The 113,188-nt window shown below is 74.9% G+C and carries 112 protein-coding genes and 2 riboswitches (2 of these 114 only partly in view); of the genes, 52 read left to right on the top strand and 60 right to left on the bottom strand.

The genetic code is table 11. From position 1 onward, the window contains the following. On the bottom strand, positions 1-211 hold the 5' portion of the coding sequence (locus HL054_RS12050; RefSeq protein ID WP_369139249.1) for an ArsR/SmtB family transcription factor. 119 nt of this gene lie to the left of the window's left edge; 211 of the gene's 330 nt are visible here — the first part of the coding sequence; the start codon lies at positions 209-211; its stop codon lies off the left edge, out of view. Between the two features lie 80 nt (positions 212-291). Between HL054_RS12050 and HL054_RS12045 the strand changes: the two genes are divergently transcribed. From HL054_RS12045 to HL054_RS12035, 3 genes are all read left to right on the top strand, one after another. Then, a complete protein-coding gene (locus HL054_RS12045; protein WP_369139248.1) occupies positions 292-501 on the top strand; it encodes a hypothetical protein in 210 nt (69 codons plus the stop codon). A gap of 407 nt (positions 502-908) precedes the next feature. After that, a complete protein-coding gene (locus HL054_RS12040; RefSeq protein ID WP_369139247.1) occupies positions 909-1,409 on the top strand; it encodes an FBP domain-containing protein in 501 nt (166 codons plus the stop codon). Positions 1,410-1,446: 37 nt separating this feature from the next. Continuing rightward, positions 1,447-2,409, top strand: a complete 963-nt coding sequence (locus HL054_RS12035) for an NAD(P)H-dependent flavin oxidoreductase (protein WP_369139246.1) — start codon at positions 1,447-1,449, stop codon at positions 2,407-2,409. A gap of 61 nt (positions 2,410-2,470) precedes the next feature. Here the strand turns inward: HL054_RS12035 and HL054_RS12030 are convergent, their stop codons facing one another. The 5 genes from HL054_RS12030 to HL054_RS12010 all read right to left on the bottom strand — a co-directional run bounded on the left by HL054_RS12030 (position 2,471) and on the right by HL054_RS12010 (position 5,859). Then, entirely contained in the window at positions 2,471-3,163 is a 693-nt protein-coding gene (locus tag HL054_RS12030) for a DsbA family oxidoreductase (RefSeq protein ID WP_369139245.1), read from the bottom strand. A 29-nt stretch (positions 3,164-3,192) separates the two neighbouring features. Then, positions 3,193-4,200, bottom strand: a complete 1,008-nt coding sequence (locus HL054_RS12025) for a cation diffusion facilitator family transporter (RefSeq protein ID WP_369139244.1) — start codon at positions 4,198-4,200, stop codon at positions 3,193-3,195. A 65-nt stretch (positions 4,201-4,265) separates the two neighbouring features. Beyond that, positions 4,266-5,126 carry an ATP-grasp domain-containing protein gene (locus HL054_RS12020; protein WP_369139243.1) on the bottom strand — a complete coding sequence of 287 codons (861 nt, stop codon included), beginning with the start codon at positions 5,124-5,126 and terminating at the stop codon, positions 4,266-4,268. 31 nt (positions 5,127-5,157) lie between these two features. Next, positions 5,158-5,451 carry a DUF1905 domain-containing protein gene (locus tag HL054_RS12015; protein ID WP_369139242.1) on the bottom strand — a complete coding sequence of 98 codons (294 nt, stop codon included), beginning with the start codon at positions 5,449-5,451 and terminating at the stop codon, positions 5,158-5,160. 39 nt (positions 5,452-5,490) lie between these two features. After that, entirely contained in the window at positions 5,491-5,859 is a 369-nt protein-coding gene (locus tag HL054_RS12010) for a MerR family transcriptional regulator (RefSeq protein ID WP_369139241.1), read from the bottom strand. Between the two features lie 94 nt (positions 5,860-5,953). Here HL054_RS12010 and HL054_RS12005 point away from each other — a divergent pair, with 94 nt between their 5' ends. Further along, a complete protein-coding gene (locus tag HL054_RS12005) occupies positions 5,954-6,658 on the top strand; it encodes an SDR family oxidoreductase (protein ID WP_369139240.1) in 705 nt (234 codons plus the stop codon). A gap of 97 nt (positions 6,659-6,755) precedes the next feature. Here the strand turns inward: HL054_RS12005 and HL054_RS12000 are convergent, their stop codons facing one another. Together HL054_RS12000 and HL054_RS11995 are read right to left on the bottom strand one after the other, a co-directional pair. After that, complete coding sequence (locus tag HL054_RS12000; RefSeq protein ID WP_369139239.1) at positions 6,756-7,133, bottom strand: FKBP-type peptidyl-prolyl cis-trans isomerase; 378 nt, start codon at positions 7,131-7,133, stop codon at positions 6,756-6,758. A gap of 100 nt (positions 7,134-7,233) precedes the next feature. Beyond that, positions 7,234-8,313 (bottom strand): ABC transporter substrate-binding protein, encoded by a 1,080-nt coding sequence (locus HL054_RS11995; RefSeq protein WP_369139238.1) that lies wholly within the window; start codon positions 8,311-8,313, stop codon positions 7,234-7,236. Positions 8,314-8,659: 346 nt separating this feature from the next. Here HL054_RS11995 and HL054_RS11990 point away from each other — a divergent pair, with 346 nt between their 5' ends. The 11 genes from HL054_RS11990 to HL054_RS11940 all read left to right on the top strand — a co-directional run bounded on the left by HL054_RS11990 (position 8,660) and on the right by HL054_RS11940 (position 23,149). Continuing rightward, positions 8,660-11,335, top strand: a complete 2,676-nt coding sequence (locus HL054_RS11990; RefSeq protein ID WP_369139237.1) for an ATP-binding protein — start codon at positions 8,660-8,662, stop codon at positions 11,333-11,335. 218 nt (positions 11,336-11,553) lie between these two features. Next, a complete protein-coding gene (locus tag HL054_RS11985) occupies positions 11,554-12,252 on the top strand; it encodes a class I SAM-dependent methyltransferase (RefSeq protein WP_369139236.1) in 699 nt (232 codons plus the stop codon). A 455-nt stretch (positions 12,253-12,707) separates the two neighbouring features. Then, positions 12,708-14,528: a thiamine pyrophosphate-requiring protein gene (locus HL054_RS11980; protein WP_369139235.1), complete on the top strand. Its 1,821-nt coding sequence runs from the start codon at positions 12,708-12,710 to the stop codon at positions 14,526-14,528. Positions 14,529-14,617: 89 nt separating this feature from the next. Then, complete coding sequence (locus HL054_RS11975; protein WP_369139234.1) at positions 14,618-15,634, top strand: ABC transporter substrate-binding protein; 1,017 nt, start codon at positions 14,618-14,620, stop codon at positions 15,632-15,634. Continuing rightward, a complete protein-coding gene (locus tag HL054_RS11970; protein ID WP_369139233.1) occupies positions 15,634-16,587 on the top strand; it encodes an ABC transporter ATP-binding protein in 954 nt (317 codons plus the stop codon). The genes HL054_RS11975 and HL054_RS11970 overlap by 1 nt, the downstream gene beginning before the upstream one ends. Next, positions 16,587-17,435 carry an ABC transporter permease gene (locus HL054_RS11965; RefSeq protein ID WP_369139232.1) on the top strand — a complete coding sequence of 283 codons (849 nt, stop codon included), beginning with the start codon at positions 16,587-16,589 and terminating at the stop codon, positions 17,433-17,435. Before HL054_RS11970 ends, HL054_RS11965 begins: the two co-directional genes overlap by 1 nt. Further along, positions 17,432-19,177: a dihydroxy-acid dehydratase gene (gene ilvD / locus HL054_RS11960; protein WP_369139231.1), complete on the top strand. Its 1,746-nt coding sequence runs from the start codon at positions 17,432-17,434 to the stop codon at positions 19,175-19,177. Before HL054_RS11965 ends, ilvD begins: the two co-directional genes overlap by 4 nt. Beyond that, positions 19,174-20,538, top strand: coding sequence for an FAD-dependent oxidoreductase (locus HL054_RS11955; RefSeq protein ID WP_369139230.1), 1,365 nt, complete (start codon positions 19,174-19,176; stop codon positions 20,536-20,538). Before ilvD ends, HL054_RS11955 begins: the two co-directional genes overlap by 4 nt. Beyond that, the gene (locus tag HL054_RS11950) at positions 20,535-21,812 is read left to right on the top strand and encodes an aconitase X (RefSeq protein ID WP_369139229.1); all 1,278 of its coding nucleotides are present in this window, start codon (positions 20,535-20,537) and stop codon (positions 21,810-21,812) included. The genes HL054_RS11955 and HL054_RS11950 overlap by 4 nt, the downstream gene beginning before the upstream one ends. Continuing rightward, the gene (locus tag HL054_RS11945) at positions 21,809-22,228 is read left to right on the top strand and encodes an aconitase X swivel domain-containing protein (RefSeq protein WP_369139228.1); all 420 of its coding nucleotides are present in this window, start codon (positions 21,809-21,811) and stop codon (positions 22,226-22,228) included. Before HL054_RS11950 ends, HL054_RS11945 begins: the two co-directional genes overlap by 4 nt. Positions 22,229-22,309: 81 nt before the next feature. Further along, positions 22,310-23,149, top strand: a complete 840-nt coding sequence (locus HL054_RS11940) for an IclR family transcriptional regulator domain-containing protein (RefSeq protein ID WP_369139227.1) — start codon at positions 22,310-22,312, stop codon at positions 23,147-23,149. A 25-nt stretch (positions 23,150-23,174) separates the two neighbouring features. Here HL054_RS11940 and HL054_RS11935 read toward each other — a convergent pair whose 3' ends face one another. Beyond that, positions 23,175-25,157 carry an acetoacetate--CoA ligase gene (locus HL054_RS11935; RefSeq protein ID WP_369139226.1) on the bottom strand — a complete coding sequence of 661 codons (1,983 nt, stop codon included), beginning with the start codon at positions 25,155-25,157 and terminating at the stop codon, positions 23,175-23,177. Between the two features lie 78 nt (positions 25,158-25,235). Here HL054_RS11935 and HL054_RS11930 point away from each other — a divergent pair, with 78 nt between their 5' ends. Next, positions 25,236-26,408 carry a glycosyl hydrolase gene (locus HL054_RS11930; protein WP_369139225.1) on the top strand — a complete coding sequence of 391 codons (1,173 nt, stop codon included), beginning with the start codon at positions 25,236-25,238 and terminating at the stop codon, positions 26,406-26,408. Positions 26,409-26,438: 30 nt separating this feature from the next. Here the strand turns inward: HL054_RS11930 and HL054_RS11925 are convergent, their stop codons facing one another. From HL054_RS11925 to HL054_RS11900, 6 genes are all read right to left on the bottom strand, one after another. After that, positions 26,439-26,855 (bottom strand): ATP-binding protein, encoded by a 417-nt coding sequence (locus HL054_RS11925; RefSeq protein ID WP_369139224.1) that lies wholly within the window; start codon positions 26,853-26,855, stop codon positions 26,439-26,441. Then, positions 26,845-27,180: an STAS domain-containing protein gene (locus tag HL054_RS11920; RefSeq protein ID WP_369139223.1), complete on the bottom strand. Its 336-nt coding sequence runs from the start codon at positions 27,178-27,180 to the stop codon at positions 26,845-26,847. The genes HL054_RS11925 and HL054_RS11920 overlap by 11 nt, the downstream gene beginning before the upstream one ends. Further along, positions 27,177-29,156 (bottom strand): glycosyltransferase family 2 protein, encoded by a 1,980-nt coding sequence (locus HL054_RS11915; protein ID WP_369139222.1) that lies wholly within the window; start codon positions 29,154-29,156, stop codon positions 27,177-27,179. The genes HL054_RS11920 and HL054_RS11915 overlap by 4 nt, the downstream gene beginning before the upstream one ends. Then, positions 29,153-30,358 (bottom strand): PP2C family protein-serine/threonine phosphatase, encoded by a 1,206-nt coding sequence (locus tag HL054_RS11910; RefSeq protein WP_369139221.1) that lies wholly within the window; start codon positions 30,356-30,358, stop codon positions 29,153-29,155. The genes HL054_RS11915 and HL054_RS11910 overlap by 4 nt, the downstream gene beginning before the upstream one ends. 270 nt (positions 30,359-30,628) lie before the next feature. Next, positions 30,629-31,420, bottom strand: a complete 792-nt coding sequence (locus HL054_RS11905) for a CPBP family intramembrane glutamic endopeptidase (RefSeq protein WP_369139220.1) — start codon at positions 31,418-31,420, stop codon at positions 30,629-30,631. Further along, positions 31,417-32,331 (bottom strand): NAD(P)H-binding protein, encoded by a 915-nt coding sequence (locus HL054_RS11900; RefSeq protein ID WP_369139219.1) that lies wholly within the window; start codon positions 32,329-32,331, stop codon positions 31,417-31,419. Before HL054_RS11900 ends, HL054_RS11905 begins: the two co-directional genes overlap by 4 nt. Positions 32,332-32,422: 91 nt before the next feature. Here HL054_RS11900 and HL054_RS11895 point away from each other — a divergent pair, with 91 nt between their 5' ends. The 3 genes from HL054_RS11895 (at position 32,423) to HL054_RS11885 (ending at position 33,888) form a co-directional block, all read left to right on the top strand. After that, positions 32,423-32,848, top strand: coding sequence for a DUF2237 family protein (locus tag HL054_RS11895; protein ID WP_369139218.1), 426 nt, complete (start codon positions 32,423-32,425; stop codon positions 32,846-32,848). A gap of 36 nt (positions 32,849-32,884) precedes the next feature. Further along, complete coding sequence (locus HL054_RS11890) at positions 32,885-33,379, top strand: glutathione peroxidase (RefSeq protein ID WP_369139217.1); 495 nt, start codon at positions 32,885-32,887, stop codon at positions 33,377-33,379. A gap of 92 nt (positions 33,380-33,471) precedes the next feature. After that, positions 33,472-33,888 carry a DUF2510 domain-containing protein gene (locus tag HL054_RS11885; RefSeq protein WP_369139216.1) on the top strand — a complete coding sequence of 139 codons (417 nt, stop codon included), beginning with the start codon at positions 33,472-33,474 and terminating at the stop codon, positions 33,886-33,888. A 37-nt stretch (positions 33,889-33,925) separates the two neighbouring features. Here HL054_RS11885 and HL054_RS11880 read toward each other — a convergent pair whose 3' ends face one another. Then, a complete protein-coding gene (locus HL054_RS11880) occupies positions 33,926-34,330 on the bottom strand; it encodes a VOC family protein (RefSeq protein ID WP_369139215.1) in 405 nt (134 codons plus the stop codon). A 228-nt stretch (positions 34,331-34,558) separates the two neighbouring features. Between HL054_RS11880 and HL054_RS11875 the strand changes: the two genes are divergently transcribed. Then, on the top strand, positions 34,559-34,981 hold the full coding sequence (locus tag HL054_RS11875; protein WP_369139214.1) for a hypothetical protein: 423 nt from the start codon (positions 34,559-34,561) through the stop codon (positions 34,979-34,981). Next, positions 34,978-36,240, top strand: coding sequence for a glutathionylspermidine synthase family protein (locus HL054_RS11870; protein ID WP_369139213.1), 1,263 nt, complete (start codon positions 34,978-34,980; stop codon positions 36,238-36,240). The genes HL054_RS11875 and HL054_RS11870 overlap by 4 nt, the downstream gene beginning before the upstream one ends. A gap of 151 nt (positions 36,241-36,391) precedes the next feature. On the opposite strand, the gene nhaA is transcribed toward HL054_RS11870, so the two are convergent. After that, positions 36,392-39,046, bottom strand: coding sequence for a Na+/H+ antiporter NhaA (nhaA, locus tag HL054_RS11865; RefSeq protein ID WP_369139212.1), 2,655 nt, complete (start codon positions 39,044-39,046; stop codon positions 36,392-36,394). A 56-nt stretch (positions 39,047-39,102) separates the two neighbouring features. Further along, the gene (locus tag HL054_RS11860; RefSeq protein ID WP_369139211.1) at positions 39,103-42,477 is read right to left on the bottom strand and encodes a pyruvate carboxylase; all 3,375 of its coding nucleotides are present in this window, start codon (positions 42,475-42,477) and stop codon (positions 39,103-39,105) included. Positions 42,478-42,620: 143 nt separating this feature from the next. Between HL054_RS11860 and HL054_RS11855 the strand changes: the two genes are divergently transcribed. Continuing rightward, the gene (locus HL054_RS11855) at positions 42,621-43,538 is read left to right on the top strand and encodes an SDR family NAD(P)-dependent oxidoreductase (protein ID WP_369139210.1); all 918 of its coding nucleotides are present in this window, start codon (positions 42,621-42,623) and stop codon (positions 43,536-43,538) included. Between the two features lie 103 nt (positions 43,539-43,641). Next, positions 43,642-44,901, top strand: coding sequence for a threonine ammonia-lyase IlvA (gene ilvA / locus HL054_RS11850; protein WP_369139209.1), 1,260 nt, complete (start codon positions 43,642-43,644; stop codon positions 44,899-44,901). Here the strand turns inward: ilvA and HL054_RS11845 are convergent. Beyond that, the gene (locus tag HL054_RS11845; protein WP_138758477.1) at positions 44,898-45,167 is read right to left on the bottom strand and encodes a DUF2277 domain-containing protein; all 270 of its coding nucleotides are present in this window, start codon (positions 45,165-45,167) and stop codon (positions 44,898-44,900) included. The two genes, ilvA and HL054_RS11845, sit on opposite strands and share 4 nt — an antisense overlap. A gap of 118 nt (positions 45,168-45,285) precedes the next feature. Then, positions 45,286-46,473 (bottom strand): acyl-CoA dehydrogenase family protein, encoded by a 1,188-nt coding sequence (locus HL054_RS11840; RefSeq protein ID WP_369139208.1) that lies wholly within the window; start codon positions 46,471-46,473, stop codon positions 45,286-45,288. Between the two features lie 117 nt (positions 46,474-46,590). On the opposite strand from HL054_RS11840, the gene HL054_RS11835 reads away from it, so the two are divergent. From HL054_RS11835 to HL054_RS11820, 4 genes are all read left to right on the top strand, one after another. Continuing rightward, positions 46,591-47,181: a TetR/AcrR family transcriptional regulator gene (locus HL054_RS11835; RefSeq protein ID WP_369139207.1), complete on the top strand. Its 591-nt coding sequence runs from the start codon at positions 46,591-46,593 to the stop codon at positions 47,179-47,181. Between the two features lie 118 nt (positions 47,182-47,299). Continuing rightward, positions 47,300-48,364, top strand: a complete 1,065-nt coding sequence (locus tag HL054_RS11830) for a FecCD family ABC transporter permease (protein ID WP_369139206.1) — start codon at positions 47,300-47,302, stop codon at positions 48,362-48,364. Next, entirely contained in the window at positions 48,361-49,449 is a 1,089-nt protein-coding gene (locus HL054_RS11825; protein WP_369139205.1) for a FecCD family ABC transporter permease, read from the top strand. The genes HL054_RS11830 and HL054_RS11825 overlap by 4 nt, the downstream gene beginning before the upstream one ends. After that, a complete protein-coding gene (locus HL054_RS11820) occupies positions 49,446-50,282 on the top strand; it encodes an ABC transporter ATP-binding protein (protein ID WP_369139204.1) in 837 nt (278 codons plus the stop codon). Before HL054_RS11825 ends, HL054_RS11820 begins: the two co-directional genes overlap by 4 nt. Before the next feature lie 55 nt (positions 50,283-50,337). On the opposite strand, the gene HL054_RS11815 is transcribed toward HL054_RS11820, so the two are convergent. Next, complete coding sequence (locus HL054_RS11815; protein ID WP_369139203.1) at positions 50,338-52,122, bottom strand: BCCT family transporter; 1,785 nt, start codon at positions 52,120-52,122, stop codon at positions 50,338-50,340. Between the two features lie 220 nt (positions 52,123-52,342). Between HL054_RS11815 and HL054_RS11810 the strand changes: the two genes are divergently transcribed. Both HL054_RS11810 and HL054_RS11805 read left to right on the top strand, forming a co-directional pair. Continuing rightward, entirely contained in the window at positions 52,343-53,245 is a 903-nt protein-coding gene (locus HL054_RS11810) for a mechanosensitive ion channel family protein (protein WP_369139202.1), read from the top strand. Continuing rightward, entirely contained in the window at positions 53,242-53,802 is a 561-nt protein-coding gene (locus HL054_RS11805; protein ID WP_369139201.1) for a hypothetical protein, read from the top strand. The genes HL054_RS11810 and HL054_RS11805 overlap by 4 nt, the downstream gene beginning before the upstream one ends. 19 nt (positions 53,803-53,821) lie before the next feature. Here HL054_RS11805 and HL054_RS11800 read toward each other — a convergent pair whose 3' ends face one another. Continuing rightward, complete coding sequence (locus HL054_RS11800; protein WP_369139200.1) at positions 53,822-54,853, bottom strand: zinc-binding dehydrogenase; 1,032 nt, start codon at positions 54,851-54,853, stop codon at positions 53,822-53,824. 94 nt (positions 54,854-54,947) lie between these two features. Between HL054_RS11800 and HL054_RS11795 the strand changes: the two genes are divergently transcribed. The 7 genes from HL054_RS11795 to HL054_RS11765 all read left to right on the top strand — a co-directional run bounded on the left by HL054_RS11795 (position 54,948) and on the right by HL054_RS11765 (position 61,284). Then, positions 54,948-55,412 carry a hypothetical protein gene (locus HL054_RS11795; protein ID WP_369139199.1) on the top strand — a complete coding sequence of 155 codons (465 nt, stop codon included), beginning with the start codon at positions 54,948-54,950 and terminating at the stop codon, positions 55,410-55,412. A gap of 2 nt (positions 55,413-55,414) precedes the next feature. Then, positions 55,415-55,678 (top strand): DUF3817 domain-containing protein, encoded by a 264-nt coding sequence (locus tag HL054_RS11790; RefSeq protein ID WP_369139198.1) that lies wholly within the window; start codon positions 55,415-55,417, stop codon positions 55,676-55,678. Positions 55,679-55,703: 25 nt separating this feature from the next. Beyond that, positions 55,704-56,183 (top strand): MarR family winged helix-turn-helix transcriptional regulator, encoded by a 480-nt coding sequence (locus HL054_RS11785; protein WP_369139197.1) that lies wholly within the window; start codon positions 55,704-55,706, stop codon positions 56,181-56,183. Positions 56,184-56,188: 5 nt separating this feature from the next. Further along, a complete protein-coding gene (locus tag HL054_RS11780; RefSeq protein WP_369139196.1) occupies positions 56,189-57,262 on the top strand; it encodes a threonine aldolase family protein in 1,074 nt (357 codons plus the stop codon). Positions 57,263-57,426: 164 nt separating this feature from the next. Further along, a riboswitch (SAM riboswitch) is annotated at positions 57,427-57,542 on the top strand. A 42-nt stretch (positions 57,543-57,584) separates the two neighbouring features. Continuing rightward, the gene (locus tag HL054_RS11775; protein WP_369139195.1) at positions 57,585-58,877 is read left to right on the top strand and encodes a bifunctional o-acetylhomoserine/o-acetylserine sulfhydrylase; all 1,293 of its coding nucleotides are present in this window, start codon (positions 57,585-57,587) and stop codon (positions 58,875-58,877) included. Positions 58,878-58,893: 16 nt separating this feature from the next. After that, on the top strand, positions 58,894-60,015 hold the full coding sequence (gene metX, locus HL054_RS11770; protein WP_369139194.1) for a homoserine O-acetyltransferase MetX: 1,122 nt from the start codon (positions 58,894-58,896) through the stop codon (positions 60,013-60,015). 165 nt (positions 60,016-60,180) lie between these two features. Further along, on the top strand, positions 60,181-61,284 hold the full coding sequence (locus tag HL054_RS11765; protein WP_369139193.1) for a fatty acid desaturase family protein: 1,104 nt from the start codon (positions 60,181-60,183) through the stop codon (positions 61,282-61,284). A gap of 52 nt (positions 61,285-61,336) precedes the next feature. Here the strand turns inward: HL054_RS11765 and HL054_RS11760 are convergent, their stop codons facing one another. The 7 genes from HL054_RS11760 to HL054_RS11730 all read right to left on the bottom strand — a co-directional run bounded on the left by HL054_RS11760 (position 61,337) and on the right by HL054_RS11730 (position 65,274). Next, a complete protein-coding gene (locus tag HL054_RS11760) occupies positions 61,337-62,029 on the bottom strand; it encodes a hypothetical protein (RefSeq protein WP_369139192.1) in 693 nt (230 codons plus the stop codon). Further along, on the bottom strand, positions 62,026-62,565 hold the full coding sequence (locus HL054_RS11755; RefSeq protein WP_369139191.1) for a gamma carbonic anhydrase family protein: 540 nt from the start codon (positions 62,563-62,565) through the stop codon (positions 62,026-62,028). The genes HL054_RS11760 and HL054_RS11755 overlap by 4 nt, the downstream gene beginning before the upstream one ends. Before the next feature lie 58 nt (positions 62,566-62,623). Next, positions 62,624-62,944, bottom strand: coding sequence for a hypothetical protein (locus HL054_RS11750; protein WP_369139190.1), 321 nt, complete (start codon positions 62,942-62,944; stop codon positions 62,624-62,626). Between the two features lie 25 nt (positions 62,945-62,969). Next, a complete protein-coding gene (locus HL054_RS11745; protein WP_369139189.1) occupies positions 62,970-63,167 on the bottom strand; it encodes a helix-turn-helix transcriptional regulator in 198 nt (65 codons plus the stop codon). Next, complete coding sequence (locus HL054_RS11740; RefSeq protein ID WP_369139188.1) at positions 63,168-63,569, bottom strand: hypothetical protein; 402 nt, start codon at positions 63,567-63,569, stop codon at positions 63,168-63,170. Positions 63,570-63,656: 87 nt separating this feature from the next. Next, complete coding sequence (locus HL054_RS11735) at positions 63,657-64,547, bottom strand: NAD(P)H-hydrate dehydratase (protein WP_369139187.1); 891 nt, start codon at positions 64,545-64,547, stop codon at positions 63,657-63,659. Next, positions 64,528-65,274: a histidine phosphatase family protein gene (locus HL054_RS11730; RefSeq protein WP_369139186.1), complete on the bottom strand. Its 747-nt coding sequence runs from the start codon at positions 65,272-65,274 to the stop codon at positions 64,528-64,530. Before HL054_RS11730 ends, HL054_RS11735 begins: the two co-directional genes overlap by 20 nt. 125 nt (positions 65,275-65,399) lie before the next feature. Between HL054_RS11730 and HL054_RS11725 the strand changes: the two genes are divergently transcribed. Continuing rightward, positions 65,400-65,978 (top strand): YdeI/OmpD-associated family protein, encoded by a 579-nt coding sequence (locus tag HL054_RS11725; RefSeq protein WP_369139185.1) that lies wholly within the window; start codon positions 65,400-65,402, stop codon positions 65,976-65,978. Between the two features lie 120 nt (positions 65,979-66,098). Here HL054_RS11725 and HL054_RS11720 read toward each other — a convergent pair whose 3' ends face one another. Together HL054_RS11720 and HL054_RS11715 are read right to left on the bottom strand one after the other, a co-directional pair. Next, complete coding sequence (locus tag HL054_RS11720) at positions 66,099-67,100, bottom strand: C40 family peptidase (protein ID WP_369139184.1); 1,002 nt, start codon at positions 67,098-67,100, stop codon at positions 66,099-66,101. Between the two features lie 364 nt (positions 67,101-67,464). After that, on the bottom strand, positions 67,465-67,767 hold the full coding sequence (locus HL054_RS11715; RefSeq protein WP_369139183.1) for a hypothetical protein: 303 nt from the start codon (positions 67,765-67,767) through the stop codon (positions 67,465-67,467). A gap of 290 nt (positions 67,768-68,057) precedes the next feature. Between HL054_RS11715 and HL054_RS11710 the strand changes: the two genes are divergently transcribed. Continuing rightward, positions 68,058-68,924, top strand: a complete 867-nt coding sequence (locus tag HL054_RS11710) for an IclR family transcriptional regulator (protein WP_369139182.1) — start codon at positions 68,058-68,060, stop codon at positions 68,922-68,924. Between the two features lie 52 nt (positions 68,925-68,976). Here the strand turns inward: HL054_RS11710 and HL054_RS11705 are convergent, their stop codons facing one another. The 7 genes from HL054_RS11705 to HL054_RS11675 form a co-directional block, all read right to left on the bottom strand. Next, entirely contained in the window at positions 68,977-69,936 is a 960-nt protein-coding gene (locus HL054_RS11705) for an ABC transporter permease (protein ID WP_369139181.1), read from the bottom strand. Next, a complete protein-coding gene (locus HL054_RS11700; RefSeq protein ID WP_369139180.1) occupies positions 69,933-70,895 on the bottom strand; it encodes an ABC transporter permease in 963 nt (320 codons plus the stop codon). The genes HL054_RS11705 and HL054_RS11700 overlap by 4 nt, the downstream gene beginning before the upstream one ends. Beyond that, positions 70,892-71,938, bottom strand: a complete 1,047-nt coding sequence (locus HL054_RS11695) for an ABC transporter ATP-binding protein (protein ID WP_369139179.1) — start codon at positions 71,936-71,938, stop codon at positions 70,892-70,894. The genes HL054_RS11700 and HL054_RS11695 overlap by 4 nt, the downstream gene beginning before the upstream one ends. Further along, the gene (locus tag HL054_RS11690) at positions 71,928-72,956 is read right to left on the bottom strand and encodes an ABC transporter ATP-binding protein (RefSeq protein ID WP_369139178.1); all 1,029 of its coding nucleotides are present in this window, start codon (positions 72,954-72,956) and stop codon (positions 71,928-71,930) included. The genes HL054_RS11695 and HL054_RS11690 overlap by 11 nt, the downstream gene beginning before the upstream one ends. A 23-nt stretch (positions 72,957-72,979) precedes the next feature. Then, complete coding sequence (locus HL054_RS11685) at positions 72,980-73,771, bottom strand: SDR family NAD(P)-dependent oxidoreductase (RefSeq protein WP_369139177.1); 792 nt, start codon at positions 73,769-73,771, stop codon at positions 72,980-72,982. After that, positions 73,768-75,351, bottom strand: coding sequence for an ABC transporter substrate-binding protein (locus HL054_RS11680; protein ID WP_369139176.1), 1,584 nt, complete (start codon positions 75,349-75,351; stop codon positions 73,768-73,770). Before HL054_RS11680 ends, HL054_RS11685 begins: the two co-directional genes overlap by 4 nt. Before the next feature lie 343 nt (positions 75,352-75,694). Continuing rightward, positions 75,695-77,131 (bottom strand): glycine hydroxymethyltransferase, encoded by a 1,437-nt coding sequence (locus HL054_RS11675; RefSeq protein WP_369139175.1) that lies wholly within the window; start codon positions 77,129-77,131, stop codon positions 75,695-75,697. A 16-nt stretch (positions 77,132-77,147) separates the two neighbouring features. After that, a riboswitch (ZMP/ZTP riboswitch) is annotated at positions 77,148-77,230 on the bottom strand. A 232-nt stretch (positions 77,231-77,462) separates the two neighbouring features. On the opposite strand from HL054_RS11675, the gene HL054_RS11670 reads away from it, so the two are divergent. Both HL054_RS11670 and HL054_RS11665 read left to right on the top strand, forming a co-directional pair. Continuing rightward, the gene (locus tag HL054_RS11670) at positions 77,463-77,750 is read left to right on the top strand and encodes a hypothetical protein (RefSeq protein WP_369139174.1); all 288 of its coding nucleotides are present in this window, start codon (positions 77,463-77,465) and stop codon (positions 77,748-77,750) included. Between the two features lie 71 nt (positions 77,751-77,821). Next, positions 77,822-78,853: an alpha/beta fold hydrolase gene (locus HL054_RS11665; protein WP_369139173.1), complete on the top strand. Its 1,032-nt coding sequence runs from the start codon at positions 77,822-77,824 to the stop codon at positions 78,851-78,853. On the opposite strand, the gene HL054_RS11660 is transcribed toward HL054_RS11665, so the two are convergent. The 5 genes from HL054_RS11660 to HL054_RS11640 all read right to left on the bottom strand — a co-directional run bounded on the left by HL054_RS11660 (position 78,837) and on the right by HL054_RS11640 (position 84,524). Then, positions 78,837-80,225: a metallopeptidase TldD-related protein gene (locus tag HL054_RS11660; protein WP_369139172.1), complete on the bottom strand. Its 1,389-nt coding sequence runs from the start codon at positions 80,223-80,225 to the stop codon at positions 78,837-78,839. The genes HL054_RS11665 and HL054_RS11660 overlap by 17 nt on opposite strands. Continuing rightward, a complete protein-coding gene (locus HL054_RS11655) occupies positions 80,222-81,736 on the bottom strand; it encodes a TldD/PmbA family protein (protein ID WP_369139171.1) in 1,515 nt (504 codons plus the stop codon). The genes HL054_RS11660 and HL054_RS11655 overlap by 4 nt, the downstream gene beginning before the upstream one ends. Positions 81,737-81,818: 82 nt before the next feature. Then, complete coding sequence (locus HL054_RS11650) at positions 81,819-83,687, bottom strand: cation:proton antiporter domain-containing protein (RefSeq protein ID WP_369139170.1); 1,869 nt, start codon at positions 83,685-83,687, stop codon at positions 81,819-81,821. Between the two features lie 28 nt (positions 83,688-83,715). Continuing rightward, positions 83,716-84,054 carry a UBP-type zinc finger domain-containing protein gene (locus tag HL054_RS11645; protein ID WP_369139169.1) on the bottom strand — a complete coding sequence of 113 codons (339 nt, stop codon included), beginning with the start codon at positions 84,052-84,054 and terminating at the stop codon, positions 83,716-83,718. Between the two features lie 104 nt (positions 84,055-84,158). Continuing rightward, entirely contained in the window at positions 84,159-84,524 is a 366-nt protein-coding gene (locus tag HL054_RS11640; protein WP_369139168.1) for a nuclear transport factor 2 family protein, read from the bottom strand. A gap of 80 nt (positions 84,525-84,604) precedes the next feature. Between HL054_RS11640 and HL054_RS11635 the strand changes: the two genes are divergently transcribed. Beyond that, the gene (locus tag HL054_RS11635) at positions 84,605-85,132 is read left to right on the top strand and encodes a MarR family winged helix-turn-helix transcriptional regulator (protein ID WP_369139167.1); all 528 of its coding nucleotides are present in this window, start codon (positions 84,605-84,607) and stop codon (positions 85,130-85,132) included. A gap of 16 nt (positions 85,133-85,148) precedes the next feature. Beyond that, complete coding sequence (locus HL054_RS11630; protein ID WP_369139166.1) at positions 85,149-85,970, top strand: MBL fold metallo-hydrolase; 822 nt, start codon at positions 85,149-85,151, stop codon at positions 85,968-85,970. A gap of 19 nt (positions 85,971-85,989) precedes the next feature. On the opposite strand, the gene HL054_RS11625 is transcribed toward HL054_RS11630, so the two are convergent. Next, a complete protein-coding gene (locus tag HL054_RS11625) occupies positions 85,990-87,285 on the bottom strand; it encodes an amidohydrolase family protein (protein WP_369139165.1) in 1,296 nt (431 codons plus the stop codon). Between the two features lie 70 nt (positions 87,286-87,355). Between HL054_RS11625 and HL054_RS11620 the strand changes: the two genes are divergently transcribed. The 3 genes from HL054_RS11620 to HL054_RS11610 are packed head-to-tail and all read left to right on the top strand — an operon-like array spanning position 87,356 to position 89,342. Continuing rightward, a complete protein-coding gene (locus HL054_RS11620) occupies positions 87,356-88,033 on the top strand; it encodes a DedA family protein (RefSeq protein ID WP_369139164.1) in 678 nt (225 codons plus the stop codon). A gap of 5 nt (positions 88,034-88,038) precedes the next feature. Further along, a complete protein-coding gene (locus HL054_RS11615; RefSeq protein ID WP_369139163.1) occupies positions 88,039-88,704 on the top strand; it encodes an HAD-IA family hydrolase in 666 nt (221 codons plus the stop codon). Then, a complete protein-coding gene (locus HL054_RS11610) occupies positions 88,701-89,342 on the top strand; it encodes an alpha/beta hydrolase family protein (protein WP_369139162.1) in 642 nt (213 codons plus the stop codon). The genes HL054_RS11615 and HL054_RS11610 overlap by 4 nt, the downstream gene beginning before the upstream one ends. 94 nt (positions 89,343-89,436) lie before the next feature. Here HL054_RS11610 and HL054_RS11605 read toward each other — a convergent pair whose 3' ends face one another. The 6 genes from HL054_RS11605 to HL054_RS11580 form a co-directional block, all read right to left on the bottom strand. Then, complete coding sequence (locus HL054_RS11605; protein WP_369139161.1) at positions 89,437-90,501, bottom strand: SRPBCC family protein; 1,065 nt, start codon at positions 90,499-90,501, stop codon at positions 89,437-89,439. A 229-nt stretch (positions 90,502-90,730) separates the two neighbouring features. After that, on the bottom strand, positions 90,731-91,594 hold the full coding sequence (locus HL054_RS11600) for an FAD binding domain-containing protein (RefSeq protein ID WP_369139160.1): 864 nt from the start codon (positions 91,592-91,594) through the stop codon (positions 90,731-90,733). Positions 91,595-91,625: 31 nt separating this feature from the next. Continuing rightward, a complete protein-coding gene (locus tag HL054_RS11595; protein WP_369139159.1) occupies positions 91,626-94,121 on the bottom strand; it encodes a xanthine dehydrogenase family protein molybdopterin-binding subunit in 2,496 nt (831 codons plus the stop codon). Continuing rightward, the gene (locus HL054_RS11590; protein ID WP_369139158.1) at positions 94,118-94,672 is read right to left on the bottom strand and encodes a (2Fe-2S)-binding protein; all 555 of its coding nucleotides are present in this window, start codon (positions 94,670-94,672) and stop codon (positions 94,118-94,120) included. Before HL054_RS11590 ends, HL054_RS11595 begins: the two co-directional genes overlap by 4 nt. Positions 94,673-94,900: 228 nt before the next feature. Further along, a complete protein-coding gene (locus HL054_RS11585; protein WP_369139157.1) occupies positions 94,901-96,205 on the bottom strand; it encodes a GAF domain-containing protein in 1,305 nt (434 codons plus the stop codon). A 103-nt stretch (positions 96,206-96,308) separates the two neighbouring features. Beyond that, positions 96,309-97,523, bottom strand: a complete 1,215-nt coding sequence (locus HL054_RS11580) for an MFS transporter (RefSeq protein ID WP_369139156.1) — start codon at positions 97,521-97,523, stop codon at positions 96,309-96,311. A 119-nt stretch (positions 97,524-97,642) separates the two neighbouring features. Here HL054_RS11580 and HL054_RS11575 point away from each other — a divergent pair, with 119 nt between their 5' ends. After that, positions 97,643-98,413 carry a hypothetical protein gene (locus HL054_RS11575; RefSeq protein ID WP_369139155.1) on the top strand — a complete coding sequence of 257 codons (771 nt, stop codon included), beginning with the start codon at positions 97,643-97,645 and terminating at the stop codon, positions 98,411-98,413. A 4-nt stretch (positions 98,414-98,417) separates the two neighbouring features. On the opposite strand, the gene HL054_RS11570 is transcribed toward HL054_RS11575, so the two are convergent. Further along, positions 98,418-99,308: an ABC transporter permease gene (locus HL054_RS11570; RefSeq protein WP_369139154.1), complete on the bottom strand. Its 891-nt coding sequence runs from the start codon at positions 99,306-99,308 to the stop codon at positions 98,418-98,420. After that, positions 99,305-100,294, bottom strand: coding sequence for an ATP-binding cassette domain-containing protein (locus HL054_RS11565; protein ID WP_369139153.1), 990 nt, complete (start codon positions 100,292-100,294; stop codon positions 99,305-99,307). Before HL054_RS11565 ends, HL054_RS11570 begins: the two co-directional genes overlap by 4 nt. Before the next feature lie 47 nt (positions 100,295-100,341). On the opposite strand from HL054_RS11565, the gene HL054_RS11560 reads away from it, so the two are divergent. After that, on the top strand, positions 100,342-101,007 hold the full coding sequence (locus tag HL054_RS11560) for a TetR/AcrR family transcriptional regulator C-terminal domain-containing protein (RefSeq protein ID WP_369139691.1): 666 nt from the start codon (positions 100,342-100,344) through the stop codon (positions 101,005-101,007). Between the two features lie 91 nt (positions 101,008-101,098). On the opposite strand, the gene HL054_RS11555 is transcribed toward HL054_RS11560, so the two are convergent. Further along, positions 101,099-101,992, bottom strand: coding sequence for a LysR family transcriptional regulator (locus tag HL054_RS11555; protein WP_369139152.1), 894 nt, complete (start codon positions 101,990-101,992; stop codon positions 101,099-101,101). 71 nt (positions 101,993-102,063) lie between these two features. Here HL054_RS11555 and HL054_RS11550 point away from each other — a divergent pair, with 71 nt between their 5' ends. Next, entirely contained in the window at positions 102,064-102,993 is a 930-nt protein-coding gene (locus tag HL054_RS11550) for an EamA family transporter (RefSeq protein ID WP_369139151.1), read from the top strand. Positions 102,994-102,999: 6 nt separating this feature from the next. On the opposite strand, the gene HL054_RS11545 is transcribed toward HL054_RS11550, so the two are convergent. Next, positions 103,000-104,304, bottom strand: a complete 1,305-nt coding sequence (locus tag HL054_RS11545; protein WP_369139150.1) for a multidrug effflux MFS transporter — start codon at positions 104,302-104,304, stop codon at positions 103,000-103,002. Positions 104,305-104,471: 167 nt separating this feature from the next. Between HL054_RS11545 and HL054_RS11540 the strand changes: the two genes are divergently transcribed. Next, entirely contained in the window at positions 104,472-105,077 is a 606-nt protein-coding gene (locus tag HL054_RS11540; RefSeq protein WP_369139149.1) for a dihydrofolate reductase family protein, read from the top strand. Here the strand turns inward: HL054_RS11540 and mftF are convergent. From mftF to HL054_RS11520, 4 genes are all read right to left on the bottom strand, one after another. After that, positions 105,059-106,519 (bottom strand): mycofactocin biosynthesis glycosyltransferase MftF, encoded by a 1,461-nt coding sequence (gene mftF / locus HL054_RS11535; RefSeq protein WP_369139148.1) that lies wholly within the window; start codon positions 106,517-106,519, stop codon positions 105,059-105,061. The two genes, HL054_RS11540 and mftF, sit on opposite strands and share 19 nt — an antisense overlap. Continuing rightward, on the bottom strand, positions 106,516-107,052 hold the full coding sequence (locus HL054_RS11530) for a cysteine hydrolase family protein (protein ID WP_369139147.1): 537 nt from the start codon (positions 107,050-107,052) through the stop codon (positions 106,516-106,518). Before HL054_RS11530 ends, mftF begins: the two co-directional genes overlap by 4 nt. Continuing rightward, positions 107,049-108,515, bottom strand: coding sequence for a purine-cytosine permease family protein (locus HL054_RS11525; protein ID WP_369139146.1), 1,467 nt, complete (start codon positions 108,513-108,515; stop codon positions 107,049-107,051). Before HL054_RS11525 ends, HL054_RS11530 begins: the two co-directional genes overlap by 4 nt. Positions 108,516-108,662: 147 nt before the next feature. Next, the gene (locus tag HL054_RS11520) at positions 108,663-108,914 is read right to left on the bottom strand and encodes a type B 50S ribosomal protein L31 (RefSeq protein ID WP_369139145.1); all 252 of its coding nucleotides are present in this window, start codon (positions 108,912-108,914) and stop codon (positions 108,663-108,665) included. A 387-nt stretch (positions 108,915-109,301) separates the two neighbouring features. Between HL054_RS11520 and HL054_RS11515 the strand changes: the two genes are divergently transcribed. After that, on the top strand, positions 109,302-110,309 hold the full coding sequence (locus HL054_RS11515; protein WP_369139144.1) for an iron-siderophore ABC transporter substrate-binding protein: 1,008 nt from the start codon (positions 109,302-109,304) through the stop codon (positions 110,307-110,309). 46 nt (positions 110,310-110,355) lie between these two features. Next, a complete protein-coding gene (locus tag HL054_RS11510) occupies positions 110,356-111,372 on the top strand; it encodes an iron-siderophore ABC transporter substrate-binding protein (RefSeq protein ID WP_369139143.1) in 1,017 nt (338 codons plus the stop codon). A gap of 18 nt (positions 111,373-111,390) precedes the next feature. On the opposite strand, the gene mftE is transcribed toward HL054_RS11510, so the two are convergent. Continuing rightward, a complete protein-coding gene (mftE, locus tag HL054_RS11505) occupies positions 111,391-112,086 on the bottom strand; it encodes a mycofactocin biosynthesis peptidyl-dipeptidase MftE (RefSeq protein ID WP_369139142.1) in 696 nt (231 codons plus the stop codon). A gap of 181 nt (positions 112,087-112,267) precedes the next feature. On the opposite strand from mftE, the gene HL054_RS11500 reads away from it, so the two are divergent. Continuing rightward, positions 112,268-112,660: a VOC family protein gene (locus HL054_RS11500; RefSeq protein WP_369139141.1), complete on the top strand. Its 393-nt coding sequence runs from the start codon at positions 112,268-112,270 to the stop codon at positions 112,658-112,660. 237 nt (positions 112,661-112,897) lie between these two features. Here HL054_RS11500 and HL054_RS11495 read toward each other — a convergent pair whose 3' ends face one another. After that, positions 112,898-113,188: the end of a TetR family transcriptional regulator gene (locus tag HL054_RS11495; RefSeq protein WP_369139140.1), read on the bottom strand. 423 nt of this gene lie beyond the right edge of the window; 291 of the gene's 714 nt are visible here — the last part of the coding sequence; its start codon lies beyond the right edge, outside the window — the gene reads right to left on this strand; the stop codon is at positions 112,898-112,900.

Below are 113,188 nucleotides of genomic sequence, written 5' to 3'. Positions count from 1 at the left end.
GCGGGCCGGGGTCGAGCGTGTAGACCCGCCGCTGCCCCTCGGCCCGGACGCGGACCAGGCCGGCGTCCCGCAGCACGCGGAGGTGGCGGCTGATCGCCGGGCGGGTCACCGGGAAGTGACCGGCGAGCTCGCCGGCGCCCTGCTCCCCGGCGGCGAGCAGGGCCACGATCTCCCGCCGGGTCGGGTCGGCGAGCGCGGCCAGGGCCTCCATGTGGCATGTGTAACAGATGGCTTACGTAAGCGTCCAGTTACGCACGTTCGAGTGGAGCACCACCGGGGCACGGTCCGGCCATGACCGTCACCGATCCGGACACCCCCGACCCGCTCAACGACCCGCGCACCCTGCAGGCCGACCCGGGCGCCCTCGGCCAGGGTGAGGACCTCGCCTCCACCGAGGACGACCCCACCAGCACCGGCGAGGACGAGCTCGCGGCGGCAGCGGACGAGGCCGGCGGCGTCGGCGGCGCCGTCGGCGAGGCCCCGACGGCCGACCGGACCTGAGCCGGACCGGTCCGTCCCACCCGCCGGCGGGCGGGAACGAGAGCCGGGTCACATCCGCTCCTCGGAGGAGGTGCCCATGGCCACCGGTGAGACCGGCTTCGCCGACGTCACCTTCGACCTCATCTCGGTCCAGTACCACTCGCTCGAGGCCGGGCACGACCACGGCCAGTACGTCCGGGACGCCGAGAACGCCGGCCTGGACGACGTCGCCCCGTCCTCCCGCGAGGTGATGGAGCAGGACTCCCAGCGCGCGAAGCGCGCACGACCTGCTCGGGCAGCTGTCCGGCACCGGGCACGGCGGTCCCGCGACCAGCTGAGCCGACCGCCGGGGAAACCGGGTGCGTCGGGCCGGGCGCGCTCCGTACCGTCTGCGGGCCGCCCGTCCCGACGTCCCCCGGAGGTCTCCCGTGCTCGCCCTGACCGAGGCGGCGCTGCGCCGCTCGCTGGTCAACTGCTCCCGGAGCGAGGCGGCGGCGATGGCACCGCCACGCGACCTCGCCGAGCTGGACTGGGCGTCCCTGGAGGTGCTCGGCTGGCGCGACCCCCGCGCCGAGCTGCGCGGCTACCTCGTGCACGAGCAGGACGACGGCGTGGTGGGCCTGGCGCTGCGGGCCGCGGACACCGCGATGTCCAGCCGGCGCTCGGCGATGTGCCTGCTCTGCCAGACCGTCCGCCCGGCCGCGGAGGTCTCGCTGTTCACCGCCCGCCGGGTCGGCGAGGCCGGCCGCAACCGCGACACCGTGGGCACGTACGTCTGCGCCGACCTGCGGTGCGCGCACCAGGTGCTGCAGGTCCCGCCCACGGCCCGGCACCTGGACCCCGACCTGCAGGCGCTGGCGGTCGAGGAGCAGGTCGCCGGCCTGCACCGGCGGCTGCGGGCGTTCACCGCCGACGTCACGCGACGCTGACCGCGCCCGGCCGCACCGTCCGGAGGACGATGGCCCGGTGATCAAGACGGCACTGACCCGCTGGTTCGACCTCGACGTCCCCGTGTTCGGCGCACCGATGGCCGGGGTGGCCGGCGGCGAGCTCGCCCGGGCCGTCTCGCTGGGCGGCGGGCTCGGCATGATCGGCGTGGGGTCCGAGACCCCCGCGGGGTGGGTCACCGAGCAGGCCCGGCTGCCCGCCGAGGCCGACGTCTCCTTCGGCATCGGGCTGATGGCGTGGGCGCTGGACCGCCGTCCCGAGCTGCTGGCCGCCGCCATCGCCGCCGAGCCGGTGCTGGTCTCGGTCTCCTTCGGCGACCCGGGGCCGTTCGTCGGGCCGCTCCACGACGCCGGCATCGCGGTGGCCACCGCGGTCAACACCCGCGCCGACCTGGACCGGGCGGTGGCGGCCGGGGCCGACGTCATCGTGGCGCAGGGCACCGAGGCCGGCGGGCACACCGGGCAGCGGGCCACCCTGCCGCTGCTGCAGGAGGTGCTGGCCGTCACCGACCGGCCGGTGCTCGCCGCGGGCGGCATCGCCACCGGCGCGGGCCTGGCCGCCGTCCTGGTGGCCGGGGCGGCGGGCGCCTGGGTGGGCACCCCGTTCCTGTCCTCACCCGAGGCGACCAACTCCCCGGCGGCGCGGGAGCGGGTCCGGGCCGCGAGCGGCGACCGCACGGTGCTGACCAGCGCCTTCGACATCGCGCAAGGGCTCCCCTGGCCGGCGCGCTGGCCTGGCCGGGCGCTGGTCAACGAGTTCACCCAGACCTGGCACGGCCGCGAGGACGAGCTGCGCGGCGACACCCAGGCCGCCGAGCAGGTGCGGCGGGCCCGGGCCGAGGGCGACCTGGAGCACAGCCCGGTCTACGCCGGGGAGTCCGTCGGGCTGGTCACCGCGGAGGAGTCGGCGACCGACGTCGTCCGCCGGCTGGCCACCGACGCCGAGAAGGCCCTCGAGCGCGCCGCCCGTCTCGTGCGCTGACGGCCCCCTCGCAGGGTCCCGCCGCGAGCCTGCGAGGGGTGGGGGGCGAGGGGGTCCTTCCTCAGACCGAGCAGGTGCCGTCCGCGCAGCCCTCGGCGGCGGGGACGGTGACCAGCGGGTGGCTCGCGGCCCAGGCCCGCTCGAGCAGCTCCAGCAGGGTCTCCGCCGGCTGCGCGCCGGCGGCCCCGTACGCACGGTCGACGACGAAGAACGGCACGCCGGTCGCACCCAGCGCCCGGGCGGTCGCGATGTCCTCGTGCACGGCGGGCAGGAAGCGCAGGTCGGCGAGGGCGGCGCGGACCTCGGCCTCGTCCAGGCCCACCTCGACGGCGAGCGGCACCAGGGCGTCGATGTCGAACACCGAGCGGTGCTCCTCGAAGTGCGCGTGCAGCAGCCGCTCCTTCAGCGCACCGCCCAGGCCGTGCTCGGCGGCGAGGTGGAGCAGCTGGTGGGCGAGCAGGGTGTTGCCGCTGACGCCCTGGACCAGGTCGTAGTGCAGCCCCTCGGCGGCCGCGACCTCCTCGACCCGGCGCATCTGGCCGGCCATCTCCGCCTCGCTGCGGCCGTACTTGGCGGCCAGCGCGGGCAGGGTGGGCTCGGTGTGGCCCTCCGGCACGCTCGGGTCGAGCTGGAAGGAGCGCCACACCACCTCGACCTCGTCGGCGTGCGCGAACCGGGAGAGCGCCGTCTCCAGCTTGCGCTTGCCGATGTAGCACCACGGGCACACGACGTCGGACCACACCTCGACCTGCACGGACGTCGTCAACCGGCGGCGGGCCCGGCTCATTCCGCGGTGGGCGCGGCCACCCGGGCGCGGCCGTCGCCGGCCGTCGGGTCGAGGAAGACGTACCGGACACCGGGGTGCCGCGCGACCAGCCGGCGCTCGGCCTCGTCGGAGGCCCGCTCGATGTCGGCGACCGTGGCGGTGTCGGCGAAGTCCACCTTGGCCGCCACCACCAGCTGGCCCGGCCCGATCACCGTGGTGAGCAGGAACGGCACGCCGTCGACCTGCGTCAGCGCGGCGATCTCGTCCTCCAGGTCCTGCCGGGTGGTGCCCGGCACCGACTGGCCGATCAGCAGCGAGACGTTGGCCCGGGCCAGCGACCCGGCGACCAGCGCCAGCAGGACGCCGATCAGGACCGCGGCCACGCCGTCCCACAGCGGGTCGCCGGTGACCTGCTCCAGGAACAGCCCGAGCGCGGCGAGGAGCAGCCCGACCAGCGCCGCGGAGTCCTCGAACGTCACCGCCTTCACCGTGGTGTCCGTGGTGTGCCGGAGGTACCGGCGCGCGGTCACCCCGTGCTCCCGCGCGGCGCCGCGCACCTGCCGGACCGCCTTGAGCAGCGACCCGCCCTCGAGCACGAAGGACACGGCGAGGATGACGTAGGAGATCGTCGAGGAGCCCTCCGGCTCGCGCTCGAGGATCGTCGACACGCCCTGCCAGATCGAGAACCCGGCGCCCAGCCCGAAGGTGCACAGCGCGGCCAGGAACGCCCAGAAGTAGGTCTCCCGGCCGTAGCCGAAGGGGTGCCTCGCGTCCGGCGCCCGGTTGCCCCGCTTGAGCGCGACGAAGAGCAGCACCTCGGTGACGGTGTCGGCCAGCGAGTGGGCGGCCTCGCTCATCATCGCCGAGGAGTGGCTGACCAGGCCGCCGACCAGCTTCGCGGCGGCGATCGCCAGGTTGGCCAGGCCGGCGACGACGACGGTGCCGGTCGACTCGCCGCCCGCGTCGCCCCCGCCTCGGGCCTCCTCGACGGTCGCGTGCTGGGGCGCCGGGACTGGTTGCGTCATGCACCGGCCGGTTCCCCGCTGCCGTGATCGCCTAACCCGGGGCAGGTGAGCGGCTCATCACGCGCTCAGGCGAGCTGGGCCACCACGTGCTCGGCCAGCCGGGCGCGGGCGGCGTCGTCGGCGAACGACAGGAAGAGGAAGCAGTCGGTGGCCTCCAGCTCCAGCACCACCGGGCCGTCCGCCCCCGGCACCAGGTCGACGCGGGCGTAGGCCAACCGGGTGCGTCCGCCCGGCACGGCGTCCACGGCCGCCTCGGCGACGGCGCGCTGCTGCGCAGCGACCGGCACCGCCTGCAGCGTCGCCATCACGTCGGCCACCACCACCGGCGACCGGACGCCCACGTCCGTCAGCAGCGGCGCCCGCCGGACGGCGTGGGAGAGCTCGCCGCCGAGGTAGACCAGGCTGGTCTCGCCCTCGACCTCGATCCCCGGGAGGTACGGCTGCACCATCGCCGTCCGGCCCTGGGCGTGCAGCCGGGCGACGAGCGCTGCCGCCTCCGGGTCGCCGGGCCCGCGGAACCGCCCGGTGTCCGCGGCGCTGCCGCTCACCGTGGGCTTGACGACGTGGTCGCCGTCCGGTGCGGTCCACGCCGTGCCCGGGGGGACCAGCACGGTCGGCACCGTGGGCACGCCGGCCCGGGCCAGGTCGTCGAGGTACCGCTTGTCGGTGTTCCACGCCAGGACGTCGACGGGGTTCACGGTGCGGGGGCAGCCGCCGGCCCAGCGGAGGAACTCCGCGCGGCGCAGCGGGTAGTCCCAGGTGCTGCGGACCAGCACGGCGTCGAAGGCCGGCCAGTCGACCTCCGGGTCGTCCCAGACGACGGGCCGGGCCCGGACCCCGACCTCCGCCAGCGCGGCCAGCAGCAGCGGGCCGTCCTCGTCCAGCTGGGGCACGGCCGCGCAGGTGGCGACGCCGACGTCGATCACGGCGCCACCCTGCCCGATGGTGCTGACGGTCTCAGCTGAACCGCTGCTCCAGGTGGACGGCGACCGCGGTGCCGGCCTCGTGCTTGCCGATCGCGGCACACAGCGCCTTCCTCAGCGGCAGCCAGTGCGGCCCGCTGCCCGAGGGCATCAGCGTCGCGGTGAACGGGTGGCCGTCCAGGGTCCCGGCGACCTTCACCGCCCGCCGGGTGCCGAGGGCCTGAGCGGAGCCGGGCAGTTCCAGGTACGTGGGGAAGGCGCCGTCCTTCTCGATGACGCTGGCGAAGGTGACGTCGATCGGCTGGCCGGTCTGTGCTGCGGCGGTCATGCGAGGAGGACTGCCGTGACCGCGCGGAGTCATCGGTGGTCAGCCCACCGGGGCGTCGACCGGCACGTGGTCGCGGCCGATGCGGATGATCTCGTCCAGTCGCTCCCGGGCCTGGACGAGTTCGGCGACCTGCCGGTCGATGCCGTCCCGCTGCTCGACCAGCCGGGCGATCATCTCCGGCGTGGCCCGGCCGGTGTGCACGCACGGCAGCACCTCCAGGACGTCGGTGCTGCCCAGCCCGGCGGCGTACATCTGCTGGATGAACCGCACCCGACCCACCGCGCTCTCCGGGTACCGGCGCTGCCCGCTGGGGGTGCGCTCGGCCTCCAGCAGCCCCTGCTCCTCGTAGTAGCGGAGCGCCCGCACGCTCACGCCCGCGCGGGCGGCGACCTCACCGATGCGCAGCACCGGACCTCCTCGTGATCGGGCTCACCCTTGACCCTGACGTCAACGTCAGGTCCTAGCGTCCTGGACAGGTCACCCCGAACGCAAGGAGAACGTCATGGACATCACCGGGTCCGTCGCCCTCGTCACCGGCGCCAACCGCGGCCTCGGCCGCCAGTTCGCCCAGCAGCTGCTCGAGCGCGGTGCCGCCAAGGTCTACGCCACCTCCCGCCGCCCCGAGCTGGTCGACGTCCCGGGCGTCGAGGTCCTGCGGGTCGACATCACCGACCCGGGGTCGGTCGCGGCGGCAGCCGCGACCGCCGGCGACGTGAGCCTGCTGGTGAACAACGCGGGCATCACCACCGGCGCGAACCTGGTCACCGGCGACCTGGCCGACGTCCGGCGGGAGATGGACACGCACTTCTACGGCACGCTGGGCGTCGTCCGGGCGTTCGCGCCGGTGCTGGGCCGCAACGGCGGCGGCGGGATCGTCAACGTGCTCTCGGCGCTGTCCTGGTTCTCCACCGACGGGGCGAACGCCTACAGCGCCGCGAAGGCCGCGGCGTGGAGCCTCACCAACGGCATCCGGCTCGAGCTCGCCGCCCAGGGGACGCAGGTGACCGGGGTGGTGCTGGGCGCTGCCGACACCGACATGATGGCCGGCTACACCGGCCCGATGACCGCCCCGGCGGACGTCGTCCGGACGGCGCTGGACGGCCTGCAGGCCGGCGACTGGGAGGTGCTGGTCGACCACTGGAGCCGGCACGTCAAGGCCTCGCTGGCGGCCGACCCCCGCGAGTTCTACGGCCAGCCGGCGGTGTGAGCGCAGGCCCCGCTGCCCCCACCGCGCGAGCCCGGGCGGCCCCGCTGCAGGGGCCCGCCGCGAGCTTACGAGCGGTGGGGGGCAACGGGGTCCTCCCTCAGCGGACGCCGACCAGGTCGACGACGAAGACCAGCGTCGCGCCGGGCTTGATCACGCCACCGGCACCGCGCTCGCCGTAGGCCTTGTCCGCGGGGATGGTCAGCCGGCGGCGGCCGCCGACCTTCATGCCGGCGATGCCCTCGTCCCAGCCCTGGATGACCATGCCGACGCCGAGGCGGAACTCCAGCGGGTCGCCCCGGTCCCAGGAGGCGTCGAACTGCTCGCCGCCGTCGTGGGTGACCCCGACGTAGTGGGCGCTCACCAGGCTGCCGGCGGTGGCCTCGGGGCCGTCGCCGACCACCAGGTCCTCGATCACCAGGTCGTCGGGCTCGGGGCCGGTGGGCGGCTCGACGTCGGGGCGGGTCAGCTCTGCCACGGGGCTCTCCTCGGTTCGCCGCCGGGGCTCTCCCGGCGGGCCTGCCCCATCCAACCCGGCACCCGCCCCCGCCCGCGAGGTGCCCCCGACCGCTCCGCGCTCAGGACTGCGGGGCGAACTCGTCGGTGAGCCACTCCGCGGGGTCCGCGCCGTCCGGGGCCATGCCGGCGTCGACCATCGCCTCGTAGGTCTCGGTCCAGCGCTCGGGGTCGGTCTTCAGGAGCTGGTCGTCGCCGCCCTGCGTCCAGCTCTCGACGTAGATCTCCATCGAGGCGACGGCCGACTCCGGGTCCTCCAGCGCCGGGACCTCGAAGTCGCCGCCGATGCACTCCATCGTCTTCGAGAAGCCGTCCGCCTGGTCGTCGGCGATGTACCGGATGGCCGCGGCGATCGACGCGATGTAGCGGGTGAGCTGGTCGGCCTTCTCCGGGTCCTCGATCTGGTCGGTGCTGCTGACGTAGAGCTGGTTGCCGGCCGGCATGAACTCGGTGGGGTTCATCGCCACGGCGTCCCGCTGCGCCTGCAGGATCAGCGCGGTGTCCAGCGAGACGAGGTAGCCGTCGATCCGCCCGGACTCGACCAGGTCGAACACCCCGGGGGCCAGCCCGGTCACCTCGCGCTCCACCGAGTCACGCGGGATGCCGTTGGCGCTGAGCATCAGGTCCAGCGTCTTCTCGGAGGTGCCGCCGACCGACGGCAGCCCGATCAGCGTGCCCTCGAAGTCGGCCGGCTCCTCCAGCGGGGCGCCGGAGCTGGACATGATCCGGATGGCGCCGGACTTCTCGACGTCCCCGAGGTTGCGCAGCGGCGCGTCCTGCTCGGCCAGCGCCGCGATCATCTCGATGTCGCCGGCCCGGGTGAGCAGCGCACCGCCGGCGATCACCGTGTTGATCGCCTGCGCGGAGCCCTGCGTCGGCTCGAAGGTGACGTCGAGCTGGTTGTCCTCGAAGAAGCCGGCACACGTCGCCACCATCTCGGGGGCGAACGACAGGGACTCGATCGGCACGACGTTGAGGAAGGTGACCTCGTCGACGCCCCCGCCCCCGCCGCCGCCGCCCCCGCCGGCCGACTCGTCCGACCCACCGCAGGCGACGAGCAGGGACGCGCCGAGCCCGAGGGCCACCAGGGGGCGCCAGACCGACGTCGTGCGGGAGCGGGCCTCGCGGGCGGGAGCGGTCATGGACGTCCTCCAGGGGAGCGGTCGGTGACGGGCCGGGGAGGACACCGGCGGACTGTGGTCCCGGTCACCCCCCGGGGAGCCATCCAGCCGACCGCCGCGGGGTCGGGGCAAGGCATCGGCGGAAGCGTTACCCGAACGTGACCGCGCGGACCGCGACCCCGCCGACCGCTCCGCCGGGCCCCCGGGACGGCGTCCCGGGGGGTGGACTCGCGGACGGCGCCCGGCCCTCCACCGCCGATCCGGCACGTCCGCCGGTAGGTTCCCACTCGCGGGAGGCCGACCCGGTCGACCGCTCCCCGGCCTGCGGGTGAGCGGCCCCGCCGTCCGGCGTGGCAGGGAGGTGTGCGTGCAGGAGGCAGCCCCGTCGGGGTCCGCGGACCCCGACCTCTTCGCCGGTGGCGGCGAGGCGGGCCGGCTGATGGCAGCGCACGACTGGGCGGCCACCCCGATCGGGCCGGTGGCGTCCTGGCCGGCGAGCCTGCGCTTCGCCGTCCGGACCGTGCTGGCGTCCCGGTTCCCCATGGTGCTGACCTGGGGCCCGGAGTACCTGCAGTTCTACAACGACGCCTACGCCCCCTTCATCGGCGCGAAGCACCCGGCGATCGGCGCCGACATCCGGGTCACCCTGGCCGAGGGCTGGGCGGCCCTCGAGGGCCCGGTCGAGCACGCCATGGCCACCCGCGAGGCCTCCTGGCTGCCCCGGCTGCCGCTGCTGCTCGAGCGCGCCGGCTACCGCGAGGAGACCTACTTCACCGTCTCCCACGCCCCGGCCTTCGGCGACGACGGCCGGGTGGCCGGGATGCACGCCGTCTGCACCGAGGTGACCGGGGAGGTCCTCGGCGAGCGCCGGCAGCGGCTGCTGCACGACCTGTCCTCCGCCGGCGCGACCCTCGGTGACGAACCGGCCGTGCTGGCGGGGCTGTGCGAGGCGCTGGCCACCGACCCGCTGGACCTCCCGTTCGCCGCGGTCTACCTCGACGACGGCGGCCGGCTGCGCCGCGCGGCGACCGTCGGCTGCCCGGCCGAGCTCCTGCCCGCCGTGCTGGACGACGCCGCGCAGCTGCCGGCCGGGGTCCCCGGGCTCGGCCTGGTCGGCGGCTTCTGGCAGGACCCGGTCACCGACGCCGTGCTGCTGCCGCTCACCGCGGCCGCCGGCGACGAGCAGCTGGGCGTGCTGGTCGCCGGCGTCAGCCCCAACCGCGTGCTCGACCCCGAGTACCGCACCTTCCTGGACCTGGTCGCCGGCCAGTTCGTCGGCGCCCTGGGCAACGCCCGCGCCTTCGAGGCCGAGCGCCGCCGGGCGGAGTCGCTGGCCGAGCTGGACCGGGCCAAGACGGCGTTCTTCTCCGACGTCAGCCACGAGCTGCGCACCCCGCTGACGCTCCTGCTGGGGCCGATCGGCGACGTGCTGGCCGACGTGGCAGCGCCGCTGCCACCCGCCGCGCGCGACCAGCTGACCCTGGCGATGCGGAACGGGCAGCGGCTGCAGCGGCTGGTCAACGACCTGATGGACTTCGCCAGCATCGAGGCCGGCCGCGCCAGCGCCGTACGGGTGGAGACCGACGTCGCCGACTTCACCGCGGAGCTGGCCGGCGTGCTGCGGGCCGCGGCCGAGCGGGCCGGGCTGCGGCTGACGGTGGACTGCCCGCCGCTGCCCCGGACGGCCTCCGTCGACCCGCGGATGTGGGAGAAGGTCGTCCTCAACCTGCTGTCCAACGCGGTCAAGTACACCTTCGTCGGCGGCATCTCGGTGACCATGCGCGGCACGGACGACGCCGTCGTGCTCACCGTCGCCGACACCGGGATCGGCATCCCGGCCGCGGAGCTGCCGCTGGTCTTCGACCGGTTCCACCGGGTGCCGGGCTCGTTCGGGCGCAACCGGGAGGGCACCGGCATCGGCCTGGCCCTGGTCCGCGAGCTGGTCGGCCTGCACGGCGGCTCGGTGTCGGTGGCCAGCGAGGCCGGCGTGGGCAGCACCTTCACCGTGACGGTGCCCTACGGCAGCCCGGACGCCCCGCGCGACGCCGCGCACCCCGCCGCCCCCTCCGAGGTCGCGCGCGGCACCGCCGAGGCCTGGGAGCAGGAGGTGGCACCGGCCGAGCAGGCGTCGGCACCGACCGGGACGACGACCACGGTGCTGGTCGTCGACGACAACGCCGACATGCGCACCTACCTCACCCGGCTGCTGGCCCCCACCTGGCAGGTGCGCACCGTCGCCAACGGCGAGGAGGCGCTGGCCAGCATCGCCGACCAACGGCCCGACGTGGTGCTGACCGACGTGATGATGCCGCGCGTCGACGGCTTCGAGCTGCTCCGCCTGCTGCGGGCCGACGAGGGCACCCGGGACATCCCGGTCATCATGCTCACCGCCCGGGCCGGCCAGGAGGCGGCGGTCGAGGGCTTCGCCGCCGGGGTCGACGACTACCTGGCCAAGCCCTTCCAGGCCGCGGAGCTGGTCGCCCGCGTCCGGGTCGCCATCGAGCGCGCGAACGGCCGGCGCGAGGCGATGGACCCCGACGTGCCGACCGGGCCCGTCCGGGTGCCCTCCGTCCCCCGGCCGACCGGGGTGCGCACCCTGGTCCCGGCCAGCCGGCCACCGGCGGTGGCCCCGCCGCCGGCGCCGGAGCAGGTGCACTACGAGCGCTGGCGCTTCCCGTCCACCCCGCAGGCCGTCCCGGCGCTGCGCCGGGCGCTGCGCCGGCTGTTCGCCACCGCCGGGCTGGACGAGGACACCGCCTACGACCTGCTGCTGGCCGCGTGCGAGGCGGCCACCAACGCGGTGGAGCACGCCCAGCACCCGACCGAGCCCTTCGTCGACGTGGCCGCCGAGGTCGGGGGCGGCCGGGTCGAGATCACCGTGCGCGACCACGGCCAGTGGCGGGAGCGGGTGCCCAGCATGGACCGCGGCCGGGGCTCCACCCTGATGAGCGCCTTCGCCGACATCACCGCCGTCCCCGGCCCCGAGGGCACCACGGTGACCATCCGGGTGCCCCGCACGCCGGACGACGCCCCCTCCGCGTAGGTGTTCGACGGGCCGGGGAGCCGGCGGCTGAGGTGCTGCGCTGGGCCGTCAGGAGCCTGCCGCGGCACAGCTCACGACGGGCGGGCGGGTGGCTCCTCCCCCGGGACCGGCGCGAGGCGGTGGAGGACGAAGATGCCGCCGTGGGCGGGCAGGTGGCGTCGTTCGTGATCAGTCCGGCGGGTCCCCTGCCCCACGTCTCCTCCGAGGAATGGATCCCCGTGACGACCAGCGACTACGACACCTTCGCAGCGGCGTACGCCAGCGAGAACGACGCCAGCCTCCACAACCACTACTACGAGCGGCCGGCGATGGTCCGCCTCGCCGGGGACGTCGACGGGCGCCGGGTGCTGGATGCCGGCTGCGGCTCGGGCCCCCTGACCGCTGCGTTGCAGGAGAAGGGGGCGGTCGTGACCGCCTTCGACGCCAGCCGCGAGATGGTCGGGCTCGCCCGGCAGCGCCTCGGGGCCGACGCGGATCTCCACGTCGCCGACCTCGGCGCACCGCTGCCCTTCGACGACGACGCGTTCGACGACGTCGTGGCCTCGTTGGTCCTGCACTACCTCCAGGACTGGGTCGCCCCGCTGCGGGAGCTGCGGCGCGTCCTGCGGCCGGGAGGGCGGGTCATCCTGTCGGTGCCCCACCCCAGCGTCTACCTGGTCAACTACGGAGGCAGCACGTACTTCGACGTCACCCGGTACTCGGAGGAGTTCACCTTCGACGGCCAGGAAGCCGTCCTGACGTACTGGCACCGCCCGTTGCACGCCATGTCCGACGCGTTCACCGAGGCCGGCTTCCAGATCTCGGTGATCAGCGAGCCGCCCCATGCCGCGGACACGCCTCGCGATCTCCTGCCGGAGCACCTGCGTGACCGGACCGCGTTCGTGTGCTTCCTCTTCTTCGTCCTCGAGGCACGCTGACCCTCCAGGCCGGTGAGCACGACCGCACCCCGCGCTCGAAGGGCGCCTGAGCGGACGGGGCTCCGGTCCACGGCGGACGCCACCGACGACTGGTCCGCCACCTGATCGGCGGCGGCCGGAGTCGGCGTTGTCCCACATCCCGTCGGCGAGCTCCTCGGCCGGGTCGTCGATCGGCCCGCCGGTGGGGTGGTCCCGACTCCTGCGTCCCCGGTGGCCCCCGGCGTCCCCCGGGCGCCCCATGTCCGCCGGCACCACCACCGGGCCGCCCGACCGGGCCCGTGCGCCCTCGACCGGCGCGTCCCTCGCCGGTCTTTCGTCCCTGGCGTTGACAGGCGACCCTGTGACCCCGCTAACATGTGCGGTACCAGCACAGCTGTTCGTATGGCGAACATCCATCCGGACCCCACTGGCCGCACCACCCGTCAGGACACCGCCGTCCACCCCCGGGAGACACCGTGAGCGCTCTGCCGCACGTGCCCCTGGACGCTCCCCCGAGCCGTCCGGACGTGGCCACGACCGGCGCACCGGCCCCCCGGCTGGCCGGCAACGCGGCCGAGGCGCTGGTCTCCGCCCTCGTCCGGCACGGCGTCGAGGTCGTCTACCTGAACCCCGGCACCGACACCGCCCCGGTCCAGGAGGCCGTCGCCGCGCTGCGTGAGGCGGGCCTGCCCACCCCGCGGGTGGTGCTCTGCCGCCACGAGGCCGTCGCCCTGGCCGCCGCGCACGCCCACTTCGCGGTGACCGGGCGCCCCCAGGTGGTGATGGTCCACGTCGACGTCGGCACCCAGAACCTCGGCGCCATGCTGCACAACGCCGCCCGGGCCGAGGCCGGCGTCGTGGTGATCGCCGGGCTGACCCCGCGCACCACCCACGGGCAGGTGCCGGGCGGGCGGGACACCGTCGTGCACTGGATGCAGGACGTCCCCGACCAGGCCGGCATCGTCCGGGCCTACGTCAAGTGGTCCACGGACCTGTACAGCGCCGCCACCGTCCCCGAGCAGCTGGCCCGCGCCTTCCAGGCCGCCAGCGCCACCCCGCCGGGCCCGGTGTACGTCACCGTCGGCCGCGAGGTCCTGATGGAGACGGTGACCGGTCCGCCGGCCCCCGCGCCGCGGCGGGCGGTCCCGGCCCGGACGGCGCCCGACCCGGTGGCGCTGGCCGAGGCGGCGGCGGTGCTGGTCCGCGGCGCCCGCCCGGTCGTGGTCACCAGCCGGGTCGGCCGCGACGTCGCGGCCGTCGCCGAGCTGGCCCGGGTGGCCGAGCTGCTCGGCGCCCCGGTGCTGGACCGGCGGGAGCGGGTCAACCTCCCCTCCGACCACCCCTGCTACGTGCCCGACACCCGGCGCAGCGCCGAGCTGCTGCGGGCCGCCGACGTCGTCCTGGTCGTCGACTGCGACGTGCCGTGGGTGCCCGCGCAGGCGGCCCCGCCGGCGACGGCGACCGTCGTCCAGCTGGACGCCGACCCGGTCAAGTTGTCCATGCCCGGCTGGGACTTCCCGGTCGACCTGGCGCTGCAGTCCGACCCGCTGCTCGGGCTGCGCGCCCTCGCCGACGAGCTGGAGCGGCTCGCGTCGACCGGCGTGCTGGCCCCCCGCGCGCTGCCGGCCGCCGTCCCGCCGCCGCCGGTCCCCGCCGGGATGACCCCCGCCGCGGTCGTGCGGGCCCTCGACGAGCTGCTCGACCCCGAGGACCTGGTGCTCGACGAGACGGTCACCAACATCGAGGCCGTCCGCACCGGGCTGGCCCGCACCCTGCCGGGCACCACCTTCCAGTGCGGTGGCTCCGGCCTCGGCTGGGCGATGCCGGGCGCGATCGGCGCGCGGCTGGCCGCCCCCGACCGCCGGGTCGTGGCGGTCGTGGGCGACGGCACCTTCGTCTTCTCCGGCCCCACCGCCACGCTGCTCACCGCCCGGGACGCCGGGACGCCGTTCCTGACCGTGGTGCTGGCCAACGGCGGCTACGCGGCAAGCCGGCGCCCGGTCTTCGACCTCTTCCCCGACGGCGCGTCCGCCCGCAGCGGGGACGTCGTCGGGACGCTCTTCCCCGAGCCGCCGGACGCCGCCCTGCTGGCCGGCGCCTGCGGCGCGCACGGCGAGGACGTCACCACCACGGCCGAGCTGGCCCCGGCGCTCGCCCGCGGCCTGGCCGCCCTCGCCGAGGGCCGGTGCGCCGTGGTCGTCGCGCACGTCGACTCACCGTGGATCGACCGGTCACCACCGGACGACCGCACAGCTCCCACCCACCCATCCGCACGACCCCGAGGAGAACGTCCATGAACGCAGGCACCCGGACCAGCCGCCGAGCAGCATCGCGACGGTCCCCGGTCCGAGCGGCCCGCGGCCCGCTCGCGCTCTGCCTCGCGGGGGTGCTGCTGGCAGCCTGCGGCGGCTCCGACGCCGAGGAACCCGCGGCGTCCGGGAGCGAGGGCTCCGGCGGCAGCGGCGAGGTCCAGGAGGTCACCTTCCTGAACATCCTGCCGCTGGAAAGCCTGTCCTTCGCCCCCGAGCTCGTCGCCGACAACTGCGGCTACTTCGAGGAGCAGGGGCTGGACGTCAGCTTCGAGACCACCCAGGGGTCGGCGCAGGCCATCCAGACCGTGCTCGCCGGCTCGGCGCTGATCACCCGCGTCGGTGACCTGGAGACCCAGCTGGCCGTCGCCGAGCGCAACGCGCCGCTGGTCAACGTCGGGCAGCCCACCAAGCAGGGCACCATCCGCTTCATCTCCGGCAAGAACGACCCGCTGGAGAGCGCCGAGGACCTCGAGGGGCGCCTGATGGGCACCCCGTCGGAGGGCGGCACCAGCGAGATCCTGCTCAAGCTGGTCGCGGCCTCGGCCGGCATCGACCCGGACGAGGTGCAGACCCAGGTGGTCGGCCTGGCCCCGGGCGTGTTCGACCTGGTGTCCTCCGGCCGCATCGGCGGCTACATCGTCTCGCTGGACACCGCGGTCGCCCTGGAGCAGCAGCAGCCCGACGCGGTCGTCTACGCCCCGAACGACGCCATCTCCAGCGGCGGCCAGGTCTACGTGACCTCGCAGGAGCAGACCGAGGACCCGGAGAAGCAGGAGCAGCTCCGCAAGTACCTCGCGGCCATCGACGAGACGCTGAAGTTCATCATCGCCGACGAGGCCAACGGCTTCACCGAGACGCTCGAGTGCCTCTCCTCCGTCGACATCCCGGCCCTGCAGACCCCGGAGATCGCGAAGGAGAGCCTGTCGGTCTACGTCGAGTCGTGGACCGCCGCCGGTGAGGACCAGATCGGCGCGACGGTGCCCGAGCAGTGGGAAGCGGTCTACCAGGAGATGGTGGACTCCGGCTTCATCGAGGACGGTCTGGACCCGTCCGAGTGGTACTCCAACGACTTCCTCCCTGGGAGCAACTGATGTCGTCACTGCCCGGAACCACCCCGGCCCCCGGCACGGGGACCCACGCCGCCCTGACCCACCACGGCGCCACCGACGCCGACCGGCTCGACGACCGTCCGGCGACCGTGCCGGTGGGTGCTGAGCCCGCCGCGCGGCCCGGCGTGACCGACGTCGGCCCCGCCGGAGACAGGCCCGCACAGCTCCGGCTGGTCGACGTGGACAAGACCTACCAGGCCCGCCAGGGGGAGGTGCACGCGCTCAGCAACGTCAACCTGACCATCGGCCGCGGCGAGTTCATCTCGCTGGTCGGCCGGTCCGGGTGCGGCAAGACGACGCTGCTGCGGATCCTCTCCGGCCTGCTCGCCCCCACCTCGGGCACCGTCGAGGCCGACGGGGCGAGCATCTGGCGCAACGGCAAGCGCAACGACGAGGCCTTCAAGCAGTTCGGCCTGGTCTTCCAGGACGCCAACCTGTTCCCCTGGTACACCGTCGCGGAGAACGTCTCGCTGCCGCTGAAGCTGCGCGGGATGGGCAAGAAGGCGCGGCTGGCCCGGGCCACCGAGCTCTGCCAGCTGGTCGGCCTCCCCGGGTTCGAGAAGGCCTACCCGCGGGAGCTCTCCGGCGGCATGCGGCAGCGCGCGGCGATCGCCCGGGCGCTGAGCTACGACCCGACCATCCTGCTGATGGACGAGCCGTTCGGCGCCCTGGACGCGCTGACCCGCGACAAGATGAACCTGGAGCTGCAGAACATCCACGCCCAGGCCGGCGCCACCGTCGTCTTCGTGACGCACTCGATCCCCGAGGCGGTGTTCCTCGCCGACCGCGTGGTGCTGCTGACCCCGCGGCCGGGCCGGATCCGGTCCATCACCCCGGTCGGCCTGGGCCGACCCCGATCGCTGATCACGGAGACCAGCCAGGAGTTCCAGGACGTCGTCCGCGTCCTGCGCAGCGAGCTGGACGAGGAGGAGTGATGACCGCAGTCGACGAGAACGTGCGCAAGGACAGCCCGACGGGTGCCCGGCGGGGCCTGTTCGGTGACCGCGAGCGGCTGATGAAGGTGCTGCCGTGGATCAGCAGCCCCATCCTGCTGCTCCTGCTGCTGGGCAGCTGGCAGTTCGCCGTCTCCGTCGTCGGGGTGTCGGAGTTCATCCTCCCCTCGCCCGCCGCGGTGTGGGACTCGCTGGTCGAGCTGCTGTCGGGCTCGGCGGTCTACCACGACATCTGGATCACGCTGACCGAGGTGCTCATCGGCTTCGCCGTCGCGCTCGTCGCCGGCGTGGCGATCGGGGCGGTGCTCGGCCGGGTCGTCTGGCTCGAGCGGGCCGTCCAGCCGGCGATGGTGGCCTTCCAGGTGGTGCCGAAGGTCGCGTTCATCCCGATCTTCGTCATCTGGTTCGGCTTCGGCACGACATCGAAGATCATCATGGCCGCGATCCTGGCCTTCTTCCCGATCATGCTGAACGTGATGCTCGGCGTCCGGTCGGTCGACCGCGGCCACCGCGACGTGATGCGCGGCCTGGGTGCCAGCAAGTGGGCGACCTTCCGCAACCTGGAGCTGCCCAGCACGCTGCCCTACGTCTTCGCCGGTGCGGAGGTGGCGATCGTCTTCGCCGTCATCGGCGCCATCGTCGGGGAGTACCTGGGCGGCAGCGAGGGCCTGGGCCACCTGGTGGTCTCCAGCCTCAACGCCCTGGACGCGCCGCAGCTGTTCGCGGTGATCATCCTGCTCGCCCTGATGGGGTCGCTGCTCTACCTGGCGGTCACCACCACCAAGCGGCTGGTCATCCCCTGGCACGACTCGGTCGCGGGCCAGCAGTGACGGCGGAGCAGGTCGCCCTGCGCAGCAACCTGGCGGTCGGCAGTTCGCGCTGGGCGGTCCGCCGGGCGCAGTGGCGGGCGCTGGGCATCTCCGAGGAGGACATGACGAAGCCGAAGATCGCGATCGTCAACTCCTCCTCGAAGCTGGCGATCTGCTTCAGCCACCTCGACGACGTCGTCGGCCCGCTGGAGGAGGCCATCCGCGCGGCCGGCGGCGTGCCGTTCGAGGTGCGCACCGCGGCACCGAGCGACTTCATCACCAGCGCCGGCCGGGACGGGCGCTACATCCTGCCCAGCCGCGACCTCATCGTGAACGACATCGAGGTCGCGGTCGAGGGCGCCCAGCTCGACGGGATGGTGTGCCTGGCGTCCTGCGACAAGACCGCGCCCGGCCAGGTGATGGCCGCGGCCCGGCTGGACATCCCGACGATCATCGTCGGCTGCGGCTACCAGCCCAGCGGTCGCTACGCCGGCGAGCACGTCGACATCGAGGAGGTGTTCCTGGCCGCCGGGCACGTCGCCGCCGGCCGGATGTCGCTGGAGCACCTCACCGGGATGAGCGACAACGCGATCCGCGGTCCCGGCGTCTGCGCCGGCATGGGCACCGCGAACTCCATGCACATGGCGTGCGAGGCGCTCGGGATGGCGCTGCCGGGCACCACCCCGGTGCTGGCCAACAGCCCGGCCATGTGGGACGGCGTCGCGCGGGCCGGCGCCCGGATCGTGGAGCTGGTGACCGAGGAGCTCCGGCCCCGGCAGGTGCTCACGCCCGCGGCGTTCGCCAACGCGGTGACGGTCATGCTGGCCACCAGCGCCTCGGTGAACAGCATCAAGCACCTGCAGGCCATCGCGCACGAGGCCGGCTGCGACGTCGACGTGCCCGGGCTGTTCGCCGAGCTCGCCGACCGGGTGCCGCTGCTGTGCTCGGTGCGCCCCAACGGCCCGGACTCGATCGAGGACCTCGAGGCCGCCGGGGGCACCCTCGCGGTGATGAGCCAACTGGCCGGCCTGCTCGACCTCTCCGCGCCCACCGTGGCCGGCGGCACGCTCGGCGACGCCCTGGCCGGCGTCACCGTGGCCGACCCCGAGGTCGTCCGCCCGGTGGACCGGGCGTTCGGGGACCGGCCGAGCATCGTCATCGTGCACGGCTCGCTCGCCCCGGGCGGCGCCGTGGTCAAGCGGCCGGTGCACGACACCGGCGAGCAGGTCTTCCGCGGCACCGCGCTCTGCTACGGCACCCGCGACGAGGCGCTGGCCGGGCTGGCCGCCGGCGAGATCCGCCCCGGGCACGTGGTCGTGCTCGGCGGGCTCGGCCCGGTGGGCGGGCCCGGGATGGCCCTCGGGTCCGCACTGGTCTTCGCCCTGGACGGCGCCGGGCTCGGCGAGACCGTCGCGCTGGTCACCGACGGGCAGATGTCCGGCCTGGTGAACACCGGCACCGTCGTCGGCGAGGTCTCCCCGGAGGCCGCCGTCGGCGGTCCGCTCGCGCTGGTCGAGGACGGCGACCCGATCGTCATCGACCTGGTCCGCCGGGCCGTCGACCTGGAGGTGCCCGCCGACGAGCTGGCCCGCCGCGCCGCCGTCTGGGCCGAGCGGACCCAGGTCCAGCCGGACACCGGCTGGCTGTCGATCTACCGGCAGCTGGTCTCGCCGGTCGCGGCGGGCGCCGTCCTGACCCCCTCCCCGCACGCCCGGACCGGCGTCCCCGCCGGCTCCCCTCCCCAGGAGACGAGCACCCCGTGAACCCGACCCCCCAGTCGCTGGACGAGCCGGCCCGGAGCACCCCGGTGCTGGGCTCCTACGAGGTCGTCGTGGTCGGCGGCGGCCCGGCCGGGGTCACCGCGGCCGTGGCCGCGGCCCGCTCCGGGCGGTCCACCGTGCTGGTCGAGCGCTACGGCTACAGCGGCGGCGCGGGCAGCGCCGGCGGGCTGAGCACGTTCTGCGGGCTGCACGCCAACGTGCACGGCGAGCACCGGCAGGTCGTGCACGGGCTGGCCGACGAGATCCTCGAGCGGGTCGACCGGCTGGGCGGGCTCAACCCGCCGCACCTGAGCTTCGCCGACCGGATCATGGCCCAGGCCTACGACATCTCCGCCTACAAGATCGCCCTCGACGACCTGATGGTCGAGTCCGGCGTCGACGTCCTCTTCCACGCCCTCGGCGTCGGCGTGCTGATGCGCGACGAGCACACCGTCGGGGCGCTGCTGGTCGAGTCCAAGTCCGGCCGGGGCGCGATCACCGGTGAGGTGTTCATCGACTGCTCCGGCGACGGCGACCTGGCCGCCTGGGCGGGGGCACCGTACGAGAAGACCGACCCGGCGCACGGGATGCTCTACCCGTCGCTGATGTTCCGGGTGAACGGCGTGGACGCCGCGGCCGCCGTCGGCGCCCAGCGCGAGATCCCGGCGCTGATGGAGGAGGCCGAGCGCTCCGGCCGGTACCGCTTCCCGCGCAAGCGACCGATCGTCCGGCCGCAGCGCAACCCGCTGGAGTGGCGGGCGAACATCACCCAGCTGAGCAACCCCGACGGCAGCGCGATCGACGGCACCGACGTGCGGCAGCTCAGCCGCGGCGAGCTGCAGGGCCGCCGCCAGGTGCGCGACGTCTTCCCGTTCTTCCAGGAGTCGGTGCCCGGCTTCGCGGACTCGTACGTGGTCGACATCGCGCCGTCCATCGGCATCCGGGAGACCCGCCGGATCATCGGCGCCTACCAGGTCACCGAGGACGACATCCTGGACTGCGTCGACTTCGAGGACTCGATCGGCGTGAACGGCTGGCCGGTCGAGGCGCACGTGGCCGGGGACGTCGAGCTGCGCTGGCAGCGCGGCGCGGACAACCGGGGCTACAACCAGCTGCCGTTCCGGATGATCGTGCCGCAGCTGCTGACCAACACCTACGTCGCCGGGCGGTGCGCGTCGATGACCCACGAGGGGCAGTCCAGCGCCCGGGTGACCGGGCCGTGCTTCGAGATGGGCCAGGCGGCCGGCGTGGCCGCCGACCTGGCGCTGGGCGCCGGGGTCGCCGTCGGCGACATCGACGTCCCGGAGCTGCAGCGGCGGCTGGAGAAGGACGGCGCGTACCTGGGTGGAGGAGACGGCGCATGAGACTGGCACCTGACGAGCAGGCGATGCTCGACGGCGAGCAGGGCGAGGCGGTGCAGGCCGCGATGGACCTGCTGGTCCGTTACGGCGAGGTGCTGGGCGCGGAGCGGCTGGTCGACACCGACAACGTGTGCGGCGCCAACCTCTTCGGCTCCCGGCACACCATGGTCTGCGGCTCCCCCGGCCCGGACGCGGCGTTCTCCGAGCACAGCCTGGACGCCGCCGTCCCGCTGCCCATCCCGCCGGTGCGCGCCCAGAGCTACCAGCTCATCGGGCCGATGGACACCCGCAACTGGGAGGTGCAGGGCGTCTCGGTCGAGGAGCGGGACGCCGTGGTGGCCAGCGAGGCCTACAGCGCCGAGCACGGCATCCACCTGATGAACACCTGCACCCCCTACCAGGTGGGCAACGTGCCGGTGAAGGGCGAGCACTGCGCCTGGATGGAGTCCTCGGCGGTCGTGTACGTCAACTCCGTGCTCGGGGCGCGCACCAACGTGGAGGGCCGGGAGAGCACCGGCGCCGCCATGCTGACCGGCAAGATCCCCTACTGGGGCTACCACCTCCCCGAGAACCGCTTCGGCAGCCACCTCGTCGACGTCGGGGTCCCCGTGGTGGACACCCTCGACTGGGGCCTGCTCGGGTACTGGATCGGCGAGCAGGTGGCCGAGGGCGTGCCGGTGCTCGACGGCATCACCGCCACCCCGGACCTGGTCAAGCTCAAGCACTTCGGGGCGGCCGCGGCCTCCTCCGGCGGGGTCGAGCTGTACCACGTCCCGGGGATCACGGCCGAGGCGCGCACCGTCGAGGAGGCCTTCGCCGCCGCCCCGCCGGTCGAGCGGCTGTCCTACGGGCCGGCGGAGCGCCGGCAGACCTACGAGCACCTGAACTCCACCGGCCGCGACGAGCACGTGGACCTGGTGATGATCGGCTGCCCGCACGCCACCCTCGGCCAGATCCGCGACGTCGTCCGGCTGCTCGAGGGCCGCCGGGTGCACGCCGAGAGCGAGCTGTGGGTCTTCACCCCGCGGGCGCTGCGCGAGGTCGCCGAGCAGAACGGCTACGCCCGGGCCCTCGAGGCCGCCGGCGCCCGGCTGATGAGCGACACCTGCCCGGCGATCGGCCAGTTCCTGCCCAAGGGCACCCGGGTGATCGCCACCGACTCGGCCAAGCAGGTGCACTACCTGCCGGCGATCATGGACGTGCAGGGGTACTTCGGCACCCTGCAGGACTGCGTCGACGCCGCGGTCACCGGCCGCTGGCAGGGGGTGCTGCGATGAGCACCCGCACCCTGCACGGCCGCGGCCTGGTCGGCGGCATCGCCGAGGGCGAGGCGCTGGTCACCAGCGAGGCCCTGTCCGGCTGGGGCGGCGTCGAGCCCCGCCGCGGCCGGGTCATCGAATTGCGGCACGAGCTGGTCGGCCAGTCCTTCGCTGGCAAGGTGCTGGTCTTCCCGGGCGCCAAGGGGTCGTCCGGGTGGTCGGGCATGTTCCACATGTCCCGGCTGATGGGCACCGCACCGGCGGCGATGGTCTTCACCACCATGAACACCAAGATCGCGCTGGGCGTCGTCGTCACCCGGGTGCCGGCGATCACCGACCTGGACGACGACCCGCTCACCGCCGTCCGCACCGGCGACTGGGTGCGGGTGGACGCCGACCGCGGGGAGCTGATCGTCACCCGGGCCGCCGGGTAGCGTCCCGGACGGGACGCGGGACGGAACGCCGGCCGACGTCGTCGCCCGGCGCGGGCACCACGGACGCAGGATCGGGGACCGATGGACGAGGCAGCCGGCACCGCGGCCGACGGGCCGGTCGACGGCGCGGCCCCGCGGGGCGACTACTTCGTGCAGTCCCTCGAGCGGGGCCTGGCGGTGATCAAGGCGTTCTCCGCCGCGGAGCCGGAGCTCACCCTCAGCGAGATCGCCCGGCGCACCGGGATGACCCGCGCGGCCGCCCGCCGGTTCCTGCTCACCTTCGTCGACCTGGGCTACGTGGCGGTCACCGACCGGCGGTTCCGGCTGCGGCCCACGGTGCTGGAGCTGGGCTTCACCTACCTGACGACGCTGTCGCTTCCCCAGCTGGCGATGCCGTACCTGGTCGCGCTGTCCGAGGAGCTGCACGAGACCGCGAGCGTGGCGGTCCTGGACGGGCCGGACGTCGTCTACGTCGCCCGCTCGGGCAGCCGCCGGGTGATGGTCACCGGCATCACCATCGGCACCCGGCTCCCCGCCTACGCCTCCTCGCACGGCCGGGTGCTGCTGGCCGGGCTCACCGACGAGCAGCTGGACGCCTACCTGGACCAGGTGCGGCTGGTCGCCCGCACGGCCCGCACGGTCACCGACCCGGCCGTCCTCCGCGAGCTCGTCGCCGAGACCCGGGAGCGGGGCTGGAGCCTGGTGGACCAGGAGCTGGAGGAGGGCGTCACCGCGATCGCCGTCCCGGTGCACGGGCCCGCGGGGGAGGTGCTCGGCGCGATGAACGTCGGCACGCACTCGGCCCGGCACACCCCTGAGCAGCTGCACGCGCTCGCCCTGGACCCGCTGCGGGCCGCCGTCGGCCAGCTCGAGCGGGACCTGCTGCTCACCGGCGTCCGGACCGGCCAGCAGCTGCGCTGACCCGGCCCACGGAGGCCAGGCCGGGTCACCGGCCGGCCTGGCGGGCGCGGGCCAGCTGCACGTAGTGCTCGACCACCGCGGGGTCGTCGACGGCGCCGACGTTGAGCGCCTTCTCCGGCGGGACGCCCTGGAACAGCCGCTTCAGCGGCACCTCCAGCCGCTTGCCGGTGCGGGTGTGCGGCACCCCGGGGACGACGGTGATCTCGTCGGGGACGTGCCGCGGGCTGGCGTTCGCCCGGATCGCCGCGCGGATCTCCGCCGTCAGCTCCGGGGTCAGCTCGGTGCCCGGGGTCAGCTGGACGAACAGCGGCATCCAGTACCCGCCGTCCCGCTGCTCGACGCCGAGCACGACGCAGTCGACGACGGCCGGGACGGCCTCCACCGCGGCGTAGATGTCGGCGGTGCCCATCCGCACCCCGCCGCGGTTGAGGGTGGAGTCCGACCGGCCGGTGATCAGGCAGGTGCCGCGCTCGGTGACCTCCAGCCAGTCGCCGTGCCGCCACACCCCGGGCCACGGCTCGAAGTAGGCCTCCCGGTACCGCGAGCCGTCGGCGTCGCCCCAGAACCCCAGCGGCATCGAGGGCATCGGCTCGGTGACGACGAGCTCGCCGAGCTCACCGACCACCGGCCGGCCCTCCTCGTCCCAGGACGCCGCCGCGACGCCGAGCATCGGCCGCTGCAGCTCACCGGCGGTGACCGGCAGCAGCGGCGAGCTGCCGATGAACCCGGTCGCCACGTCGGTGCCCCCGGACAGCGACCCCAGGGGGATGTCGGGCCGCACGGCGTCGTGCACCCACCGGTAGGCCGACGCGGGCAGCGGCGAGCCGGTCGAGCCGATCGCCCGGAGCGCGGACAGGTCGTGGGCCTCCCCCGGCCGCACCCCGGCCTTCTCGCAGGCCGACAGGTACCCGGCGCTGGTGCCGAGGTAGGTGATCCCGGTCCGCGCGGCCAGCGCGAACTGGGCGTCGACCGCCGGGTACGCCGGGGCGCCGTCGTGCACGACCACCGTCGCGCCGGCCAGCAGCGCCGAGGTGGCGATGTTCCACATGATCCAGGCGGTGGAGGCGTACCAGTAGAACCGGTCGCCCGGGCCGACGTCGATGTGCAGGCCGGCCTGCTTGCGCTGCTCCAGGACGACGCCGCCGTGCCCGTGCACGATCCCCTTGGGCAGCCCGGTGGTGCCGGAGGAGTAGACGATCCACAGCGGCGCCGCGAAGGGCAGCGCCTCGAAGACCGGCTCCTCCGGGACGCCCACCGCCTCGGCCCAGGACAGCGCGCCGTCCGGCAGCTCGTCCGGGTGCAGCCGGGGGACGGCGATCGTCGTCCGGACGCTGGGCAGGGCGGCCCGCAGCTCGGTGACCACGTCGCGCCGGTCGTGCGGCCGGCCGTTGAACCGGTAGCCGTCGACGGCGACGAGCACGACCGGCTCGATCTGGGCGAACCGGTCGAGCACGCTGCGGGTGCCGAAGTCCGGCGCGCACGAGGACCAGACCGCGCCGATGGCAGCGGTGCCGAGGAAGGCGACCACGGCCTCCGGCACGTTGGGCAGGTACCCGGCGACCCGGTCGCCGCGCCGGACGCCGAGCCGCCGCAGGGTGGCCGCGAAGGCGCCCACCTGCCCGCGCAGCGTGGCCCAGGAGACCTCGACCGGTTCGGTGTCCTCGGCGACCGCGACCAGCGCGGGGTGGTCCTCGGTGGCGTACCGCAGCGCTTGCTCGGCGTAGTTGATCGTCGCGTCGGGGAACCACTCGGCGCCGGGCATCTGCCGCTTCGTGAGCACCCGGTCCTCCGGGACGTCGGGCAGCACGTCGAAGAAGGTGGCGACGTCGGCCCAGAACTGGTCGAGGTGCTCCACCGACCACCGCCAGACCGCGTCGTAGTCCGGCGGGCTGCCGAGGTCGAGACCGCGCCGGCCGGCCACCCAGGCGGCGAACTGCCCGAGCCGGCTCGCGGCGATCGACTCGGGGGTCGGGGACCAGAGGGTCTCCGGCGACGTGTCAACGCTCACGTCCGGAGCCTCCCACCGCGGGCTCGCCAGCGGCGCGTCGGAGCACCCCCGGACCGGCCGGTGTCGGATCGTTGCCGGGTGCGCGCGCGGCTGTCGACCCTGCCCCTCCTGCTCAGCCTGGCGCTGGTCGCCACGACGGCGGCGTGCACGGCACCGGAGGCGGCCACCGCCGACCCGGGGTGCACGCCGCTGCCGGCTGCGGACCTGGTGCCGGCCGACGGCGTCCTGGTCGGGGCCAACGTCGACTGGGGCGCCCAGACGCTGGCCGAGTACGGCACCGCGCTGGGCCACCGCCCGGCGGTCGCGGTCAGCTTCACCGCGTTCCCGATGAGCGCAGCCGACGGCGTCGACGTCGCGGCCGCGGTCGAGCAGGTCCGCGCCGACGGCGGGGTCCTGCTGCTCACGCTGGAACCGGTCGGTGGCCTGGCCGCGGTCACCGACCAGGTCGCTGCCGCCCTCGCCGAGCAGCTGGACGGCTGGAACCGCACCGGCGTGCCCGTCGTCGTCCGTCTCGCGCACGAGATGAACGGCTCCTGGTATGCCTGGGGACAGCAGCCGGCCGCGTACGTCGCCGCCTTCCGGCGGGTCGCCGCGGCGGTGCACGCGGCGGCTCCGGGGTCGGCGATGATGTGGGCGCCCAACTACGGCGGCGGGTACCCGTTCACCGGCGGCCCGCACCAGGCCGCCGCGGGCAGCGCCGACGCCGCGGCGCTGGACACCGACGGCGACGGCGCGGTCACCGCGCTGGACGACCCCTACGCGCCGTACTGGCCCGGTGCCGACGCCGTCGACTGGGTCGGGATGTCGCTCTACCACTGGGGTGCGGCAGCACCGTGGGGCGAGAACGAGGTGCCCGAGCCCGGCAAGCTGGTCGCCCAGCTGACCGGCGAGTACCTGGGCGCCGGTGGCGACGAGCGCGCCGTGCCGGACTTCCACGGCGTGTACGGCGTCGGGTTCGACAAGCCCGTCGCCATCCCGGAGACGGCGGCTCTCTACGTCCCGGGGGCCGGCGCGGCCGACGAGCTCGACGTCAAGCAGGGCTGGTGGCGCCAGGTGCTCGACCCCGGCCTGCACGAGGCGCTGCCCCGGTTGGCGATGGTGAACTGGTTCGAGTGGGCCAAGCAGGAGCCCGAGGTCGACGCGGAGGTCGACTGGCGGGCTGCCGCCGACCCGGCGCTGCGCAGCGCCTTCCTCGCCGACCTGCCCGGCTGGGCGCGCTGGGCCGGCGACCTGCCGCGCTGCTCCCCCTGACACCGTCCGCGGACGACCCGCCCCGGAGGCTCAGCCGGGCGAACGCCGACGCACGACCAGCCAGTGGTTGTCCGAGCCGTCGTGCCGGTAGCTGAGCTCGTCGACCACGGCGAGCACCAGCGCCAGGCCCCGGCCGGACTCGGACATCGCGTCGGGCATCGTGGCCTCGTCGAAGTCGACGTCCACCCGGCGCCCGGCGTCGCGGAAGCGCGCCTCCAGCCGGTCGGCGAAGACCTCGACGGCCAGCCGGAAGTCGATCGGGCCCGGCGCTGCTGCGTGCTCGATGATGTTGCCGGCGATCTCGGTGACGCCGAGCTCGAAGCGCATGCGGTCGTCGGGGAGCACGTCCGGGTGCTCGGACCAGACCGCCTCGAGCAGGGTGTGCACCAGGTCCAGGGACGCCGGTACGGCCGGGCCGGAGACGCAGTGGCGGGTCTCAGTCGCCACGGAGGGCCTCGGGCACGCTGCCGTAGGGGCGCAGGACGCGGTCGAGGTTGGTGAGCTGCAGGACGGTCATGACCTGCGGCTGCAAGGCGGCGATGCGCAGGTCACCGCCGGCCTGCCGGGCCTGCTTCAGCCCGCCGACGACCGCCCCGAGGCCGGAGGAGTCCATGAACTCGCAGTCCCCGAGGTCGATGACCACGTGCGTGCGCCCGTCGCCGACGGCCTGGTCGACCGCCGCGCGCAGGTCGCCTGCGTGCACCATGGTCAGCCGGCCCTGCGGGCGGAGCACCGCGACGTCGTGGGCCTGGGAGGTGTCCAGCTCGATCATGTCCTCGTCCTCTCGGGGGAGCGCGGTGCGCGGTGGCGCGCGGCCCGCAGCACGATGCTGAGGACCAGGAGGTCGTAGGCGACCCATGCCAGGTTGACGTAGGTGCCCTCGGCGGTGGCCAGGCCCAGCTGCAGCCGGACCGTGCCCACCACCGCGGCGACGACCAGCAGGGTCATCGCCACCAGCTGCGGCCGGATCAGCCGCCAGGTCGGGCCCTCGTCGCCGCCGGCCTTCGGCGTCACGACGAAGCCGAGTTCGCGGGCGAAGAGGACGTTGCCCACGGCGGTGACGCACGCCCTGATCCACAGCGGGAACAGCGCCAGGCTGTACTGCTGACCACGCCAGGTCCGCAGGCCCTGCCCCACCACGCGGAACAGCAGCTGGCTGGCCACCAGGTAGGGCACCAGGTGCAGCCAGAACGCGTCGCCGTAGCTGACCACCGGCTGCACGCCGGCGACCAGGTAGAGCACCGGGGCGGCCAGGAAGGCGAGGGCGGCGAACCCGGCCAGGTAGCTCCACATGGTGGCCAGGTACATCAGCCGCTGTCCCAGGCTGAGCCCCCGCTGCACCAGCGGGTTCTCCTTGAGCATCACCTGGAGCGTGCCCTGGGACCAGCGCAGTCGCTGCTGCAGCATCGCGCCCAGGCTCTCCGGCGCGAGACCCCGGGCGAGCACCTCGTGGTGGTACACGGACCGCCAGCCCAGGGCGTGCAGCCGCATCGCCGTGGCCATGTCCTCGGTCACCGAGATGGTGGCCAGCGGCATCACCGGCTGCGCCTCGCCGGCCCGGTCCACCTCGACCGCGGCGACCAGCGCCTTCACCGACTCCAGGGCGCCCAGCGGCGACCAGTCGCGGTGCGCCAGCCGGGTGAGCACCACGTCGTCGGTGAGGGTCGCGGTGCCACCTCCGACCGTGGGTGCGGGCAGGGCCGCGATCTCGGCCAGGTCGGCGTGCAGCCGGGCCAGGTCGTCGGCGACCACGTCCCGGCCGGCGGCGTCCACCCGGCGCTGGAACCGGTGGGTGACGTCGGAGACCGGCTGGCCCGACGCGAGCTCCGAGCGGGCGCGGCCCACGGCGACGTCGACGGCGTCCAGGGCGGCCGCCACGGCGGGCCCGTGCGCCGCGGCGTCGCGGCGTGCCCCGGCGACGACCGACCGGGCGGCCCGCAGGGCCCGGGCGACCCCGCGTTCGACGTCGCGGACGTAGCCCACGATCCCCAGCTGCATGAGCGCCTCGCGCCGGACGACGGCGTTCGACCCGCAGAAGTAGGCGGCGTTCCAGCCGTCCTTGCCCTGCTGGATGGGGCCGTAGAACAACGGCGCCTGGCTGCCCAGCACGTCGGACCCGGCGACGTTGCTGAACCACTGCGGGGTCTGCACCAGGGCGACGCGCGGGTCGTCGAACCAGCCGAGCGTCCGGGTGAGGATGTCCGGCGAGGGCACCTGGTCGGCGTCGAGCACGAGGAGGAACTCGCCCTCGGTGACCAGCAGCGCGTTGTTGAGGTTCCCGGCCTTGGCGTGCCGCGGCCGGTCGACCCAGTCGGCGCTGCGGGTGAGGTAGCCGACGCCGGCCTCCAGAGCCGCCGTGCGCATCTCCTCGCGCGCCCCGTCGTCGAGCACCCACGTGCGGTGCGGGTGACGGATGGCGAGCGCTGCCCGCGCGGTGGTGAGGACGAGGTCGACCGGCTCGTCGTACGTGGTCACGAAGACGTCGACGGTCGCGTCCTGCGGCGCCGGTGGGGCTGCCGTGCGCTGCCGGATCCGCCAGGTGGTGAGGCCGAAGAAGAACGCGTCGACCAGGCTGTAGGTCTCCGCCAGCGCCAGCGGCACGGCGATCCACCAGTGCGCCCAGTTCACCGAGTCCAGCCAGCGCCAGACCAGGTAGTCCACGCCGGCGACGAGGGTGAGCAGCACCAGCACCCGGATGAGCACGCGGCGCCCCCGGGAGACCTCGCGCAGCGCGCGGTGCCGGCTCACGACGTGCGCCGGACGGCCACCACGGTGACGTCGTCGAGCCGGACGCCGAGGCGCGTGGCGAGGACGGTGAACCGGTCGACGAGGTGGGTCGCGTCGACGCAGTCCCGGACGACCTCGGCGATCTGGTCGAGGGAGTCGAGCGTGCCGTCGTAGAGGTCCAGCAGCCCGTCGCTGAACGCCAGCGCGGTGTCGCCCGGCTCCAGCTGCACCGCCGCCTCGGTCCAGACCTGGTCGGCCAGGACGCCGAGCGGGAGCCCGCCGGCCTGCGGTCGGTGCGCCGTCCCGTCGGCGCGGACCAGCAGCATGAGGCCGTGGCCGGCGTCGGCGTACCGGAGCAGTCCGCGCTCGCGGTCCAGGCGGGCGTGGCAGAGGGTCACCATCCGCCCGGAGCGCTCCAGGTCCTCGTGCAGCGTGGCGGCTGCCTCGGTGACCGCCTGCCCGGGACCGGCGTCCCGGGTGGTGGAGCGCATCACGGCGCGCACCGTGGCCATGATGATGGAGGCCGGCAGGCCCTTCCCCATCACGTCGGCCAGCGTCAGGACCAGGTCGCCCCCCGGGGCGTGGTACCAGTCGAAGAAGTCACCACCCACGCTGCCCGCCGGCAGGCACATCCCGGCTACCTCGTAACCGGCCACCTCGGGCACGCAGCGGGGCAGCAGTGCCTGCTGCACCCGGGCGGCGCTGTCCAGCTCGGCGGTGCGGTCGAGTTCGCGCTGCACCCAGGAGGCGAGCTCGGCCAGCAGCGTCTGCTCCGCCCCGCTGAACTGCCGCGGTCGCTCGTCGACGAGGCAGAGGGCGCCCACCCGGTGCCCGCCGGCGCCCACGAGCGGGTGCCCGGCGTAGAAGCGGATGTGCGGAGGCCCCACGACGGACGGGTAGTCGGCGAAGCGCTCGTCGGCGGTGGCGTCCTCGACGACGAGGGTCTCGGTGTCGCGGATGGTGTGGTCGCAGAAGGCGGTCTCCCGGGGGCCGTCCCCGAGCGCCATCGGGCCGTGTTGGGACTTGTGCACCTGCACCCGGTCGGTGACCAGGGTGACCGCTGCGGCGGAGACGCCGAACAGCTGCTGGGCCATCCGGGTGATCCGGTCGAAGCGCTCCTCGGTGCCCGTGCCCAGGACGTCCAGCATCTCCAGCGCGCGCAGGCGGGCCGGCTCGTCGACCCGGGCGAGGCGGGTGACCTCGGCGGCGGTCGCGATGGGCACAGGTGGTCTCCTCTGGCACGTCCTCGCCGGCCGGTGACCCGGCGCAGCGGGGGCCGCAGCGGTCGCGGCCCTCCCGTCCACCATCGGCCCGTGGCCCGGGGTGCTTGAGGAACTCGTGCCGAGGCCGGCGCGGCCTCCCACGCCGGGTCCGGTACGCCGGTCCGTGCGGGTGGACCGGTGGACCGCACCGCGGGACGAGCGGGGTCCAGCCCTGCCGGTGGGACGAGCGGTCCGCCGCCGAGGCCGCGTGGTCCCGGTCGACGACCGGGCTCAGGGCTCGGCCGGCTGCTCCACGTCGATGGAGGGGCGGTCGGCGAACAGCGGCGGCAGGTAGCGCAGCATCAGCACCGACCAGGTGAGGTGGGTGAGCGCCGGCGCCTGGATGCCGCCGGTGACCCGCCGCTGCAGCGCGAACAGCAGGCCCATCGGCACCGACGCGAGCACCAGCGCCGGGTTGCGGGTGGCCACCGTGGCCAGCGTGTAGACCGCCGAGGACTTCAGCACCGGGTGGTCGACGCCCGCCGCGGCGTACAGCGCCCCGCGGAAGAAGACCTCCTCGGCCAGCCCGTTGGCCAGCGTCGTCACCGTCACCAGCCCGGGGTTGCCCTGCTGGGCGTAGCGGAGCACCCGGGTGACCGCCGCCTCCAGCGGGGGGATGCGCTTGGCCACCAGCGCCGCGCCGTAGAACAGCCCGAACGCACCGGCTCCGGCCGCCACCGGGGTGAGCAGCGGCCGCCGGAGGGTGGCCTTCGGCGTCTGCACCCAGCCCAGGTGCAGCGGCCCGGAGGCCAGCCCGCCGGCGACCCAGGTGCCGGCCACCCCGAGGGTGAGCGCGTAGAACGACGGCGAGTCCGGCTTGCGGGACAGCGACACCCCGAGCAGCCCGGCGCCGGCGACGGACACCCCTGCGGTCACCCGCCGCCGGCGGCGGAAGGCGGCGTCGGACTCGTGGTGGTCCCGCGGCACCTTGTCCACCAGCCAGGACGGCGCCGCCGCCAGCAGCCGGCTGAGCCGGTCGTCGGAGATCAGCGCCTCGCCGAGGCGCCGTCGCTGCCGGGTCAACGGGAGCTCCGGGCGCCGGCGACCCGCCGGGCCTTCGCGCGCTCACCGAGCGCGGTGAGCACCGCCTCGTCGTAGGGCATCGGCTCGAAGGGCACGATCCGGCGGATGGCGTCGTCCTTGACCACGACCTCGTTGGTCATCGAGTCGATCAGCGACCGGCCGGTCTGCACGTCGACGCTGGTGACCAGCGACAGCCAGCGGGAGGACAGCTGGGGGCTGAGCAGCGGCACCGGCACGATCAGCAGCCGGCGCCCTTGGATCTCCGCGACCCGGGTGAGCATCTCCAGGTACTCGAGCACCTCCGGCCCGCCGACCTCGAGCACCCGCCCCTCCGCCTCGGGCGCCTCCAGCACGCCGACCAGGTAGCGGACGACGTCGGCGACCGCGATCGGCTGGGTCTTGGTGTGCACCCAGCGCGGGGTGACCATCGCCGGCAGGTGCGCGACCAGCTGCCGGGTCATCTCCCACGAGACGCCGCCGTGGCCGACCACGATGCCGGCCCGGAGCACGGTCACCGGGACCCCGCCCTCGGCCAGCAGCTCCTCGACCTGCCGGCGGCTGCGCAGGTGCGCGGAGAGGTCGTCGGAGTCGTCGCCGAGCCCGCCGAGGTAGACGATGCGCCGCACGCCGGCGTCGGCGGCGGCCCGGCCGAACGAGCGGGCCGCCTTGGCGTCGCGCTCCTGGAAGTCCGCCGAGTCCAGCGAGTGCACCAGGTAGTAGGCGGCGTCGCAGCCCTCCAGCGCGGTGCGCAGCGACGCCTCGTCGCCGACGTCCCCGGCCACCGGCGTCCCCGCCCCGGAGTACTGCTCGGGGTGCCGGGTCATCGCCCGCACCTCGTGCCCGGCCTCTTCCAGGGCCGGCGCCAGCCGACCGCCCACGAACCCCGACGCCCCGGTGACCAGTACTCGCACTCCCCCACCCTTCCGGTGATGTCCGTGGCGCGCGACTCAGAGGTGGACCACCCAGCGGGCGCCCGGGGCGGGACGAGGCGATGATCGGCACGTGCAGACACCCGGTGAGGAACGCAACGTGCTGGGTGGCCCGCTGCAACCGTGCGGGACCGACCCGATGACCGGCTTCACCCGTGACGGCTCGTGCAGCAGCGGCCCGGCCGACCGGGGCAGCCACACCGTCTGCGCCGTCGTCTCCGCGGAGTTCCTGGAGATGCAGCGGCAGCTCGGCAACGACCTGGCCACCCCGCGCCCGGAGTACGACTTCCCCGGCCTGCGCCCCGGCGACCGCTGGTGCGTCGTCGCCGTGCGCTGGCTGCAGGCGCTCGAGGCCGGCGTCCCGACCGGTGTGGTGCTGGCCGCGACGAACGTCAAGGCGCTGGACGTCGTCCCGCTGGCGGCGCTGCGCTCGCACGCCGTCGACGTCCCCGACGACCTGTCCTCGCTGGGGGAACAGCCCTCCGACGGCAGCGGTTGACTCCGGGACCCCCCCGTGCCCCACCGAGGAGACCCGTTGACCGACCTGCTGGCCCTGCCCCTGACCACCCTCGACGGCGAGCCGACCACGCTCGGCGCCCTCACCGGTGGGCGTGCCGCGCTGGTGGTGAACGTGGCCAGCCGTTGCGGGCTCACCCCGCAGTACGGCGGGCTCGAGGCGCTGCAGCGGGAGTACGCCGACCGCGGGTTCACCGTGGTGGGCGTGCCGTGCAACCAGTTCGCCGGCCAGGAGCCGGGCACCGCGGAGGAGATCAGCACCTTCTGCTCGGCGACCTACGGCGTCACCTTCCCGATGACCGGGAAGCTCGAGGTGAACGGCGACGGCGCCGCGCCGCTGTACCGCGAGCTCACCCGGGTGCCCGACGCCGGCGGCGAGGCGGGGCCAGTGGCCTGGAACTTCGAGAAGTTCGTGCTCGACCCGCAGGGCTCGGTCGTCGCCCGGTTCCGCCCGCAGACCGAGCCCGGCGCGCCGGAGGTCCGGATCGCCATCGAGGCCGTCCTGCCCGCCTGACGGGCCGCCTCCCCGCCTGAGCGGGGCCGATGACCTACCTTGCTGTCCGGGTCGGCCGTGCCGCGCCGGCCCGCCCACCCCGAGGAGCCCGCATGACCACGTCCCCCGCCGGCTGGTACCCCGACCCGGCCGGCAGCGGCGGCACCCGGTGGTGGGACGGCACGTCGTGGGGCGAGCACGTGCAGCCCGCCGTCCAGCCGGTCGCCTCGGCCCCGCCCTGGGACGCGACCCGGCCCGCGGACCAGCAGTGGGGTGCCGGCTCGGCGCAGCCCTGGGCCGGCACGCCGGAGCCCGCGGCCCCGCAGACCTTCCTCAAGCGCAACACCAGCAGCCTGGCCGCCCTCGCGCTGGTGGTCGTCTGCGTGCTGATCGCGGTGACCACCGACTACATCGTCTTCGCCTTCATCCCGGCGATCGTCGCGATCACGGCGGTCCAGAAGAAGGAGCCGCTGGCGTGGCCGGCCCTGGGCATCGGCGTGGCGCTCGTGATCTGGCGGTTCATCGCCTGAGCCACCGCCCGGCCGGCCGGGGCCGCCGCTCCGCTGCTCAGCCGGCGATCGTCGCGGGGTCCATCCAGGTGACCTCCCAGCCGTTGCCGTCCGGGTCGGCGAAGCTGGTGCCGTACATGAAGCCGTGGTCCTGCGCCGGCTGCCACGGCTTGCCGCCGGCGGCCAGCGCCTTCTCCAGCATCTCGTCGCACTCCGCCCGGCTGCCTGCCGACAGCGCGAGCAGCACCGTGGGCGCCTGGGACGGGTCGCCCACCTGGCCGCTGGGCACGAAGCCCGCGAACTTCTCCCGGGTCAGCAGCATCGCCACGATGTTCTCCTCGACCACCATCGCCGCGGCCGTGTCGTCGGTGAACTGGGCGTTGTTGACGAAGCCCAGGGCGGCGTAGAAGTCCTTGGCGCGGTCCAGGTCGGTGACGGGCAGGTTCACGAAGATGTAGCGCACGAGGTCTCCTCGGGACGGGCCGGCCGGGGCCGGCGGGGCGGGACCCCACCGGGCCCTCAGCTGATCAGACGGCCGGCCCCCGCGGAAGTCATCGGTGGCGGGTCCCCACCCCCTCGGCGGCAGGACCTGTGAGGATGGGACGGGCCGGGTGGCCAGACGCCCGACCGGTCCGACAGCATGGGCGGCAGCCGCGCCTCTGGTGGCCGGTGAGGTGAGGAGCGCAGACGGGTGAGCACGACGTCGAGGAGCAACCGGGTCAAGGCCGTGATCGGCACGGTCAGCCTGACCGGTGCGGCCATGGGCTGGCTGACCGCCTGCGGCACCGGCACCGACCAGGACGACGACGCCCGCGAGGTGTACTGCGTCGACGAGCAGGACCAGGTCGTCGACGACGACCAGTGCGAGGAGGCCGAGCGCAACGGCGGGTTCGTCGGCGGGGTGCCCTTCTTCTTCCTGCTCGGCGGCTTCGGCGGCAACCGCTACTCGGTGGGCCAGACCATCCCGAACCAGTACACCGGCGCGGCCACCCGGGTGAACCCCTCGGACTCCAGCGCGCGGTCCCGGTCCGGCCTGCCCGGCAGCGGGAAGGTCACCTCCGGCACGCGGATCTCCGGGGGCATCGGCTCCGGCGGAGGCGGCGGCGGCTCGTGAGGCGGCTCTACGGCAAGGCCCGGCTCGGCTGGGAGGCCGAGATCGAGTCCCAGGGCCTGGTCTACAACAAGACGACGCTGCCCGGCGGCGAGAGCCGGTCCTACTGGCGCGAGGACGTCTTCTACGACTTCACCGGCGCCGAGATCGACCGGCTGGCCGAGACCACCGACCAGCTGTTCGCCGCCTGCGTGGAGGCCGGGGAGCTGGCGCTGTCCGACGAGCGGCTGCTGGACCGCATGCGCATCCCGCGGGACGCCCGGGACGTCGTCCGGGCCACCTGGGAGTACGAGCCGCCCAGCGTCTACGGCCGGTTCGACCTGTGGTGGGACGGCGCCGGGGCGCCCAAGCTGCTGGAGTTCAACGCCGACACCCCGACGTCGCTGGTCGAGGCCGCGGTCGTGCAGTGGGCCTGGCACCTGGAGACCGGTCAGGGCAAGGACCAGTGGAACCAGCTCGACGACCGGCTGGTCGCCGCCTGGGCGCGCAACCTCTCCCGCTGGGAGGCGCACTACGGCCGCCGCCCGAAGGTGCACCTGGCCTGGACCGAGGGCGACACCAGCGGCGAGGACTGGATGACCGTGGCCTACATGTCCGACTGCGTGCAGCGGGCCGGCTACGAGGCCATCGTGCTCACCACCGAGGAGCTCGGGCTGGACACCGGTGACGCCCGGTTCTACGACCCCAAGGGCAACCGGCTGGACGTCGTCTTCAAGCTCTACCCCTGGGAGTGGCTGGTCCAGGACGAGTACGGCCCGTCGGTGATCGCCGACATCCGGCTGCCCGGCGGGACGACGTGGGTCGAGCCGATCTGGAAGATGCTCTGGTCGAACAAGGGCCTGCTGCCGGTGCTGTGGCAGCGCTACGAGCACGACCCGGTCATCTCCCGGCACCTGCTGCCGGCGTACTTCGCCGACGACCCGCGGGCCCGGGAGCTGGAGGCCACCGGGTTCGCCCGCAAGCCGCTGTTCGGCCGCGAGGGCAACAACGTCGAGCTCATCGCGCCCGGCGGGGAGACCCTCGCCGCCCTCGGGGGCCGCTACGGCGCGGAGGGCTGGGTCGTGCAGCAGCTCAGCCCGCTGCCGGACTTCGCCGGCCCCGACGGCCCGCACCACCCGGTGCTGGGTGCCTGGGTGGTCGACGGCGAGGCGGCCGGGCTGGGCATCCGCGAGTCCGACGGGCTGATCACCGACGACCTGTCCTTCTTCGTCCCGCACACCATCGACTACGTGCGGCCGCCGAACACCACCTGGTCGGCCTGACCCGGCGCTCGACGTCGTCCGCAGCCGACGTCCCCGCGCCGGTGGCCGCAGCCAACGTCCTGGCTCACCCCGCGTGCTCCTGGCTCACCTCCCAGCGTGAGCCCGGAGCACGCGGGATCAGGTGACCTGATCCCGGGCGGCCGCGCGCGGGTCAGGTCGAGGTCAGGTCGCGGGTCGCCGTGCCGGCCGCGAGCACCAGCTCCTCGCGGGTGGGCTCGACCAGCACCCGCCCGTCGGCGCGGATGACGACCGGCGTCTCGGCCCCCTCCACCTCGGCCTCCGCCAGCAGCCGCCGGGCCGCGGCGTCGTCGGCCGGGTCCAGCCACTGGTGGGCGATGCCGTCCTCCTCCAGCCGGGCGCGCAGCGCGACGCTGGCCGGCCACCGCCGGTCGCCGACCACCCGCAGCCCGCTGGCCTGGCCGATGAGCATCGCCCGCCGGAGCAGGAAGGAGCGGGTGACCAGGTCGCCGAGCTCGCGGTTGCGGGCCAGCAGCGACCGCAGCCGCTCCAGCGTGATGACGACGACCTCCCCGGCCTCCGCGGCGACCAGCGAGCGCACCGGCCGCTGCCCGGCCAGCTGGTTGAGCCCGCCGAGGAAGCGTCCGGCACCGTGCACCGCGATCACCCGGGGCGCCGCGCCGTCCACGCCGTCCAGGGGGCCCTCCACGATGGCCACCGAGCCGGACAGGATGACGAAGAAGTCGTACTCGGCAGCGCCGGAGCGCAGCAGCACCTGACCGGGCTCGGTGCGCACCCGCCGGCCGGCCCGCTGGAACTCCCGCAGCTGCTCCTCGGTCAGCCGCGGCGTCGACCCGTCGTCCGGCGTCTCGGCGAAGTGCTGGCCGGGCACCTTCACCAGCCCGGGCAGCTGGGCTGCGGGGGTCACCATCACCAGCGGCCGGCCGCCCGCCCCGGTCGCCGGCTCCGGCGGCGCCTGGTGCCGCGGGCCGCGCGGGTCACTGTCCAGCAGCGCGGCGGCGAGGGCGTCGGTCGCGGTCGGCCCCTCGTGCCGCACACCGTTGACGAAGAACGTCGGCGTGCCGCCCACGCCGCTGGCCTCGGCGGAGGCGACGTCGGCCCGCACCCGGGCGGAGAACGTGCCGTCGCCGAGGTCCTGGGCGAACCGGCCCAGGTCCAGCCCGAGCGCGGCGGCGTGGTCGAGCAGGTCGTTGGCCTCCAGCTGGTCCTGGTGGGCGAACAGCCGGTCGTGCATCGCCCAGAACGCGCCCTGCGCGCCGGCCGCCTCGGTGGCCTCGGCGGCCAGCTCGCCGTGCGGGTGCACCTCGGGCAGCGGCAGGTGCCGGAAGACGTAGCGCAGGTCGTCGCCGAAGCGGCTGCGCAGCTCCTCGACCACGCCGGTGGCCCGCCCGCAGAAGGGGCACTCCAGGCCGCCGAACTCGACCAGCTCCAGCGGTGCGCCGACCGGACCGCGGACGTGGTCGCGCTCGGGGTCGACCGGCGGGTCCAGCAGGTGCGCGCCCTCGGGCTGCTGCACCGGGTCACGGCGGGCGAGCAGCCGGAACAGCCCCATGCCCATCGCCGCGGCGGCCACCGCGGCGGCCAGGATGCCGACCATCGCCTCGTCGCGCAGCTCGGTGTCGGGGAAGGCGAGGTCGGCGACGAACAGCGAGACGGTGAAGCCCAGGCCGGACAGCGCCGCCCCGCCCCACACGCTGCTCAGCGGCACGCCGGGGGGCAGCGAGCCCAGCCGCATCCTCACCGCCAGCGTCGCCGCGCCGCCGATGCCCACCGCCTTGCCGACGACGAGGGCGACGAAGACGCCGAGGGTGATCGGCGAGGTGACCGCACGCCCGAGCAGCTCGGTGCTGAAGTGCACGCCGGCGTTGGCCAGCGCGAAGACCGGGACGACGACGTACCCGCTCCACGGCACCAGCAGCGCGCCGATCCGCTCGTTGGGCGAGATGGCCCGCTCGACCGACAGCTTGGCCTGCCGGGCCAGGGACACCTGGGGCGACTGCCGGAAGGCCCGGGCCAGCACGCCGGCGGACTCGACCTCCTCGCGGCGCGGCGGGTAGGCGCTGACCAGCAGCCCGAGCAGGACGCCGCCGATGGTGGCGTGCACCCCGGAGGCGTTCATCGCCAGCCACATCGCCACCCCGACGGCGAAGTAGGCCGGGCCGCGCCAGACCTGCAGGCGGGCCAGCAGCTGGAAGCAGAGGATGCACAGCGCCGCGATCGCCAGCGCGGTCAGGTCGATCTCGTCGGAGTAGAACACCGCGATCACGGTCAGCGCCCCGATGTCGTCGACGACCGAGAGCGACAGCAGGAAGACCCGCAGCTGGGTGGAGGCCCGGGGGCCGGCCAGCGCCAGGGCACCGAGCAGGAAGGCGGTGTCGGTGGCGATCGGGATGCCCCAGCCGTTCGCCCCGGGCCCGCCGGCGTTGAACGCCAGGTAGATGCCGGCCGGGACGACGAGGCCGGCCAGCGCCGCGATCGCCGGGATGGACAGCCGGCTGCGCTGGGTCAGCTCGCCCATCTGCAGCTCGCGGCGCACCTCCATCCCGATCAGGAAGAAGAAAAAGCACATCAGCCCGTCGTTGACCCAGTGCCGCAGGTCCATCGCGACCTCGGCCGAGCCGAAGGTCAGCGCGAACTCGGTGTGCCAGAGGCGCTCGTAGGAGTCGCTCCACGGCGAGTTGGCCCAGACCAGCGCCGCCAGGGTGGCGACGACGAGCAGGCCCGCGGAGGCCGCCTCGGTCTGCAGCATCCGCCGGGCCTGGGCCGACAGCTGGGCGATCAGGTGGCTGGAGGACGACCGGGTCGTCGTCCGGGGAGGTGCGCTCACCCGGTCTTCCTACCGTCCCTGTGTGACGGCTGGGAAACCCCCGCCGTCGTCCGGGCTCACCCCAGGACGACGAGCAGGTCCCCGCCCTCGACCTGCTGGACGGCGCCGATCGCCACCCGGCGCACCGTGCCCGCCGTGGGCGCGGTGATCGAGGCCTCCATCTTCATCGCCTCGATGGTGCCCACCTGCGCGCCCGCCTCGACCTCGTCGCCCTCGGCGACCGCGAGCGTCACCACCCCGGCGAACGGCGCTGCCACGTGGCCCGGGTCGCTGCGGTCGGCCTTCTCGGTGGGCTGGACGTCGGACGTGACGGACCGGTCCCGGACGCTGACCGGCCGCAGCTGGCCGTTGAGCGTGCACATCACCGTGCGCATGCCGCGCTCGTCCGCGTCCGAGACGGCCTCGATGCCGATCAGCAGCCGGACGCCGGGCTCCAGGTCGACCGAGTGCTCGGTGTTGGTGCGCAGCCCGTAGAGGAACTCCTTGCTGGGCAGCACGCTGGTGTCGCCGTAGGTGTCCCGGTGGGTGCGGAACTCCGCCGTCGGGCCGGGGAAGAGCAGCCGGTTCAGGGTGGCCCGCGGCTCCTGCGCCAGCCCCGCGACGTCCTCGTCGGTGAGGTCGGCGGGCGGCTGGGCCGGACGCCGGCCGGCCAGCGCCTTGCTGCGGAACGGCTCGGGCCAGCCGCCGGGCGGGTCGCCGAGCTCGCCGCGGAGGAAGCCGACGACGGAGTCGGGCAGGTCGAACCGGCCCGGGTCGGCGGCGAAGTCGTCGACCGCGACGCCGGCACCGACCAGCTGCAGCGCCAGGTCGCCGACCACCTTCGACGAGGGGGTGACCTTGACCAACCGGCCGAGCAGCCGGTCGGCCGCGGCGTACATCGCCTCGACCTCCTCGAACCGCTGCCCCAGCCCCAGCGCGATCGCCTGCTGCCGCAGGTTGGACAGCTGCCCGCCGGGGATCTCGTGGGTGTAGACCCGCCCGGTGGGCGCGGGCAGCCCGGACTCGAAGGGCGCGTAGACCCGGCGCACCGCCTCCCAGTAGGGCTCCAGGTCGTTGACCGCCCGCAGGTCCAGCCCGGTGGCCCGGTCGGTGTGGTCGGTGGCGGCGACGATGCTGCTCAGCGCCGGCTGGGACGTCGTCCCGGCCAGCGCCGCGCTGGCGCCGTCCACCGCGTCGACGCCGGCCTGCCAGGCGGCCATCAGCGTGGCCAGCTGCCCGCCGGGGGTGTCGTGGGTGTGCAGGTGCACCGGCAGGTCGAAGCGCTCGCGCAGCGCGCTGACCAGCGTGGCCGCGGCTGGCGGCCGGAGCAGCCCGGCCATGTCCTTGATCGCCAGCACGTGCGCCCCGGCCCCGACGATCTGCTCGGCCAGCCGCAGGTAGTAGTCCAGGTCGTAGAGCCGCTCGGCCGGGTCGGACAGGTCGGCGGTGTAGCAGAGCGCGACCTCGGCGACAGCCGTCCCGGTCTCCCGGACCGCGTCGATCGCCGGGCGCATCTGGCCGACGTCGTTGAGCGCGTCGAACACCCGGAACACGTCGATCCCGGTGCGGGCGGCCTCCGCGACGAACGCCGACGTCACCTGCTCGGGGTAGGGCGTGTAGCCCACCGTGTTCCGGCCGCGGAGCAGCATCTGCAGGCAGATGTTCGGCACCGCCTCGCGCAGCGCGGCCAGCCGGTCCCAGGGGTCCTCGTGCAGGAAGCGCAGCGCGACGTCGTAGGTCGCCCCGCCCCAGGCCTCGATGCTCAGCAGCTGCGGGATCGCCCGGGCCACGTGCCCGGCGACGGCGAGCAGGTCCTTGGTGCGCACCCGGGTGGCCAGCAGCGACTGGTGGGCGTCCCGGAAGGTGGTGTCGGTGACCGCGAGGGCGGTGCTCGCCCGCAGGTCGGCGGCGAACCGCTCGGGGCCGAGCTCGCGCAGCCGGTCCCGGGAGCCGTCCAGCGGGTGCAGGGCCATGTCCAGCCGGGGCAGCTTCTCCACCGGGTCGACCAGGTGCGGCCGCTCGCCGTTCGGCCGGTTCACCGTGACGTCGGCCAGGTAGGCCAGCATCTTGGTGCCGCGGTCGGCCGACGACCGGGCGGTGAGCAGCTCGGGCCGCTCCTCGATGAACGCCGTCGTCACCCGGCCGGCCTGGAAGTCCGGGTCGTCCAGCACCGCCTGCAGGAACGGGATGTTGGTGGACACCCCGCGGATCCGGAACTCGGCGACCGCGCGCCGGGCCCGCGCCACCGCGATGTCCCAGGTGCGGCCGCGGCAGGTGAGCTTGACCAGCATCGAGTCGAAGTAGGCGCCCACCTCCGCGCCCAGGGTGGCCGCGCCGTCCAGCCGGACCCCCGCGCCGCCCGGCGAGCGGTAGGCGGTGATCCGGCCGGTGTCCGGGCGGAAGCCGTTGGCCGGGTCCTCGGTGGTGATCCGGGTCTGCAGCGCCGCGCCCCGCAACACGATCGCGTCTTGGGTGAGACCCAGGTCGGCCAGGGTCTCCCCCGCGGCGATCCGCAGCTGGCTCTGCACCAGGTCGACGTCGGTGACCTCCTCGGTGACCGTGTGCTCGACCTGGATCCGCGGGTTCATCTCGATGAACACGTGCCGGCCCTCGCGGTCGACCAGGAACTCCACCGTGCCGGCGCAGGTGTAGCCGATCGACCGGGCGAAGGCGACGGCGTCGGCGCACATCCGCTCGCGGAGCGCGGGGTCCAGGTTGGGGGCCGGGGCGATCTCGATGACCTTCTGGTGGCGGCGCTGCACGGAGCAGTCGCGCTCGTAGAGGTGGATGACCTCCCCGGAGGCGTCGGCCAGCACCTGCACCTCGATGTGCCGCGGCTCCAGGACGGCCTGCTCGAGGAAGACCGTCGCGTCGCCGAACGCCGACTCCGCCTCCCGCATGGCCGCCTCGATGGCGCCGCGCAGCTCGGCACGCTCGGTGACCCGGCGCATCCCGCGCCCGCCGCCGCCGGCGACGGCCTTGACGAACACCGGGCCCTCGATGGCGTCGGCGGCGGCCAGCAGCACGTCGACGTCGTCGCTCGGCTCGGTGCCCTGGAGCACCGGCAGGCCGGCCGCCCGGGCCGCGGCGATCGCCCGGGACTTGTCGCCGGTCAGCTCCAGCACCGCGGCCGACGGGCCGATGAAGGTGATCCCGGCCCGGGCGCACGCCTCGGCCAGCTCCGGGTTCTCCGACAGGAAGCCGTAGCCGGGGTAGACGGCGTCGGCACCGGCGCGCTGGGCGGCGCGGACGATCTCCTCGACGTCGAGGTAGGCCCGCACCGGGTGGCCGGGGGCGCCGATCTCGTAGCTCTCGTCGGCCTTGAGCCGGTGCACGGAGTTGCGGTCCTCGTGCGGGAAGACGGCCACCGTCCCGGCCCCGAGCTCGTAGGCCGCCCGGAAGGCGCGGACGGCGATCTCGCCGCGGTTGGCGACCAGGACCTTCTCGAACACGGGGGTCTCCTCTCGTGCCGGGCCGGCCCACCGGGACGTCCTCGTGGGGCCAGACCGTAGCGGCGCGCCGGGACGGTGGCCCCGCGGCGTTCTCCGTTGCGCACGACAGGAGTGCCCGGCGGCTGCCGGGGTAGCCCCCGGACGTGACTGCCGAGACCCCCGACGACGTCTCCTCCGCCCGCGCGCTGCAGGAGGTCGTGCTCGTGATCGGCGCCTCCAGCGGCATCGGCCGGGCCACCGCCGTCCAGTTCGCCGGGCGTGGCGCCTCGCTGGTGCTGGTCGCCCGCAGTGCCGCCACCCTGGCCGACGCCGCGGCCGACTGCCGGCGCGCCGGCGCCACCGCGGTCGAGTGCGTGCCGGCCGACGTGCTCGACCCCGCGGCGGTGCAGGCCGCCGTCGACCGCGCCACGACCACCTTCGGCCGGCTGGACGTCGTCGTCCACGCGGCCACCGTGATGGCCTACGGGCGGATCGAGGACGTGCAGCCCGACGTCTTCGAGCGGGTCGTGGACACCGCGGTGCTGGGCACGTTCAACGTGTTCCGGGCGGTGCTGCCGGTGCTGCGCGCGCAGCGGCGCGGGCACGTGGTGGTGGTCAGCTCGCTGCTCGCCTCCATCACCGCGCCGACCATGGGCGCCTACGTGACGGCGAAGTGGGGCCAGCTCGGCCTGGTCCGCACCCTGCAGCAGGAGCTGCGCGAGCTGCCCGACGTGCACGTCTCCGCCGTCGCCCCCGGCGGGGTCACCACGCCGATCTACGACCAGGCCGCCACCGTGCTGGGCAACACCGGCCACCCGCCGCCGCCGGTCTACACCCCGGAGCGGGTGGCCCGGGCGATCGTGTCGCGCATCGACACCCCGCGCCGGCTCAAGCAGTCCGGGTTCCTCAACCCGCTGATCATCGCCGGGTTCCGGCTGTTCCCGCCGGTGTTCGACACCCTGGTCGGGCCGCTGCTGAAGGTGTTCGGGATGGCGCGGGACAGCGTGCCGCCGACCACCGGCAACGTCTTCGCGCCGGTGCCGGAGAAGGAGTCCACCCGCGGCACCTACTGGGGCATCTGACCGCTCCCGGGACACCCCCTGCGCACGGTAGAGCCCTGCCCACCCCGGTGGGCAGGGCTCTACCGTGCGCGGACCCCTTCCCGGCGCCGGGCAGGATGGACGGGTGACCGACGTGCGCACCCGCTTCTCCGCCGAGGTGGCGGCCGCCGCCCACCGGCTGGCCGGCGTCGCCGAGCGCACGCCGCTGCAGCGCAACGCCCGGCTCTCCGAGCTGACCGGCGCCGCCGTGTGGGTCAAGCGCGAGGACCTGCAGGTCGGGCGCTCGTACAAGGTGCGCGGCGCCTACAACACGATCAGCCAGCTGGACGACGTCCGGCGGGCGGCCGGCGCGGTGACCGCCAGCGCCGGAAACCACGGGCAGGGCGTGGCCTACGCCTGCCGGGTCCTCGGCGTGCGGGGCAAGGTGTTCGTGCCCGGGACGACGCCCCGGCAGAAGCGGCAGCGGATCGCCGCGCTCGGCGGGGACATGGTCGAGCTCGTCGTCCACGGCGACACCTACGACGACGCGGCGGCCTCGGCCGCCGAGCACGCCCGGTCGACCGGCGCGACCCTGGTGCCGGCGTTCGACGCGCTGTCCACGGTCGTCGGCCAGGCCACCGTGGCCGCCGAGCTGTTCGACCAGCTGGGCGGGGCCCCGGACGTCGTCGTCCTGCCGGTCGGTGGCGGCGGGCTGCTGGCCGGCTGCGCCACCTGGCTGCGCGAGCACGCGCCGGGCACCCGGCTGGTCGGCGTGGAGCCGGCCGGCGCGGCCGGGATGGCGGCGGCGCTGGCGGCCGGGCGCCCGGTCGAGCTGGCCGAGATCGACACCTTCGTCGACGGCGCCTCGGTGCGCCGGGCCGGCGACGTGACCTTCCCGCTGGTGCGTGACTCCGGCGCCGAGCTGGTGACCGTGCCCGAGGGGCAGGTGTGCACCGAGATGCTGGAGCTCTACCAGGTCGACGGGGTGATCGCCGAGCCCGCCGGGGCGCTGGCCAGTGCCGCGCTGACCAGCGGCGCCGTCGTCGTCGAGCCCGGCCAGACGGTGGTGACCCTGCTGTCGGGCGGCAACAACGACGTCAGCCGGTACGCCGAGGTGGTCGAGCGGTCACTGGTGCACCGCGGGCTCAAGCACTACTTCCTGGTGGAGTTCCCGCAGGAGCCCGGTGCGCTGCGCCGGTTCCTCGACGAGGTGCTCGGCCCGGACGACGACATCGTGCTGTTCGAGTACGTGAAGCGGGACAACCGGGAGACCGGCGCGGCGCTCACCGGCATCGAGCTGGGCAGCGTCGAGGGGCTGGCGCCGCTGCTGGCCCGGATCGAGTCCGGCCCGCTCAAGATCGAGCACCTCGCCCCGGGGACGACCGCGTACCGCTTCCTCGTCTAGCGGGCGTACCGCACCGCGGCCCGGGCACGGGCCTGGGCGGCGAGCACCTCGCGGTCCTTGGGCGGCGCGGTGGTGACCAGGTCGGCGAGCAGGTGCTCGGTGGCGTGCGCGATCTCCTCGACCGCCCGGTCGAACGCCGCCTGGTTGGCCTGCGAGGGCTTCGCCGAGCCGCTCACCTTGCGGACGTACTGCAGCGCGGCCGCCCGGACCTCGTCCGACGTCGTCGCCGGCGCGAGGTTGTGCAGCACGTGGATGTTCCGGCACATGCCCCGCAGCGTAGGAGCGGCACGGCCCCGCCGTCAGCCCTCGCCTCCCCGCGGAGATGGCCATCTTCGCCGGGTCCGCAGGGGCGGAGATGGCCATCTCCGGGGCTGGGGCACCGGGTCAGGCGGGGGTGGGGACGCCGGTGACCGTGGTCCGGTCGGTGCCGCCGCGGGCCAGCGCGCGGCTGATCACCACCCGCTGGATCTGGTTGGTGCCCTCGAAGATCTGCATGACCTTGGCCTCGCGCATGTACCGCTCGACCGGGAAGTCGCGGGTGTAGCCGTAGCCGCCGAACACCTGGACGGCGTCGGTGGTCACCTTCATCGCGTTGTCGGTGCAGACCAGCTTGGCGATCGCCGCCTGCCGGGCGTACGGCTGCCCGGCGTCCTTGAGCCGGGCGGCGGCCAGGTAGACCGCCCGCGACGTCTCCACGGCCGCGGCCATGTCGGCGATCAGGAACGCCAGCCCCTGGTGCTCGATGATCCGCACGCCGAAGGTCTCCCGCTCCTTGGCGTAGGCCAGCGCGTCGTCCAGCGCGCCCTGGGCCAGGCCGGTGGCCACGGCGGCGATGCCCAGCCGACCGGCGTCCAGCCCGGCCAGCGCGATCGCCAGCCCCTCGCCCTCGGCGCCCAGCCGGCGGTCGGCGTCGACCCGCACGCCCTCGAAGCGCATGGTCGCGGTCGTCGAGCCGGTCAGCCCCATCTTCCGCTCGGCCGGGTCGGCGGACAGCCCCGCGGCGTCGGCCGGCACGAGGAAGCAGGAGATGCCGCGGGACCGGTCCTCCGACGTCCGGGCCATCACCTTGTAGACGTCGGCCCGGCCGCCGTGCGTCGTCCAGGCCTTGTCGCCGGTGAGCACGTAGGAGTCGCCGTCCCGGAGGGCGGTGGTGCGCATCGCCGCTGGGTCGGAGCCGGCGTGCGGCTCGGACAGGCAGTAGGCGCCGAGCAGCTCCCCGCCGAGCAGCTCGGGCAGCCAGCGCTGCTGCTGCTCGGCGGTGCCCCGGGTCGCCAGCCCGAAGCAGGACAGCCCGTGCACGCTGACGCCCACCGCGACGCTGGCCCAGACGGCGGCGAGCTCCTCGAGGACCTGCAGGTAGACCTCGTAGGACTGGCCGCCGCCGCCGACGTCCTCGCCGTAGGGCAGCCCGAGCAGCCCGGCCCGGCCGAGGGTGCGGAACACCTCGCGGGGGAAGACCTCGTCGGCCTCCGCGGCCACCACCCGGGGCGCCAGCTCCTCGCGGGCCAGCTGCCGCGTCAGGTCGAGCAGGTCGGCAGCCTCCTGCGTGGGGACCAGGCGGGACACGGGCACGGGGCACCTCCGGTGGGCCGGGACGCCGTCGTCCCGGACTGGTGTCAGTACTCAGGGACTGTACGCAGTACTGAGGACGGCGGCGGCGCTACTGTCCGGTGCGCCTGAGGAGGGGTGATGACGACGCTGGACACCCGCAGCACCCGTGGCCCGGCCCGCCGGGAGGAGCTGCTCGACGAGCTGGTCGCCCTCGTGCTGGCCGAGGGGTTCGCCGCCTTCACCCTCGACGACCTGGCCCGCCGGCTGCGCTGCTCGAAGAGCACCCTGTACGGCCTGGCGGCCAGCAAGGAGCAGCTGGTCGTCGCCGTGGTGAAGCGCTTCTTCCAGCGCGCCACCGCCGCGGTCGAGCAGCGCGCCGCCGTCCCGACCGACCACCGCGCACGGATCAGCGCCTACCTGCTCGCCGTGTCCGAGCAGCTGCGGCCCGCCTCGCCGGCCTTCTTCGCCGACGTGGCGGCGTTCGCCCCCGCGCGGGAGATCTACGAGCGCAACACCCGCTCGGCCGCCGGCCGGGTGCAGCGGATGGTCACCGACGGGCTGGCCGCCGGGACGATCCGCCCGGTGCACGCCTCGTTCGTCGGGGCCGCGGTCGCCTCGGTGATGGCGGCCATCCACCGCGGGGAGATCACCGCCGCCACCGGCCTGGACGACGCCGCCGCCTACCGCGAGCTGGCCGACCTCGTGGTCGCGGGCACCGCCCCCGGCTGAACCGGCGGGCCGCTGCCCGTCCACGGTGCGGACCGCCAGGTAAGGTGAGGCTAACCAGTCCGGCAGGACTGCCCCGCCTACCGGGCCGTCGCGCCCCCGCCGTCCCCAGGAGCCGCCCGTGGCGCAGCGCACGGCTGACCTGCCGACGGCCCAGGCGACCGCCCCCCGCGGTGGCCTGCTCCGCGGCGCCGGCCCGCGGGTGCTGGGCCTGTGGGTGCTGGTCGCCCTCGTCGTGGTCACCTGCGCGCTGAGCATCGCCGTGGGCACCCGGTCGATCGGGCTGGGCACCGTCTGGCAGGCGCTGCTGGACGGCAGCACGCCCGGCGACGAGACGGTGATCGTCCGCGAGCTGCGGGTGCCGCGCACCCTGCTGGGCCTGCTGGCCGGCGTCTCGCTGGGCATCTCCGGTGCGCTGATGCAGGGCCACACCCGCAACCCGCTGGGCGACCCGGGGCTGCTCGGCGTCACCGCCGGCGCGTCGCTGGCCGTGGTGCTCTCCATCTGGCTGCTCGGTGTCGCCTCGCCGTCGGGCTACGTCTGGTTCGCCTTCCTGGGCGCGCTGCTGGGCAGCGTCGCGGTCTACCTGATCGGCTCGTCCGGCCGCGGCGGGGCGACGCCGGTGAGCCTGGCGCTGGCCGGCTCGGCGATGAGCTACCTGATCTACGCCCTGGTCCAGGCGATCACCATCCGGGAGACCGAGGCGCTGGACTCCTTCCGGTTCTGGGTGGTCGGCGCGCTCGCCGGCCGGGACGCCGACGTCGTCACCCAGGTCGCCCCGTTCGTCGTCGTCGGCGTGGTGCTGGCGCTGGTCAACGCCCCGGCGCTGAACCTGCTCGGGCTCGGCGAGGACGTCGCCCGGGGCCTGGGCCAGCGGATCTGGCTGGCCCGCGCGGTCGGGCTGCTGTCGATCACCCTGCTCACCGGGGCGGCCACCGCGGCCTGCGGCCCGATCGCCTTCGTCGGGCTGGTCGTGCCGCACGTCGCCCGCACCATCACCGGGCCCGACCACCGCTGGCTGATCCCGTACTCCGGCCTGCTCGGCGTGGTCTTCCTGCTGCTCGCCGACGTGTTCGGCCGGGTCGTCGCCCGCCCGGGCGAGCTGCAGGTCGGCATCGTGCTGGCCGTGGTCGGCGCACCGTTCTTCATCGCGCTGGTGCGGCGCCGGAAGCTGGTGTCGCTGTGACCGCGGTGGCCCCCACCCGCGCACCCGCGCCCGGGCCACGCCCCCGGCGGACCGTGCGGGTCGGCGGCTTCTCCACCACCTACCGCCGCCGCCAGCTCGTCGTCCCGCTGCTGGTGCTCGTCGTGCTGGTGCTGGCCGCCGCGCTGAGCCTCGGCCGCGGCGACTACCCGATCAGCGTCCTCGAGGTGCTCCGGGCCCTGGTCGGCCTGGGCGACGACACCCAGCGCTTCATCGTGCTGGAGCTGCGCGCCCCGCGGGTGGCCGTGGCCGTGCTGGTCGGCATCGCGCTGGGCATCTCCGGTGCGCTGATCCAGACCTTCGCCCGCAACCCGCTGGCCAGCCCGGACGTCCTCGGCGTCACCGGCGGGGCCTCGATCGGCGCGGTCACGGTCATCGTGCTGGGCGGCACCTCGGCGAGCGGGGCGCTCGGCGGCCTCGGCCTGCCCGCCGCGGCCCTGGTCGGCGGCCTGCTCATGGCGTTCCTGGTGTTCGGCCTGGCCTGGAACAAGGGCGTCGACGGCTACCGGCTTGTTCTGGTCGGCATCGGGCTGTCCGCGATGGCCCAGGCGGTGGTCAGCTACCTGCTCACCCGCAGCGACATCCAGGACGCCGCGGTCGCCAACGTCTGGATCACCGGCTCGCTCAACGGCCGCGGCTGGGACCAGGCGGTGCCGCTGACCGTCGCCCTGGTGGTGCTGGTGCCCGCGGCCCTGGCGCTGAGCCGGGTGCTCGGCGCGCTGCAGTTCGGCGACGACACCGCCCGGGGGCTGGGCGTGCGGGTCCCGCAGGCGCAGGCGGTCACCGTGGTCGTCGCCGTGGCGCTGGCCGCCTTCGCGGTCTCCGCCGCCGGCCCGATCCAGTTCGTCGCCCTCGTCGTGCCGCAGATCGCCGTCCGGCTGACCGGCGGCTCCCGCCCGCCGCTGCTGGCCGCCGGCCTGCTCGGCGCGCTGCTGGTCGTGGCCAGCGACCTCGTCGCGCGCACCGTGCTGCCGGCCACGTTCCCCGTCGGGGTCGTGACCGCGGTCGTCGGCGCCCCCTACCTGCTCTGGCTCCTGGTCCGCGGAAGGCGGCTGACCACCCTGTGACCACCTCCACGCACTCCTCCGCCGTCCCGGCGGTCGTGCCGCCCGCGCCGGTGCGGCTGGCCGCCGACGGCGTCCGGCTGGCCTACGGCGACAAGGTCGTCGTCGACGACCTGGACCTGCAGCTGACCGACGGCTCGTTCACCGCGATCGTCGGCCCGAACGGCTGCGGCAAGTCGACGCTGCTGCGCGCGCTCGGCCGGCTGCTGCGGCCGACCGCCGGCAGCGTGCTGCTCGACGGCCGGGCGATCACCTCGACCCCCACCCGGGAGGTCGCCAAGGTGCTCGGCCTGCTCCCGCAGACCCCGATCGCCCCGGAGGGCCTCACCGTCGCCGACCTGGTCGCCCGCGGCCGGCACCCGCACCAGAGCTGGCTGCGCCAGTGGTCCTCGGACGACGAGGCGGTGGTCACCGAGGCGCTGACCTGGACCGACATGGCCGACCACGCCGACTCCCCGGTCGACGCGCTGTCCGGCGGGCAGCGGCAACGGGCGTGGATCTCGATGGCGCTGGCGCAGGGCACCGACCTGCTGCTGCTCGACGAGCCGACGACCTACCTCGACCTCGCCCACCAGGTCGACGTGCTGGAGCTGGTCGGCCGGCTGCACACCGAGCGCGGCCGGACCGTCGTGGTGGTGCTGCACGACCTCAACCTCGCCGCCCGGTACGCCGAGCGGCTGGTGGCCATGAAGGACGGCGTGCTGGTCGCTTCCGGCCCGCCCGCGGAGGTGCTCACCGAGCAGCTGCTGGCCGACGTGTTCGACCTGGAGGCCCGGGTGGTGCCCGACCCGGTCACCGGGACGCCGATGGTGGTGCCGGTCCGCCGGCTGCGCTGACGACGACGGCCCCCTCGCCGTCGGGCGAGGGGGCCGTCGTGCTGCCGCGGGGCTGCTAGCCGCGCGGGTCCTGCGGCCGGCCGGCCGGGACGTCCTCCGGCAGCGGGGCGCCCCCGTTCGGCGTCGGCTCCACCACCAGCTGGAAGTCCTCGCCGTGCCGGGTGATGCCCTCGACGACGGCCTGCTCGACCGCCTCGCTGGCGTAGGCGCGGCGCAGCACCATCGGGTCCGAGCGCAGGTCCTTGGCCAGCGCGACGGCCAGCCCGACCATCACCAGGGCGAACGGCAGCGCCGCGATGATCGTCAGGTTCTGCAGCCCGGTCAGCGCGTCGTCCCCGCCGACCAGCAGCATGATCGCCGCGACCGCGCCCATCACGACGCCCCAGAAGACGACGATGCCCCTGCTCGGCGACAGCGTGCCCCGCTCGGACAGGGAGCCCATCACGATCGAGGCGGCGTCCGCGCCGGAGACGAAGAAGATCGCCACCAGCAGCATCACCAGCACCGTCATGGCGGTGGCCAGCGGGTACTGCTCGAGGACGCCGAACAGCTGCCCCTCCGAGGTCGCCTGGCCGGCCACGTCGGTGCCGTCGCGCTGCGCGGCGATGCCGGCACCGCCGAAGACGGCGAACCAGACCAGGCTGACCACGCTGGGCACCAGCAGCACGCCGGTGACGAACTGCCGGATCGTGCGACCGCGGCTGATCCGGGCGATGAACAGGCCGACGAACGGCGTCCAGCTGATCCACCAGGCCCAGTAGAAGACCGTCCAGCCGCGCAGCCACTCGGCCATCGCGTCGCCGCCGGAGGCCTCGGTGCGCCCGGCCATCTCCCCGAGGTCGGAGAAGTACGCCCCGATCGCCTCGGGCACCAGGTTGAGGATGAAGACGGTCGGGCCGACCACGAACACGAAGACGGCCAGCACCAGCGCCAGCACCATGTTGGTGTTCGACAGCCACTGGATGCCGCGGGCCACCCCGGACACCGCCGAGGCGACGAACGCCGCGGTCAGCACGGCGATGATGCCGACCAGCACGCCGTTGCCGACGTCACCGGCCCAGCCGAGGATCTCCATCCCGCTGCCGATCTGCAGCGCACCCAGGCCCAGGGACGCCGCCGAGCCGAACAGCGTGGCGAAGATCGCCAGCACGTCGATGACCCGACCGGCGGGGCCCTCGGCGCGGCGCCGGCCGATCAGCGGGGCGAACGCGGCGCTGATCAGCTGCCGGCGGCCGCGGCGGAAGGTGCCGTAGGCGATGGCCAGCCCGACGACGGCGTAGATCGCCCACGGGTGCAGCGACCAGTGGAACAGCGTGGTGGCCATCGCGGTGCGCGCGGCGTCGGCGGTCTCCGCCTCCACGGTGCCCGGCGGCGGGGAGACGTAGTGCCCCAGCGGCTCGGCGACGCCGTAGAACATCAGCCCGATGCCCATGCCGGCGCTGAACATCATCGCGACCCAGGAGACGGTGCGGAACTCCGGCGTCTCGTCGTCGCGGCCCAGCGGGATGCGTCCGTAACGGCTTGCGGCCAGCCAGATCACGAACACCACGAACGCCGAGGCCAGGACGACGAACAGCCAGCCCAGGTTGGTCTCGATCCAGGTCAGCGCTCCTCCGCTGGCGCTGGCCAGACCGTCGGACGCGAGGAAGCCCCAGGCGACGAAGGCCAGGGCGACGGCGGCGGCGACGCCGAACACGACAGTGTCCAGCCGGCCGGTGCCCTCGGCCTCCCCCTCCGGCGGCTGGGCCAGGGCGGGGTGCCAGTGGGGCAGCGGGTTCAGCCGCTTGGTGATCGACTCGCGTCGTCCGCGGCCGGGTGGTGCGGTGTGGGTACTCGACACGACTGGATGCGGCACCGTCGTCCGGTGCCTCTCCCTTCCCTCGACGTGCACGGCTTCGGCCCGCTGGAACCGGGGCTGGGGCTGCGGGCCGGACGCTCCACCGTGCGCGCCCGGGCGCCGTTCGCGCAAACCGGGAGATCACGGATCGATCTCGGCGGCGGCGCGCCGGGGCGGGCCCCGGGTGCCGCCCGGGCGGCCCGGCGCGGGACACTGGACGGCGATGGACGACTTCCTGAACTGGCTCCGCGGCCCCGGCCTCGAGGCGCTGCTGATCATCCTCGGCGCCGTCCTGCTCGCCCGCTTCGTGAGCTGGCTGGGGAACCGGATCACCGACCGGATCGACGCCGCCGCGACCGGCTCGGACGCCCTGGTCCGGTCCGAGGCGGCCAAGCACCGGCACTCCCTCACCCAGGTGCTGACCTGGGCGGCGATCGTGCTGATCTGGTCGGTGACGATCTTCTTCGTGCTGGAGCGGCTGGGCGTGCCGGTCACCGGCCTCGTCGCCCCGGCGACGGTGCTCGGCGTCGGCCTGGGCTTCGGCGCCCAGCGGGTGGTCGGCGACGTGCTGGCCGGCTTCTTCCTGATCACCGAGCGGCAGTACGGCTTCGGCGACGTGGTCGCGATCCAGGTCGTCGGGGGCGGCGACCCGGCCGAGGGGACCGTCGAGGACGTCAACCTGCGGATCACCCGGTTGAGGTCGGTGAACGGCGAGGTGGTCATCGTCCCCAACGGGCAGATCGTCAAGGTCGTCAACCTGTCCCGCGACTGGGCCCGGGCCGTCGTCGACGTGCCGGTGCCCTCGAGCACCGACGTGAACCGGGTGCAGGAGGTGCTGCGGGAGGTCGGCCGGCGGGCCTACGCCGACGAGCGGCTGCACCGGCTGCTGCTGGACACCCCGAGCGTGATGGGCGTGGAGAGCCTGGCGCTGGACGAGGTCAACCTGCGGATCGTCGCCCGCACCCTGCCCGGCAAGCAGTTCGAGGTCGGCCGCGACCTGCGCGCCCGGGTGGCGCTGGCGCTGTCCCGCGAGGGCGTCTCGCTGCGGGCCAGCAGCGCGCAGGAGGTCGACGTCCAGGACGAGGCGCTGGCCGAGGACCGCGCCCGCAGCGGAGGTGCCGCATGACCCGCCCGTCGGACGACGTCCCCACCACGGTGATCCCGCAGCAGACGGTCGAGCAGCCGGCGGTGACCACGGCCCCGGCCACCCGCCGGGCGGGGCTGCGGTCGCACGTCCCGGCGCGGATCGGCCGGGCGCGCACCTCCACCGTGGTCATCGGCTGCCTGTTCGTGCTGGGGCTCGGCCTCAACGCCGCCCTCCCGCGCGAGGAGGACGAGACGGTCCCGGTGACCACCTCCGACGGCCGGACGGTCGACGTGCCGCGGTCCGCCCTGCCCGACGACTACGTGCCGCCCACCCCGACCCCCACGCCCGCCGCGCCGAGCTCCACCACGCCGCCGGCTCCCACGTCGACGCCTGCTCCCACCAGCCAGGCGCCGCAGTCCACCGCCGAGGAGGACGAGGAGACGACGCCGGCGCCGGCCCCGACGACCCGGTCGCAGGGCTCCACCAGCGCACCGTCGTCCACGCGCCCCTCGACGACCAGCCGGGCACCCGCGTCCAGCGCCGAGCGGACCGTGGAGGACGAGCCGACCGCGACGCCGAGCGAGTCGACCGGCTGACCGGCGGCCCCGGCCGGCGTCAGAACGAGGTGACCACCGCGATGCCCGGCTCCCGGCCCACGGCCGCCAGCGCGTCGCCGGCCCCGTCCAGGTCGAGCTCACGGGTCACCAGCAGGTCCGGCCGCAGCCGGCCGGCCGCGATCAGCGACAGCATCGCCGGGTAGTCGGCGGCGGCCATCCCGTGGCTGCCCAGCACCGCCAGCTCCTCCGCGATCACCCGGTCCATCGGGACCACCGGCCGCCCGAGCGCCGGCGGCAGCAGCCCGACCTGCACGTGCCGGCCGCGCCACCGCAGCCCGGCGACGGAGTTGCCGCAGGTCACCGTCGAGCCGAGGGCGTCCAGCGAGACGTGCGCCCCGCCGCCGGTCAGCTCCTGGACCGCGGCCGGCACGTCGCCCGCGGACCCGTCCACGACGTGCTCGGCGCCGCAGGCGCGGGCCAGCTCCAGCGCGCCGGGGGTGACGTCGACGGCGACCACCCGCGCGCCGGCGGCGACCGCCACCTGGACCGCGGACAGCCCCACCCCGCCGCAGCCGTGCACGGCCACCCACTCCCCCGGCCGCACCCGGCCCACCGCGGTGACGGCGCGGTAGGCGGTGGCGAACCGGCAGCCCAGGCTGGCCGCCGTGGCGAAGGGCATGTCCTCGGGCAGGGCGACCAGGTTGACGTCGGCGGCGTCCAGCGCGACGAGCTCGGCCAGCGACCCCCAGTGGGTGAAGCCGGGCTGGGTCTGGGCCGCGCACACCTGGCCGGCGCCGTCCCGGCAGGGTCCGCAGCGCCCGCAGGCGCAGACGAAGGGCACCGTCACCCGGTCGCCGACCGCCCAGTGGCGCACCCGCTCCCCGACCGCGGCCACGGTGCCGGCCAGCTCGTGGCCGGGGACGTGCGGCAGGACGACGTCCGGGTCGTGGCCCGACCAGCCGTGCCAGTCGCTGCGGCAGATGCCGCTGGCCCCCACCCGGACGACGACGCCGTCCGGCGCCGGCCGCGGGTCGTCGACCACCCGGACCGCCAGCGGGCCCCCGAACTCCTCGAACACCAGCGCGCGCACGCCGGACAGCCTGCCGGGGCGGCCGCCCGCCGGCACGACCGGCTTGTTTCAGTCTGACTGATACATTGACCGGACCACTGCCTCCGGAGGTGCCATGACCGAGTTCCTGCTCAGCGTCCACGTGCTCGCCGCGATCGTCTTCATCGGTCCGGTGACCGTGGCGGTGAGCCTCTTCCCGCGCTACGCCCGCGAGGCGGCCGGTGGGGCCCCGCCGCCGGGGGCGCTGCCGGCGGTGCACCTGCTGCACCGGATCACCCGGGTCTACGCCGTGCTGGCCCTGGTCGTCCCGGTGTTCGGCATCTCCACCGCGCTCGCCCTCGACGTGCTCACCGACGCCTGGCTGCTGGTCTCCATGCTGCTCACCGCGCTGGCGGGCCTGCTGCTGGCGCTGGTCGTGCTGCCCCGCCAGGCCGCCGTCCGCACCGCCCTGGACGCCGGGGCGGGCAGCGGCGGCGTCGACGTCCGGGCGCTGGCGATGGGCGCGGGAGTGTTCAACCTGCTGTGGGCCACGGTCGTCGTCCTGATGATCGTGCGGCCCGGCTCGACGACGGGGGTCTGAGCGTGGACCTCCGCTGGCTGCGGCTCGCCTCCTGGGCCGAGACGGTCTCCCTGCTGGTGCTGCTGGGCAACCTGGCCACCGTGCACGTCGAGCAGCTCGCCTCCGCGCTGGGACCGCTGCACGGGTGCGCCTACCTGGCCACCATCGCCACCGCGTTCTCGCTGCCGCTGCCCCGGCAGGCGCGCACGCTGACCCTCGTGCCCGGGGTCGGCGGTCTGCTGGCGCTGCGCCGGGCCGCGGCGAGCAGCCCGGCACCGCCGCGCTGACGCCCGGGGCTACTGTCCCTGGCCCATGACCGAGCCGCCGCCGTCCGCAGCCGGGGGTCCGCCGGCGGACAGCCCGGTGATGCTGACCATCCTGGCCGGGCGGGCCTGGGAGGCCCGGTTGGGCACCGCGCTGCGGGCGCACGGCCTCTCGCTGCGGCACCTGGGCGCGCTGGGCCACCTGGCCGCCACCCCGGGGCTGTCCTACACCGACCTCGCGCGCCGGGCGCACGTCACGGTGCAGAGCATGCACGCGACGGTGGCCACCCTGACCGGGCTGGGCGCCGTCCGCGAGCCCGCCGGCGGCCGCGGGCGCGCGGCGCTGCTGGAGGTGACCGACCGGGGGCGCGAGCTGCTGGCGACCGGCCGGGACGTCGTGGCCGCGCTGGACGCCGAGTTCACCGCCGCCCTGCCCCCGGCGGCGCGGGCCGGGCTGCCGCTGGGCCTGCTGGCCGGCCTGCGGGCGGCCGGGGGCCCGCCGGCCGGTCCCGGCGACCCACCAGACTGAGCCCCGTGGACGACCTCGACGCGCTCCGCCGGTCCTGCGACCGCGCGCTGACCGGGCACGGCCCGCAGACCGCCGGCGACCTCCTCGGCACGATCCCGGCGGACACCGCGGTCGACCGCTACGGCGACGGCGGGGTGGTGGCCGAGCTGGAGCGGGAGGTCGCCGACGTCCTCGGCCTGCCCACGGCCGTGTACCTGCCCAGCGGGGTGATGGCCCAGCAGGCCGCACTGCGGGTGCACGGCGACCGGCGCGGCCGGCGGACCGTCGTGTACCACCCGCAGAGCCACCTCGACGTGCACGAGGGGCACCCGCTCGAGCGGCTGCACGGCATGGTCGGCCGCCCGGCCGGCGACCGGCACCGGCTGCTGCTGCGCGCCGACCTGGACGTCGTCGCCGAGCACCCGGCGGCGCTGCTGGTCGAGCTGCCCCAGCGCGACCTCGGTGGGCAGCTGCCGCCGTGGGAGGACCTCGTCGCCCAGGTCACCTGGGCGCGCGAGCGGGGCGCCGCGGCGCACCTGGACGGCGCCCGGCTGTGGGAGGCCGCCGCGGGCTACGGCCGGCCGCCGGCGGAGGTCGCAGCCCTCTTCGACACCACCTACGTCAGCTTCTACAAGGGCATCGGCGCGCTCGCCGGGTGCTGCCTGGCCGGGCCCGCGGACGTCGTGGCCGAGGTGCGGGAGTGGCGCCGCCGGCTGGGCGGGACGCTCTTCGGCATGTGGCCGGGCGCGGCCTCCGCGCTGAGCTGCCTGCGCCGCCGGCTGCCGCTGTTCCCGGGCTACCTGGTGCGGGCGCGGGAGGTCGCCGACGCGGTGCGGGACCTGCCCGGCGTCACCGTCGTGCCCGACCCGCCGCAGACGCCGATGCTGCACCTGCTGCTCCGCACCGGCGCCGACGAGTTCGCCGCGGCGGCCCGCTCGCTGGCCGAAGGCGGGCTGTGGACCTGGGAGCGGTCCACCGCGACCGCAGACCCGGGTGTGCAGCGGGTCGAGCTCCCGGTCGGCGACGCCACCACGGCCCTGCCGCTGGCGGAGGTGCGGGCGGCGGTCGCCGCGCTGGCCGGGAGCGACCCCGCGGCCTGACCGTCCGTCGTCCGCCGCGTCGTCCGGGCTCACCGCACGTGCTCCTGGCTCACCTCGTGGCCTGAGCCAGGAGCACCCGGGATCAGGTCACCTGATCCCGGGCCGGAGACCGCGGGGCAGGGGTGGCGTGCACACGAGCGGCGCGCGTCCTAAGATCGTCGGTGGCTCACGAGAGGCAGCGACAAGCACCTGGCTGGCTGCCCGGCAACCTCAACTCCGTCTGAGGTGCTCCAGGGGAAGAGCTGGCTGGACGGCGCCCGCCGCCCGGCAAGGACGGAGCCTCCGCGCCGGAGAGCTCCGGCGACCCAGGAGGTACTGGTACATGACCGAACCCAGCGGCTGGAGCTTCGAGACCCGGCAGATCCACGCCGGCTCCGCGCCCGACCCGACCACCGGCGCCCGGGCCCTGCCCATCTACGCCACCACCAGCTACCAGTTCCGGGACACCCAGCACGCCGCCGACCTGTTCGCGCTGGCCGAGATGGGCAACATCTACACCCGGATCATGAACCCGACGCAGGACGCGCTGGAGCAGCGGGTCGCGTCGCTGGAGGGCGGCGTCGCCGCGCTCGCCGTGGCCAGCGGCCAGGCCGCCGAGACCCTCGCCCTGCTCAACGTCGCCGAGGCCGGCAGCCACGTCGTGGCCTCCGCCTCGCTGTACGGCGGCACCTACAACCTGCTGCACCACTCGCTGCCCAAGCTGGGCGTCACGGTCTCCTTCGTCGAGGACCCCGACGACCCGGAGAACTGGCAGTCGCTGGTGCAGGAGAACACCAAGGCCTTCTACGCCGAGACCATCGGCAACCCGAAGGGCGACGTCCTGGACATCTCGGCGGTGTCGGAGGTCGCGCACCGCAACGGCGTCCCGCTGATCGTCGACAACACCGTCGCCACGCCGTTCCTGATCCGCCCGATCGAGCACGGCGCCGACGTCGTCGTCCACTCGGCCACCAAGTACCTGGGCGGGCACGGGACCGCGATCGCCGGGGTCATCGTCGACTCGGGCAACTTCGACTGGACCGGCGGCAAGTTCCCCGGCTTCACCACCCCCGACCCGACTTACCACGGCGTCGTCTACGCCGACCTGGGCGCGCCGGCGTACGCGCTCAAGGCCCGGGTGCAGCTGCTCCGCGACCTGGGGCCGTCGATCTCGCCGTTCAACGCCTGGCTGGTCGTGCAGGGCATCGAGACGCTGTCGCTGCGGATGGAGCGGCACGTCGCCAACACCCAGCGGGTCGCCGAGTGGCTGGACGCCCGGGACGAGGTCCAGTCGGTGCACTACGCCGGCCTGGAGTCCTCGCCGTGGCACGCCGCGCAGCAGAAGTACGCCCCGCGGGGTGCCGGCGCGGTGCTGGCGTTCGAGATCCAGGGCGGCATGGAGGCCGGCAAGCGGTTCGTCGAGGCGCTGGAGCTGCACAGCCACGTCGCCAACATCGGCGACGTCCGCAGCCTGGTCATCCACCCGGCGTCGACCACCCACTCGCAGCTGACCCCGGAGGAGCAGGCCACCACCGGCGTCACGCCGGGCCTGGTCCGGCTCGCCGTCGGCCTGGAGGGCATCGAGGACATCCTCGCCGACCTCGAGGCCGGCTTCCGCGCCGCCAAGTCCGTCTGAGCGGGGCGTCCACCAGGTGAGCGGGGTCCGGGAGGCGGCTGCCGCGTCCCGGACCCCGGCCCGGACCGGCGGCTGGCGCGACGGCGACCCCGTCGGCCGGCGGCGGTTCGTCGAGCTCGGCCCGGTCCGGCTGGAGCGCGGCGGCACGCTGCCCGCGGTGCGGGTCGCCTACGAGACCTGGGGCACGCCCGCCCCCGACGGCGGCAACGCGGTGCTGGTCGAGCACGCGCTGACCGGCGACAGCCACGTCGTCGGCGCGGCCGGACCGGGGCACGCGACCGCGGGCTGGTGGCCGTCGCTGGTCGGCCCGGGTGCGCCGCTGGACACCGACGAGCTCTTCGTCGTCTGCGCCAACGTCCTCGGTGGCTGCCAGGGCACCACCGGGCCCTCCTCGACCGCACCGGACGGCGCACCGTGGGGCTCGCGGTTCCCTGAGGTGACCATCGCCGACCAGGTGGCGGTGGAGGCCGGGCTCGCCGACGCCCTGGGCATCGGCACCTGGCGGGCCGTGATCGGCGGCTCGATGGGCGGCATGCGGGCGCTGGAGTGGGCGGTGTCCCGGCCCGAGCGGGTCGCCGCGCTGTTCTTCCTGGCGTCCGGGGCGGTCGCCAGCGCCGACCAGATCGGCACCCAGACCACCCAGCAGACAGCGGTCCGCAGCGACCCGGCGTGGGCCGGCGGCGACTACGCCCCGGGCCCCGGTCCGGTGGCCGGCCTCGGCACGGCCCGCCGGATCGCCCACCTGACCTACCGCAGCGACACCGAGCTCGGCGCGCGGTTCGGCAACCAGGTGCAGGACGACGGCCGGTTCGCCGTCGCCTCCTACCTGGACCACCACGCCGCCAAGCTCGCCGCCCGCTTCGACGCCGGCAGCTACGTGGTGCTCACCGAGGCGATGAACAGCTGGGACGTCGGCCGCGGACGCGGCGGCCTGAGCGCCGCCCTGTCCCGGGTCACCGCCCGCTCGGTGGTGGCCGGCGTCGACTCCGACCGGCTCTACCCGCTGGCGCAACAGCAGCAGGTCGCCGAGGCGCTCGGCGTCCCGCTGCGGGTCATCGCCTCGCCCTACGGCCACGACGGCTTCCTGCTGGAGACCGCCGCCGTCGGCGGGCTGGTGCGGGAACTGCTTGCACGCTGAGACGGTCCCGGCCAGTGGGCCTCGCGTGGCACAGGTGCGCGACGTCGCTTACGGTCGGGCGCACGCGGTGCTCCATCCAGACGTAGCGCGGTCCCCCGTCGTCGCCGGCCGTGCCGGCACCACCCGGCACCACCCGGAGCAGCCCGGGACCGCCAGAGAGAACAGATGACCGCAACCCTGGAGGGCTCGACGCCTCCCCCCGCCGGGGCTCCCCGCCCGGCGCGAGCACGTGACCGGTCCGTCAGCGTCTACGCCGAGCTCTCCCAGCAGGTGAAGGACGCCGGCCTGCTCAACCGGCGGCGCCCGTACTACGTCGTCTCGATCGCCCTGACCGTGGCGGCCTTCGCCGGCACCTGGGTGGCCATCGTGGCGCTCGGCGACTCGTGGTGGCAGCTGGCGCTGGCCGTCGTGTTCTCCCTGGTCTGCACCCAGTTCGGGTTCCTCGGCCACGACACCGCCCACCGCCAGGCCTTCGGCTCGCACCGGACCAACGAGTGGTCGGCGCGCATCCTGTCCTGCTGGTTCGCCGGCATCGGCTACGGCTGGTGGATGCAGAAGCACAACCGGCACCACAACGCGCCCAACCAGATGGGCAAGGACCCCGACATCGAGTCGGCGGTGCTGGCCTTCACCCCGGACGACGCCGAGCAGCGGATGTCCGGTCTGCGCGGCTGGTGGACCCGGCACCAGGGCTGGGCGTTCTTCCCGCTGCTGTGCCTCGAGGGCGTCGCCCTGCACGCCAACAGCATCGCCACGCTGGCCCGGGAGAAGTCGATGCCGCACCGCCGGCTGGAGCTGGCGATCATCGCCGCCCGGCTCGGGCTGTTCGTCGCGGCCGTCTTCCTGGTCATGCCGCCGCTGATCGCGGTGTTCTTCATCGTCGTCCAGCAGGCGGTCTTCGGCCTGCTGCTCGGTGGCTCGTTCGCGCCCAACCACAAGGGCATGCCGGTCGTGCCGAAGAACGCCAAGGTCGACTTCCTGCGCCGCCAGGTGCTGATGTCGCGCAACATCCGGGGCGGTCTGCTGACCGACTTCATGATGGGCGGGCTCAACTACCAGATCGAGCACCACCTGTTCCCGAGCATGCCGCGGCCGAACCTGCGCAAGGTGCAGCCGCTGGTCCGCGAGCACTGCGCCAAGCACGGCATCAGCTACACCGAGACGTCGCTGGTGGGCTCGTACCGGATCGTCGTGCGCTACCTGAACCGGGTCGGGCTCGCCGAGCGCGACCCGTTCACCTGCCCACTGGTCGCCGCCGCCCGCAACTGAGGCACCCCGTAGACGCAGGGCCCCGTCCTCCCCAGGACGGGGCCCTGCGTCGTCAGACGGTGACGGCGACCAGCACGACGACGGCGAGCACCACGGCGACCAACGCGAGCAGCGCCGTCCGGTGGGTGCGCCCGGACCGGTCGGCGTCGGCCACCTGCGCGGCGAGCCCGTCGGGCACCCCGGTGACCTGCGCGCCGCGGACGGCGAGGTCCCGGCGCAGCTGCTCCTCCGACTCCCGGTCGTCGTCGGCCCCCAGCGGCCCGCGCAGCCGGCCCAGGCCCTGTCCGACCAGGGCGGCGACGTCCTCGACCGGCCGCCGCAGCGCCTCGGCGGTGGCCGCCTCGGAGAGCCCGTCGCCCAGCCGCAGCACCAGCGCTGCCCGCGCCGGCGGTGGGAGCAGGGCCAGGGCGGCCGTCGTCGGGTCGCGGGGCTCACCGGCGCCGGCCTGCGGGGCGAAGCCGGGCAGGCCGGAGACGCTGCTCATCAGCGGGCTGCCCGCCAGCAGGTCGCCGAGCCAGATCCGCCGCCGCCAGCCGGTGTGCCCGGCCACCAGCTCCCGCCGGACGACCGCGACCGCCCGCGCCGGGTCGGCGAGCAGCGCCGGCTCGCGGCGGACCGCCACCAGCGACCGCTGCAGCAGGTCGAGCGCCCCCGCCCGGTCGCCGGCCAGCAGGTACGCCGTCCGGAGCAGCGGGAGGGACCGCTCGGCGACGAAGGCGTCGAACGCGGGGTCGCCCGGGGTCACCGGGAGCGCTGCACCCGGCGGACGGCGCGGTGCTGGTCGAGCCGGTCGGTGTAGCTCGTCGCGTTCAGCCGGATCGCCGCCCGGTCGTCCTCGGTCGTCTCCCGGCGGACCTTCGCCGGGACGCCGGCCACCAGCGAGTTCGGCGGGACCTCCGCGCCCTGCATGACCACCGCGCCCGCCGCGACGATCGAGCCGGAGCCGATGTGGGCGCCGTTGAGCACGGTGCTGCCCATGCCGATCAGCACGTCGTCGTCGACCCGGGCGCCGTGCAGCACCACGTTGTGCCCGACGGTCACGCCGCGGCCGATCACCAGCGGGGAGCCCGGGTCGCTGTGCAGCGTGGAGCCGTCCTGCACGTTCGAGTCCTCGCCGATCTCGATCACCTCGGCGTCGGCACGGGCGATGGCGCCGTACCAGATGCTGGCCCGCGCGCCCATCGTCACCTTGCCCACCACGACCGCCGTCGGCGCGACGAAGGCCAGCTCGTGGATGTCGGGTGCGCCGAAGTCGAGCTCTCCGATGTAGCTGTCAGCCACGCTGGTGCACTCCTCTCGCGGGCCGAGGGCGGGTCCCGCGGCTGCGAGGGGCAGCAGATCACACCGGCTCGGTCGCGCCCCACTCGGCGAGGAAGTCGGCCGGGCTGAGGTCAGCCAGGTGCTGCCGGACGAGCGCGAGCATCTCGCCGGGCACGTTCGGGTCACCCGCGGACACCCGCAGCACCTCGGCGCCGTCCCGGCGCCGGGTGACCACCACGTCGCTGAGGCTGGGCTGGGGCAGCAGGCCCCAGCTCAGCTCGGCGGCGAAGGCGGCGGCCAGCCGGGCGGCACGCACCGCGCGGCTGCCGGGGCGCTGCTGCAGCGCGGCCTCGTACACGTCGGACGCGCGCGCTGCGTCCGTCCCCTCTGCTCCGGTCACCCGCCCAGCCTGCCGGACGCCGTGCTCACCCGGGGTCGGGGGTGAAGACGTCCTCGATCCGGCAGCCGAACAGCATCGCGATCCGGAACGCCAGCGGCAGGCTGGGGTCGAACCGGCCCTTCTCCAACGAGATGACCGTCTGCCGGGACACCCCGAGCTCGTCGGCGAGCCGGCCCTGGGACCAGCCGCGGGCGTGCCGCCGCTCGGCGAGGTCGTTGCGCACTCAGGCGCGCCGGCGCAGCACGGTCCAGCGGACCGCCACGTCGGCGAAGGCGAACACCAGCAGGCCGGCCAGCACCGTGGACGCCGTCACGTCCAGGTCGGCGACGGCCAGCACGGCCGCCCCGAGCCCGGCGACGGTCACCAGGTCCAGGAACGACCCGCTGGCGCTGCGCTGCCACCAGTCGTGCTCGACCGTGTCCTCCACCCGGGCGACCGGCTGCGGACCGGTGTGCGCGGACAGGAACACCAGCCAGCCCACGCCGTAGGCGGGCCCCAGCGTGCACGCGGCGAACACGGCGGCGCGCAGCCAGAACCGGTCGGGGTCGGCGCTGCCCGCGAGCGCGCCGACGCCCGCAGCGAGGACCAACGCGGTGACCGCGGCGGCGAGGTGGCGGAGGCCCATGACCAGCTCCTGTGACAAGTGTGCTTGACAGAGGCGGGCAGTCCACCAGCCGCTCCGCCACCTGTCAAGGACGCTTGACCTACGGGGTCAGAGGTCGACCTCAGCGAGCACGCGGGGCACCTGCGGCGGCAGTTCCCGGGCCAGGAAGCCCAGCCGGCCCACGGTGGCGGCCAGCCGCTCCCCGGCGCGCCCGTGCAGGTAGGAGGCCCAGACCGCGGCCTGCTCCGGCTCGGCACCGCGGGCCAGCAGCCCGGCGGTCACCCCGGCCCGCACGTCCCCGGAGCCGGACACGCCCAGCCCCGCACCGCCGCTCTCGTCCTCCCACAGCCGCCCGTCCGGCGCGGCGACCCAGCTGACCGCCCCGCCGAGGCCGACCGTGGCCCGCGCCTGCTCGGCCAGCCGGCGGGCCGACCCGGCGGGGTCGTCGTCCACCTCGTCCGGGGAGACGTGCAGCGTGATGGCCAGCTCGGTCGGGTTGGGGGTGAGCACGACCCGGCCGTCCAGGTGGTGCAGGCAGGTCGGGTCGGCGGTGACCGCGGCCAGGCCGAGGGCGTCGAGCACCACCGGGCAGCCGAGCCGGGGCAGCAGGGCGGCCACGAAGCCGGCGGTCTCCTCCTTGTCGGCCATGCCCGGGCCGATCAGCACCGCCGACGCGCGCTCGGCCAGGTCCAGCACCAGCTCGGCCGACGAGGCCCGGATCGCGCCCTCCTCGGTCGAGGGGACGCCGCGGACCAGCGCCTCGGGCAGCGCGATCGACACGTGCGGGGCGACCTTCGAGGGGACGACGACCTGCAGCTTCCCGGCGCCTGAGCGCAGCGCCGCCTCCGCGGCCAGGGTCACCGCGCCCAGCGTCTCGGTGCTCCCGCCGACGACCAGGATCGAGCCGCGCGACTCCTTCCCGCCGGTCGGCTCGGGCAGCCGCCAGGCCCGGAGGACCGGCGGGGTGACCAGGGTGGCGTCAGGCGGGCGACGGGACATCGTTCTCCTCGGTCACGGGGGCGTCCTCGGGACTGCCGAGGTGGTCCACCCCGTTGAAGGCGACGAGCCGGTAGGCACCGCCGTCGGACTGCTCGTAGCGGGTCACCGAGGTGTTGGCGATCTGCTCGTGCCGGTCGATCTCCAGCAGCTGGGACTCCGAGAGCTCCTCCAGCACGTACCGGAAGACCATCACCACGGCCTGGTGGGAGAAGCAGAGCAACCGCTCGCCGTCGTGCCGCAGCGCCTCGGTCGCCAGCAGGCTGCGCACCCGCAGGGCGACGTCGGCCCAGCTCTCGCCACCCGGCGGCCGGTAGTAGAACTTGCCGAGCAGGTCGCGGCGGCGGGCCTCGTCCGGGTACTCCGACCGGATGCCCTCGCGGGTCATGCCGTCGAAGGCGCCGAAGTCGCGCTCCCGCAGCCGCTCGTCGAAGCGGATGGTCAGGTCCAGGCCGCTCGCGGCGACCGCCCGTTCCGCCGTCCCGGCCGCCCGGGCGAACGGCGAGCTGAGCACGGTGGTCGGCCGCTGGTCGGCGGGCAGCCCGGCCAGCCAGTCCCCGAGCGCGTCGGCCTGCGCCTCACCGGTGTCCGACAGCGGGACGTCGGGGTCGCGGACGTCGAGCTCGAGCCGGCCGGAGCCCTGCTGCTGGGCCTGCGCGTCGGCCACGTTGCCCAGGCTCTCGCCGTGCCGGACCAGCCAGAGCCCGCTGGGGCCGGGGGCCTGCGCCATCGGGGGTCCCGTCCGTCGTCGCGGCTCCGCTGCTCGGCGCCGTCCGGTGGGCCGTAGCCGATCGCCTGCTCCGCGAAACGGAGCGGGACTGGACGTGCCGGCCCCCGGTTGCCCACGATGGGCCGGTGGCCGACGAGTCGGAGTTCGAGACGCGCACCTTCGCCACGCCCGCGGAGTTCGACGCCTGGCTCGCCGCCGAGCACGACCGGGCGCCGGGGCTGTTCGTGAAGATGGCGAAGAAGGCCTCGGGCATCCCGTCGATCACCGCACCCGAGGCGGTCGAGGTGGCGCTGTGCCACGGCTGGATCGACGGGCGCGGCAACCGGGTGGACGACGTCTGGTTCACCGTCCGCTACACCCCGCGGCGGGCGAGGAGCGTGTGGTCGCAGAAGAACGTGGCGACCGTGGCCCGACTGGTCGACGAGGGCCGGATGCGGCCGGCCGGGCTCGCGCAGGTGGAGGCGGCCCGCGCCGACGGCCGCTGGGACCGCGCCTACGCCGGCCCCGCGACGATCACCGTGCCCGACGACCTGGCGGCCGCGCTGGCCGCCTCGCCGGCTGCCGCGGAGGCGTTCGCCGGGCTGGGCGGGGCCGAGCGCTACTCCGTGCTGTGGCGGGTGCACACCGCCGCGACCCCGCAGACCCGGGCCAAGCGGATCGCCGCCTGCGTGCAGACCCTGGCCGAGGCCCGCCCGCCGTCCTGACGCCGTCCGGCTTCGATCAGGTGACCTGATCGAAAGCCGTCCTCCCGCACCAGCGTTGGTGCGGGTGGACGGACGTTGATCAGGTGACCTGATCCAAGACCGGGGACGGGGGACGGCGGGTCAGCCGGTGACGCGGCGGGCGCTGACGTAGCCGCCCTTGTCCACGCTGGTGACGGCGACCGGCTTGCCGGTGACGCTGGCGTGCACCATCTGGCCGTTGCCGATGTACATGCCCACGTGGCTGATCGGGCTGTAGAAGAACACCAGGTCGCCGGGCTGCAGCTCGGCGCGGGACACCGCGACGCCCAGGGTCGACTGGGCGCGGCTGGAGTGCGGCAGGGAGACCCCGGCCGCGGCGTAGGCGTACTGGGTGAGGCCGGAGCAGTCGAAGGTGTCCGGCCCGCTCCCGCCGGTGGCGTACATGTCGCCGACCTGGGCCAGCGCGGTCTGCACCGCGACCCCGGCGGCCTCGCTGGGCGCGGGGGCCGGCGCCGCGACGACGTCCGGACCGGAGACCACGTTGTGCACCCGCACCTGGTCGACCGCCGACAGCCGGGCGAAGTCGGCCTGGTAGCCGGCCAGCTCGTCCTGCAGCTCCGCCTTCTGCGCCTCCAGGGCGGCCTGGGCTGCGGTGGCCGCCGCGGCGGCGTCGGTGGCCTGCTGCTGCGCCTGCTCGACCGTGGCGCGGGCGGCGGCGGCCTCGGCGACGACGGCGTCCGCGTGCGAGGCCAGCTGGTCGAGGGTGTTCATCTGCTGCACCAGGTCGTCGACCGAGCCGCTGGTCAGGAAGGCGGCGAGCCGGCCGCGGGTGGTGCCGACGTAGCCGGTCTGGGCGATCGCCCGCAGCTGCGGCTCGAGCGCGTCGAGCTCGGCCTGGGCCTGGGCGGCGGCACCGGCCGCGGCCGCGGCGGCGGCCTGCTGCTGCTCGGCGGTCGCCGTCGCCTCGTGCACCTGCTCGTCCAGCGCGCTCAGCTGCTGCGCCGTCTCGGTGACGGCCTGGCGGGCGTCACCGGCGGACTCCGGGGCGGCCGAGCCGACCGACGGGGTCAGGACGACGGCGACGCCGGCGGTCAGCGCGAGAGCGGCAGCGCGCGTCCACCGCCGGTGGGTCGATCGGGTCACTGGGCCTCCGTCTGCGCACGTCGCGCCCGGGGAAGGGGCGACACGATCCGCGCGCGTCTGGACGGACGGTAGGGAGGCGGTGACGGAGCCGAGACCTGCGGCGCGCCGGGACCGATCGGTCCACAGTGGACCCTCGTCCCACCCACCCCAGGCGCCCCTCCCGCCCCGTCCGTCACCGCCGGCGGCCCCGGCGCACCTGCGGTGCCGTGCCCGCTCCTGCGGCGTCGCAGCACCGCAACAGCACAGGCAACACCGCAGGAGCCGGCCCGGGACGGCGCCCCGGACGGCGCACGACCGGCCCCGGAACGCGGACGAGCCGCCCACCGGTGCTCCGGTGGGCGGCTCGTGGTGCGGGGGCGGGGGGTCAGCCCGCTGCGGGCTCCGAGGCGTCGAGCGCCTCGATGACGGCCACGTCGCGCAGGATGGCGGCGAGCTCGGCGGAGGTCCAGGCCTCGCAGCAGCCGCACTCACCGGTGGCGGTGAAGCTGCGCAGGCCGAGGCTGCCGCCGGTCTGGTCCTCGGCGAGGACCAGCTGCCCGTCGGCGGGGTTGCGGTGGCAGCGGCACGCCGAGGCGCACATGCCCAGCCCCCAGCCGGAGACGATCACCGCCGGACCGTGCTCGTGGACCTTGCCCAGCTGGAAGATCGAAGGCTTCTGGTACGACATGTCGTGCTCCCCTCGCCGTCCTGCCGCGGAGGCAGGGGGTCGTCGTCGGCGTTCGACGAGAAGTAGACACGAACTCGGTTTCATGTCCGTGTCTTCGGGGCAGGAAACGCGGTTCGCTCGAAAACCCCCGCTCACCCGCCCCGCTCGCCCCACCCGCCCCTCCTGCGACCGGCGTTCCGGCCGACGGAAGTGCCCTGGGACCCGGTGTGACCTGACTCATACGGTCGTTGCGGTACGAGACGGTCCGACCGCCCGGGAGAGCCCGGGCCGGCGAGCCGAGGGGAGCCTGCGTGGTCCACGTGTCCCACCGCCCAGCCGGCCGTCCAGACGCCACGTCGCCGGCGCCGCGCAGCGACGTCGTGCCCCTCGCCTCGCGGCGGGACTCGCCGACCCAGCGGGCGCTGCGCGTGCTGGCCTGCTTCTCGCCCACCCGGCGCGAGCTCTCGCTGACCCAGATCGCCGTCGCCACCGGCCTGCCGATGTCGACCGCGCACCGCATCGTCGGCGAGCTGGTCGGCGGGGGCGCCCTGGTCCGCAGCGGCAAGTCCGGCTACCACGTCGGCATCCGGCTCTGCGAGATCGCGGCGTCCTCCCCGCACGGGACCGGGCTGCGGGAGATCTCCTGGCCCTACCTCGAGGACGTGTACGAGGCGACCCGGGAGAACGTGCTGCTCGCCGTCCGGGACGGGGTGGACATGGTCTACGTCGCCCGGCTGTCCGGGCGGGACTCGGTGCCGGTGCTCCGCGACGTCGGCCGCCGGCGCAGCCTGACCACCACCGGCACCGGCCTGGTGCTGCTGGCCCACGCCCCGACCGAGGTGCAGGAGCAGGTGCTGCACGGGCCGCTGCGCCGCTACACCTCCAAGACGGTCACCGACCCCGACGAGCTGCGGGTCGTGCTGGCCGAGGTGCGGCGCACCGGGTACGCCGCCACCGAGGGGACCCTGGCGCCCCGGGCGATGGGCTGCGGCGTCCCGGTGCGCGGGGCCAACGACGAGGTGGTCGCCTCGCTCGGCGTCGTGGCCCACTCCGGGGCGGCCCAGCCGCGGATGCTCGTGCCGGTGCTGATGGGCCCCGCCCGCGGCCTCTCCCGGGAGCTCGGCGCCCCCTCGGCGCGGCGGTCCCTGCCGGGCACCCGGCGCAGCTGCCCCGTCTGAGGGTCGATCGGGGACCAGGTCCCCCTCGTACGGTCGACCGGGAGCCGGGCGGTCAGCGCTGGAGGCGGGGGTCGAAGAAGTCGCGCAGCGCGTCACCGAGCAGGTTGAAGGAGAACACCGCGATCGACAGGACGATCCCGGGCGCCAGGATCAACCACGGCGCCAGCTCGACGTACCGCGCTCCGCTGGACAGCATGCCGCCCCACGAGGGGGTCGGCGGCGGCGTTCCGATGCCGAGGAAGCTCAGCGCCGACTCGGCGATGATCACGCCGGCGAACAGCAGCGAGGCCATCGTCATCATCGGTGCGGCCATGTTGGGCAGCACGTGCCTGACCATCGTCCGCAGCGCGGAGGAGCCGGTCGACCGCGCCGCCTCGATGTAGGTCTCCTCGCGGATGCGGAGGGTCTCGCCGCGCGCGACCCGGTTGAACGACGGGGTGATCACGATGGTCAGCGCGACGATCGTGCTGGTCATCGACGGGGTGAGGACCACCGCCAGGAAGAGCAGGAGGATCAGCGGCGGCACGGACTGGATCGCGTCCATGAGCCGCTGGATGACCAGGTCCCAGCGCTTGCCGAGGAACCCCGAGACGACCCCGATGGCCGTGCCGAGCACGAGGCTGACGACGGTCGTGACGACACTGACGACCATCGACGCGCGAGCACCGTAGACGAGCCGGCTCAGCACGTCCCGGCCGAGGTCGTCGGTGCCGAGCCAGAACGTGCCTGACGGCGCCTCGGTGATGTTGCGCCGGTGCTGCAGCAACGGGTCGTAGGGCGCCAACAGGGGCGCGAAGACGGCCAGGACCACGAAGATCGTGATCAGCGTGAGGCTGACCGCCCCGAGCTTCTCGGTGCGGACGAACCGCTTCAGCCCCGCCCAGAAGGCGGCCGGACCGCGCCGCCGCGGGGGCGCCTGCGAGGTCCTCGGGGTCGCGGGTGTGGTGCCGTCGGACCGGGGCTCGTCGGGCACGACCGGTGCGAGCGGGCTGCCCGCCACGTCACTGCTCATCTGCCGGCCTCCCTGGCAGCTCGGATGCGGGGATCGATGAAGGCGTACAGCAGGTCGATGATGATCATCGTGAAGATGAACAGGGCCGCGTAGAAGATCGTGCAGGCGATCACCACCGGGTAGTCGCGGTCGAGCACCGCCTGGTAGACCAGCTGACCGGTGCCCGGCAGCGAGAACATCGCCTCGAGGATGACGGTGCCACCGAGCACGGTGGCCAGGTCGACCCCGATGAGGGTGAGCACGGCGATCACCGAGTTCCGCATCGCGTGCTTGAAGAGCACCAGCCGCTCACCGGCGCCCTTGGCGCGCACCGTCCGGATGTACTGGGAACCGAGGTTCTCCAGCAGCGAGGACCGCGTCATCCGGGTGATCCCCGCCATGGACGCCGTCCCGAGGGCGATCGCGGGGATCAGCATGTGCTGCGCCCAGGAGCCGAAGTCCTCGGTGGGGCCGCGGTACACGAACGGCGGCGACCAGGCGAACCACAGGCCCAGCGCGGTGAGCAGGAGCAGGCCCAGCACGAAGTTGGGTACCGACAGGAACGCCACGGCGGTGACCCGGACGGCGCCGTCGATGGCCGTGCCCCGCCGGAGCGCGGCGATGATCCCCAGCGCCAGTCCGATCAAGGTGCCGATGACCAAGGCCAGCGCACCCAACTGCAGCGTGACCGGGATCCGGGCGAGGAACAGGTCGACCACCGACTCGCCGGTGAAGAAGGAGCGGCCGAAGTCGCCCCGCGCTGCGTTGGCGATGAAGGTGCCGAGCTGCTGCCAGACCGGTTGGTCCAGACCCAGCTCCGCGCGCAGCTCCTCGGCCTGCTCCTCGGTGGCGCCGCTGTCGGCCAGCATGACGTCCACCGCGTCGCTCGGGATGAAGGTGATGGCGATGAAGACGAAGACGGTGACGAGGGCGAGCACCACCACGCCGTAGACGAGGCGACCGAAGAAGTAGCGGATCATGCGCGCTGCACCTGCCGCGGCTCGTCGAGGAGGTGGCACGCGGCCACCCGGCCGGGCTGGCCGGCGTCGTACAGCGGCGGGTGCTCGGTGGGGCACCGGTCGAAGACGGCCGGGCACCGGGTGTGGAAGCGACATCCGCTGGGCGGGTCGCTCGCGCTGGGCACCTCACCGGTGGGTACGCCGCGCTCCTTGGCGCGGGCGGTGACCGGGTCGTGCCCGGGGATCGCCGCGAGCAGCATCTGCGTGTACGGGTGCTTGGGGTCGGCGAAGACCGCGTCGCCGTCGCCCCGCTCGACGATCTCGCCCATGTACATGACACACAGCTCGTCGGCCATGTACCGCACCACGTTGAGGTCGTGCGCGATGAACAGGTAGGACAGCCCCAGCTCGCGCTGCAGCCGCTTGAGCAGGTTGAGCACCTGCGCCTGCACGGAGACGTCGAGCGCCGACACGGCCTCGTCGCAGATGATCAGGTCCGGGTTGGTCGCCAGCGCCCGCGCGATGCCGATCCGCTGCGCCTGCCCGCCGGAGAACTGGTGGGGGAACTTGTGCAGGTCCCGGCCGGACAGGCCGACGGTCTCCAGCACCTCCACCACCCGGTCGATCCGCTTCTTGCCGGAGGAGATGCCGTGCACCGCCAGCGGCTCGACGACGATGTCACCCACGGTCAACCGCGGGTTCAGCGACCCGAACGGGTCCTGGAACACCATCTGCATGCGGCGGCGCAGGGCTTTGACCTCCTTGCCGCGCATCGCCAGCACGTCCTGGCCGTCGAACCGGACCTCGCCCGACGTCGGCTCGATCAGCCGAGAGACCAGCCGGGCCGCGGTGGACTTGCCGGAACCGGACTCGCCGACCAGGCCCACGGTCTTGCCGCGCGGGATTGCGAAGGAGATCCCGTCGACCGCGTGCACCGTGCCCACGGGCCGGCCGAGCATGCCCTTGCGGATCTTGTAGTGCTTCACCAGGTCCCGGGCCTCGAGCAGCGGCCTCGCTGCGTCTGCGGCGCCGGCTCGCACCTGGGCTGCCGGATCAGCCTGCACGTTCGACGCCTACCGTGCTCGCCGCCACGCCCGCGGAGTCCTCCACCGTGTCCCGGACCGCCCCGGAGGGCATCCGGTCGTGCAGCCAGCAGCGGCTGTCGCGCCCGGCTGCGATCTGGAAGAGGGGCGGCTCCTCGGTCGGGCAGCGGTCGAAGGCCTCGGGGCACCGCGGGTGGAAGCGACAGCCCGCCGGCGTCTCCAGCAGGCTCGGGACCGCCCCCCGGATCGCCGGCATGAGCGCGTCCCGGCTGATCGTCGGGCTGGGGATGGAGGCGAGCAGCGCCCGCGTGTACGGGTTCTGCGGGTCGTTCAGCACGTCCTCCACCCGGCCCTGCTCGACCACCTTGCCCGCGTACATGACCACGACCCGGTCGGCCATCTCCGCCACCACGCCCATGTCGTGGGTGATGAAGAGCATTGCGGTGCCGTGGTCGCGCTGCAGCCGCCGCATCAGCCGGAGGATCTGGGCCTCCACCGTGACGTCGAGGGCGGTGGTGGGCTCGTCGGCGATGAGCAGCGCGGGGTCGCAGGCCAGCGCGATCGCGATCATGACCCGCTGCTGCTGCCCACCGGAGAGCTCGTGCGGGTAGGAGCGGGCACGCCGCTCCGGGTCGGGCAGGCCGACCTCCCGCAGCAGGTCCACGGCCCGCTGCTGCGCCTCCTTGCGGCTGCTGTCGCGGTGCAGTCGGATCGCTTCGACGATCTGGTTGCCGGCGGTGTACAGCGGGTCCAGCGCGGTCATCGGGTTCTGGAAGACCATGGCGATCTCCTCGCCCCGGATCTCCCGCAACCGCTTGGTCCCGACCGTGGCGAGATCCTCGTCGCGGTAGCGGATGGACCCGCCCTCGATCCGGCCGGAGTCCAGCAGTCCCATGACCGCCAGGGCGGTCACGCTCTTCCCCGACCCCGACTCCCCCACCACGGCCACGGTCTCGCCGGGGTGGACGTCGAACGACACGTCGCTCACCGCCTCCACAAGTCCCTGCCGGGTGGGGAAGCGGACGCGGAGGCTGGTCACCTCCAGCAGTGGGGCCGCCTCCGTCACCGCGCCGGCCCCATCGTGCGGGTGGTCGTCGACCCGCCGTCCACGGCCAGCACCTGGCCGGTGACCATGCGGGCCTCGTCGGAGGCCAGGAACAGCGCGGCGTTGGCGATGTCGGACGGCTGCCCGATCGAGGGGATGCCGGGACCGCCGGTGGGCAGCTCGCGACCGGTCCGGGCGAAGGCGTCCTTGATCCGGTCGGTCGCCGTCCCCCCGGGCGCGATCGCGTTGACCCGGATCCCGTGCTTGGCGTACGAGGCGGCCATCGCCCGGGTGAGGGCGATGATCCCGCCCTTGGCGGCGGAGTAGGCCGACCGGCCGGGGTCCACGCCCATCAGGCCGGCCGCCGACGTCGTGTTGACCACGCTGCCTCCTCGGTCGAGCAGGTGCGGGACGGCGAACCGGGACACCAGGAAGGTGCCGAACAGATCGACGTTCAGCGTCCGCCACCACTCGTCGATGGGCACCTCGTGCACCGCGCCGTCGTTCGCCGTCGAACCCCCGGCGTTGTTGTAGACGACGTCGAGCTGCCCGAACCGGTCCACCCCGGCGGCCACCATGGCGGCCACCGAGTCGGGCTCGGTGACGTCGCAGGGCACGAACAGGGCGGCGCCGCCCGCCTCCGTCACCAGGTCCTCCGTCCCCCGCCCGAGCTCCTCCGCTCGGTCGGCGACGACCACCGAGGCGCCTTCACGGGCAAACCGGACTGCAGCCTCCCGACCGATGCCCGAGCCGGCGCCGGTGATGACGGCGACCTTCCCGCCCAGCCGCGTCCCCGGGGCCCCGCTCATTCGCAGACCCACATGCCGGCGTAGAGGCTGCCCTGGTAGATCGGCGACTGCTGGTAGTTCTGCACTCGGCTGCCGGCCACCCAGGACTGGTAGTACTGCACGGGCAGGCCGCCCGGGACGACCTCGGTCTCCATGTACCGCTGGAACGCCCGGTAGGCCTCGTCGCGCTCGGCCTGGTCCAGGATCGTCCGGCTGTCGGCGATCATGGAGTCGACCTGCGGGTCGTTGACCGCGGCGTAGTTGTCGATCGACTCCGAGTGGAAGTCCTGGATCGTCTGGTCCGGGAAGATCACCGACCGCACGGCCTTGGTGATGTCGAAGTCGTGGGCGCGCCGGCGGGTGATGCCGGTCGCCGGGTCGACGATGCTGATCTCGGCGGTGATGCCGACGTCGGCGAGATCCGCGACCATCCACTCCGCCTCGCGGACGTCGGCCTCGCTGAGCTGCTGGACCAGCAGCTCGAGGGAGAAGCCCTCGGGCACCCCCGCCTCGTCGAGCAGCTCACGGGCCTGCTCGGGGTCGTAGGGGCGCACCTCGGCGAGCTCGTCCTCGGTCAAGGCGGCCGCCGAGACGTCCGGGCGGAGCAGGGACGTCGGGTTGAAACGGCCCCGCACGCTCTCGCCCATGCCCTGCCAGTCGATGGCCATCATGATCGCCCGGCGCACCCGGACGTCGTCGAAGGGCGCCTTCGTGGTGTTGATGTAGAAGCTGACCTGGTTGGACGGCTGCTCGACCACCTGGAAGTCGTCGCTGCCGGCGAAGGAGCTCTCCGCGATGTCGAAGGGGACGGTGCCGATGTCGAGCCGGCCGCTGCGCAACGCCGCCGTGACCGCCGCGGTGTCGCTGATGATCGGCAGCCTGATCTCGTCGACGTAGGCGTCCCCGAAGTAGTCGGGGTTGCGCTCGAGGACCCACTCCACGTCGGGGTTGTGCTCGGCGACCATGTAGGGCCCGGTGCCGATGTAGGTCTCGGCCATGTCGTACGCGCCCTCGACGCCCTCGCGGGGCAGGATGACGTTGAAGTGGTGGGCGAGGTACTCGACGAAGGGCGCGTAGGGCCGCGACAGCTGGAACACCACGGTGGTGTCGTCCTCGGCGGTCACGCTCTCCACCGGCGCGACCATCCACTTGTGGGCCGCGTTGCTGGCCTTGAGGCCCATGAAGGTGGCGACCACGTCGTCGGCCGTGAAGGGCCGCCCGCTGACCGGCGCGACGTCCTGCCAGACGACGTCGTCCCGGAGCTGGAAGGTGTAGGTCAACCCGTCCTCGGAGACCTCCCAGTCGGTGGCCAGGTCACCGGTGAGCGCGAAGTCCTCGGCCTCCGGGTCGACCTCCAGCAGCTTGCTGTAGACGGTGCCCGACATGATCTGCATGAGCGACGGGTCGATGCTCTCGAAGAAGTTCGCGGTCGTGGCGAGCTCGAACGGCTGCTGCACGGTGAGCGTGCCGCCCTGGCGCGGATCGCAGCCGGCCGACGTCCCGCCGGCAGAGTTTTCCTCACCTCCGCCGCTGCAGCCGGTCACCACGAACACGACGGCGCAGGCGGCGGCCGCCGCCCGGGGAAGGGTCTTCCTGGACATGGAGTGGCTCCTCACGGACGGCCACGGGTGGCCGAGCAGACGACGTCGTCGGCGACGAATGTGGCACGGTCCACACCGACGCGGGACGCAAGTTCCACGCCACGGAACCGCCCGACGGCCTTCCTCCCCGGGGGTTCCAGCGCCCGGAAGCCGACCACTGCACCTGCTGCATCTGTCTGCCATCGAGGCCCTCGTCTGACCAGGCGGAGAGGGCCTGTCCTCCTCGATGTGGCCTCGGCTCGGGCGCGAGGCCTCCTCGACGCGCTGCGCGACTTCTTCGACCCGCGGCTGCACCGCTGACCCACCGGGGCCGACCCGCCGGCGGTGGGTCGGCCCCGCAGCGTCAGCCCCGGCCGGTGAGGTCGATCTCGGGGTACAGCGGGTGGGCGCCGACCAGCTCGGCCGCCCGCGCCCGGACCCGCTCCGCCACCCCGGCGTCCACCCGGTAGCGGACCTGGGAGTCGCCGTCCGGCCGGGTGTGGGCGAGCACGTCGACCAGCAGGTCTCCGACCTCGGCCAGCTCCGCCTCGCGCAGCCCGCGGGTGGTCAGCGCCGGGGTGCCCAGCCGGATGCCGGAGGTGTACCAGGGGCCGTTCGGGTCGGCCGGGACGGAGTTGCGGTTGGTGACCAGCCCGGCGTCCAGGAGGGCGGCCTCGGCCTGCCGGCCGGTGAGCCCGTAGGCGCTGACGTCGACCAGTACCAGGTGGTTGTCGGTGCCGCCGGTGACCAGCCGCGCGCCGCGGCGAAGCAGCCCGTCGGCCAGGGCGCGGGCGTTGGCCACGACCTGCTGGGCGTAGTCGGCGAACTCCGGACGGCGGGCCTCGGCCAGCGCCACGGCCTTGGCCGCCATCACGTGCGGGAGCGGCCCGCCGAGCACCATCGGGCAGCCGCGGTCGACGAACGGCGCGAACTCGTCGGTGCACAGCACCATGCCGCCGCGCGGTCCGCGCAGCGACTTGTGCGTGGTGGTGGTGACGACGTCGGCGTGCGGCACCGGGTCGAAGTCGCCGGTGAGCACCCGGCCGGCGACCAGCCCGGCGAAGTGCGCCATGTCCACCATCAGCGTGGCGCCCACCTCGTCGGCGATCTCCCGCATCGCGGCGAAGTCGATCCGCCGCGGGTAGGCGGAGTAGCCGGCGACCAGGACCAGCGGGCGGACCTCGCGGGCCCGCTCGCGGACCGCGGCGTAGTCGACCAGCCCGGTGGCCGGGTCGGTGCCGTAGCTGGACTGCTCGAACATCTTGCCGGAGATGTTGGGCCGGAAGCCGTGGGTGAGGTGCCCGCCGGCGTCCAGGGACATGCCGAGCATCCGCTGGTCGCCCAGCGCCCGGCGGACCCGCGCCCAGTCGGCGTCGCTGAGCGCGTCGACGTTGGGCACCCCGGCCGCCGCGAGCGCCGGGGTCTCCACCCGGGCAGCGAGGATCGACCAGAACGCGACCAGGTTGGCGTCGATGCCGGAGTGCGGCTGGACGTAGGCGTGCTGGGCGCCGAACAGCTCGCGGGCGTGCTCGGCGGCGAGCCGCTCGACGGTGTCGACGTTCTGGCAGGCGGCGTAGAAGCGGCGTCCGGGGGTGCCCTCGGCGTACTTGTCGCTGAACCAGTTGCCCATCGCCAGCAGCACCGCGGGCGAGGCGTAGTTCTCGCTGGCGATGAGCTTCAGGCTCTCCCGCTGGTCGGTGAGCTCCTGGCCGATGGCGGCGGCGACGCGCGGCTCGACCTGGGCGATGACGTCCAGCGCGCTGGCGAAGGCGGTGGACTCGCGGTTCACGGTGCTGGTCACGGGCGCGCTCCTCCTCGACGGGAGCCCAGGCGCGCGGCGGGTCGGCGGGGCCGCTCCCCGGTGGTGGCCCACCTGTCAGCGCCAGTCACGGCCCGGCGACAGCGTAACGACCCGGCCCGCTGGCGCCCACCGCCGCCAGGGAGGAGAGGTGCGGGGAGGAGAGGTGCCCCCGCGCGAGTAGAGCCCTGCCCACCCCTGTGGGCAGGGCTCTACTCACGGCGGCGGGTCTCCGTCTCCGACCGGGCAGCCGGCCCGACGCCGGGTGTTCGCCCGTTCGTCGTCCCGGGGACGTGCGGCGGCGTCCCCGGCCGGGTACGCACCGCCCATGTCGATGAGCGCACCGTTCGACCCCGTCCAGCCCTCCACCGACGACGGCATCCCCGCCGCGGACGCCGGGACCGGCGCCCCGCCGCCCGCCGAGGGCTTCGGCACCGGCGGCGAGGAGCCGGACGCCCCGGAGCAGGCCGACCCCGCGACCCCGGCGGCGGCCGGGCGCGACACCGCCTTCCGCACCCCGGACCCCGGTGCGGTCGGCCCCGAGGCGACCGGCGACCCGGTCGACCCGGCAGTGTCCACCGCGACCCCGGACCCCGAGCAGACCGGCCGCGACCGCCGCTGACCCCACGGCTGCCTTTGCCGGAACAGCAAGGTAGCTGGCTGTTCCGGCGGGCAGCCCGTCAGGGTCCCGGCATGACCTCCCCGCCTCCCGCGGCGCACGGCCGCCGGCACCGAACCCTGCCCACGCCCACCGGCGAGCTGCACGTGGTCGAGCAGGGCACCGGCCCGCTCGTCGTGCTGCTCCACGGGTTCCCGGAGACCTGGCGTGCCTGGCGGCGGCAGCTCGGGTCCCTCGCCGCGGCCGGGTTCCAGGTGGCCGCGCCCGACCTGCGCGGGTGCGGGCGGTCGTCGGTCCCGGCGGACGTCGGCGACCTGCGGATGACGGCGATGGTCGACGACGTGGTCACGGTGGTGCACGGGCTCGGGCACGAGACCGCCGTCGTGGTCGGGCACGACGTCGGCGCCCCGATCGCGGCCACTGCCGCGCTGCTCCGGCCGGACGTCGTCCGGGCCGTCGGGCTGCTGGGCGTCCCGTACAACCCGCCGGGCGGCCCGCGCCCGACCGAGGCGTTCGCGCAGGTCGGCGGGCCGGGGGCCGACTTCTACGTCAGCTGGTTCCAGCAGCCCGGCCGGGCCGAGGCCGACGTGGCACGCGACCCCCGCGGCTGGCTGGCCGGCTTCGCCCGCGGGCTCGACGGCCCGACGCACACCTCCCCCGGGCCGGACGGGCTGTTCTTCGTCCCCGCCGGTGCCCGGATGTCCGACCGGTTCCCGGCCGGCCCGCTCCCGTCGTGGCTCAGCGAGGCCGACCTCGACGGGACGGTCGAGGACCTGGCCCGCACCGGGATCGCCGGTGCACTGGGTCGTTACCGCAACGCCGACCGCGACTGGGCCGACCTGGCCCCGCACGCGGGGGCCCGGCTGACCCAGCCGGCGGTCTTCATCGGCGGGGAGCTGGACGCGACCACGACGTGGATGGCCGACGCCATCGCGGCCCTGCCCGAGGTGGTGCCGGGCCTGCGGTCCTCGACGCTGCTCCCGGGCTGCGGTCACTGGGTGCAGCAGGAGCGTCCCGAGGACGTCGACCGCCTGCTGGTCGACTGGCTGCGCGACCTCCCCGACGCCGGCCCGACAGCCGGGGCGGCCGTCAGCTCGCCGGGCTGACCGAGCTCATGTTGAAGTCGGGCACCCGCAGCATCGGCATGGCCGCCCGGGTGAACCAGTCGTTCCACTCCCGCGGCAGGGTCCGCTCGGTGCGGCTGGCCTCGGTGGCCCGCCCCAGCAGGTCGACCGGCGACTCGTTGAACCGGAAGTTGTTCACCGCCCCGGTCACCTCCCCGCCCTCGACGAGGAACACGCCGTCCCGGGTGAGGCCGGTGACCAGCAGGGTCTGCGGGTCGACCTCGCGGATGTACCAGAGCGTGGTGAGCAGCAGCCCCCGCTCGGTGCGGGCGATCATCTCCGCCGGCGACGCGGTGGCGGCCGGGTCCTCGAGGACGAGGTTGTCCACCGCGGCCGTCGCCGGGGCGGTGGTCTTCAGCGCCCAGGCGCGCGGCCGGACCAGGTTGGTCAGCACGCCGTCCCGGATCCAGTCGACCGCCGGGGTGGCCATGCCGTTGTCGAACACCGACGCGCTGCCCGAGGAGCCGCCGACCACCTGGAACGGGGCGGTCTCCAGCCCCGGGGCGCGCGGGTCGCTGCGCAACGTCAGCGGGAGCGCGGCCAGCCGCTCGCCGATCCGGTTGCCCCCGCCCTGCTTGGCGTAGACGCTGCGGCCCTCGTCGGCGTCCCGGGCCTCCATCGACCAGTAGGCGACGATCATCAGGTCGCTGACCGTGGACGGCGGCAGCAGCGTCTCGTACCGCCCGGCCGGCAGCTCGACCCGCCGCTGCGACCAGGCCATCTTCTGCCGCACCTCGGCGGCGAGGTCGGCCACCGAGACGTCGGTGAAGTCGCGGGTGCCGACACCGGCCCAGACCGAGCGGCCGAAGTCGGTGCTCTTGCCGTTGAGCTCGACCCGGCCGGTGGGCTGGTCGTGCCGCAGCCGCAGCCCGGTCGAGGTGCCCAGGTAGGTGGTCGCCAGCGAGTGCTCGGCGTACCCGAACAGCAGCTCGTCGCGGCCGCGGGCGGCGCCGAAGGCCTCGCCGAGCGCGGGGGCGAAGTCGGCGAAGACGTCGATCGAGGTGGTGGCGGCCTCGGCGTCCCAGTCGCCGGAGCCGGGCGGCGCCTCGCTGACCAGCGGCACCGCGTCCTCGGCCGGTCCGGCGTCGCGCGCGGCCTGCTCGCTGGCCGCGACGAGGCCGGCGACGTCCGGGGTGCCGGTGCGGGCCACGGTGCCGGTGGCCATGCCCGCCCCGCCGTCGACGAAGGAGATGACCACGACCTGGCGGGACCGCATCGCCCCGTTGGTGGTCAGGCTGTTGCTGGCCCAGCGGAGGTTGGCCTCCGAGCTGTCGGTGACGTAGACGACCGCGCCGTCGGCCTTCGACGCCGCCAGTGCCCGCTCGACCAGTTCCTGCGGGGTCTGCGAGCTCATCGCCCACCCTCCTGCTTGGTGTTGAGGATGTTCGTCTGCTCGAACAGCGCCGTCGGGCAGCCGTGGCTGACCGGGGCGACCTGGCCGGGCTGGGCCTTGCCGCAGTTGAACGCCCCGCCCAGCACGTAGGTCTGCGGGCCGCCGACCGCCGTCATCGAACCCCAGAAGTCCGTCGTCGTCGCCTGGTAGGCGACGTCGCGCAGCTGGCCGGCCAGCTGCCCGTTCTCGATCCGGTAGAACCGCTGGCCGGTGAACTGGAAGTTGTACCGCTGCATGTCGATCGACCAGCTGTTGTCGCCCAGCACGTAGATGCCGCGCTCGACGCCGCCGATGATCTCCTCGGTGGACGGGCCGTCCGCGGCCGGCTGCAGCGAGACGTTGGCCATCCGCTGCACCGGCACGTGCGCGGCGGAGTCGGCGAAGGCGCAGCCGTTGGAGCGCTCCAGACCGCGCAGCCGGGCCATGTTGCGGTCGACCTGGTAGCCGACCAGCACGCCGTCCCGGACCAGGTCCCACTGCTGGCCGGCCACGCCCTCGTCGTCCCAGCCGACCGTGGACAGCCCGTGCTCGGCCGTCCGGTCGCCGGTGACGTTCATCAGCGGCGAGCCGTACTGCAGGGTGCCCAGCTTGTCCGGCGTGGCGAACGAGGTGCCGGCGTACGCGGCCTCGTAGCCGAGCGCCCGGTCGAGCTCGGTGGCGTGGCCGATCGACTCGTGGATGGTCAGCCACAGGTTCGACGGGTCGACGACGAGGTCGTAGCGGCCGGCCTCGACCGAGGGCGCCTTCACCTTCTCCCGCAGCAGCTCCGGGATCTCGGCCAGCTCACCGCGCCAGTCCCAGCCGTCGGCGGCGACGAACTCCCAGCCGCGGCCCACCGGCGGGGCCAGCGTGCGCATCGACTCGAAGGTGCCGGTGGCCCGGTCGACGGTGAGGGCGGTGAACTCCGGGTGCACCCGGACGCGCTGCTGGCGGGTGCGGGTGCCGGCCGTGTCGGCGTAGAACTTCTGCTCCTTGACCTGCATGACGCTGCTAGTCACGTGCTCGACGCCGTCGGCGGCCAGCAGCTGCTCGGACAGCTCGGTGAGCAGCGCCGTCTTCTCCGCGTCCGGGACGGCGAACGGGTCGACCTCGTAGGCCGAGACCCACTCGCCGTCGGCGTACACCGGCTCGGGGGCCAGCTCGACCCGGTCGGTGTTCATCGCGGCGGACACCCGGGCGACGGCGACGGCCTCCTCGGCCAGCCGGACCGCCTCGGCGGCGGTGAGCACCACGCCCGCGGCGAAGCCCCAGGTGCCCTCGTGCACCACCCGGACGGCCAGGCCCAGGTCCTCCCCGTCGCCCAGCGCCTCGAGCCGGGCGTCGCGCAGCCGGATCGTCTGGGTGCGGATCCGCTCGACCCGCAGGTCGGCGTGCTCGCAGCCCAGGTCGGTCGCCCGGGTCAGCGCGGCCTCGGCGAGCGCGGACAGCGGCAGGGCGAGGAAGGACTCGTCGACGGACCTGGTCTGTGCCACGGGTCGTGTCTACCAGCAGCCGCCGACCGCAGCGACGCAGCTGGTGAGCGGCGCTACCGACCTGACCGGCGGCCCGCCCGCGTCAGCCCAGCGCGCTGTCCACCCAGCACCAGCGCCAGGCCTCGTCCGGTTCGGCGCTCACCACCACCGGGTGCGCGGTGGACCCGAAGTGCGCACGGGAGTGCCGGCGCGGTGAGGAGTCGCAGCACCCGACGTGGCCGCAGGCCATGCAGGTGCGCAGGTGCACCCACGTCGTGCCCTCGCGCACGCAGTCCTCGCAGGCCTCCTCCGGGTGGGCGGCCCCGGCCGGGGCCAGCCGGAGGTGGTCGCACAGCGCGTCGGTGGGCCGGGGGGCCAGCGGGCGCTCGCGGTCCAGCGACTCCAGCTCCTCGTGCCGGTCGAGCAGCGACTCCTCGACGTCGATCGCGTTGAGCGCGGCCTCCAGCACCTCGGTCGGGGCGGTGCCGGCGTCGCGGGCGCGCACCACGACCTCCCGCTCGGCGTCGAGCATCGCCATCCGCAGCCGGGCGTAGGTGCTCGACGGGGTCTCCTGGTCGGCCAGCGGCCGGCCGAGGCGCTCCCAGGTCGCGTGCGACCGGGCGATGGACCGGTCGCGCAGCCGCTCGATCACCCCGTCGGGCTCGTCGCCGGTGGCCAGCTCGGCCAGCCGCTGGAGCCCGGCGGCGTTGGCGGCGTCCCCGATCACCGCCGCCTGCAGCGCGTCCTCGGCCGGGTCCGGCGCCGGCAGGCCCACCCTGCGGACCAGCCAGGGCAGGGTCGAGCCCTGCACCAGCAGGGTGCCGACGACGACGGTGAACGCCGCCAACAGCAGGACCTCCCGGTCAGGCAGGTCCGCCGGCAGCACCTGGGCAGCCGCCAGCGTGACCACCCCCCGCATGCCCGCCCAGGAGACCAGCCCGGCGACCGCCGGGCTCCAGGCCTGCCGGCGCATCGCGGGCGTGCCGACCGAGAGGACCCCGGCCAGGCCAAAGACGAAGGCGAAGCGCGCGACCACCGTGGTCACCAGGACGCCGACGCACACCAGCACGATCCGGCCGGCGCCCAGGCCGCTGTCGGCGGCGCCGGAGAGCAGGCCGGGCAGCTGCATGCCGATGAGCAGGAAGACGCCGTTCTCCAGCACGAACGCGACGGTGCGCCAGGTGATCGCCTCGGTGACCCGCGCGGTGGCCGTCTGCACCCTCGGCGACAGGTGCGCCAGCGTCAGCCCGGTGACGACGGTGGACAGCACCCCGGACGCGTGGACCTCCTCCGCGGCCAGGAAGGCCAGGTAGGGGGCGACGAAGGAGACCAGCGTGTCCAGCACCGGGTCCTGCACCCGGGCCCGGACGACGGCGAGCACCGCGGCGACGACGCCGCCGACGAGCACCGCCCCGACGACCGCCCAGGCGAAGTCGCCGGCGACCTCGAACGGGGAGGGCTCCGTGGTCAGCGCGGAGACCGCCACGCTCAGCGCGATCAGCGCCGCGGCGTCGTTCACCAGGCTCTCGTGCTCCAGCAGGGTGGCCACCCGCCGGGGCAGGCCCAGCCGGCGGCCGAGGGCCGAGGCGGCGATGGCGTCGGGCGGTGCGACGACCGCGCCCAGGGCGATGGCGGCCGCGAGGGCCACGCCGGGCAGCAGCAACCAGGTGACCCAGCCGACCACCAGCGCGGTGAAGAAGATCAGCACCACCGACATCGCGACGATGCTGGCCTTGTTGTGCCGGAAGTCGAACAGCGACGTCCGGGCCGTGGTGGCGTAGAGCAGCGGTGGCAGCAGGGCGAACAGGACGACGTCGGGGTCGAGCTGCACCTCGGGGACGTTCGGCAGGAAGGAGGCCCCCGCGCCGACGACGACGAGCACCAGCGGGGTGGGCAGCCCGTACCGGTTGCACAGGCCGGCGACGACGCCGACCGCGATCACCAGGGCGACGAGCTCGGCGGTCAGTTCCACGGTGCGACCTGCTGGCTGTGCCGTCCGTTCAGTGGAGGTGCTTCGTCCAGTCGGCGGGCACCCGGCCCGCGGGACCGGGCACCGGCTGCGCGGCCGGGTGGGCGTGCGGCGCCGCCAGCGGCGGGCCCTCGGCGAACTCGCCCTCGACGTAGTCCCAGAACCAGCCCTCGCCGGGCTCGAAGCTCTGCACGACGCGGTGGCCGGTGGCCGTCGCGTGCGCGGTGGCGTGCTGGTTGGGCGAGGAGTCGCAGCAGCCGACGTGCCCGCAGGCGGCGCAGCGGCGCAGGTGCAGCCACCAGCTGCCGCTGGCGTCGCACTCGACGCAGCCGGTGCCGCTCGGCGGGACGCTGGGGTCGATCTGGTCCATGGGTGCTCCTCGTGGGTCGGTGCCGCCGTGAGTCTGCGGCACGGGTCGGCGCTGCGGAAGCTCGAGCCCTGCCCACCACCGTGGGCAGGGCTCGAGCGGGCGCCTCAGGCGTCGAGCAGGGTCCACAGCCGGGCGATCCGGCCGTCGACGACCTGGGCGACGTCCAGCCCGCCGACCACCGGCGCCCCGCCGGGCGGCCCGAGCCGCCAGGGCCGCATGCCCAGGTCGGTCACCCCGCGGAACGGCCCGGCCGGGGTGAAGACGAGGCCCGGCCCCTGCGCCAGCAGCCCGGTCACGGTGGCCGCCAGCTCCGCCCGGCCGGTCACCGCGTGCCCGTCGTCGGCGAAGACCACGTCCTCGGTGAACACCTCGGCGATCACCGCCTCCCGCCGCTGCGCGTCCGGCTCGTTGAAGACGCCCCCGAGCATCCGCGCGAGCAACTCCTCGGCGGTGCGGACGGACTCGGTCATGGCGGTTCCTCTCGACTCGTTCGACGGGGGCGGCGCGGGAGTCGACACTGACGGGGCCGCCGGACAGGAAGATACGTGACATGTCATCCAACGAACAGGTCGACGAGGTGCTGAGCGCCGAGCAGCAGGAGACCTGGTTCGCCTACATGCGGGTGATGCTGCGGCTGACCTACGAGATGAACCGCCAGCTGCAGACCGACAGCGACCTCTCCCTGCCGGACTACGACGTGCTCAACGCGCTGGCCGACTCCCCCGGGCACCGCCTCCAGCTGACCGCGCTGGCCACCCGGCTGGCCTGGGAGCGCAGCCGGCTGAGCCACCACCTGCAGCGGATGAGCGCCCGCGGCCTGGTCGAGCGCAGCCCGTCGGCCACCGACGGCCGGGCGACCGACGCCGTCCTCACCGCCGCCGGTCTCGGCGCGCTCCGCGCCTCGACCCCCGGGCACGCGGCGCTGGTCCGCCGGATGTTCTTCGACGGGCTGGACGCCGAGCTGCTCCCGGTCCTGCGCACGGCGCTGGAGCAGGTGCACGAGCAGGTGCTGGCCACCGGCACCCTGCCCAGGCCGGTCGAGCAGACCCGGCTCCCGGGGTTGCAGACGGGCGGCTGACGGGTAGCCGCGCCGCATGACCGTTCCGCAGGACACCACCCCGGACGACGACGTCACGCTCACCTTCGGCGGCACCGCGACGACGCTGCTGCGGCTGGGTCCGTTCACCCTGCTGACCGACCCCAACTTCCTGCACCGTGGCCAGCGGGCGCACCTGGGCTACGGGCTGCGCAGCAAGCGGCTCACCGAGCCCGCGCTGCAGCCCACGCAGCTGCCGACGCTGGACGCCGTCCTGCTCTCGCACATGCACGGCGACCACTGGGACCGGGTCGCCACCCGGTCGATGCCCAAGGCGGTGCCGGTGGTGACGACGCCGGAGGCCGCCCGCTGCCTGGCCAAGCGGGGCTTCACCGCCACCGCCGACCTGCGGCCGTGGCAGACCCACGAGCTGACCCGCGGGACCTCGACGCTGCGGGTCACCAGCGTCCCCGGCGTCCACGGGCCGGGCCCGCTCGCCCGGCTGCTGCCGCAGGTGATGGGCAGCGTGCTGGAGCTGGCGCGCGACGGCGAGGTGCGGTGGCGCGGCTACATCAGCGGCGACACCCTGTTCCGGCCGTACCTCGGCGAGGTGCTCGAGCGGTGCGGGCCGCTGGACGTGCTCGTCCCGCACCTGGGCGGCACCCGCGTCCCGCCCGGCGTGCTGGTGACCATGGACGGCCGCCAGGGCGCCGACCTGGTCGAGCTGCTGAAGCCCCCGGTCACCGTCCCGGTGCACTACGACGACTACTCGGTGTTCCGCAGCCCGCTGGGCGACTTCGTCGCCGAGGTGGCGCAGCGGCGGCTGCCGGGCGAGGTCCGCACCGTCGGCCGCGGCCAGACGGTCTCGCTGCGCGCCTGACCACGCCGCGAGGAGTCCCTCAGCGCCCGGCGAGCCGCATCGCCCGGACCTGCACGTCGGCCCGCAGCGCCGCCTCGTCGACGGTGAGCGAGGCTCCGCCGGCCACCACCTGCCGGCCGGCCACCCAGGTGTCGCGCACGTGCCGGGAGCCGACCGACCAGACCAGGTGGGTGACCAGGTCGGTCAGGTCGCCGACCGGCACGAAGGCGATGTCGTCGGTGTCCACGTGCACCAGGTCGGCCCGCCGTCCGGCGGTGAGCTGGCCGAGGTCCTCGCGGCCGATCGCCGCGGCCGCAGCCCCGGTGGCGAGCCAGAACGCCTCGGGTGCGGTGAGCGCGGTCGCGTCCCGCTCCCGCAGCCGGGCCAGCTGGGCGGCCAGCCGGAGGTCCTCGAACAGGTCGAGGTTGTCGTTGGAGGCCGGGCCGTCGGTGCCCATGCCCACCCGGATGCCCAGGTCCAGCATGTCGCGCAGCCGGGCGGTGCCGCTGGCCAGCTTGGTGTTGCTGCCCGGGCAGTGCGCCACCGCGACGTCGTACTCGCGCCACAGCTCCAGGTCGCCGTCGTCCATGTGCACGCAGTGGTTGGCCAGCACCCGGCCGCCGAGGACGTCGTGCGCGGCCAGCAGCGCCGGGACGCTGGAGCCGTGGGTGGCCAGCAGCTCGTCGCCCTCGGTCGCGGTCTCGGCGACGTGCACGGTGAGGAGCAGGTCGTGAGCCCGCGCCGCCTCGGCGGCCTGGGTGAGCACCGGCAGCGGCACGGTGTACGCCGAGTGCGGGCCGATGCCGTACTCGACCTGCTCGTCGCTGTCCGCCGAGAGCCGGACGGCGGTGTCCAACTGCTCGTCGAAGGTGCCGAAGCCGGGCAGCCCGATGAGCGGGTTGGCGATGACCGACCGGGCGCCGGTGGCCCGGACCGCCGTGGCGATCCGCTCGGGCTGGAAGTACATCTCCACGCTGGTGGTCACCCCGTGCCGGAGCATCTCCGCCGACGCTGCGGTCATCGCGACCTCGACGTCCTCGGGGGTGAGTTGCGCCTCCCTCGGCCACATCACCTCGGCCAGCCAGCGGTCCAGCGGCAGCCCCTCGCCCTGGCCGCGGAACAGCACCATCGGCGCGTGCGAGTGGGTGTTGACCATGCCGGGGGTGAGCACGCCGGGCAGCCGGGTGACCTGCGCGTCCGCAGCCAGCGGCGGTGCGTCGGCGGCGGTGCCGACCCAGCTGATGACGCCGTCCTGCACGTCCAGCACGGCATCGGGGACGACGGTGCCGGCGCGGTCCCCGACCACGACGGCGCGGGCGGTGAAGCGGTGCACCATGCCGCGACCCTACGGTCGCCCCCGGCGCGGAGCAGGGCGGCACACAGGAGGCGCCGATACCGTGGGCGCCATGTCCGTCCTCGCCGCTGCCGCGTCCGACGAAGGCGGGATCACCGGCTTCCTGCTCGACCTCGTCGAGAAGCTGGGCGCGCCGGGCGTCGGGCTGACGATCCTGATCGAGACCGTCATCCCGCCGATCCCCAGCGAAGCGGTGCTCGGCGCCGCCGGGGTGCTGATCAACGACGGCCGGCTCAACGTCGTCCCGGTGGTGCTGTTCGCGACCCTCGGCTCGGTCGTCGGGGCGCTCGTCCTCTACTGGGTGGGCCGGGTCTTCGGCCCGCGCCGGTCGCACGCCTTCCTCGACCGGCTGCCCCTGGTCGCCACCGAGGACGTCGACAAGACCTTCGCCTGGTTCGAGCGGCACGGGCGCTCGGCGGTGTTCTTCGGCCGGATGGTGCCGATCGTGCGCAGCTTCGTGTCGGTGCCGGCCGGCGTGGTGAAGATGCCGCTGCCTCAGTTCCTGCTGTTCACCACCGCCGGCAGCCTGATCTGGAACAGCGTGCTGATCGGGCTGGGCGTGGCCGCCGGCGACTTCGTGCAGGCGAACCTGCACTACCTCGACTACGCCGTGGTCGCCGCGGTCGTGCTGTTCGTCGGCTGGTTCCTCTACAAGAAGCTGACCGGCGGGTTCGACCGCCCCGCGCACGCCGGCTCCGACCTGCCGGTCGACGAGCGCGACGAGGCCTGAGCCCGGTGCGGGCCCGGCCGGACGTCGTCGCCTTCGACGTCAACGAGACGCTGCTGGACCTGGCGCCGGTGCGCGCCACGCTGGTCGAGCTCGGTGAGCCCGCCGAGCTGCTGCCCACCGTGTTCGGCCGCACCCTGCTGCTCGGCATCGCCGGGCAGGCGGCCGGCACCTGGTGCCGCTTCCGCGCGGCGTTCGAGACCGCGCTCGCCCAGCTGACCGAGCTGTCGGCGGCCGAGCGCGGCACGGTCGCCGACGCCTTCCTCGAGCTGTCCCCGCACCCGGACGTCGAGCCCGCGCTGCGCCGGCTGACCGCGGCCGGCGTCCGGGCCGTCACCCTCACCCACGGCTCCCCCGGCGTCGCCGAGGCCGGGCTCTCCCGCGGTGGGGTGACCCCGCTGGTCGAGCGCTGCCTGACCACCGAGTCGATCCGCACCTGGAAGCCGGACCGGGCGGCGTACCTGTGGGCGGCCGGCGTCTGCGACGTCCCGCCGGAGCGGATGGCGCTGGTCGCCGTCCACTCCTGGGACGTGCACGGCGCCCAGCAGGCCGGGCTCACCGGCGGCTGGGCGGCCCGGGCCGAGGGCAGCTGGGCCGAGGTCCACCCCGCGCCGCACGTCCAGGGCAGCACCCTGGTCGAGGTCGTCGACGGGCTGCTCGACCTGCCCGCGTGAGCGCTGCGCTGCTCGAGGTGCCCACCCCGCTCGGCCCGGCCCGGGTGCACCGGCACGACCCGGACGGCGCGGCCACCGGCACCGACGGCGCGGTCGCCGGCACCCTGGTGCTGGGGCACGGCGCCGGTGGCGGGGTGGACTCCGCCGACCTGGCCGCGCTCGCGGCGGCCGGGCCCGCGGCGGGCTGGCGGGTGCTGCTGGTGGAGCAGCCGTGGAAGGTGGCCGGCAGGCGCATCGCCCCGGCGCCCGCCCGGCTGGACGAGGGCTGGACGGCGGTGCTGGCCGGGCTGCGGCCCGACTGGCTGAGCGGACCGCTGGTGCTGGGCGGCCGCAGCGCCGGTGCCCGGGTGGCCTGCCGCACGTCGACGTCCGAGGGCGCGGCGGGGGTGCTGGCGCTGGCGTTCCCGCTGCACCCGCCGGGGCGGCCGGAGAAGAGCCGGGCCGCCGAGCTGCACCAGGTGCGGGTGCCGCTGCTGGTCGTGCAGGGGGCCACCGACGCGTTCGGCGGCCCGGCCGAGGTGCGGCAGGCGCTGGCCGGGCACGCGGGCACCGTCGCCGCCGTCCCGGGCGACCACGGGCTGAAGAAGGACCCCGCGGCCGTGGCGGGCGCTGCCGTCGACTGGTTGCGCAGCCTCTGACCGCCCCGTCCTACCGCAGCAGAGGCCGTCCTCCCGCACCGACGTTGCTGCGGGGGGACGGCCTTTGATCAGGTCACCTGATCAACGCCGGGGCTCAGCGGTTGCGGCGGCGGAGCAGCAGGGCGATGAGCACCAGCAGGACGCCCGCGCCGGCCGCCGGGGCCGCGAACCGGGTGAACGCCGCACCGCCGGCCACCTCGAGCAGGTCGATCGGCTCGGGCTCCACCGGGTTGAGCTGACGCGGCGCCGCGGCCGGCGTGCTCTTGGCCGGACCACCGCCGGCGGGCCGGTTCGGCGGGGCCGTGGTGCCGCTCGGCGGCTGGCTCGGGGCCTTCTTCGCCGCGCCGATCGGCGTGGTGGTCGCCTTCGCGGGCGGCACGGTCGGGTCCGGCACGGCCGCGGTGGCCTTGGCCGGCGCCGCCTTCGCGGGGGTGGCCTTGGTCGGGGTCGCCGGGGCGCCCTCCGGGGAGCTGACCGCGCTGCTCTCGGCCGAGGCGGCGGAGTCCGCGGCGGCGGCCGCGGCCTTCTTGGCCGCACCGGCCGCCTTCTTCACCGGCTCCGGACCGCTCTCCAGCGACGCGGCCGTCTCCTCGGCGACGCCGGCGGTGGTCGCGGCGACCTTGGCGGCCGCGGCGCTCGCCGACCCGGCCACGGTGGGCTCCTGGGACTGCGCGGCGGCGGCGGTGTCCACGACGTCGGCGTCCAGGCCGGCGTCACCGCTGGCCAGCTGGGCGGAGAGCCGGTCGGCGAACTGGCCGAGCAGCTTGTTGCCGACGTCGGTCATCACGCCGCGGCCGAACTGCGCCGGACGGCCGGTGATGTTGAGGTCGGTGAGCACGTCGACCCGGGTGACGCTGCCCTCGCTCGCCAGCGTCGCGGTGACGATGGCGGCGGCGGTGCCGTTGCCCCGCTGGTCCTTGCCGCGGGCGTCGATGACCGCCTTGTGGGCGGCCTCGTCGCGCTCGATGAAGGACGCCTTGCCCTGGTAGGTGAGGTTGATCGGGCCGAGCTTGACCTTCACCCGGCCGGTGAAGTCGTCGCCGGTGACCGAGTCCAGCGCCGCCCCCGGCATGCAGGGGGCGATGCGCTCGACGTCCATGAGCACCCGCCAGGCCTCGTCGATGGGGACCGGCACGGTGAACGAGTTCTCCAGCTGCACTGCAGGAACCTCCGAGTGTGTGCGGCCCGGGCGCCACCCCGGAGGGGTGGCGGCTCCAGCGCTGCGCCGGGCCGGGACGTGCGGTGACCAGGCCGGTCGTGGCGACGCTACCGCCCCCGCCACCGGGCCTGGACGCCCATCCGATCACGCCGGTGCCGACGGCGCAGGTGGGGAGTGCGGCGGCGCGCCGGACCGGTCGTGACGGACCGGTCCGGCGCACCGCTCGCGGCTAGAGCCCCGCGGCGGCGGTGAGCGCCCGCCGGGTGAGCACCTGGGCCAGGTGCTGCCGGTAGTCGGCCTGCGCGTTGAGGTCAGCGCTCGGGCTGGTGCCCTCGGCCGCCTGGGCGGCGGCCGCGGTGACCGTCTCCAGGCTGACGTCGACGCCGACCAGCGCCGCCTCGGTGGCACCGGCCCGCAGCGGGGTCGGCCCCATGTTCGTCAGCCCGATCCGCGCCTCGGCGATCCGGCCGCCCTCCCGCCGCACCGCCGCGGCGACCGCCACGATCGACCAGGCCTGGGCGACCCGGTTGAACTTCTCGTAGCGGAACCCCCAGCCGTCGTCCGCGGCGAGCTTGGGCAGGCGGATCTCGACCAGCAGCTCCCCCTCCTCCATCGCGGTGGTCAGGTAGTCGACGAAGAACTCCGCGGCCGGCACCGTCCGCCGGCCCGAGGTCCCGGCGACCACGAACTCGGCGTCCAGCGCGAGGGCCACCGCCGGCAGGTCACCGGCCGGGTCGGCGTGCGCCAGGGCGCCGCCGAAGGTGCCGCGGCGGCGGACCTGCCGGTCGGCCACCGTCTCCGTCGCCTGCACCACGAGCTGCCCGTAGCGGGCCAGCAGCGGGTCGGCGAGGACGTCGGCGTGGGTGGTCATCGCCCCCACGACCAGCTGGTCGCCCTCCTCCCGCACACCGCGCAGCTCGTGCACCCGGGTCAGGTCGACGACCAGTTCCGGGGCGGCCAGCCGCAGCCTCATCACCGGGATCAGCGACTGCCCACCGGCCATGATCTTGACGTCGTCCCCACCCTCGGCGATCGCCTGCAGGGCCTCGTCGACCGTGGTGGGCCGCGAGTACGCGAACGCGGCGGGGATCATGGCGTCTCTCCTTCGTCGTCGAGCCGGGGGGTCACTGCTGGTCTCCTTCGGTGGCGGAGGCGGCCGCCGCCTCGCTGGAGGAGGCGCCCTGCGCGTTGGTGCCGGCGGTGGCGCGGTCGCCACCGTCCCCGCCCTGGTGGATGGCCCGCCAGACCCGCTCCGGGGTCAGCGGCATCCGGATGTCGGACACGCCCAGGTGCCGGACGGCGTCCAGCGCGGCGTTGACCACGGCCGGGGTGCTGGCGATGCAGCCGGCCTCCCCGACCCCCTTGGCGCCGATCGGGTTGCCCGGGGCCGCGTGCACCGTGTTGCCGGTGTCGAAGTGCGGCAGGTCGGCGGCGGAGGGGACCAGGTAGTCGACGAAGCTGCCGGTGGTCAGGTTGCCCTCGGCGTCGTAGACGGCCTCCTCGTACAGCGCCTGGGCGATCCCCTGGGCCAGCCCGCCGTGCACCTGCCCCTCGACGATGAGCGGGTTCACGATCGTGCCGACGTCGTCCACGCAGGCGTACTTGCGGATCTTCACGAACCCGGTCTCGGTGTCCACCTCCATGGCGCAGACGTGGGTGCCGTGCGGGAACGAGAAGTTGTCCGGGTCGTAGGTGGCGTCCGCGTCGATCGAGGGCTCCACACCCTCGGGGAAGTTGTGCGACGCGAACGTGGCCAGCGCGATCTCCTGGATGGAGACCTCGGAGCCGGGCGTGCCCCGGACGGAGAAGGTCCCCCCGGTGAACTCGAGGTCGTCCTCGCTGGCCTCCAGCAGGTGCGCGGCGACCGTGCGCGCCTTCTGCACGACCTTCTCCGCGGCGTTCACCACGGCCACGCCACCGACGACCAGCGACCGGGACCCGTAGGTGTCCAGCCCGCGCGAGGAGACCGCGGTGTCGCCGTGCAGCACCTCGACGTCCTCGAACGGCACCCCGAGGCGGTCGGCGACGAGCTGGCTCCACGCCGTCTCGTGGCCCTGCCCGTGCGGTGTCGACCCGGTGACCACCTCGACCTTGCCGGTGGGCAGCATCCGGATGGAGGCGTGCTCCCACCCGCCCGCGCCGTAGGACAGCGAGCCCAGCACCCGGGAGGGGGCCAGCCCGCACATCTCGGTGAAGGTGGAGAAGCCGATGCCCAGCTGCACCGGGTCGCCCGACTCCCGGCGGCGCCGCTGCTCGGCCCGCAGCTCGTCGTAGCCCACCAGCTCCAGCGCCTGCTGGGTGGCGGCCTCGTAGTCACCGCTGTCGTACGTCATGCCGGCCGAGGTGGTGAAGGGGAACTCCTCGGCCCCGATCCAGTTCTTCCGCCGCAGCTCCAGCGGGTCCATGCCCAGCTCGACGGCGAGCTCGTCCATGATCCGCTCGACGGCGAAGGTCGCCTCGGGCCGGCCCGCGCCGCGGTAGGCGTCGGTGGGCACCTTGTTGGTGAAGATCCCGTCGGCCTCGAACCGGTAGGCCGGGAACTTGTAGATGCCGCCGAACATGAAGGCCCCGAGCACCGGCACGCCGGGGCTGACCAGGCGCAGGTAGGCGCCCATGTCGGCCAGGATCCGGCAGCGGAGACCCTTGACGTTGCCCTCGCGGTCGGCGGCGATGTCGATGTACTGGATCTGGTCGCGGCCGTGGTGGGCGGTCATCAGCGACTCGCTGCGGGTCTCGGTCCACTTGACCGGCCGGCCCAGCCGGCGGGCCACCAGCAGGGTCAGCACCTCCTCCGGGGTGACCTGCAGCTTCCCGCCGAACCCGCCGCCGACGTCCGGGGCGATGACCCGGAGCTTGTGCTCCGGGACGCCGGTGACCATCGCCAGCATGAGCCGCAGGATGTGCGGGATCTGGGTGGAGGACCACAGCGTGTAGTTGTCGCCCGAGGGCTGCACGACCACCGAGCGCGGTTCCATGAACGCCGGGATGAGCCGCTGCTGGACGAACCGCCGGCTCACCACCACCTGGGCGTCGGCGAAGGCCTGCTCGGTGTCGTCGGCGACGCCGTTCTCGCCGCCGTCGAAGACGAAGTGGAAGCTGGTGTTGGAGTCGATGTGGTCGTGGACGAGAGCGGCGCCCTCGGCGATCGCCTCCTCCATGTCCAGCACCACCGGCAGCGGCTCGTAGTCGATGTCGATGGCCTCGAGCGCGTCCGCGGCGGCCGTCTTGCTGCGGGCGACGACGACCGCCACCGCCTCGCCGACGTGGTTCACCGAGTCGACGGCGATGGACGGGTGCCCGGGGTTGACCATCTCCGGCGTGACGGGCCAGGCGCAGGGCAGCGAGCCCTGCTCGTCGGCGAAGTCGGCGCCGGTGTAGACGGCGACGACGTTGGGCCGCTCCTTGGCCGCGCTCACGTCCAGGTGGCTGATCCGGCCGTGCGCCACGGGGCTGCGCAGCACGGAGATGTGCAGCATCCCGGGCACGACCATGTTGTCGGTCCACGTCGTCTTGCCGGTGATCAGCCGCGCGTCCTCCTTGCGGAGGCGGGCGCGGCCCACCTCCTTGGCCGGGCCCGGGTCGACGACGTCGGTGGTGGCGGGGTCCTCGGTGAGCGTCATGCCTGGACCACCACGTGCTCGGCGGCGGCGGTGTCCACGACGGCCGGCGCGGCGTCCGGGTCGCCGGGCGCCTGCCCGCGCATCTCGGCCGCGGCCTGCTGCACGGCCCGCACGATGTTCTGGTAGCCGGTGCAGCGGCAGAGGTTGCCCTCGATGCCCTCGCGGACCTCGGTCTCGGTCGGGTCCGGGTTCTCCTTGAGCAGGTCGATCGAGGCCATGATCATCCCGGGCGTGCAGTAGCCGCACTGCAGGCCGTGCATCTCGTGGAAGGCCCGCTGCACCGGGTGCAGGGTCGCGCCGGGCCCCTCGCCGTGCGCGATGCCCTCGATCGTGGTGACCTGGCTGCCGTCGGCCTGGACGGCGAGCACCGTGCAGGACTTCACCGCCTGGCCGTCCAGGTGCACGGTGCACGCGCCGCAGTTGCTGGTGTCGCAACCGACGACCGTGCCGACCTTGCCGAGCTGCTCCCTCAGGTAGTGCACCAGCAGGGTCCTGGGTTCGACGTCGTCGCTGTACGACGCCCCGTCGACGCGCACGTTGATCTGGGTCACGGGTCCTCCGCTTCGTTGCATCGGCTGTGCACCGCGGTCGACCCGCGGGTCCGTCGGCAGTCTGACGCGTGGGACGTGAGTTAGGCCACACTCAGTTGCCCGGGCGCGGCCTTCGTTCCGCAGAAGCGGTCGGGACCAGCCCTGGGGACCCGCGTCCACGGCACCAGAGGGCGTCCCCGTGCCGCAGCTCCGTGTCCCGGCAACGTTGCAGTGCGTTGCAGGGCCGGGTCAGCGGTGCCGGGGCGCGGCGTCCCGGCTGCGCAGCCGCTGCACCCGGGCGGCGGCGGCGGCACGCCGGGGGCCCGGCGGCAGCACGGCCAGGCACGCCTGCCACGTCGCGAGGTCCTCGGCCGCCTCGGGGAGTGCGCCGTACCGGAGCAGCAGGTCCGGGCGCCCGCCGCCCAGCACCGCCCCCCGCAGCTCGTCGGCCAGCCGGGCCCGGGCCGCCCGCACGCCCGGCGCCTGCGACCCCGGCAGCAGCGGCCCGGCGTAGGTGTCCAGCGCCTCGGCCACCGCACCCCGCGCGGTCAGCGCGCGCACGTCCCCGGCGTCGCTGCGCACGGGGCCGAGCAGCCGGTAGGGCCGGGACCCGACCACGCGGTCGCCGACCAGCCGGCGCAGCCGCGAGAGCTCGGCGCGGACGGTCACCGCGGCGGAGTCGGCGCCGTGCAGCTCGGCCGCCAGCTGCTCCGCCGTCCGGCCGGTGCCGGCCGTCGCCGCCTCGGCGAGCAGCACCAGCAGCTCCGAGTGGCGCAGCGACAGCTCGAGCGCCCCGGCCGGGGTGGTCAGCCGCGCGCGGTCCCGGCCCAGCACCTGCAGCACCGGCGGCGCGCCGTCCGGCGCGGGGCCGCGGGGCACGGCGCGCTCCCGGTGCAGCCAGCGCAGCTCCGCCTCGGCCGCCGCAGCGGTGGCCCGGACCAGGGTGAGCACGTGCGGGCTGGCCACGTGGTCGCCGCCGGTGACGTCGATGGCGCCGAGCAGCGCCCCGGTGGACGGGTCGTGCACCGGGGCCGCCGAGCAGCTCCAGGGCTGGACCGGACGCCGGAAGTGCTCGCCGCCGTAGATCTGGACGGCGTGGTCGAGGGCCAGCGCCGTGCCCGGGGCGTTGGTGCCGGCGTCCGCCTCGGACCACGAGGCGCCCTCGACGAAGTGCATCGTGGCGGCCCGGTCGCGCAGCCGGGAGTCGCCCTCCACCCAGAGCATCCGGCCGGCGGCGTCGGTGACCGCCACGATCATCCGGTCGACCTCCGCATCGGCCACCAGGAGCCGGCGGACGACCGGCATGACCGCCGCCAGCGGGTGCGCGTCGCGGTGCGCGGCGAGGTCGTCGTCCAGCAGGTCGACCGGCGGGGAGGCGCCGTCGGGGTCGACGCCGCTGCGCAGCGACCGCCGCCAGGAGTCCCAGACCACCGGGCGCACCTGGGTGCGGGCGGGGGCATCGGCCCGGGTGACCAGCGCCTCGTGGGCCAGCCGCAGCCGCCGGGCGAGCACCGGGCTCGGCCCGCCGCCGGGGAGGGCCAGCCACGGGTTCACCGCCGGCACGGTGCGCGGTCCCCGGGGCTGAGGGTCATGGTCGCCCCATCGTGACCGCTGTCACGTGATCGCGCCAGCAGGTCGCGCACCCGCTGGGGCGGGCTCAGGCCGCGGCGAGCTCCCGGCGGCGCAGCACCGCCGACACCAGCAGGAACCCCAGGCCGAGCACGGCCAGGCCGACCCCGACCGCGCTGGGCGCCCGGTAACCCCAGCCGGCGGCGATCACCAGCCCGCCCAGCCACGCCCCGAGCGCGTTGGCGGCGTTGAGCGCGGAGTGGTTCAGCGCGGCCCCCAGCAGCTGCGCGTCCCCGGCGACCTCCATCAGCCGCAGCTGCAGGAGCACCACCATCGTGGAGGCGGCCGCGGCGATGGCGAACACGGTCGCGGTCAGCGAGACGGCGTTGCCGGCCGCGACCGTCATCAGCGCCAGGAGCAGCCCGACGGCCACCGTGGCGCCCACCAGCGACCGGAACAGCGCCCGGTCGGCCAGCCGGCCGCCCAGCGCCATGCCCAGCACCCCACCGACCCCGTAGGCGAAGAGCACCACCGGGACGAAGCCCGCCGGCCGGCCGGCCTCCTCGGTGACCGTCGGGGCGATGTAGCTGTACATGGCGAACATGCCGCCGAAGCCGACGGTGGCGACCAGCAGGGTGAGCACCACCTGCGGCCGGCGGAGCGCGGCCAGCTCGGAGCGGATGGTCGCCTCCGAGCGGCCGGGCGTCGACGGGACGGCGGTGAGCACGGCCAGCACGGTCACCGCGCCGGCCACCACGACCGCCCAGTACGCCGACCGCCAGCCCAGGTGCTGGCCGAGCCAGGTGGCCGCGGGCACCCCGGCGACGTTGGCGACTGCCAGCCCGAGCATCACCGAGCTGACCGCCCGGCCACGCAGCCCGTCGGGCACCAGCGAGGCGGCGATGAGGGAGGCGACGCCGAAGTAGGCCCCGTGCGGCAGCCCGGCCACGAACCGGGCCAGTACGAGCGTGCCGAAACCGGGGGCCAGCGCGCTCAGCACGTTGCCGACGACGAACGCCGCCATCAGCGCCATCGCCAGCGGCCGGCGGGGCAGCCGGGCGCTCAGCGCGGCGATCACCGGCGCGCCGACGACGACGCCCAGCGCGTAGGCCGACACCAGGTGCCCGGCCGACGGGATGCTCGCGTCGACCCCGTCGGCGATGTCGGGCAGCAGGCCCATCGTGACGAACTCCGTCGTCCCGATGGCGAAGCCGCCGAGGGCGAGGGCGGCGATCGCCACCGCCGCCGTCCGGGTGCTGGGCGCCGGCGGGGCCGGCGTGGTCGTCGGGAGGGCGGCACTCACAGCGACAGCCAAGACGTTGCCCCCCGGGACCATTCCCGCGGGGGTGCGGCCGGCCGGTTCGGCTCCAGGACGGGGCCCCTGGTGCCGATGGTGAGGGGGAGACCGGGGAGGGGGCTGCCGTGGCCGAACGGATCCGACGCGCGCCGGGCGACCGCCCCGCGGCCCGCCGGCGTGCCCCGGCCCGCCGCCGCCGGGACCACACCCGCTGGCTCGTGCCGCTGCTGGCGGTCACCGCCGGCGCCGTGGTGCTCGTCCCCCAGCTGACCCCGGTGGTCGTCGACGCGACCGCCGCCACCGGCACGCTCACCGCCGCCCCGGCCGAGCCCACCCCGACGGCCCAGCCCACCCCGACGCCCGCGCCCACGACCGAGCCGCCGCCCGCGCTGGCCGCGGCCCAGGGGGTCGACACCCTCGACGACGTCGTGGCGTCCCCCGCCTCGGTGGCCGCCGAGGGCGGGCTCGCGGTGCCGCAGCCGCCGCGGCCCGGGCGGGTCACGATCATGCCGAACGCCGCGATCGGCACGGCCCCGCAGTACCGCCAGCGGCCGGACGCCTGCGGCGGCGGGGGCACCACCCCGCGCCGGATGGTGCCCGGCGTCGTCGCGGGCCCCGGTCAGGCGACGCTGGACTGGATGGCCGACGCCCGGCCCGAGGTGCTCGGCTACCGGGTGCAGGCGGTGAGCCAGCGGCTGGTCGGCGGGGAGCAGCTCGCCCCGGTCGTGCAGACCGCCGCCCAGCCCGAGGGGTGCGTGCCGGTGAGCGTCACGGTCACCGGCCTGGTCTCCGGCGAGCCCTACGTGTTCTGGCTCGAGGAGCAGGTGACCAGCGCCAGCACCGGCGTCGTCCGGCTGGTGCAGGTCGGCACCACCGCGGCCGTCGTCATCGGCTGACCCCTCACTCCGTCCGGGCGAACAGCCGCGCGGCCAGCCCGACCAGGGCGAGCGTGATCACCGCGACGGTGAGCAGCTGGACGCCGACCGGCACCTCCCAGCCGGCCCAGGTGAGCGCCGGCAGCAGCCGCGCCCGCTCGCCGGCGCTGAGGTCGAGGTGGCCGAGCACCAGCTCGCGCATCGGCTGCACCACGTAGGTGAGCGGGTTGAGCCGGGTGACCACGCTGAGCCAGGCCGGCAGCCCGCCCAGCGGGAAGAGCGAGCCGGACAGGAACATCATCGGCGTGATCAGCAGCTGCAGCATCGGCATCGCGCCCTGGATGGTCGTGATCCGGGTGGAGAGCAGCACGCCCAGCGCGGTGAGGAACAGCGAGCCGAGGAACAGGCAGCCGACCAGCTCGAGGAGCAGCACTGGGTCGTAGGGGATGCCCACGGTGCCGACCAGCGCGAGCAGCACCAGGCTCTGCCCGGTCGCGACGACCGCCCCGCCCAGGCACTTCCCCCAGATGATCGAGGCCCGGGAGATCGGCGCGACCATCATCTCGCGCAGGAAGCCGAACTCGCGGTCCCACACCAGCGAGACCCCGGCGAACGCGGCGGTGAAGAGCACCGAGGTGGCCAGCACGCCCGGGAAGAGGAACGTCTGGAAGCTCAGGTCGCCGCCGGTGTCGACGATGCTGCCCAGCCCGACGCCCATCACGAAGATGAACAGCAGCGGCTGGAGCAGCATCGAGGCCATCCGCGCCCGGTCGGTGCGGAAGCGCAGCAGCTCGCGGCGGGTGACGACCCAGGTGGCCCGGGCGTGGTGGGCGAGGTCGCTGCGCACCACGGTGAGCGGCACGGGCTGCGGGCGCGCCGTCGCCGTCCGGTCGGTGGTCGTCGGGTCGGTGCTCACCGGGCGCCCACCCGTCCGGCGCCCGGCCGGGGCCCCTCGGAGTCGCGGATGGTGCGGCCGGTGTAGGTCAGGAAGACGTCGTCCAGGCTGGGCCGGGTGACCGTCACCGCGAGGATGTGCACGTCCAGCTCGGTGAACAACCTCGGGACGACGTGCGCCCCCTCGGCCACGGCGAGGGTCACCTGCCCCTCGTGGACGCCGGCCTCGACGCCCAGCCGCTCGCGGATCCGGGCGATGGCCAGCTCGTCGTCGTCGGTGCGCAGCGCGATCCGGTCGGTGCCCACGCTGGACTTGAGCGCCTCGGGGGTGTCCTCCACGACGACCTGGCCGTGGTCCATGATCGCGATCCGGTCGCAGTGCTCGGCCTCGTCCATGTAGTGCGTGGTGACGAAGACGGTGATCTCGGTGCGCTGCCGCAGCTCGCGCAGGTAGTCCCAGATGGCGGCGCGGGTCTGCGGGTCCAGGCCGATGGTCGGCTCGTCGAGGAAGAGCACCTGCGGGGCGTGCACCAGGCCGCGGGCGATCTCCAGCCGGCGCTTCATCCCGCCGGAGAACCGCAGCACCGGGTCCCGACGGCGGTCGGTGAGCGCCACCATCTCCAGCACCTCGCCGATCCGCCGGTCGGCGTCGGCGCGGGAGAGGCCGTAGAGGTCGGCGTGGAACCGCAGGTTCTGCTCGGCGGTGAGCTGCTGGTCCAGCGTCTGCTGCTGGAAGACCAGCCCGATCCGGCGGCGGACCTCGGTGCGCTGCCGGACGACGTCGAAGCCGGCCACCCGGGCCGTGCCCGAGGTGGGGTTCCGGATGGTGCACAGCATCTCGATGGTGGTCGACTTCCCCGCGCCGTTGGGCCCGAGGAAGCCGTAGGTCTGCCCGGCCTCGACGCGCAGGTCGATGCCGCGGACCGCCTCGACCGGGGCGTCGCCGCCCGGGTAGCGCTTGGTCAGCCCGACGACCTCGATGGCGGGCTCTCTAACGGTGTTAGACACGGCCGTCACCGTCCTCTACCACCGTTAGGCTGTCAAGGGTGACGTCGATGCGAGCGCCGGTGACCCGGGAGGCGATCGTGGCCGCCGCCCTGGAGCTGCTGACCGAGGACGGACTGGAGGGCGTCTCCTTCCGGCGGATCGCCGGCCGGCTCGGGGTGTCGGCGCCGACGCTGTACTGGCACGTCGACAGCAAGCGGCAGCTGATGGACCTGATGGCCGACGAGCTGCTGCACCGCACCGGCCCCGCGTACGCCGGGCCGGCCCCGGGCCAGCCGTGGTGGGAGTGGCTGCGGGCCGACGCGCAGCGCATGTTCTCCGCCCTGGTCGCCACCCGGGACGCCCCCCGGGTGCTGGCCGGCAACCGGCCCAGCCCGGAGGGCTTCGCCGGCATCGAGCGGGTGCTGGGGGTGCTGGTCGAGGCCGGGATGACGCCGGGCCAGGCCCAGCAGACGCTGTTCGCCATCGGCGCCTACGTGATCGGCAGCGCCACCGAGTGGCAGGCCGAGGAGGACCGTCAGCGCACCCAGCCGCTGCCCGACCCGGACGACGCCGCGGCGAACGCCCTGCGGGCCGAGGTGCTCGCCGACCAGCCGCTGCTGTCGGCCGCCATCCGGGAGCTGCTGCACCGGCCGCACCAGGCGGCCTTCGAGTACGGCCTGGACCTGCTCGTCGACGGCCTGCGCGCCCGGCACGCCGGTCCCCCGCCGTCCTGAGGCCCGTCGGCCCCGCCGTCCTGAGGCCCGTCGGCCCCGCCGTCCTGAGGCCCGTCGGCCCCGCCGTCCTGAGGCCCGCCGGCCCCGCGGGTCAGAGGGCCGCGGCCAGCGCCACCAGCTCGTCGAGCACCCGGCGGACCACCAGCCGCTCGGCGTGGTCCGGGCGCACCAGGGCGTCGATCCGCCGGCCGGCCCGGACCCCGGCCAGCGGCACCAGGCGCACCCCGGGTTGCCGGCCCGCGGTGTGGCGGGGCAGCAGCGAGATGCCGTGCCCGGCGGCGACCAGCGCCTCGGCCACGTTGAAGTCGTTGATCCGGTGCGCGATCCGCGGCTCGGCACCCGAGCCCGCCGCGACGGCGTCCAGCAGCTGGGCGACCGGGAAGCCCACCCGCACCGCGATCCAGTCCTCGTCGACCAGCTCCGCCGGCCGCACCTCGGCCTGCCCGGCCAGCCGGTGGCCCACCGGCACCGCGACGTCGAGGGCCTCGCGGAGCAGCGGCACCACGCGCAGGCCGGTGTCCCGCCAGGCCGCGTCGCCGTCGGGCCGGTGGGCGATCACCACGTCGACCCGGTCGGTGAGCGCCGGGAAGTCGGCCTGCGCGACGTCCTCGTCCGAGCACTCCAGGGTCACACCGTCCAGCCGGGCGACCCGGTCCAGCAGCCCGGGCAGCAGCAGCTGGGCCGCGCTCTGGAAGGCCGACACCCGCACCGTGCCGGCCGGCCGCCCGGCGAAGGCCGCGCAGGCCGAGCGGGCCCGCTCCACCGCCACCGCGACGTCGACGGCGGCCTCCGCCAGCGCCTGGCCGGCGAGGGTGAGCCGGAGGCCGCGGCCCACCCGCTCGGTGAGCGGCACGCCCATCTCCCGGGTCAGCGCGGCGACCTGCTGGGACACCGCGGACGGCGTCAGGTGCAGCACCGCGGCGGCCGCGGTGACACCGCCCTGGCGGTGCACGGCCCGCAGGGTCTCCAGTGCTCGGACGTCCATGAAGCAACGCTACAAGGTCGGCGTCCGAACGATCGATGGTGCTGGAGCGTCCGGCCGACCACGCTGGCGGCATGCCACCCCGTGACCGGCTCCTCGCCGCGCTCGTCGCCATCCTGTGGGGACTGAACTTCCCGGCGATCCACCTGTCGCTCGAGCAGTTCCCGCCGTTCTTCCTGGTGGCCCTGCGGTTCCTGCTGCTCGCCGTGCCGACCGTGCTCCTCGTGCCGCGGCCCGGCGTCCCGTGGCGGTGGGTGCTGGGCTACGGCGCCGGGTTCGGCGTGCTCCAGTTCCTCTTCCTCTACCTGGCCCTGGACCGCGGGATGCCACCGGGTCTGGCCTCGCTGGTGCTGCAGTCCTCCGCCCCGTTCACCGTCGTGCTGGCCGCGGTGCTGCTGCGCGAGCGGCTCAGCGGCCGGCATGCGGCCGGCGTCGCCCTGGCCGTGGCCGGGCTCGGCGGCATCGCCGTGCACCGGGCCGGGCTGGGCGAGGGCGCGTACCTGCTGCCGGTCGTGCTCACCCTGTGCGGCGGGCTCGGGTGGGCGCTGGGCAACCTGGCCAGCCGTCAGGCGCGGGCGCCGCAGCCGCTGCGGCTCACGCTCTGGATGACCGTCGTGCCGCCGCTGCCGATGCTGGCGGTGTCGCTGCTGGCGGAGGGGCCCGACCGGATCGGCACGTCGCTGACCACGCTGGGCACCGCCCGCGGCGCGCTCGCCCTCGCCGGGCTGGCGTTCACCGTGCTGGCCGCCACCGTGGTCGGGTCGGGCATCTGGACGACGCTGATGAGCCGGCACCCGTCGAGCACGGTGGCGCCGTTCTCGATGCTGGTGCCGGTGGTCGGCGTCGGGGCGTCCTGGCTGGTGCTCGGCGAGCGGGTGTACCCCACCGAGCTGGCCTGCGGGGTGGTCGTGGTGGCCGGCGTGCTGCTCAGCAGCACCCGGCCCCGGCGGCGGCCGGCGGGCGCCCCTGCCGGACCGCCCCTGGTCGCCGCCGGGCGGACCTGACCGGGGTCAGTGCGCGGCGACCGGCGCGGCGTCGGGGTCGGCGAGCTCCCACGGCCGGACGACGGTCACCAGGACGGCGAGGGCCAGCGCGAGCGAGCCCACGATGACCGTGCCCATGGCGACGGCGTCGTTGCCGAGCAGCCCGACCAGCGGGGACACCGCGGCGCCCACGCCGAACTGCACCGCGCCGAGCATGGCCGCGGCGGTGCCGGCGTTGTCGCCGTGCCGGGACAGCGCGAGCGCCGGGCCGTTGGGCAGCGCGAGGCCGCAGGCGAACAGCACGGCCCAGAGCGGGACCGCCACCGCGAGCAGCCCGCCGGTGCCGGTGAGGGCGAGCACGAGCAGCAGCACCCCGGCGGCCCCGCCGGCCGCGGTGCCGGACACCAGCAGCTGGGCCGGGGAGAACCGGCGGAGCAGCACCGGGTTGAGCTGGGTGGCGGCGATCAGCCAGAACGCGCCGGCGCCGAAGAGCAGGCCGAACTGCTGCTCGTCCAGGCCGAACTCGTCCTGGTAGACGAACGACGAACCGGAGACGTAGGCGAACAGCCCGGCCATGGTCAGCCCGGCGACCAGCACCAGCCCGACGTAGGTGCGGTCGCGGAGCAGCGCGCGGTACCCGCGCAGCGTGCCGCCGACCCCGCTGCTGCTGCGCCGCTCCGGCGGCAGCGTCTCGCGCAGCGCGAGGGAGCCGACCGCCAGCAGCACCAGGCCGTAGCCGGCGAGGACGACGAAGATCCCGCGCCACGAGGTGAACCGCAGCAGCTCGCCACCGATGGTCGGCGCCAGCACGGGCGCGGCACCGATGACCAGGAACAGCCGGGACAGCATGGTCGCGGCCGCGCGGCCGTCGAACAGGTCGCGCACGACGGCGATGGCGATGACCGCACCGGCCGCGGCGCCCACGCCCTGCAGCACCCGCAGCACACCGAGCACGGCGACGTTCGGCGCGAGCAGCACCAGCAGCGAGGCGACGACGTGCAGCACGGTGCCGGCGATCAGCGGCCGCCGGCGCCCGAGGGCGTCCGACAGCGGCCCGAGCACCAGCTGCCCGAGGCCGAGCCCGAGCAGGGTGCCGGTCAGGGTGAGCTGGACGGCGGCCGACGTCGTCCCCAGCTCGGTCGTGATCGTCGGCAGCGCCGGCAGGTACATGTCGATGGTCAGCGGCCCGAGCGCCACGAAGACGCCGAGGGTCAGCGCGGTGCGGGTGGTGCGCGGCCGGGCCGGCCGCGGGTCGGGCAGCGTCGCGCCGGTGGGCGACGGGCTGCCGGCGCGCGCCGCCGAGGCGGCGCGGCGGTCCTGGACGGTGGTCATGGGTCCCCCTGGTGGAGCGGTGGTGCGGGGCCCACGCTGGCCGTTACCGCGGTACGGGGAGGGACAAGGCGGCACGGCCCCGGCTCATTCCACCCGCGCGCGGAGTTCACCCCGCCGTCACCTGCGGGCGACCGATGAGCGGCGCCCCGCCCGGCGGTCCTGGGTGCATGAGCCGGACGACGTGCCACGTGACCATCTCCCTCGACGGCTGCCTCGCCGGGCCCCGGCAGACCCGGGAGGAGCCGCTCGGCGCCGGCGGCGAACGGCTGCACGAGTGGGTGTTCGCCGACGAGCCGCTGCCCGCCGCGGACGCCGCCGCCCGCGCCGACCTGCTGCGACCGCGCGGTGCGTTCGTCATGGGCCGCAACATGTTCGGCCCGGTGCGCGGGCCGTGGGACGAGGACTGGCGCGGCTGGTGGGGGGACGAGCCGCCGTACCACGCACCGGTGTTCGTCCTGACCCACCACCCGCGGGACCCGGTCGAGATGGCCGGCGGGACGACGTTCGTCTTCGTGACCGAGGGGTTCGACGCGGCCTTCGCGCAGGCACGCGCGGCGGCCGGCGACGCCGAGGTGACCGTGGCCGGCGGCGCCTCGACGGTGCGGCAGGCACTGGCGGCGGGCGTGGTCGACGAACTGGTGCTGGACGTCGCCCCCGTCCTGCTGGGCGCCGGTGAGCGCCTGTTCGACGGCGTCGCCGACCCCGGGCTCACCCAGCTGGAGGTCACCTCCTCCCCGCGCGTCACCCACGTCCGCTACCGGGTCGGCCGCTGACCCGTCCCCGGCTGCTGGATCGGCGGTGGGGCGACCGGCCGGAGGGCCGCACCCGAGCGGGCCCGCACCGCCCCGAGCCAGAGCCCGGCGCCGTACCCCAGGTCCTCCAGCCGGCGGCCGGCGGCGAAGGTGGCCAGGCCGACCTCCTGCCGGTGCGGCCACCAGCCGTCGGTGGCGTCCGCGACCGCGATCGCGGCGACCAGCCGCCGCGCCTTCCGGGACGCCACCGCGGCGGCCAGGGCCAGCGGCCAGTGGTGCCGGGTCACCGCCCGGGCCAGCGTGCGCCCGGAGGCCGTCGTCCCGCGCAGCACCAGGGACGCCGCCAGCCCGTACGGCGGCCGGCTCCCCGGCGCGCCCAGCCGTCGCGCGAGCTGCACCGAGGCGGTGCCGAGCACCCCACCGGCGGCGGCGAGGCCCAGCGGCCGCCCGGTCAGCGCCAGCGCCCACGCCGCCGCGGACCACGGCGAGAGGACGACCGGGGCGACCGCCGGCCCGTGCCGCTGGGCCAGCAGCGCCGCGCCGGTGCCGTAGAAGGCGCGGCGGCGCAGCCAGTCCCCCGGCGCGACCCGGTGGTCGTGGGCGACCTGCGCGGCCGGCTCGTACCGCACCCGCCAGCCGGCTGCGGCGAGCCGCCAGACCAGGTCGACGTCCTCGGCGACCTGCATCGACTCGTCGAAGCCGTCGCCGAGCGCCGCCCGGCGGGCCAGCAGCGCGGCGCTGGGCACGTAGGACACCGCGGTCAGCGGGGCGACCCGGGTGGCCACCGGCCCCATGTCCAGCGCGCTGGTGACCGCCTCGTAGCGGGCGACCCAGCTGCTGCCGGCGTCGCCGTCCAACGCGGTGATCCGCGGGGCGACCAGGGCCACCCGGGGGTCGGCGAGGTGGCCGGCCAGCCGCGCCAGCCAGCCGGGCGCCGGCACGCAGTCGGAGTCGAGGAAGGCGACCAGCTCGGTGCCGGCCACCCGGAGCCCGGCGTTCCGGGCCGCCGCCGGCCCGCGGGCCCGCTCGTGCCGCAGCAGCCGCGTGCCCGCGGCCACCGCCGCGACCTCGGCCGGTGCCGCGGAACCGTCGTCGACGACGACCACGGGGCACCCCGCCGTCCCCGGGTCGGCGCGCAGCGCGGCCAGCAGCCGGGTCAGGCCGTCGGTGCGGTCCTTGACCGGGACGATGACCGTCACCACGGGGACCGGCGCCGCCAGGGACACCTCGGGGTCGGCGATGCCGGTGTCCAGCAGCCGGGCGGCCAGCGCGGCGGTGCGCGCGTCGGTCACCTCGACCCGGCCGTCCCGGAGCAGCGGGCGGGCGGCCGGGCTGAGCCGCAGCTGCCGGAACGGGGAGCCGCCGAGCAGCGTCGTCCCGCCGTCGCGCTGCCGGGTGGCCGGGGCGAGCCGGACGACGAAGCCGTCGGGCAGCCGGTCCGGCGGTGGCGGGCTGGTCGTCACGGACCGGCGAGCACCGCGTCGGTGGTGGTCAGCGTGACCAGTGGCGCGTAGAGCCCCATCGCGGCGAGCGCCCGCTCGTGGTCGGCGTCGCTCGCCCCCGCGCAGGCGTCGGTGACCACGTGCACCGGCACCCCGGCGTCCGCGGCGGGGAGCGCCGTGGAGAGCACGCAGCAGTCGGTGGAGACGCCGGCGAGCACCAGCGGGCCCTCGCCGACCAGCGCCGCCAGCTCCGGGCCCCACTTGCCGAAGGTGGTCGCGGTGAGGACCGGTCCCTCACCCGGGTCGTCGACCAGCGCGTACAGCGGTGCGTCCGGCGGCTGGAGCGCGAAGGGGAACTCCGCGTAGTAGGGCACCCAGGCGCCCGCCGGCTCGGCCGGGGCGACGAACCGGGTGTGCACCACCCGGCCGGGGAACGCCGCGGTCAGCCGGCGGATCGCGGGGTGCACCTCGGCGAAGCGGGGCACGCCCCACGGGGAGTCGGCGTCGGCGAAGACGTGCTGGACGTCGACGACCACGAGCACGCCGGCGGTCATCCCGCCTCCTGCCGGCGGACGGCCCCGCGGCGGAGCACCGCGGTGCCGACGAAGCCCACGGCGAGCGCGACCAGCACGCCGAGGTTGGCGAACGCCCAGTCGCCCTCCCGGCCGCCCAGTCCGAGCGGCTCCAGCAGGTAGCCCTGCCAGCTCAGCCAGCCGGCGTAGGTGTTGGTGACCAGGCCCCAGCCGAGCACCGTGCCCAGCACCAGGAGCAGCAGCGGCACCGGCGGCACGGAGCCGTAGCGGCCGCGCGGGTCGTAGAGGTCGGGCTCGGCGTAGTCCCGGCGGCGGAGCAGCAGGTCGGCCAGCACCACCCCGCACCAGGCGGCCACCGGCACGCCGAGGGTGATCAGGAAGCCCTGGAACTGGACGAAGAAGTCGCCCTCGGCGAGGAAGACCACCCAGATCGCCCCGAGCACCATCAGCACGCCGTCGACGGAGGCGGCCACCGGGCGGGGGATGCGCACGCCGGCGGCCAGCAACGCCAGCCCGGAGGAGTAGATGTCCAGCAGTGCCCCGCCGACCAGCCCGAGGACGGCGACCAGCGCGAACGGGACGAGGAACCAGGTGGGCAGCAGGGTGGCCAGCGCCCCGATCGGGTCGGCGCTGATGGCGCCGGACAGCTCGCCCGAGGAGCCGGCCAGCAGCAGGCCGACGACCAGCAGCACCACCGGGGCCAGCGCGGACCCGAACGTCGTCCAGCCCACGACGCCGCGGGTGGACGCGCTCCGCGGCAGGTAGCGGGAGTAGTCGGCCGCGGCGTTGACCCAGCCGAAGCCGTACCCGGTCATGACGAACACCAGCGCGCCGATGAACGCCTGGGTCGAGCCGGCCGGCAGGTCGGCGACGCTCCCCCAGTCGACCTCGTCGGCGACCAGCACCAGGTAGACCACGGTCAGCACGCCGGTGACGACGGTGATCACCGTCTGCATCCGCATGATCAGGTCGAAGCCGAGCACGCCGCCGGCGACGACCAGCGCGGCCACCACCAGCAGGGCGACCACCTGGGTCGTCGTCCCGCCGCCCCAGCCGAGCTCGGTGAAGACGGTCGCCGTGGCGAGGGTGGCCAGCGAGGTCAGCACCGTCTCCCAGCCGACGGTGAGCACCCAGGCCAGGACGGCGGGGACCCGGCCGCCGGTGACGCCGAACGCGGCGCGGCTGAGCACCAGCGTGGGCGCCGAACCGCGCTTGCCGGCGATCGCGACGAACCCGCACAGCGCGAAGCTGGCGACGATCCCGACCACGCCGGCCACCACGGCCTGCCAGAAGGAGATGCCGAAGCCGAGGACGAAGGCGCCGTAGGCCAGGCCGAGCACGCTCACGTTGGCGCCGAACCACGGCCAGAACAGCTGCCGCGGGGTGCCCTTGCGCTCGGACTCGGCGATCACGTTGATGCCGTTGGCCTCCACCGCCAGCCGCGGGGTGGGTGCACCCGGCTGCCCCGACACCTGGTGCGCCATCACCGTGCTCCGTCCTCGCCGGCGGGTCCTCGCGCCCCGCTCCCGGTGCGGGACCCTAACCGCGCGCCGGCGGGGCGGGTACGACGACGCCGCCGGCCGCCCCCCTGGTCGGGGAGCCGCCGGCGGCGTCGGGGTGCTGCGGTGGCGTCAGCCGCGGGTGCGGGCGCCGTACCGCTGGTTGAACTTCTCCACCCGGCCGGCGGTGTCCAGCACGCGCTGGTTGCCGGTCCAGAACGGGTGCGAGGAGGAGCTGATCTCGACCGGGACCACGGGCAGCGTCTCGCCGTCCAGCTCGATCGTCCGGGTGGTCTCCACGGTGGAGCGGGTCCGGAAGGTCTCGCCCGTCGAGGTGTCCTGGAACACGACGGTGCGGTACTCGGGGTGGATTCCGGTGCGCATGGCTGGTCCTCTCGACTGCGCGGGACGTCCGCCCCCAGTGGGGCGGGCTGATCGCGTCGGTACGGACAACAAACCGACGCCACCGTTGTTCCCGGCCCGAGCCTTCCCCCCGCGGTTTCGCGCGCCTTCCCCCCGCGGTTTCGCGCGCCTTCCCACGCGCGGTTTCGCGCGCTTTCCCACCCGCGGTCCCGCGCGCCTTCCCACCCGCGGTTTCGCGCGCCTTCCCACCCGCGGTTTCGCGCGCCTTCCCACGCGGGGGAGAGCGCGCGAGAGCGTGGACGGGAGGTGGGTGTGACGAGCGCGACCGCGGGCGGGCGGCCCGGTGACCGAGTCGTGACCGCCCGATGGTTAGGTGAGCCTCACCTGACCCGAGCGAGGAGTGCTGCCTTGTCCCACCGCCCTGCCCTGCGCGGCGCCGTCCTGCTGGCCGCCGCCGTCGTGCTCACCAGCTGCAGCTCCCCCGACGGCGACACAGCCGACGCCGCCGGCCCGGGCAGTTCGGCCGACGCCTTCCCGGTGACCATCGAGCACGCGTTCGGGGAGACCACCCTCGAGGCGGCGCCGGAGCGGGTCGTCACCTGGGGCTTCGGCAGCACCGACGCCGCCCTCGCGCTGGGCGTCGTCCCGGTCGCCATCCCGTTCCAGTCCTACGGCGGTGACGACGAGGGCCTGCTGCCGTGGATCGCCGAGGAGATCGACGAGCTCGGCGTGGCCACCCCCACCGTCCTGCCCGAGGGCGAGGAGGTGCCGTTCGAGGCGATCGCCGCCGCCGACCCGGACGTCGTCCTGGCCAACTACTCCGGCATCACCGCCGAGGACTACGAGACGCTGTCGGCCATCGCGCCGGTCGTCGCGTACCCGGGCGAGGCGTGGACCACCCCGTGGCGCGACGTCGTCACCACCGTCGGCCAGGCGCTGGGCAAGGCGGAGGAGGCCGCGCAGCTCGTCGCCGACACCGAGCGGACGATCGCCGACGCCGCCGCCGAGCACCCCGAGCTGCAGGGGAAGACCGTCGCCGCGGTGTGGGACACCGCCGGCACCTTCTACGTCTACGAGGCCGCCGACCCCCGGGTGGAGTTCCTCACCGACCTGGGCCTGGAGGTCGCGCCGAGCGTCGCGGAGCTGTCCACCGGCGAGTCGACGTTCTACTACACGCTCAGCTACGAGCAGGTCGCCGGCCTGACCAGCGACGTCCTGCTGAGCTACGCCTCCACCCAGCAGGAGGCGGACGCGTTCGCCGCCCAGCCCTTCGCCCGGACGATGCCGCAGGTCGCCGCCGGGCACCATGCCACCCTCGTCGGCGACGAGCTCATCGCCGCCGTCTCCCCGCCCACCGTGCTGTCCATGACGTGGGGCCTGGACGACTACCTGACCGCGCTCTCCGCGGCCGTCTGACCCGCCACCCCGTGACCCGACACCCGTGACCCGACCAGGAGCCCTCATGTCCACCCGTCCCACCCCCCGCGGCACCGCCCTCCGCGGCGCCGCCCTGCTCACGGCCGCGCTCGTGGTCACCGGCTGCGGTTCCGGCAGCGACGACACCGCCGGCAGCGGTGGCGGCGAGGCGTCCGGCCCCGCGTCCTCGGACGCCTTCCCGGTCACCGTGCCGACCGCCTTCGGCGACGTCACCGTCGAGGAGGAGCCCGTCCGGGTGGTCGCCCTCGGCTGGGGCGACGCGGAGACCGCGCTCGCGCTCGGCGTGCAGCCGGTCGGCGCCAGCGACTGGCTGGCGTTCGGCGGCGAGGGCGTCGGCCCGTGGGCCGAGGGCCTGTACGACGAGGCGCCGGAGATCATCGAGACCCTCGAGCCGAGCTACGAGGCGATCGCCGCGCTGCAGCCCGACCTGATCCTGGACACCAAGTCGCCGGCCACCCAGGAGCGCTTCGACACCCTCAGCGAGATCGCGCCGACGATCAGCCAGCCCGAGGGCGCCGACCCGTACCTCACCTCCTCGGCCGACCAGCTGGAGATGGTCGGGCAGGCGCTCGGCAAGGCCGAGGAGGCCGCCGACCTGCAGGCCGAGATCGACCAGGCGTTCACCGACGCCGCCGCCGAGCACCCCGAGTTCGACGGCACCGGGGTGGCCGTGGCCGCCTACAGCTCCGAGGGCTTCGGCGCCTACGTCCGCGGCGACGCCCGGGTCGACTTCATGGAGCAGCTCGGCTTCACCCTCGAGCCGGCCATCCAGGACCTGGCCACCGACAGCTTCTTCGTGTCGGTGAGCGAGGAGCAGCTGCCGCTGCTGGACGCCGGCCTGACCGTGGCGTTCCCGATCTTCGTCGACGCCAGCGAGATCACCGGCAACCCGCTGTGGCAGTCGATCCCCTCGGTGACCGCCGGCAACGCCGTGGTGCTCGACGACGAGACGCTGGCCAGCGCGTTCTCGATCGGCACGCCGCAGGGCATCCAGTACGCCCTGGAGAACGCCGTCCCGCTGTTCGCCGACGCGCTGGCCTGACCCGTCCCGGACGGCTCCTCAGCCGAGGAGCCGCCCGGCGGGGTCCACCCGCCAGCCCACCGCGGCGGTCACCAGCCGGGCACGCAGGTCGGCGAGGACCGCGGCGCCCTCGGCCGCCGAGGCGCCGGCCGGGTCGCCCAGGACGCCGTCCGGGCTGACGCCCCGGACCCCCTCGGCCCGCAGCCGGGGCAGCAGCTCCCCGATCGGCGTGGTGTCCCCCGCGGCCGCGAGCGCCTCGCGGACCACGGCGGGTTCCACGTGCAACATCAGCGAGGTCTCGGTCCGCCCGGCGTGCGCGTCCCCGCCGGGCACGCCGCACGGGAACCAGGCGACGTCCCGGCCCTCGCGCCGCAGCAGCGGCACCGCCGCCCGCAGCGCCTCGAGGTTGCCGCCGTGGCCGTTGACCACCAGCAGCCGGCCCGCCCAGCGGCCGACCGAGCGCCCGTACTCGACCAGCAGCCCGGTGAGCGCCTCGGTGCCCAGCGAGATGGTGCCGGGAAAGCCCTCGTGCTCGCCGCTCGCGCCGTAGGCCAGCGCCGGCGCCAGCACCGCGCCGTCCAGCTGCGGGACGACGTCCTCGGCGACCGCCTGCGCGACCACGGTGTCGGTGGCCAGCGGCAGGTGCCGGCCGTGCTGCTCCACCGACCCCAGCGGGACGACGACCAGCGGCGACCGCCCCTCGAGGTCGGGCCAGGTGGTCTCGGTCAGCCTCACGTCCGGGCACCCTGCCAGACGGGGCGTCGGCGCCGCTGCGGCCGGGCACGACCCGGGCCATGACCACCGACGAGACCCGCGAGGTCGCCGAGCTGCTGCAACGTCCGGCTCTGACGCCCCGGTCCGGGAGCCGCCGCGAAACCCGTGGACGGCGGGGCGCCCCCGGGACCAGGCTCCGGCCATGACCGCCCGCATCTCGCACACCACCGTGGACAGCCGCGACGCCTACGCCCAGTCGGTGTGGTGGTCGGCCGTGCTGGGCCTCGTCGAGGACCCCGACGACCCGAACGAGCCCGGCCACGAGGAGTGCCTGGTGTCGGCGCCGGACGGCGGCCAGCGGCTGCTGTTCATCGAGGTGCCCGACGCGAAGACGGTCAAGAACCGGCTGCACCTGGACCTGGTGCCCGTCGAGGACACCCGGGACACCGAGCTCGAGCGGCTGACCGGGCTGGGCGCCCGGGTGGTCGACGACCTGCGCCGGCCCGACGGCAGCGGCTGGGTGGTGCTGGCCGACCCGGAGGGCAACGAGTTCTGCATCCTGCGCAGCGACGCCGAGCGGGCCGCGGCCGGCTGAGCCGGCCCTCGCAGCAGGCTCACAGCCACCACCCGGGCCGCGTCCAGCCGGCGGGGTGACCGTGGGGGTCCACCCGTTCCCGGAGGCGCCCCGTGCTCACCGTCCTCGTCCTCGTCGTCTTCCTCGCGCTGCTCACCCTCGCCGACGTGCTCCCCGGGCAGTCGGCCGCTCCGGGCCTGGTCGCGCCGCTGCGCTGACCCGCCCCGGGGGCCCCGTCCGACAGCTCAGCCGGCCGGGTCAGCCGACCGGTCGGCGGGAGCTCCAGCCGCGCTCGCGGAGGCGGTCGAAGGCGTCGAGCAGCAGGTCGAGGGCGAACTCGAACTCGAACTCCTCGTCGCAGCCCGCACCGACGCCGGCCAGGTCGCCGCCGGTCGCGGCCATCGCGATCTCCAGCACGTGCGGGTACCGCCGCCCGAAGTCGGCCATCGCCGCCTGCAGCTGCTCGGGGTCCACCTCGGGCGGGTCCGCGGCCGGCGCCTCCTCGAACAGCTCGGGGCTGAACCCCCACATCCGGTTGCCCAGCGCGTG

The organism is Modestobacter versicolor (genome assembly GCF_041028285.1).
GTDB classification, from domain to species: domain Bacteria; phylum Actinomycetota; class Actinomycetes; order Mycobacteriales; family Geodermatophilaceae; genus Modestobacter; species Modestobacter versicolor_A.
Note: the sequence above shows the minus strand (reverse complement) of the source record. Positions and strands in the feature narration are given on the sequence as shown.

Coding starts and splice junctions, on each gene's coding strand:
- HL054_RS11835 (WP_369139207.1), top strand. CDS start 46,591: ATGACGACGCTGGACACCCGCAGCACCCGTGGCCCGGCCCGCCGGGAG.
- HL054_RS11920 (WP_369139223.1), bottom strand. CDS start 27,180: ATGATCGAGCTGGACACCTCCCAGGCCCACGACGTCGCGGTGCTCCGC.
- HL054_RS11845 (WP_138758477.1), bottom strand. CDS start 45,167: ATGTGCCGGAACATCCACGTGCTGCACAACCTCGCGCCGGCGACGACG.
- HL054_RS12045 (WP_369139248.1), top strand. CDS start 292: ATGACCGTCACCGATCCGGACACCCCCGACCCGCTCAACGACCCGCGC.
- HL054_RS11670 (WP_369139174.1), top strand. CDS start 77,463: ATGAGCGCACCGTTCGACCCCGTCCAGCCCTCCACCGACGACGGCATC.
- HL054_RS11795 (WP_369139199.1), top strand. CDS start 54,948: ATGACCGAGTTCCTGCTCAGCGTCCACGTGCTCGCCGCGATCGTCTTC.
- HL054_RS11785 (WP_369139197.1), top strand. CDS start 55,704: ATGACCGAGCCGCCGCCGTCCGCAGCCGGGGGTCCGCCGGCGGACAGC.
- HL054_RS11625 (WP_369139165.1), bottom strand. CDS start 87,285: ATGGTGCACCGCTTCACCGCCCGCGCCGTCGTGGTCGGGGACCGCGCC.
- HL054_RS11995 (WP_369139238.1), bottom strand. CDS start 8,313: ATGACCGCTCCCGCCCGCGAGGCCCGCTCCCGCACGACGTCGGTCTGG.
- HL054_RS11730 (WP_369139186.1), bottom strand. CDS start 65,274: ATGGCGCAGGCCCCCGGCCCCAGCGGGCTCTGGCTGGTCCGGCACGGC.
- HL054_RS11630 (WP_369139166.1), top strand. CDS start 85,149: ATGACCGTTCCGCAGGACACCACCCCGGACGACGACGTCACGCTCACC.
- HL054_RS11640 (WP_369139168.1), bottom strand. CDS start 84,524: ATGACCGAGTCCGTCCGCACCGCCGAGGAGTTGCTCGCGCGGATGCTC.
- HL054_RS11525 (WP_369139146.1), bottom strand. CDS start 108,515: ATGGCGCACCAGGTGTCGGGGCAGCCGGGTGCACCCACCCCGCGGCTG.
- HL054_RS11950 (WP_369139229.1), top strand. CDS start 20,535: ATGAGACTGGCACCTGACGAGCAGGCGATGCTCGACGGCGAGCAGGGC.
- HL054_RS11735 (WP_369139187.1), bottom strand. CDS start 64,547: ATGTCCCGTCGCCCGCCTGACGCCACCCTGGTCACCCCGCCGGTCCTC.
- HL054_RS12015 (WP_369139242.1), bottom strand. CDS start 5,451: ATGACCGCCGCAGCACAGACCGGCCAGCCGATCGACGTCACCTTCGCC.
- HL054_RS11685 (WP_369139177.1), bottom strand. CDS start 73,771: ATGAGCGGGGCCCCGGGGACGCGGCTGGGCGGGAAGGTCGCCGTCATC.
- HL054_RS11550 (WP_369139151.1), top strand. CDS start 102,064: ATGCCACCCCGTGACCGGCTCCTCGCCGCGCTCGTCGCCATCCTGTGG.
- HL054_RS11500 (WP_369139141.1), top strand. CDS start 112,268: ATGACCGCCCGCATCTCGCACACCACCGTGGACAGCCGCGACGCCTAC.
- HL054_RS12005 (WP_369139240.1), top strand. CDS start 5,954: ATGGACATCACCGGGTCCGTCGCCCTCGTCACCGGCGCCAACCGCGGC.
- HL054_RS11765 (WP_369139193.1), top strand. CDS start 60,181: ATGACCGCAACCCTGGAGGGCTCGACGCCTCCCCCCGCCGGGGCTCCC.
- HL054_RS11680 (WP_369139176.1), bottom strand. CDS start 75,351: ATGTCCAGGAAGACCCTTCCCCGGGCGGCGGCCGCCGCCTGCGCCGTC.
- HL054_RS11555 (WP_369139152.1), bottom strand. CDS start 101,992: ATGGACGTCCGAGCACTGGAGACCCTGCGGGCCGTGCACCGCCAGGGC.
- HL054_RS11660 (WP_369139172.1), bottom strand. CDS start 80,225: ATGAGCTCGCAGACCCCGCAGGAACTGGTCGAGCGGGCACTGGCGGCG.
- HL054_RS11520 (WP_369139145.1), bottom strand. CDS start 108,914: ATGCGCACCGGAATCCACCCCGAGTACCGCACCGTCGTGTTCCAGGAC.
- HL054_RS11970 (WP_369139233.1), top strand. CDS start 15,634: ATGTCGTCACTGCCCGGAACCACCCCGGCCCCCGGCACGGGGACCCAC.
- HL054_RS11600 (WP_369139160.1), bottom strand. CDS start 91,594: ATGATCCCCGCCGCGTTCGCGTACTCGCGGCCCACCACGGTCGACGAG.
- HL054_RS11510 (WP_369139143.1), top strand. CDS start 110,356: ATGTCCACCCGTCCCACCCCCCGCGGCACCGCCCTCCGCGGCGCCGCC.
- HL054_RS11885 (WP_369139216.1), top strand. CDS start 33,472: ATGACCACGTCCCCCGCCGGCTGGTACCCCGACCCGGCCGGCAGCGGC.
- HL054_RS11715 (WP_369139183.1), bottom strand. CDS start 67,767: ATGTCGTACCAGAAGCCTTCGATCTTCCAGCTGGGCAAGGTCCACGAG.
- HL054_RS11700 (WP_369139180.1), bottom strand. CDS start 70,895: ATGATCCGCTACTTCTTCGGTCGCCTCGTCTACGGCGTGGTGGTGCTC.
- HL054_RS11775 (WP_369139195.1), top strand. CDS start 57,585: ATGACCGAACCCAGCGGCTGGAGCTTCGAGACCCGGCAGATCCACGCC.
- HL054_RS11965 (WP_369139232.1), top strand. CDS start 16,587: ATGACCGCAGTCGACGAGAACGTGCGCAAGGACAGCCCGACGGGTGCC.
- HL054_RS11560 (WP_369139691.1), top strand. CDS start 100,342: ATGCGAGCGCCGGTGACCCGGGAGGCGATCGTGGCCGCCGCCCTGGAG.
- HL054_RS12025 (WP_369139244.1), bottom strand. CDS start 4,200: ATGACGCAACCAGTCCCGGCGCCCCAGCACGCGACCGTCGAGGAGGCC.
- HL054_RS11635 (WP_369139167.1), top strand. CDS start 84,605: ATGTCATCCAACGAACAGGTCGACGAGGTGCTGAGCGCCGAGCAGCAG.
- HL054_RS11545 (WP_369139150.1), bottom strand. CDS start 104,304: ATGACCACCGTCCAGGACCGCCGCGCCGCCTCGGCGGCGCGCGCCGGC.
- HL054_RS11705 (WP_369139181.1), bottom strand. CDS start 69,936: ATGAGCAGTGACGTGGCGGGCAGCCCGCTCGCACCGGTCGTGCCCGAC.
- HL054_RS11620 (WP_369139164.1), top strand. CDS start 87,356: ATGTCCGTCCTCGCCGCTGCCGCGTCCGACGAAGGCGGGATCACCGGC.
- HL054_RS11740 (WP_369139188.1), bottom strand. CDS start 63,569: ATGGGCCTCCGCCACCTCGCCGCCGCGGTCACCGCGTTGGTCCTCGCT.
- HL054_RS11945 (WP_369139228.1), top strand. CDS start 21,809: ATGAGCACCCGCACCCTGCACGGCCGCGGCCTGGTCGGCGGCATCGCC.
- HL054_RS11540 (WP_369139149.1), top strand. CDS start 104,472: ATGAGCCGGACGACGTGCCACGTGACCATCTCCCTCGACGGCTGCCTC.
- HL054_RS11595 (WP_369139159.1), bottom strand. CDS start 94,121: ATGACGCTCACCGAGGACCCCGCCACCACCGACGTCGTCGACCCGGGC.
- HL054_RS11805 (WP_369139201.1), top strand. CDS start 53,242: ATGACCCGCCCGTCGGACGACGTCCCCACCACGGTGATCCCGCAGCAG.
- HL054_RS11665 (WP_369139173.1), top strand. CDS start 77,822: ATGACCTCCCCGCCTCCCGCGGCGCACGGCCGCCGGCACCGAACCCTG.
- HL054_RS11645 (WP_369139169.1), bottom strand. CDS start 84,054: ATGGACCAGATCGACCCCAGCGTCCCGCCGAGCGGCACCGGCTGCGTC.
- HL054_RS11530 (WP_369139147.1), bottom strand. CDS start 107,052: ATGACCGCCGGCGTGCTCGTGGTCGTCGACGTCCAGCACGTCTTCGCC.
- HL054_RS11940 (WP_369139227.1), top strand. CDS start 22,310: ATGGACGAGGCAGCCGGCACCGCGGCCGACGGGCCGGTCGACGGCGCG.
- HL054_RS11810 (WP_369139202.1), top strand. CDS start 52,343: ATGGACGACTTCCTGAACTGGCTCCGCGGCCCCGGCCTCGAGGCGCTG.